Source organism: Streptomyces sp. NPDC001137 (assembly GCF_040298885.1).
Taxonomy (GTDB): domain Bacteria; phylum Actinomycetota; class Actinomycetes; order Streptomycetales; family Streptomycetaceae; genus Streptomyces.
In genome coordinates this window covers 228,942-314,005 of the sequence record NZ_JBEPBA010000004.1, presented here as the reverse complement: position 1 = coordinate 314,005, position 85,064 = coordinate 228,942, and the positions used below count along the sequence as shown (strand labels likewise).

Sequence of the window (85,064 nt, the reverse complement as noted above, 5' to 3'; positions counted from 1 at the left end):
GCGGTCGCACCGTACGTCCTGCTCGTCGCACACAGCCGGCTCGCGACCGCACCGTACGTCCTGCTCGTCGCCACCCGGGCCACCGCCCTGCACACGACCCGCGGCCTGATCAGCGGAGCACTGCTCGCAGCACCCCGCCCAGCACCCGCGGCGCCTCGACCAACGACGGCCCGTACCAGGTCAGATGGCGCCCGCTGACCAGGGCGCACCTCAGGCCGGGGAACGCCTCCGGGCCGTCGTCGGCCGTGAAGCGGTACGGCTCGTCCGGGAGGACGACGACGTCCGGGGCGGCCGCCCGCAGGTCGTCGAGCGGGATGCGGGGGTAGCGGTCGGGATGGGTGGCGTAGAGGTGGTCGACGCCGAGGCGGGCGAGTACGTCCCCCGCGAAGGTGTCCCGGCCCAGGACCATCCAGGGACGGCGCCAGATCGGGACCACGGCCGTCGTACGGCGCTCGGGGCGCGGCAGGCGGGACCAGGTGGTCTGCGCCTCGTCGAGCCAGCGGGGGCGGGAGGCCGCCCCGCAGGCCTCCAGCACCCGGGCGAGCTCTGCGAACGCCTGTGGTATGTCACATACCACCGTCACCAGGACCTCGACGCCCGCCCCGCGCAGCGCCGCCAGGTCGGGCTCCCGGTTCTCCTCCGCGTTGGCCACCACCAGGTCGGGGGCGAGCGCGAGGACGCGGTCCAGCTTCGGGTTCTTGGTGCCGCCGATACGGGGGACGTCCAGGCCGGCGGGGTGCGTGCACCAGTCGGTCGCGCCGACCAGGGCGCCGGGGACCGAGATCGCGATCGCCTCCGTCAGCGACGGGACGAGGGAGACGACGCGCACCGGCACTACCGCGACCGGTTCTGGACCGCCTCGACGTGCTCGGCCACGGCGACGACGACCACGCGCGTGTCCGACACTGTCGCCCGCCACCGGTGGCGTACGCCGCCCGTCAGATACAGCGTGTCGCCGCGGCCGAGCCGGTAGGCGCGTCCCTCGGCCTCGATCTCCACCGCGCCGTCGGCGACATACATCAACTGGTCGTTGCGGTACTGGAATTCGCGCCCCGCGTCATGGTCACCGGTGAACTCCGAGGCGTGCATCTGGTGGTGCCCCCGCACCAGGGAGCGCACCCGCGGGTCCGCCGCAGGCTCGGGCTCCGCGCGCACGACGTCCACGCTGCACGCCGGGTCGGCGGCGGCGAGGAGCTCCACGGCGGTGGTGCGCAGGGCGTCGGCGACCTTCTCGAGGGAGGTTCTGCTGGGCCGCGCCCGGTCGTTCTCGACCTGGCTCAGGAACGGAACCGACAGGCCGCTGCGCTCGGCCACCACGGCGAGGGTGAGCTGCAGCGCCCGACGGCGTCGCCGCACGGCCGCGCCCACTCGCAGGGGCTGATCCTTGTGGTCGTCTTTGTGGTCGCCCATCGCTCCGGCTCCCTCCTTCGCTCGTGATCCGTGTGGCGCGGTTCCGTGTGCCGTGCACCGGTGGGGTGCGGCTCTTTGATGAGTTCTCTGCACCTTACGCAGGTTCGGCAAACCGTTTCATGCGCCCGTCACATCCCCGTAAACACTGCGTGCGGTCAATGCGCCAACTCCGACCCGTGGATGAGCTCCGCCGACTCGCCGGGCGCGGATTCCTCCTTCGGGACGAAGCCGCTGACCAGCAGGGGCGCAGGGCGGTCCGGGCCGGTGGCGGGGGCCGTGGGCGGGTGGCGCGGGATCGGCCGTCCGCGGACGGGCGGACAGGGCTCCGGTGGGGCTGCCCGGTGCCGGGATCGCAGGCATGCGGCCGTCGGCTTCCGACATCGGCGGGGCGGCGCCCAGTTGGTGCCTCGTGTCGCGGTCCGGCCGGTCAGGGCCGGTCAGTTCGATGGTGTCGCCATGCATCGAGGCGGCGTCCGGGGCGGCTTCGGCGAGGCCGGGCGGGCTGCGCGGCGCGGTGCATGTGCGGTCGGCACTTCCGGCCCTCAGAGCGAGGAGGCTTGGGCGATGACATGGCGCTCCGTGGTTGGCCGGATCCTTTTCGTACGCCCTTCACGCGCGCGTGGGCGGCCCGTCGCGAAACGGACCGCCCACGCGCGCGTGCTTCCCTACGGAATCCTCATCCGTCCTACTGAGGTGTCATCCGGCCGACCACGTCCGGGTGCTCCTTGAGCCAGGCGGCGACGGCCTCCTCCTCATGGCCCTGGCCCCGCTTGTTGATCTCGGCCTCCAGACTGCCGAGCTCGTCCTCGCTCATCCTGAAGTTCTTGATCCACTTGGTGAGCTGCGGGTACTGCTCGGGGAACTTCTCGTTGGAGATGGTGCGGATCGTGTTGCCCTCGCCGAAGAGCTTCTTGTCGTCCTTCAGCTTGGTCAGGCCGTACCGGCTGTACGCCCAGTGCGGCGACCACAGCACCACCGCGACGGGCTTCTTCTGGGCGTAGGCCCGCTTGAGCTCGGCCAGCATCGCCGGCGTTGAGCCGTCGACGACCTTGTACTCCTTGTCCAGGCCGTAGCCCGGCAGCACCTTCGTCTTGAGCAGGTTCATCTCACCGGTGCCCGGCTCGATCCCGATGATCTTCCCGCCGAAGGTGCTCGCCCTGCCCTTGAGGTCCTCGTAGGACTTCACGCCCTTGACGTACGAGGGCACGGCGACCTCCAGCGAGGTGGGCCGGTACCAGGTGCCGAGGTCCTTGAGTCTGTCCTTGGACTTGTCCCAGTAGTTCTTCTGCGCGTACGGCAGCCAGGCGTCGAAGTTGACGTCGAGGTCTCCGGAGGCGAGACCGGTGTAGACCGGGCCGACGTCCATCTGCTTGAGGTTGAGCTGGTAGCCGCGCCGCTCCAGGACGTTCTTCCAGAGGTAGGTGACGGCGATGTCCTCGTCCCAGGGGAACCAGGCGACGTTCACGGGCCGCTTGGCCTCGGTGGAGGTGTTCTGGACGGGGGCCGCCTTGTCCACGAACCCCGGATTGTCCTTCAGCCAGGCGCGCACGGCGTCCTGCTGCTTGCCCTTGCCCGCCTTGTTGATCTCGGCCTCGAGGCTGGTGAGCTGCTTCTCGCTCATCCTGAAGTTCTTCAGCCACTTGCCGACGACGGGGTTGTCGCCCGCGAAGCCCTTGCGGGCGAGCGTGTGCACGCCGTCGCCCTCGCCCCAGGCGCCCTTGGGGTCCTTCAGCTTCTTCAGCTTGTAGTCGTTGTACGCCCAGTGCGGCGACCAGAGCGTGACGACGATGGGCTGCTTCTGGCTGTACGCCCGCTTGAGCTCGGCCAGCATCGCCGGGGTGGAGCTGTCGACGACCTTGTACTCCTGGTCGAGGCCGTAGTCCTTCAGGACCTTGCTCTTGAGCAGGGCCATCTCGCCGGCGCTGGACTCGATGCCGGTGATCTTCCCGCCGAAGGTGCCCGCCTTGCCCTTGAGGTCGTCCAGGGAGTCGATGCCCTTCATGTACGAGGGGACGCTCAGCTCCAGGGAGGTCTTGCCGTACCAGGCACCGAGGTCGTCCAGCTTGCTGCCGTACTTCTTCCAGTACTGGGCGTGCGTGGTCGGCAGCCAGGCGTCGGTCTGGAAGTCGACGGTGCCCTGGGCGAGGGCGGTGTAGAGCGGGCCGGCGTCGAACTGCTTGGCGTCCACCTGGTAGCCGCGCTGTTCGAGGATCTCCTTCCACAGGTAGGTGGAGGCGACGCCCTCGTCCCAGGGGATGTAGCCGATGCTGATCTTCTTGCCCTGGCCGACGTCCTTGGCGCCTGCCACCGGGGTCGAGCTGTTGTTGCCGCCGAAGACGCCCATGCCGCCCGCCACCAGGGCGAGGATCACGACGCCGATGACCGCGATCTGCGGGCTGGGCCGGTAGGACCAGATCTTCAGGCCCTGGGCGGCGCGGGCCTTGGCGGCGGCGCGGCGGCCCAGCGGGGAGACATGGGTGCCCAGGGCGCCGGTCATCCGGTCGAGGTAGATCGCGAGGATCACGATCGCCACACCGGCCTCGGAGCCGAGGCCCACGTTGAGCTGGCCGATGGCCTCGTTGACGTCGCCGCCGAGGCCGCCGGTGCCGACCATGCCGGCGATCGCGGCCATGGACAGGCCGAGCATGATGACCTGGTTCACGCCGGCCATGACGGTCGGCAGGGCGAGGGGCAGCTGGACGCGCAGGAGGGTGTCGCGGGGCGGGGTGCCGAAGGCCTCGGCGGCCTCGACCAGTTCCTTGTCGACCTGGCGGATGCCCAGTTCCGTCATGCGCACGCCGGGGGCGAGCGCGAAGATCAGGGTGGCGACGATGCCCGCGGAGGCACCGGTGCCGAAGAACAGGATCGCCGGAATGAGGTAGATCATCGCGGGCAGCGTCTGCATGAAGTCGAGGACGGGCCGGACGAGCCCGCTGACCCGGTTGGAGCGCGCGGCCCAGATGCCGACGGGCACCGAGATCACCAGCGCGATGATGGTGGCGACGAGGACGAGCGAGAGGGTGACCATCGCGTCGTCCCACAGTTCGAGGGAGTCGATGAAGGCGAATCCCACGAAGGTCAGGACACCGGCCAGGGTGCCGCGCAGCCAGAACGCGAGCACGGCGAAAATGCCCGCGAGCAGCAGGGGTTCGGGGGCCTGCAGAACGGCGTCGATGCCGTCGTAGGTGCCCGAGAAGACGCTCTTGAAGAAGTCGAAGAGCCAGGACACATGGGCCAGCAGCCAGTCGACGGTGCTGTTGACCCAGTCGCCGAGCGGGATCCTAGGCATGGGCGGCCTCCTCGTTGCCGAGGAAGGCGACCAGGCGCTGGGTCGGGACCACTCCGACGAGTTTGCGCCGGGAGTCGAGGACGGCCACGGGGTGCGTGGTCCGGGCGCTCATCGCGCAGAGTTCGGTGAACGGCGTGTCGGGCGTCGCGGTCTCGCACTCGCTCGTGCAGCCGCAGTCGGCCTCGGCGCCGCTCACGTCCGTGTCCATGACGGCGGAGGCGGTCAGCACGCGGGAGCGGTCGACGTCCTGGATGAAGGAGGCGACGTAGTCGTTCGCGGGCCGCAGCAGGATGTCCTCGGCCGTGCCGGTCTGGACGATGCGGCCGTCGCGCATGACGGCGATGCGGTCGCCCAGGCGCATGGCCTCGTTGAGGTCGTGGGTGATGAAGACGATGGTCTTCTTCAGGCTCCGCTGCAGTTCGAGCAGCTGGTCCTGCATGTCGCGCCGGATCAGCGGGTCCAGGGCGCTGAACGACTCGTCCATCAGCAGCAGATCGGCGTCGGTGGCGAGCGCGCGGGCGAGGCCGACGCGCTGCTGCATGCCGCCGGACAGCTCGTCGGGCCAGGACTTCTCCCAGCCGGCCAGTCCGCACAGGGCCAGCGCCTCGCCGGCGCGCTGCTCGCGCTCGGCGCGGGGCACGCCCTGCACGGCCAGGCCGTAGGCGGCGTTCTCGAGGACGCTGCGGTGCGGGAACAGCGCGAAGTGCTGGAAGACCATGCTGATCTTCCGCGCGCGGACCGCGCGCAGTTCGCGGTCGCCGAGCGCGGTCAGGTCGTCGCCGTCGAAGCGGACATGTCCGGCCGTCGGCTCCAGCAGGCCGTTGAGCATGCGCAGCAGCGTGGACTTGCCGGAGCCGGACAGGCCCATGACGACGAAGATCTGGCCCGGTTCCACGGTGAAGGAGGCGTCGATCACGGCGGCTGTGGTGCCGTCGGCGCGCAGCTCCTCCCGGTCGGCTCCTTGTCGGAGCCGCTCGACTGCGTCCTCGGGTCGTCTGCCGAACACCTTGTAGAGCTGTTCGGCCTCTAGCCTGGCTGACACGTCTGCCTCTCATCATGGGGTCGGGGGGACGAAGGCCGCGCCTGCCCCCGGCCGACCAGGACAAACGCGGAAGTGGTTGAGTTCACAACCAGTGCGTAGGATCGCCGCCGTTGCTTCACATCGATGGGGGGACGACTGTGGAACGACCGGACGACACACGCGCGTCGGTGCTGCGCTTCGCGACGGAGCTGGTGGCCTGGATCGCCACGCCCTGGGCCCTGTGGCCGCACTCCTGGCCGCTCGCCCTCCTCGCGGTGCTGGTGCTGATCGGTCTGCCGACCGTCTTCTCCACTCCCGGGGACAAGGAGAAGGTCGTCGTCGCCGTGCCGGGCCGGGTCACCGTCCTGCTCGTACTGCTCCAACTCGTAGCGGCCGTGATCTCCGCATGGTGGTTGTTCCCCGCCTGGGCGGCCGTCCTCGTCTCCCTGTTGGCCGCCGCCACCCTGGTGACCGAAGGTCCACGCCGGCGGTGGCTGCTCGCCGGCGGGTGACTGTCAGTGCCGTACGGCATGATGCGAGGCGTGACCGGACGACTGATGCTCCTCGACACCGCCTCGCTCTATTTCCGCGCCTACTTCGGCGTGCCGGAGTCCGTGAAGGCCCCGGACGGCACACCGGTGAACGCCGTGCGCGGGCTCCTCGAATTCATCGACCGCCTGGTCAAGGACCACCGACCCGACCAGCTGGTGGCGTGCATGGACGCCGACTGGCGCCCGCAGTGGCGGGTCGACCTGATTCCTTCCTACAAGGCGCACCGCGTCGCCGAGGAGCACGAGGTGGGCCCGGACGAGGAGGAGGTGCCGGACACGCTCTCCCCCCAGGTACCGGTCATCGAGGCGGTCCTCGACGCGCTCGGCATCGCGCGCGTGGGTGTCGAGCCGTACGAGGCGGACGATGTGATCGGCACGTTCACCGCGCGGGCGAAGGGCCCGGTCGACATCGTCACCGGCGACCGCGACCTGTACCAGCTGGTGGACGACGCGCGTGGGGTGCGCGTGCTCTACCCGCTCAAGGGCGTCGGCACGCTCCAGCTCACCGACGAGGCGTGGCTGCGCGAGAAGTATGGGGTGGACGGCCCGGGGTACGCGGATCTGGCGCTGCTGCGCGGCGACCCGAGCGACGGCCTGCCGGGTGTGCCGGGCATCGGCGAGAAGACGGCCGCGAAGCTGCTCGCCGAGTTCGGGGACCTGGCCGGGATCATGGCCGCGGTCGAGGACCCGAAGGCGAAGCTCACACCGTCGCAGCGCAAGCGGCTGGACGAGGCGCGGCCGTATGTCGCCGTGGCCCCGAAGGTCGTCAAGGTCGCCGACGACGTGCCGCTGCCTGACGTGGACACGGCCCTGCCGCACACCCCGCGCGACGCGGCGGCGCTGGACGAGCTGGCGGTCCGCTGGGGACTGGGCGGCTCGCTGCAGCGTCTGCTGGCGACGCTGGGGACCTGACGATTTCGGCGACGCGCACGCATCAAGTGTTCAACCGCGCACTCATCAAGTGTTCATGGGAGAGGTGTTAATCGAGGGAAGGTGCTAACTTAGGTAAACCTAAGCAACCCTGGGAACAGGAGGACGCCATGGCAGAACCCCCGGCACGGAAGCCGCGGAAGGCCCAGTCCGCGCAGGTCGTCCGCACGGAACGGCTGACTCCGCACATGCAGCGCGTAGTCCTCGGTGGGGAGGGTTTGGCCGCGTTCGCGGCGGACACCTGCACCGACCACTATGTGAAGCTGCTGTTCCCGCCGACCGAGGGCGTTGCCTATCCCGAGCCCTTCGACCTGGAGCGCATCCGCGAGGAACTCCCGCGCGAGCAGTGGCCGGTGACCCGGACATACACCGTGCGGGCCTGGGACCCGGTCCACCGCGAGCTGACGCTGGACTTCGTGATCCACGGCGACGAGGGCCTGGCCGGCCCGTGGGCGGCGCGCGTCCAGCCGGGCGAGACGGTGCGCTTCATGGGCCCGGGCGGCGCCTACGCCCCGGACATCAGTGCCGACTGGCATCTGCTCGTCGGCGACGAGAGCGCCCTGCCGGCGATCGCCCGCTCCCTGGAGTCGCTGCCCGACGGCGTCACGGCGCACGCCTTCGTGGAGGTCTCGGGTCCCGAGGAGGAGCAGAAGATCGACTCCGACGTGGAGGTCGTCTGGCTGCACCGCGGAGACCGGCCCGTCGGAGAGGCGCTGGTCGAGGCCGTACGGTCGCTGCGATTCCCGGAGGGCCGGGTGCATGCGTTCGTGCACGGCGAGGCGCACTTCGTGAAGGAGCTGCGCCAGCTGCTGCGCTGCGACCTGGCGATCCCGCGCGAGGACCTGTCGATCTCCGGCTACTGGCGGCTCGGCCACAACGAGGACGGCTGGCAGGCCTCCAAGCGGGAGTGGAACGCGCGCATCGAGGCGGAGCAGGAGAGGGCGGCGTCCGCCGCATGAGACGTCCGAAGGGGCGGCACCTCGTCGAGGTGCCGCCCCTTCGCTGTTTCCGTCGCGCCAGAAGGTGCGCTCACACCGACCGCTGGTACGAGCGGAACGTGCGGATCGACAGCCACACCGCCGCCACCGCGAGCGCCAGCAGCGCCCCGCCGCGGCTGAGCACGTCACCCCAGTCGGGATGCTCGGACAGGGCCGAACGGCCCGCGACCATCGCCCAGTTGAGCGGGTTGAAGTCGGCGATGTGCCGCATCCAGGACGGCATCTGGGACGGCGCCATGAAGGCACTCGACAGGAACGTCAGCGGCAGCAGCAGGAAGGTGTTGATGCCGATGATCGACTCCCGCTCCTGCACCAGCATGCCCAGCGCGTTGGACAGCGCCCCGAAGACGGTCCCGAGCAGCACGGAGGCGAGGACCAGGATCGCGATGCCGCCGACGCCGCCCGGGTATTCGGCTCCGCCCGCCAGCGCCAGCAGCACGATGACGACCGACTGGAACGCGGTGATCAGGCCGTTGTTGACGACGTTGCCGTTCATCAGCGCGGCCCGGCTGACCGGAGTGGTCAGGAAGCGGTTGAGGGTGCCCCGCTGGATCTCCTCCAGCGTGCCCATCCCGGCCCACATGTTGGAGCTGAGCGCGCTCATCACGACGACGCCCGGGACGAGGTAGTCGAGGTACGTCGTCGTCCCGAAGCCGCCCAGCTCGACCACCTTCTTGAAGAGGTTGCCGAACAGGAAGAGCCAGATCACCGGCTGGATCAGGGTGATGACCGCGTACGCCGGCTGCCGGGTGAACACCATGAGCTGACGCTGCGTCATGTACCAGGTCTGGGAGACGGCCGTGCTCATCGCGCACCTCCGGCGAGGACGAGGTTCCCGGTGGCTTCGGCGTCGGCCTCGGAGTAACGGCGGCCGGCGTAGCGGAGGTAGACGTCGTCGAGGGAGGGCCGGGCGACGGTCGCGGCGGCGACCCCGACCCCGGCCCGCTCCAGCGCCCCGAGCAGTGCGGGTACGGCGGCCGCCCCGTCGTCGGCGCGGACACTGACCCGGCGCCCCTCGACCAGCACCTCGTGCGTCCCGGGCAGACCGCCGAGGGCGCCTTCGAGGAGCGTACGGCCGGCCTCGCCGACCGGTTCCCCGAGCTCCAGGTGCACGGCGTCGCCGCGGAGTTCGCCCTTGAGGGCGTCCGGGGTGCCTTCGACGACGACCCGGCCGCGGTCGACGATGGCGATGCGCTCGGCGAGCCGGTCGGCCTCCTCCAGGTAGTGCGTGGTGAGCAGGATCGTCAGCCCCTCTTCCCCCGCCAGCCGGTCGATCTCGTCCCACATCGCCGTGCGGGCCTCGGGATCGAGGCCGGTGGTGGGTTCGTCGAGGAAGAGCACCTCGGGCCGGTGCACCAGACCGAGGGCCACGTCCAGTCGGCGGCGCATACCGCCGGAGTAGCCCTTGACCGGACGCTTCGCGGCATCCGCGAGACTGAAGCGGTCGAGCAGCTCGTCCACCCGACTGCTGAGGGTGGCACCCCTCAACCCGTAGAGCCTGCCCTGGAGTTGGAGGTTCTCGCGGCCGGTGGCGACCGGATCGGCGCCGGAGCTCTGGGCGACCACACCGATCGCGCGGCGCACCCGGTCCGGGTGGCGCAGCACGTCGTGCCCGGCGACACAGGCGGTGCCCGAGTCGGGCTTCGCGAGGGTGGTGAGAATCTTGACGGTGGTGGACTTGCCGGCGCCGTTGGGCCCGAGGAGCCCGAAGACGGTGCCCGGTTCGACGGTGACGTCCATGCCGCACAGGGCGGTGACCTCACCGGGGTAGGTCTTGATCAGCTGGCGCGCCTGCACGGCGGGCGCACGGGTAGCACTCACGACTGCTCTCCTGAATGAGCGGATGACGAACGAGCGGATGACAACCGATCCGTCCGCATGAAGAGCGCCGGGCTATCCTGGGTGTGCCGCACCTCGATCGCCCGGAGCCGCTTCACGGCGGGTTCGGTTCGGGGTTCGAGACCCCGGCCCAGCTGCTGCAACAGCCCGGCCGGGGTCTGTTTCGTCAGGTGAACTCCGGTGGCAGCTCCCCCGTTTCATGGAAGTGGCGCCACCCGTCGACGCCCGGCAGCGAGCCCTTCTCGATCTCCTCCAGGAAACCGCGGACCCATTCCGCCTGCGCCTCGACCATGTGCAACTGGTACTCGACCTCGACGAGGAAGAGCCGCGGGAGCGTCTCGCCGAGCTTCTGCAGCGCCGCGCGCCCGCTCGCCACGTCCACCTCGAGGTTCTGCAGCCGCTCCTGGAGCAGCCGCACCACGTCGTCGGGGGGCAGCGCCCCGATCAGTGACAGCGCGGTCTCGAAGATCGGGAACTCCTTGGCCGGCACGGCCAGCAGATCGGACAGCCAGTCGGCCATCTCCTCCCGCCCCGCCTCGGTGAGCCCGTAGACCGTGCGCTCCGGCCGGTTGCCCTGCCGCTCGACGTCCGCGACCTCGACGAAGCCGTACTTCTGGAGGTTCTGCACGACCGTGTAGAGCGAGCCGTACTTGATCTTCGTACTGACGTCCTTGCCCTGTCGGCGCAGGGTCTGGGCGATCTCGTACGGATGCATCGGCTTCTGCCAGAGGGTGACCAGCACGGCGAGCGCCAGCGGATTGCTGAGCTTGCGGCGCTTCATCGCCATGACCGATCACCTCGCTTACGAATATCCGTGAGCGAACATATCGCGATCCCCGCCCGAGCGTCAATACACACGATGTATCGCGTTTAGCCACGCATAGCAAGGGAGTGAGGACTTGGGCCCGTCGCGGACATGGCGGCGTGACGCGCACGAAACAGGCCGTCCCTAATTTCTGTCGCCTGACAGGAACCCGCGCCACTCCCCGCTCCCCCGCGCCGAAGGCAGGTGCCGCCGTGACGACAACCACCCCCTCCGACGTACGCCCCGATCCACCGCACTCACCCGACGACGGCTCGCTCGCGGAGTTCGGCTACCGCCAGGAACTGCATCGCAGCCTGGGCCGGTACGCCTCCTTCGCGGCCGGGTTCTCCTTCATCTCCGTCCTGACGACCGTCTTCCAGTTCTTCGCCTTCGGGTACGCGTTCGGCGGCCCCGTCTTCTTCTGGGCCTGGCCGGTGGTGCTGGTCGGGCAGCTGCTGGTGGCCGCGTGCTTCGCGGAGCTGGCCGCCCGGTATCCGATCTCGGGCGCCATCTACCAGTGGTCCTCCCGGCTTTCGAACGTCACCTTCGGCTGGTTCGCCGGCTGGATCATGGTGATCGGACAGATCGTGGTGGTCGCGGCGGCGGCGCTGGCCCTGCAGATGGTGCTGCCGGCGATCTGGTCGGGCTTCCAGCTGGTGGGCACCGACTCGGCGGTGACGTCTCAGGACGGCGCGGCGAACGCGGCGGTCCTCGGAGTGATCCTGCTGGTGCTGACCACGCTCGTGAACATCGTGGACAACCGGGTGATGTCCCTGGTCAACCGGGTCGGCGTGACCGCCGAGATCATCGGTGCGGCGCTCATCGTCGTGCTGCTGCTCACCCATTCGAAGCGCTCCCCCGGCATCACCTTCCACACCACGGGAGCCGCAAGTTCCGGCCTCTTCGGGGCACTTGCCGTGGGTTCCTTCACGGCGGCGTACGTGATGATCGGCTTCGACAGCGCGGGCGAGATGAGCGAGGAGACACACCACCCTCGGCGCACGGCGCCCCGCACGATCCTCACGGCACTGGGCGCCGCGGGCTTGCTCGGCGGCCTGGTCATCCTCGGTGGCCTGCTCGCCGCGCCCAGCCTGACCGACGGCCGGCTGGGCGTCGACGGTCTGAGCTACGTCCTCACCAGCAGCCTCGGCGACGGCGTCGGCAAGGTGCTGCTGGCCGACGTGGTGGTGGCGATCGCGGTGGCCACCCTCGCCATCCAGACCGCGGCCTGCCGGATGCTGTTCTCCATGGCCCGCGACGGCCAGCTCCCCTTCTCCCGCCGCCTCGCCCGCGTCAACCCGGGCACGGGCATGCCGGGTGCCCCCGCTCTCGTCGTCGGCATCCTCGCCGCGGCGCTCCTGCTGCTCAACTTCGTCTCCCCGGACGCCTTCCTGGCCATCGGCACCACCTGCATCGTGATGCTGTACCTCGCGTACGCGATGGTCACGGGCCCGCTCCTGATCCGCCGCCTGCGCGGCGAGTTCACCTCCGAGGGCACCGACGAGACGGGCGGCCGCCTCTTCTCCCTGGGCCGCTGGGGCATCCCGGTCAACGCCCTCGCCCTCCTCTACGGCCTCCTCATGACGGTCAACCTGGCCTGGCCGAGGGCGGCGGTGTACGACCCGGCGGGCGGGCACTGGTACTTCCAGTGGTTCACGGTGCTGTTTTTGCTGGTCACAGTAGGGGTCGGAGCCCTGTACCAGTGGGGGCGCACTCGGCGCGCGCACACCGCCCGGGAAACCGCTCCGGCCCTCCCGGATCCGACTCGATAGCCGGACGCTTCGTGCACAGATGCAACAAGTGTCGCGCATTTCCCACCAGTTCACTCGCACAGCCACGAACGAATGGGACCCAACACTTTCGGATCGATGCCACACATGACAACATTTCAACCAAGTGCGCCCCTCGTGTGCCGTCGTACGCTCCTCCTACGCTCCTTCACGGGGAACGACGTCGCGCGCACGCTGGGGATTAAAGCCAGAAGTGGGATGTTCTTGCGGAGGCTCGTGGTCATGGCAACAAGTTGCGTCGAAGTCGCGGCAGTAACCCCGGACATGCTCGCTTGGAAGGGCTCCGCGCAGGAGGCTCTGGCGCATATGTCAGAAGCACGCGGCATTCAGCAACTGCTGCACCGTTCGCATGAGCTCTGGTGCGGACCGAATTGCGATCGCGATACGACCTGCACATTCCTGCATTACCCGCGAAAACCCGTGGAGGCCGTCCGTCCCTCGACCACGAGGTCCCGTTACAACAAGCAGACCGCCCACCTGTACACGGTGATGGGCGGGGACGGTTACGTGGGCCCGATCGCGCAGCGCCACCGGATCAACGTGTGGCCGTTGCTGGAAGAGGTCGTGGAGCGGTGGGATTCGGTGGAGGGGCAGCGCGGCGGGCCCCCGCAGCACTATGCCGACTGGACGAAGAAGCGCGATGCCACCGCCGCCGACACAGTGTCACGCGCGTGCCGGGACACCATCCAGTGGATGGCCTGCTGGGTCGGCGAGCGATACGACGCAGATCCACTGGGTCTGCACTACATCGCCTTCGCCACCATCCTCGACGACATCTGCGTACCTCCACTCGATCTGGTCAGCGGCCGTTTCCGCATGTACGGCCGCTCCGTGGGTGATCTCGTGGAGGCGATGGACACGGACGGCTGGGGGCGCGACGCAGTCCATGCGCTGCTGTCTCTGGTCAGGCAGTCCATCGCGCAGTACGCGGAGAAGATGGACTTCCACCCGGGGGACGAACACGTCGGACTCCACGAGGAGTTGCAGAACTCGCCGAGCATGTGGGACGGTGTCATATTCCGGGGGAACACCGGAAATGCATATGGCACTGCGATCATGGTCGCCCGGAACAGCGAAACCGGCCCGGTCTCCTTCCCCTGGCTCATGGACAGTGCCGTGTGCGACTGCCTCTCGATGGACCTGTGCAAGTCGACGCTCGGCATCTACTCGATGGACAATCACCAGCCGACCCCGAACGGCCACCGGTCGGAGAAAAAGAAGGCCAGCTACCGGTCGATCTATCTCGATCTCATCGACGATCTGGTCTTCACCGGTGCGCCCGAGCCGTTAGTACACTTCGGCCGCAGCGGTTTTCTCTTCGTGCAGATACAGGACCGGTACCAGGAACGTCGGCATGGCGGGCGATTCCCGCTGGCTCCGCCGATGGCCCGCGAACTCAAGCGCCTCTTCGGTGAAATGCCGACGGATGAATGGCTCGAGAAAATGTTCCACAGCGGCGAAGAGGATTCAGCGCGCCGATTTATGTGGTCGCACCGTCGCGCCGGATGACAAGTTCTGTCACAAACGCATATGCGGACAGCTCTCGTGCACACGTGTGCAGGTCAGTCGCCCTGCACACGTGCGTGCAGGTGCATGTCGTGCCAGCCGTCGGAGTGCAGGAAGGCGCTGCGCTTGACCCCTTCCAGGGCGAAGCCGGTCTTGGCTGCGACCCGGCAGGAGGCCAAGTTGGCGGCGGCGTGCAGGAGTTCGAGGCGGTGAAAGCCGATCTCCTCGCACGATCTCGCGCAACGCCACCCGCCCCAGCAACCGGTCGCTGTCCGCGTCGGTCACGGCCCACTGGGCGATGCGCTCGCCTTCCCACTCCTTCAGCCATCCCTCGATCCAGCCCGCGGCCTCCGCCTCCGAGTCGCTGGTCCGCAGATGCCACTGGTGCATGAGCGGATCCTGGAAGGTCTCGTGCACGGCGGGCGCGTCCTCGGGCCGCCAGGGGCGCAGCACCAGCCCGTCGCCGGTGGAGAGCACAGGCTGCGGGGATCGGGCGAGGCTTCCGGAGGGCAGCACGGGTCCGGTGGTGTAGGGCATGATCCGCATCCTGCCCGTGGGGCGCGGCCGGTCCAGCCGGTTTTTCGGCGCCGTACGCTTGATCGTGATGAGACGCAAGCCACGGATCCCGCCCGCCCCGCTGCCGCAACGGCGGGGGGTGGATCCGGTGCGGGTGCGGCTGCCCGCCGGGGGGCCGTGGGCCACCGTGCGCGAGCATCTGGTCGAGCGGCTGAGCGGGGCGGGCGCAGGGGCCGTCGACGGGATGTTCGACGCGGGGCAGATCGTCGGAGCCGACGGGCGGGCCGTCGCGCCCGACGCGGCGTACGAACCCGGCATGTTCGTGTGGTTCCACCGCGAGCTGCCCGAGGAGGTACCGGTGCCGTACCCGCTTCGGGTCGTGCACCGGGACGAGCACATCGTCGTCGCGGACAAGCCGCACTTCCTGGCCACCACCCCGCGCGGCAGCCACGTCACCGAGACCGTGCTCGCGCGGCTGCGCCGGGAACTGGGCCTGCCCACGCTGGGGGCCGCGCACCGGCTGGACCGGCTCACCGCCGGGCTCGTGCTGTTCACGGTGCGGCCCGAGGAACGCGGCGCGTACCAGTCGCTGTTCCGCGACCGGCGGATAGCGAAGGAGTACGAGGCGGTGGCGCCGTACGATCCAGGTCTCGCCCTTCCCCGGACGGTGCGCAGCCGCATCGTGAAGGAGCGTGGGGTGCTCGCCGCCCACGAGGTGGAGGGCGAGCCGAACGCCGTCAGCCGGGTGGAGCTGGTCGAGCACCGTGCCGACGGCCTGGGGCGGTACCGGCTGATTCCCAGCACCGGGCAGACCCATCAGCTCCGTGTCCATATGAACGCGCTCGGGGTGCCCATCCTCGGCGATCCGCTCTACCCGGTGGTGACCGACCCCGTGCCGGCTGGTGACTTCCGGCGACCGCTCCAACTGCTGGCTCGGACGCTGGAGTTCACCGATCCGGTCACGGGGGTGGAGCACCGGTTCCGGAGTGCGCGGACCCTGGAGGCCTGGAGCTCCTACGGCGGCTGGGCCGGTCAGTAGCCGCGCCACCAGGTCAGGAAGCGGCGCCAGGCACCCTTCGGGCGAGCCGGCTGCTCAGGTGCCGGCGCGGCCTGCTGGGGCGGTGCCGCCGGCTGCAGCTCCGGGGTGGGGGCGGCCGGCTCGGGCTGCTTGCTGCCGACCTGCCAGTCGGTGCGCTGCGCCGGGACGGGGGCGTGGCCGGGCTTCGCCTTCACGTTCTGCTGGGGCTTCGGCTCGAAGCGGACCGGCAGTTCCACCAGGTGGCGGTTCGAGATGCCGGTCACCCACCGCAACTCGCCCTCGTCACAGTCAAGTTGGACGTCGGGAAGACGGTTCAGCAGCGCGTCGACGCCGACGTCGGCGATGGCGCGGCCGATGTCCTGGCCCGGGCACTCGTGCGGGCCACCGCTGAAGGCGAGGTGGGAACGGTTGCCCATCATGTTGGCCGACAGGTCCGGACGGACGCGCGGGTCCACGTTGCCTGGCGCGATGCCCAGGAGGAGGCCGTCGCCCTTGCGGATGCGCTTGCCGCCCAGCTCGGTGTCCTGCTTGGCGAAGTAGGCGAAGACGGTGCTGAACGGCGGCTCGTCCCACAGGGACTGCTCGACCGCCTGGGGCACGGTCATCTGGCCTCCGTTGAGCTGGGCGCGGAACCCCGGGTGGGTGAGCACCATTCGCAGCACGTTGGCGATGAGATTGGTGGTGGCCTCGTACGCCGCCATCAGGACGACACGCAGGTGCTGGCCGACCTCCTCGTCGTTGAGCCGCGCCTCGTTGTTGATCAGGTGGCTGGTGAAGTCGTCCTCGGGTTCGGCCCGGCGGCGGGCGGTGAGCCGCATCAGGACGTCCATGACATACGCGTTGCTGGCGATGGAGGTCTCGGTGCCCTTGAGCATGTCGCGAGCGGCGTGCACCATCCGATCGTTGTACTCGTCGGCCATCCCGAGGACCTCGCACATCACCGCCATCGGCAGGTATTCGGCGAACTGGCCGACCAGGTCAGCCCTGCCCTTCTCGCAGAACTTGTTCACGAGGTGCTGGGTCGCGTGGTTGATGTGGCGGCGAACGCCCCGTTGATCGATGGTCGACATGGCGGCGGTGACTGCCCCGCGCAGCCGCACGTGCTCGTCGCCTTCGGCGTGGGCGCAGATCGGCTGCCAGGCGAAGTGCGGCATGAGCGGGTGGTCGGGCTTGACCGTCCCGTCCTGCATCGGCTTCCACAACCTGTTGTTCTTGCAGAACTGCGCGGGCGTGCTCACCATGTGCAGGTTCTCGCTGTGACCGAGCACCACCCAGATCGGCACGTCCTCGTGCAGCAGCGCGGGAGCCACGGGACCGTGCTCTTCGCGGAGCTTCTCGTACACGGCTCCCAGGTTCTCCGCCCCGGGGCCGTACAGCCGGCGCAGCCCGCCGGGACCGATGCCTTTCCCGTGCGCGGGGCAGCCCGGAGGCGGGCCGGCCAGGGACTCGTCCGTACCGGTCGGGGAGAGGGGTTCAGGCGTCACGATCGTCGCTCCGAAGCTGAGTGGATCCGGTGTACAGGAGGTGATGGGGCCCCGGTTCGAGCGAAGCCGGGAACACGGGATGGCCCGGAATGTGGGCTGGCCGGGTATACGGGAGAAGCAGTGCGCGGGGCTCATGTGCCGGCCCTGGCCCGCGCCAGCGCGTGCAGGAAGCGCAGCAGTGTCATCAGGACGTCCCGGCTGGAGGCCCGGCGGCGTGCGTCGCAGTCGATGATCGGGATCTCCTCGGACAGGTCGAGTGCGGTGCGCAGTTCGGCGATGGGGTAACGGGGCGCGTCGGGGAAGGAGTTGACGGCCACCACGAAGGGCACGCCGCGCTCCTCCAGGCGCCCTATGACGTCGAAGCTGACCTCGAGCCGACGGGTGTCGATCAGTACGACCGCGCCCAGCGCGCCCTCGAACAGCCCGTTCCACAGGAACCAGAAGCGTTCCTGGCCGGGGGTGCCGAAGAGGTAGAGCACCAGCTGGTCGGTGATGCTGATGCGGCCGAAGTCCATGGCCACGGTGGTGGCCGTCTTGGACTCGGAGCCGTAGTTGTCGTCGACCCCGACGCCGGCCTGCGTCATGGTCTCCTCGGTGGTCAGCGGTCTGATCTCGCTGACCGAGCCGACCATCGTCGTCTTGCCGACTCCGAAGCCGCCCACGATCACGATCTTCACCGCGGCCTGGGCCGTGTGCGGCAGATGATCCTCTGTTCGTGGTCCGGGGATGGTGTCAGAGCCTTTGAAGTCCATGCATCACCGCTTCGAGAAGGGAACGGTCGGGGAGCGCCTGCCGGACGATCGGGGCGCGCGCCTGCACCAGTTCTGCCGTCAGCATCTCGGTCAGCAGCACGGTCACCACGCTGAACGGCAGACTCAGATAGGCCGAGAGCTCGGCCACCGAGAGGGGGGCCGTGCACAGCCGGAGCATCGCCGTCTGCTCCGGGGTGGCGGAAGGCGGCGGGTCGGCGCGCGCCACGATTAACGTGACCAGGTCGATGTCGGCGCGTTCCCCGTCCGGTCCGGCGACGACGTAGAGCCGCTCCGGGGCCTTCGGGTCACCCTCATGGCCTTCCTTGGAGGGTGTCGGGGGAGGTTCTGCGGTTTCCTGACTGGGGTGTCGCCGCCGGCGTTGCGGAGGAGTCATACGGTCTGCCCATTGCGCCGGGGCGGACTGGTGAGGTGGGCCCCGATGCGTACGACGAGATCGCGCATGCGGTTGCTCATCAGTCCGGGTTCGGCGACCACGTCGGAGAGCACCGCGAGGTAGGCGTTGGCTCCCGCCGCCATCAGATAGAAGTAGCCGCCGTTGATCTCGATGATGACCAGCTTCATGCGGCCGTCGCTGCCCGGGATCTCGTGGGCGACGGCACCGGCCAGGCTCTGCAGTCCCGCGCAGGCCGCGGCGACGCGGTCGGCGGCGTCCGGATCGCCCCCGTAGCGAGCGATGCGCAGGCCGTCGGCGGACAGCACCACGATCATCTCGATGCCCGGTACTCCGTCGGCGAGATCCTTGAGCATCCAGTCGAAGTTGGCTCGCTGCTGGATCACTTGTGGTCCCTCTCGTCGTCGGCCTCGAGGGCCGGCTCGTTGGTCGGCTGGGTGAATGCGGTCGGGTCCGGGGCGCCCTTGAGGCCCTCCCAGAACGCCTCGACCCACAGCCCGGGTTCGGTTTCCTTGGTCTCCGGCTCGGGCTCGGGCACGGGCGTCGCCCAGGCGGGCCTGCTCGCCCGGGCCTCCCGCTCGGCCTCCTCGGCGGCGGCCTGTTCGGCGAGCCGCTGGCTGAGCGGGATCTTGACCCGGCTGCGGCGCTGCGGCAGGCCGCCCGCGGTCCACTCGGTGACCTCGGGGATCTCGTCCTCCATGGACACGCCGGCCGGGATGCGCGGGCTGGTGGGACGCCGCCGCTTCGGTGCGCGCTTGGGACCTTCGAGCGCACCGAGTTCCAGCTTGGGAGACGCTGTGGCGCCGATGCCGTGGGCGAGGCCGGGCGCCTCGTCGGTGGTCACCATCACACGCGGGATGACGAGGACGGCGCGGACACCGCCGTACGCGGAGGCACGCAGCGAGATCTGCATGTCGAACGCCTTGCACAGACGGCCCACGACGGCCAGGCCCAGTCGCGGGGCGTCGCCGAGTTCCTGGAGGTCGACGCCGGCCTGGGCGCGCTCCAGCATGGTCTCGGCCTTGGCGCGGGCCTCCTCGCTGAGGCTGACGCCGGCGTCCTCGATCTCGATGGCGATACCGGTCTGCACCTCGCTCGCGATGACGTGCACCTTCGTCTGCGGCGGCGAGTAGCGCGTGGCGTTGTCGAGGAGTTCGGCGCAGGCGTGGATGACCGGCTCGACGGAGATGCCGCGGATGTTGACCTTGGCGATGTTGTCGAGCGAGATGCGCCGGTACTCCAGGATCCGGGACATGGCGCCGCGCAGCACGCTGTACAGCGGCACGGGCTGCGGCCACTGGCGTCCGGGGCGGCCGCCGCCGAGCACCGCGATGGAGTCGGCGAGGCGGCCGATCAGCGCGGTGCCGTGGTCGATGCGCAGCAGGTCGTCGAAGACCTCGGGGTTGCGGCCGTGGTCCTCCTCCATCTCGCGGAGTTCCTTGGCCTGTTGGTGCACGATCGCCTGGACGCGGCGGGCGATGTTGACGAAGGAGCGCTGGGAGGAGTCCCGCAGGGCTTCCTCGGTGTCGATGATGTCGAGCATCCGCCTGACCAACGCCACCTGGGCCTTGGGCAGATCGCGGTAGGCGGGGTCGATGTCGCCGAGGAGACGGACCACCTCTCTGGGCGAATGCCCGCCGCGCAGGTACTCGATGGCGGTGGGGACGATCTCGTGCGAGAGGCGGTGGACCTCCTGCTCGTGTCCGGCGATCCGCCGTTCCATGTACGCACGGTGACGGGCGCTTTCCTCGCGCAGGGCCCGCAGGGCACGGCCGCGCCGTACTGCTTCGGCCGTCGTCGCGACCACGAGGAGCGTGGCGACGGCGCCGCACCACATGACGGCCGCGCGGGCCGGCACGGTCACCAGGGCGACGGCCGCTCCGGTCGCTGCGGCCATCAGTATCGCGGGCAGCAACAGCACGCGCGCGTAAGGAAGTTCACGGCGCCCGGGAGGGGATTGAACACTCACCATGTAGGCCCTCTGAAAAAGATCGGCTGGGTGTCTGGGGAGCTTGCAAGTGGGGTACGCATGGGACTGCGTAGGATCTTCGGTATTTTTGGGAACAAGCGCACGAATACGCCTCAACTCGGTGCGCTGCGGGCGAGCTTAGTCCGACCGGATCATCGCCGTGTCATATTCAGCAAGCACCTGAAATGGGACCGGACCAAGGGGTAACCTCGGCTCCATTTACACACTCGGCAGTCTTTCGAACACGCCGCGTCACGACGCACAGGCGTACGAAAAACACTCACCGTGACGAGTGAAGGTCAGATTCCGCCGTGGACGGTCAGACGCCGGCGATCCGTAGGGCCGCGTCCGCCGTGGCCTCGGCGAACACCGACACCGGGCGCTCGGGGTCGGAGCGATGCACGAGGATCACGCCCTCGATCAGACCGAACAACAGGTCCGTACGCAGGTCGAGCTCGTTCTTGGCGAGCGCGCTCCCGGCGGCCGTACCGGCGAGCAACTGCCGGTAGGCGTCCTTGAGTTCGGCGCGCACGGCATGGAAGCCGGCGAACCGCTCGGCGCGCACCTCGGGCAGCAGGTAGAGACCGCCGAGGTTGTGCGGGCCGCCACACAGCAGCTCCACGTCCGTCCGGCACAGCTCCCACAGCCGTTCCTCGGGCGGAGTCGCGTCGTCGGCGAGGAGCTGTCGGGCGTAGGCCAGCGAGGGAGTGACCGTGGACTCCAGCAACTGGGCGAGGAGTTCCTCCTTGCCGGAGACGTAGTGGTACATGGAGGCCTGCCGCATACCCGCGCGCTCGGCGACCGCGCGGGTGGTGGTGGCCGCGTACCCACGGGTGGTGAACAACTCGGCGGCGGCCGCGAGCAGTTCGTCGCGCGGCTCCAGCCCGCTGTCCGGCCGTTGCGCGGCCCGCGGCCTGCCGACCCGACGCCCGCCTCCTCCACCGTCCGTTCCCATGCGTTCGATCCTCGCACACGACCTGGCAGGGCGATCTCCCATGGGCCACCGGAGATCCACGGTCAGCCTTTGGAGCCCTCCGGACAGGCCCCGGCAACATCCGGGCACCCCGGCCACTCCGGAGCCCTCGCCACCCGGACCCTCCTCCGGACCCCTCGGACACCCCGGCCACCTCCAGGATCCCCAGGCGCACCGGACCCAGCGCAGGCGTCTCCGAGCGACCCCGATCGCCCCCAAGGCCACCCACCACCAGGCACCCCCGGGTGCCCAGCGGTCCTTGGTGCCCGCCGGACCCTCGTGAGGGCTCGGTAACCCGGCGGCAACGTGTGGGCAATGCCCGTGACCCGTCCGGCTCCTAATTTCTGTCGGGCGACAGAAACAATCCCGGAAGAGACCACACCGGAGCCGGAGGTCCCCGCGATGGCGACAGCGACCACATATGGAGCGCGCGACCACGCACGCTCCCAGGAGGGCACACATGCCGAGGCCATGCCCGTCGTACCGGCGGCCGGCTGGCCCGACCCGCCCTGCGCGGCGGGCCATCTGGTCTGGGCCGAGACGGTGGCGGGCGGCAACTACACCCACCGGGTGCTGGCCCGCGGCACGGAGCTGCGCCTGACCGATCTGAACGGGGACGCCTGCGCCCACCTGGTGCTGTACGTGGCCGACCGGCCCTGGGAGCGGCTGAACGTCGCCGACACGGTGAAGGTCCAGTGGAACGCCTACCTCGGCGAGGGCCGGCTCCTCCTGTCCGACCAGGGGCGCGTGCTCGCGAGTGTCGTCGCCGACACCTCCGGGCGGCACGACGCGCTGTGCGGAACCTCCACCCTCGTACGCAACACGCAACGGTACGGAGACGGCACCCCGCAGTCCGCGTCCCCCGCGGGCCGCGAGCTGTTCAAGCTGGCGGCCGCGAAGAACGGCCTGCAGCCGCGCGACCTGCCGCCGTCGCTGTCGTTCTTCCAGGGCGTGGAGGTGCGTGATGACGGCGCCCTCGACTTCACCGGGTCCAGCGGCCCCGGCGGCAGCGTGACGCTCCGCGCCGAACAGGACGTCACCGTACTGGTCGCCAATGTGCCGCACCCGGCCGACCCGCGCCCCGACTACGTCAGCACCCCGCTGGAGGTCCTCGCCTGGCGCGCCGCGCCGACCCCGCCGGGCGACCCGCTGTGGGAGGCCACGCCCGAGGGCCGCCGCGCCTTCCTCAACACCGCCGAATTCCTTGCCGCGAGGGGGCTCGCATGAGCACGAAGACCATGGTTCCCGCCCGCGCCGCCTGGTCGTCCGTGATCCGCACGGGCCAGACGCTGACCATCACCGACCTGCACGGCAACCAGGCCGTCGACTTCCTCGTCTACGACGCCCACGACACCTCGGTCCGCTACAGCGCCCCCGACACCATCCACGCCCAGGGGAACATCTTCCTGACCACGGGCAGCGTGCTGATGTCCAACGAGCACACCCCGCTGATGACGCTGACCGCCGACGACGTGGGCCGCCACGACACGGTCGGCGGTGCCTGCTCCAAGGAGTCGAACACCCTCCGCTACGGCCACCACACCTGGTCCCAGCACGCGTGCGTGGACAACTTCCTCGCGGAGGGCGCCAAACACGGCCTCGGCAAGCGCGACCTCGTCTCCAACATCAACTGGTACATGAACGTGCCCGTCGAGAAGGACGGCACGCTCGGCATCGTCGACGGCCTCTCGGCGCCCGGCCTGAAGCTGACCCTGCGCGCCGAGCGCGACGTCCTCGTCCTGGTCTCCAACTGCCCCCAGATCAACAACCCGTGCAACGGCTTCGAGCCGACGGCGGTGGAGATGACGATCGGGGAAGCCGGATGAGCTTCGACACGCTGCTGGTCGCCAACCGCGGCGAGATCGCGGTCCGGATCATCCGCACCGCCCGCGAACTCGGCCTGCGCACGGTCGCCGTCTACTCCGATCCCGACCGCTCCGCCCCCCACGTCCGGCTCGCCGACGAGGCGGTACGGCTCGGCCCGGCACCCGCGAAGGAGTCGTATCTCGACGCCGACCTGGTGCTGAAGGCGGCCAAGGACACCGGCGCGGGCGCGATCCACCCCGGTTACGGCTTCCTCTCCGAGGACGCGGCCTTCGCGCGCCGCTGCGAGGACGCCGGGATCGTGTTCGTCGGCCCGACGCCCGAGCAGCTGGAGCTGTTCGGCGCCAAGCACACCGCCCGGGCGGCGGCCGAGGCGGCGGGGGTGCCGCTGGCGCCGGGAACGGGCCTGCTGGCCTCAGTGGACGAGGCGCTGGCGCGGGCGGCCGTGATCGGCTACCCGGTCATGCTCAAGGCGACCGGCGGTGGCGGCGGTATCGGTATGTCGGCATGTCGCTCCGCCGACGAACTGACCGACGCCTGGGAGCGGGTGCAGCGCGTCGCCGCCGCCTCCTTCTCCTCGGCCGGTGTCTTCCTGGAGCGGCTCGTCGAGCACGCCCGCCATGTCGAGGTGCAGGTCTTCGGCGACGGCGAGGGCCGGGTCGTCACCTTGGGCGACCGCGACTGCTCCCTCCAGCGCCGCAACCAGAAGGTACTGGAAGAGGCCCCCGCCCCCGGCCTCCCGGACCGCGTGCGGGAGCAACTCGCGGCAAGCGCACGCGACTTGTGCGCCTCGGTCGGCTACCGCTCCGCCGGCACCGTCGAGTTCGTCTACGACGCCGCCCGCGAGGAGGCGTACTTCCTCGAGGTCAACACCCGCCTCCAGGTGGAACATCCGGTCACGGAGGAGATCTACGGCGTCGACCTCGTCGCCTGGATGCTGCGCCTGGCCCGCGGCGAGTCCGATGTCGTACGCGAACCGGGCACACCCCGCGGCCACGCCGTGGAGGCCCGCCTCTACGCCGAGGACCCCTCGCGCGAACACCGGCCCAGCGCGGGCCTGTTGACACGGGTCGAGTTCCCGCCCGGGGTCCGGATCGACGGCTGGGTGGAGACCGGCACCGAGGTGACGACGTCGTACGACCCGATGCTCGCCAAGGTCATCGCCTACGGGCCCGACCGCGCCCATGCGCTCCAGCGACTGGACGAGGCGCTGGCCCGCACCCGCGTCGACGGTATCGAGACCAATCTGGGCCTGGTGCGCGCGGCGCTGGACCAACCCGACTTCAGGGCCGCCGGTCACTCCACGGCGACGCTGGCCTCCGTGACCGACCCGACACCGCGCATCGAGGTCGTCTCCGGCGGCACCCTCACCACAGTGCAGGACTGGCCGGGCCGCACCGGCTACTGGCAGGTCGGTGTGCCGCCGTGCGGTCCGATGGACGACCTGTCCTTCCGGCTCGGCAACCGGGCGCTCGGCAACCAGGAGGGCGCCCCGGGCCTCGAATGCACGCTCCAGGGGCCGTCGTTGAGGTTCACGCATCCGACGACGGTGTGCGTGACGGGCGCCCCGGCGGCCGTGAGCGTAGACGGGGAGGCGGTCCCCCAGTGGGAGCCGGTGACGGTGCCCGCGGGGGCCGTGCTGGAGATCGGTGCGCCCACCCAGCACGGCCTGCGCACCTACGTGCTCTTCGCCGGCGGCCTGGACGTACCGGCCTTCCTCGGCAGCGCGAGCACCTTCACGCTGGGCCGGTTCGGCGGGCACGGCGGCCGGGCGCTGCGCACGGGTGACGTGCTGCACGGCGGCACGGTCACCGAGGGCGCCCCGGTGCCTCTTGCGGACCGCCCCTCCTTCACCGCCGTATGGCACGTGGGCGCGGTCGAAGGCCCCCATGCGGCGCCGGAGTTCTTCACCGAGGACGACATCCGCGACTTCTACGCCGCCGACTGGAAGGTCCACTTCAACTCGGCCCGCACCGGCGTACGACTGGTCGGTCCCAAGCCGCGCTGGGCGCGCACCGACGGCGGCGAGGCGGGCCTGCACCCGTCCAACATCCACGACACCCCGTACTCCGTCGGCGCCGTCGACTACACCGGCGACATGCCGGTGCTGCTCGGCCCGGACGGCCCCTCGCTCGGCGGGTTCGTCTGCCCGGCGACGGTCCTCAGCGGCGAACGGTGGAAGCTGGGCCAGCTGCGCCCGGGCGACACGGTCCGCTTCGCCCCGGTGACCGTCGACGGCTCGCCCCGCGCGGACATCGTCGACGGCGGCGTACTGGCCCGCGACGGCGACATCACCTACCGCCGCAGCGGCGACGACAACCTGCTGGTCGAATTCGGGCCCATGCAGCTCGACCTGGCGCTGCGCATGCGCGTCCACGCGCTGATGGAAGCGGTGGCGGAGGAGGGCCCCGAAGGCATCACGGACCTCACGCCGGGCATCCGCTCCCTGCAGATCCAGACGGATCCGGTCCGCCTGCCGCTCCACCGGCTCCTGGCGGTGGTACGGGAGATCACGGCGACGCTGCCGCCCACGGACGAGCTCGTCGTCCCCTCCCGCACGGTCCATCTCCCCCTCTCCTGGGACGACCCGGCGACCCGCGAGGCGATCGCCCGCTACATGGCGGGCGTCCGCGACGACGCCCCCTGGTGCCCGTGGAACATCGAGTTCATCCGCCGGGTCAACGGCCTGGACTCGGTGAACGACGTGTACGACACGGTCTTCGACGCGGAGTACCTCGTCCTGGGACTGGGAGACGTGTATCTGGGCGCCCCCGTGGCGACCCCGCTCGACCCCCGCCACCGCCTGGTGACCACGAAGTACAACCCGGCGCGCACCTGGACCGCGGAGAACTCGGTCGGCATCGGCGGGGCCTACCTGTGCATCTACGGCATGGAGGGGCCGGGCGGCTACCAGTTCGTGGGGCGTACCACGCAGGTGTGGTCGGGGTGGCAGCAGCGCGGCGCGTTCGAGCTGGGCTCGCCCTGGCTGCTGCGCTTCTTCGACCGCATCCGGTGGTACCCGGTGGACGCGGACGAACTCCTCGGCCTGCGCGCCGACATCACCTCGGGCCGCTTCGTGCCGCGCATCGAGGAGGGCACGTTCTCGCTCGCCGAGTACCGGGCCTTCCTGGACGAGAACGCCGCGTCGATCGGTGAGTTCCGGGCCCGGCAGCAGAGGGCCTTCGCCGCGGAGCGGGACGCGTGGGAGGCCGCCGGCGAGTTCGCCCGGGCCGAGGCGGCGGCCGCACCGGCCACTCCCCCGGCCGAGGTGACCGTCCCGGCGGGCGGCCGTCTGGTGGAGGCCGAATTCGCCGCGTCCGTGTGGCAGTTGAACGTCGAGCCGGGTGACGAGGTGAGCGCCGGGCAGCCTCTGCTCGCCCTGGAGGCGATGAAGATGGAGTCCAGGGTGCACGCGCCGGTGGACGGCGTGGTGGCGGAGATCCTGACCCGACCGGGCGACCAGGTGGAGGCGGGGACGGCACTGCTCGTCCTGGCCCCGGCGGCGCGATGAACCACACCGAGGAGCAAGAGATGTCCGCTGTGAACCGTGTCCGTGCCGCCTACGCCCGCATCGAGGCGGTGGACCGTCCCGAGATCTGGATCGACCTGCGCCCGCAGACGGAGGTGGAGGCAGAGGCCCACGCGATCGACGCCCGCGTGGCGGCAGGCGACCGACTCCCACTCGTCGGACGTCTGTTCGCGGCGAAGGGCAACATCGACGTGGCCGGGCTGCCCACCACCGCGGGCTGCCCGGCGTACGCCTACCGGCCCGAGACGGACGCACCGGTCGTCGCACGACTGCGCGCGGCGGGCGCGATCGTGCTGGGCACGACGAACCTGGACCAGTTCGCGACCGGCCTGGTGGGCACGCGCTCGCCGCACGGCGCGGTCCGCAACGCGTACTATCCCGCCCGTATCAGCGGCGGCTCCAGCTCCGGTTCGGCCGTCGCCGTGGCCCTGGGCATCGTCGACCTCGCACTGGGCACGGACACCGCGGGCTCGGGCCGGGTCCCGGCCGCGTTCAACGGCATCGTCGGCCTGAAACCGACCCGCGGTCTGGTCCCGACGGCGGGAGTGGTCCCGGCCTGTGCCTCCATCGACTGTGTGACGGTGTTCGCCCGCACCCTCCCGGAGGCCGAGCAAGCGCTGTCCTTCATGACCTCCCCGCCGGACCGCGAGCTCCCGCCGCTCCCCCAGCGCGCCCCCGGCCCATGGCGCGTCGCGGTCCCGCCGCGGGAGCAGCTCGGCGAGCTGGACGAGGGCTGGGCGCAGGCGTACGAGGCGGCGGTACGGCAGCTCGAAGCCGCCGGAGCCGACCTCCGCACCCTCGATCTGACCCCGTTCACCGAGGCCGCGGCGATGCTCTACGAGGGCGCGTTCGTCGCCGAGCGCTACACAGCCGTGGGCGCCTTTGTCGACAAGGCGATGGCGGACGGGATCGAGGGCCTGGACCCGACGGTCGCCGGCATCATCACCCGCGCCCGCGACATCCCGGCCCACCAGCTCTACGCCGACACCGACCGCCTGACCGCGCTGCGCGCCCGCGCGCTCGCGGAACTGGCCGACGCCGACGCCCTGCTCCTACCGACCACCCCCGGCCACCCGACCCTCGCCGAGGTGGCCGCCGACCCGCTGGGCGCCAACGCCCGCCTGGGCCGCTTCACCAACTCCACCAACCTCTTCGACCTGGCGGCGGCCGCCGTCCCCGCGGGCGAGGTGGCCGGCCTGCCGTTCGGTGTGATGCTGATCGGCCCGGCGTTCACGGACGACCGCCTGGCGCGGATCGCCGCACTGCTCCAGCCGGAGGCCCAGGTGGCGGTGGTGGGCGCGCATCTGACGGGCCAGCCCCTCAATCCCCAACTGCTCGCCCTGGGCGCCCGTTTGGACCGTACGACCACCACGGCGCCCGCCTACCGCCTGCACGCCCTGCGCACGACACCCCCGAAGCCGGGCCTCGTCCACGTCGGCGAGGGCGGCACGGCGATCGAGGCGGAGATCTGGACCCTCCCCGCGGAGGGCCTGGGCCGCCTGCTGACGGCTCTCCCCCGCCCGATGACCCTGGGCAGCGTAGAACTGGCGGACGGCACCCAGGTCCCCGGCTTCCTGTGCGAACCGTCCGCCCTCACGGACGCCGAGGACATCACGTCGTACGGCGGCTGGCGGGCATACCTCAGCCGCTAGACGACGGCGGGCCCGCAAGCCGCGTACGGCGGGAAGGGGACGTGGCGGGGTGTCCGCCCGCAGCGGCGGGCGTCCACCACCGACCACAGCCCACCAGGCAGCACCGCCCGACCGAGGACGGACACCCCGGCGCGGCCCCGACCCACAAGCGAACCGCAGGCGCTACGCGCACCCCACTCGATCCGCAGATGCGCCGCAGGCATCAGGGGCGCGGGGAACGGCGCGACCAGCCACAGACGACATGCACCCGCACGCCAACCTCACCCCACCGACGAGTAGGCCACAACCCCCCGCAGCAGCAGGTCGACCGCCTTGCGGGCGTTCCTCGCGACCGTCGAGCTCTCCCCGCCGGAGACGGGGGCCGCCGCCGAGATCTGCCCGAGCACGTCGATGACCTGCTTGCACCACCGCACGAAGTCCCCGGCCGGCATCTCGGCCTCCCGCAGCACCTCGTCCAGCCCCTTGCCGCTGGCCCACATGTAGGCGGCCCAGGCGAACCCGAGGTCCGGCTCCCGCTGGCCCACGCCCTCGGTCTGGGTGATCCGGAAGTCCTCCTCCAGGGCGTCCAGCCGCCCCCAGATCCGCACCATCTCGCCGAGCGCGGCCTTCGCCTTGCCGGAGGGCAGCTTCGGCGCCATGGCGTCGTCGCCCACTCGTGCCTCGTACACCAATGCCGAGACACAGGCGGCCAGTTCGGCAGGGCCGAGCCCGTTCCACACCCCGGCGCGCAGGCACTCACTGGCCAGCAGGTCGAGTTCGCCGTACAGCCGTGCCAGCCGCTTGCCGTGCTCGGTGACCTCGTCGCCGCGCAGATAGTCCAGCTCGGTCAGCAGCGCCACGATCCGGTCGAAGGTCCGCGCGATGGTGTTCGTACGGCCCTCGATCCGGCGCTCCAGCTGCGAGGTGTCCCGCAGCAGCCGGTGATACCGCTCCGCCCAACGCGCATGATCCTCACGCTCGTTGCACCCATGACAGGGATGGGCCCGAATCGCGGTCCGCAGCCGCGCGATCTCACGGTCGTCGGCCGCCTGGGAGCGCTTCTTGCGGGCCCGCTCCGGCGGAATGTGCCCGGCCTTGGTGCGCAGCGCGGAGGCGAGGTCCCGACGCGACTGCGGGGAGCGCGGGTTGAAGGACTTCGGGATGCGCATCCGCTCCAGCGCCTCGACCGGCACCGGGAAGTCCATCGAGGCGAGCCGCTTGACCTGCCGCTCGGCCGTCAGGACCAGCGGACGCGGCCCGTCGTGGTGCTCGAAGCCCCGGTGGCCGTTGGAACGCCCGGCCGGCAGCCCCGGATCCAGCACCAGCGCCAGACCGGCGTACTTGCCCGTCGGCACATGGATGACATCACCCGGCTTGAGCTTCTCCAGCGCGACGGCGGCCTCGGCACGCCGCTCGGCCGCACCCTGCCGGGCCAGCTCGGTCTCCCGGTCCTTGAGCTCGCGGCGCAGCCGCGCGTACTCCTCGAAGTCGCCCAAGTGGCAGGTCATGGAGGCCTTGTAGCCCTCCAAGCCCTCCTCGTTGCGCTGCACCTGCCGGGAGATCCCGACGACCGACTTGTCGGCCTGGAACTGCGCGAAGGACGTCTCGAGGAGCTCACGCGAACGGTGCCGCCCGAACTGTTCCACCAGGTTGACCGCCATGTTGTACGACGGCTTGAAGCTGGAGCGCAGCGGGTAGGTGCGCGTGCCGGCCAGCCCGGCGAGGTGCTCGGGGCTCATCCCGCGCTGCCACAGCACGACCGCGTGCCCCTCGACGTCGATACCCCGACGCCCCGCGCGGCCGGTCAGCTGCGTGTACTCGCCGGGTGTGATGTCGGCGTGCTGCTCGCCGTTCCACTTGACGAGCTTCTCCAACACCACCGAGCGCGCGGGCATGTTGATGCCGAGCGCAAGGGTCTCGGTGGCGAACACGGCCTTGACCAGACCCCGTACGAACAGCTCCTCGACGACCTCCTTGAACGTCGGCAGCATGCCCGCGTGGTGGGCCGCGATACCTCGCTCCAGGCCCTCCAGCCATTCGTAGTAGCCGAGGACGTGCAGGTCCTCGGTGGGGATGGCGGCGGTGCGCTCCTCGACGAGGTCGCGGACCTTCGCGCGCGCCTCGTCGTCGTTGAGCCGCAGCCCGGCGTACAGGCACTGCTGTACGGCGGCCTCGCAGGCGGCGCGGCTGAAGATGAAGGTGATGGCGGGCAGCAGGCCCTCGGCGTCGAGCCGCTCGATGACCTCGGGGCGGCCCGGGGTCCACACCCGCGAGCGCTGTCTGCGCTCCCGCTCGCGGTCGGCCTCGCGCATCGCCCGGCCCCGTCTGCGGTCCTGGTACGAGGGCCGCTGGGCCTCCATCCGGGCCAGCCGCGTGAGGTCGGGGTTGACGGCCTTCTTGTGGCCCTCGCCCTCCTCGAACAGGTCGTACATCCGCCGCCCGGCGAGCACGTGCTGGAACAGCGGCACGGGCCGGTGCTCGGAGACGATCACCTCGGTGTCGCCACGGACGGTGTCGAGCCAGTCACCGAACTCCTCGGCGTTGGACACGGTCGCCGACAGGGACACCAGGGTCACCGACTCGGGCAGGTGGATGATCACCTCCTCCCATACGGCGCCGCGGAAGCGGTCGGAGAGGTAGTGCACCTCGTCCATGACCACGTAGCCGAGGCCGAGGAGGGTCTGCGAGCCCGCGTACAGCATGTTCCGCAGGACCTCCGTGGTCATCACGACCACCGGGGCGTCGGGGTTGATGCTGTTGTCGCCGGTGAGCAGTCCGACCATGCCGTCCCCGTAACGGCGGCACAGGTCGGCGTACTTCTGGTTCGACAGCGCCTTGATGGGTGTCGTGTAGAAGCACTTCTTGCCCTGCATCAGGGCGAGGTGGACGGCGAACTCGCCCACGATCGTCTTGCCGGAGCCGGTGGGCGCGGCGACCAGCACGCCCTTGCCGGCTTCGAGCGCCTGGCAGGCCTCTATCTGGAAGGGGTCGAGGCCGAAGTCGTACATCTCGCGGAAGGAGGCGAGCGCGGTGGCCTGCTCGGCAGCGCGCCTGCGGGCAGCCGCGTACCGTTCAGCCGGGGAGAGGTCCTCTGTCATCGTGCTTTCGAGCGTACCGGTCCGCACTGACAACAGGACGATCATTATCCGTTCCGGGACCCTCGCCGCACGCAGCACAAGGGCCGGACGGTTCTTCCGTCCGGCCCTTGGTCATGCCGTTGTCCCGTGGTGGTGCTCAGGTGACGTCGTCGTAGCCGTTGACCCGCTCAGTGCTCGACTGCTCGGGCAGCGCCCGGCTGGCGGAGACCGTCTCCACCTCGCCGATGTCTTCGGGGGTGAGGTCAAGGTCGGACGCCTCGTCGTCGGCGGGGCCCTCGGCCTCACGGCGGGCCCGGCGCCGGTCGTTGAGCAGCGAGATCGCCACGGCGAGGAAGTAGAGCGCCCAGATGGGCGCCGCCAGCGCCAGCATCGTCATCGGGTCGGGGCTGGGCGTGGCCACGGCCGCGAAGGCGGTGATACCGATGACCATGCCACGCCACCAGCCCAGCATGCGCTTCCCGGACAGCACCCCGGTGAGGTTGAGCATCACCAGCAGCAGCGGCATCTCGAAGGCGAGACCGAAGACGACGATCATCCGGGTGATCAGGTCCAGCAGGTCGTCCAGCGGCAACAGGTTCTCAGCACCCGAGGGCGTGAGGTCGATCATCACCTTGGCTGTGGTGGGCAGCACATGGAACGCCAGGTAGCCGCCGCCCAGGAAGAGCGGGAAGCCGAAGCCGACGAAGGCGTAGGCGTACTTCTTCTCGTTGCGGTGCAGTCCTGGCGCGACGAACGCCCACAGCTGGTACAGCCAGACCGGCGACGCGAGCACGACGCCGGTCATCAGGGAGACCTTCAGGGCCAGGGTGAACGGCGCCAGAAGGCCACTGACGGTGATGTGCGCGCAGCGAGCGTTCTTGGCGTTGGCCAACTCCCCGAAGCTCTGGCTGCAGCCGATCTCGTCGAGCATCGGCCTGGTGACGATGTCGATGATGTCCCGGTAGAAGAAGGCCGCGACGATCGTGACGACGAGGATCGCCAAAACACCCTTCGCAAGCCGATTGCGCAGCTCACGCAAGTGATCCGCGAGCGGCATCCGCCCCTCGGGATCCTTCTCCTTTTCGCGGGCAGACTTGAGCAACCCACATCCTCATCTCGTGCAGCGGGCCGGATGGCCCGGTTCTCGCGTCAGCGCTGGGTGGTCGTGTCCGTCGGCTCGTTGACCGGGCGAGAGCTGCTCACGTCGCCAGGCGCGGCCTGGATCGTCCGCTGAGCGGGAGCGGGTTCCTCGGTGGACGCGGCGGACTCGGCGGTGCCGGTCTGCTTGCCGTCCTCCTTCATCGCCTTCGCCTCGCTCTTCAGGATCCTCGCGGACTTGCCGAGAGAGCGCGCCATGTCCGGCAGCTTCTTGGAACCGAACACGAGGAGGATCACTACAGCGAGGATCAACACGTGCCACGGCTCAAGTCCGTTGCGGAACATAAATCTTCACCTTCTCACCGAGGCAGCTGGGGTGGGATGCTGTTCGACTGGTCGGACACATGTGCGACCGACCGTGCTGGCAGCGATCGTAACGCCCAGGGGTGAACGTGAGGCAATCCCCGTGCGTACTCCCGGTCCGCGGTCCGGGCCTCGTTCTCCGGGCCGCGACCAGCAGCGTACCTGCCAGCGTGGCCCCGGTGACAGGTCGAAGTGACCCAAACCGCCTGGGGCGCACGACTCACATGCCTCGCATGGCAGTTTTCAGAGGGAGTCCACGGCGCGGGCGGTGCTCACGGCCGCCCGCTCGAGGTCCTCGGCGGCCTGGTTGATACGGCGCGCGGAGTCCGTGACCTGCCGACCGAGGCGCTGCGCCTCGACGAACACCCGCACGGCGAACACCCCGAGCACGGCGAGACCCAGGAAACCCACAGCTACCGCGAACATCGGCCAGAACATGACGCCGAGCCTAGACGGTCCGCAGGGTCCTCACCCCGCCGCCGGTCAGCAGCTCGACGATCCGCTCCCCCGCCGGCTTGCGGACCGAGGCGCCGCAGTCGGGGCAGGTGAAGGAGTAGAAGGTGGAGCGGCTGGTGGCGCCGATCGCCAGGCGCAGGGCCGCGGCGGCGAGCTCGAAGCTGCTGCGGCAGTCCGGGCAGCCCGCCCTGAACGTCACCGGGGACACGCTTCTCATCCCGGCGAAGGCGGCCGCCACCGACATGCCCCCCGCACCAGCAACCGACGACTCGCTCAAAGCCCCTGCTCCTCTTCCCTAGGCCGATCGCCTCCGGGGCCCCGCGGCCGACGCCCCTTCCAGCTCACTCCCGCCTGCCGGACTACCCGTCCTGAACCGCCGGCCCGCCACGCGGGACCTGCGCCTCGACGCCGTCGTACGCCGCCAGCGCCGCACGGGCCGCCTGGCGGGCGCTGTCGGCGAGCTCGGGCGGCGAGACGATCCGGCCGTCCCGCCCGAGCCGCAGCGCCAGCCGCCGCAGCGACGCAGGATCCGGGGTCCGCAGGGTGATACGCAGTCCGCCGTCCGCAAGCTCATCCGCGCTGTCGTGCGGGTAGTACTCGGCGACCCAGCGGCCGCCCGGGCCGACCTCGACGACGACCTCCGGGTCCTCGGCGGCGGGCTGCACCAGCGCCTCCGACAGGTCCCTGAGCTCGATCTCGGGCGGCGCGGACGGCTCGTCCAGGATCCTGATCTCGGCGACCCGGTCGAGCCGGAAGGTGCGGCGCGCCTCGGAGCGCCGGCACCAGGCCTCCACATACGTGTGCCCGACGCTGACGAGCCGGATGGGGTCGATCTCGCGCTCGGTGAGCTCGTCACGCGCGGGCGAGTAGTAGCGGATCCACAGCCGGCGCCGCTCGGAGATCGCCCGGTCCACGTCGGCGAAGACGCCGCCCTCGGACTCGAAGGTCACCGACAGCCGGGCGCTGGCCCCCGCCGCCTCGCCGGCCGCGGCCTCCAGCTTGGCGGTGGCCCGCAGCAGCGCCTGCCGGTCGCTCTCGCGCAGCCCGGGCAGGGTGGACACCGCGCGGGCGGCCACCAGCAGCGCCGTCGCCTCGTCGGCGGCCAGCCGCAGCGGCTCCGCCACATCGTCGGGGTTGTGCCACCAGATGCGCTCGCCGTCGGTGTCGATGTCGAGCAGGTCGCCGCCGCGGAAGCTGGTGCCGCACATGGGCAGCACATCCAGGTCGGAGACCAGCTCCTCCTCACTGATGCCGAAGGCGCGCGCGACGTCCTCCACGCGGGCCCCGGGACGCTCCTTCAGATACGTCACCAGCGAGAGCATCCGCCGGGTCTGGTCGATGGCGTTCACGGGCCTGACCGGTTTGCCTGCCACTGTCCTGCTCCGCTCCCCCTCAGCCCTTGGCCACGGCACGCAGCCGGTCCACCACGTCCGCGCGCAGCTCGGCCGGCTCGAGGACCACCACGTCCGGCCCGAACTCCACCAGCCAGGCGTCCAGCCCGTGCCCGTACGGAATCTCCAACTCGTCCCAGCCGTCGCCGAGTTCCCGCACCGCGGTGGCCTTCGCCCGAAGGGGGTAGCCCGCGCCTGAACGCAGCCGGATCAGGGCGGAACGGTCGGCGGTCTCCCCCGCCCAGCTCGCCACGGTCTCCCGGACGGTGACGACATCGGGGATCTCCGCCGTGAACCGGCCACTGCGGCTGCGCACCTTGCCGGTGATCCGCGACAGCCTGAAGACCCGCTCGGCGCCCCGGTCGCGGTCCCAGCCGGCCAGATACCAGTGGCCGCGCCAGCACTCCAGCGCCCACGGCTCCACATGCCGGGGCTCGGGATGGGCGGCGGTGGCCTTGCGGTAGTCGAAGACGACGGGGCGGCGATCGCGGCAGGCCAGCATCAGCGGCTCGAACGCGACCTCGTGCACGGGGATACGGGGCTCCAGGGCGCCGTGCGCCTCATACGGGTCGACGTCCTCGGGCAGCCCCGCCGCGCGCAGCTTCTGCAGGGCGCCGCTTGCCGCACCCGCCAGCCGGGCCTGCTGCCACACCTTGGCGGCGAGACCGAGAGCGGCGGCCTCCTCGGCGTCGAGCGTGATGGGCGGCAGACGGTTGCTGTCCCGGCGGGCCAGATAGCCCACCTCGCCGTCGAGGTTCTCCACCGTCTCGATGACCAGGCCGAGTTCGCGCAGATCGTCCTTGTCCCGCTCGAACATCCGGCTGAAGGAGTCGTCACTGCCCGCTTCGAGGTAGGCCTCGATGGACTCACGAAGCTCGCGCTTGCTGAGCGGCCGCCGCGTCCCGAGCAGACACAGCGCCAGGTTCATCAGCCGCTCGGCCTTGGCAATGGCCATCGACGCCCTTCGCCTCCCTATGGTGCTTTACGACGATGACCGTACCGCCCCCGGGTGGCGTGGCAAAAGCCGAGGGCCCATGCCCGGACAGGCATGGGCCCCAGGTGATCGGGTCCGGTCGCGGCGGCGATCAGACCGCGACGAGGTCGACCACGAAGATCAGCGTCTCGCCCGGCTTGATCGCCGGAGTCGGGCTCTGGTTGCCGTAGGCGAGGTGGGCCGGGATCGTCAGCTGACGACGGCCGCCGACCTTCATGCCCTGCACGCCCAGGTCCCAGCCCTTGATGACGCGGCCGCCACCGAGCGGGAAGCGGAACGGCGTCCCGCGGTTCCAGCTCGCGTCGAACTCCTCGCCGGTGCTGAAGGCGACGCCCACGTAGTGGACGGTGACGGTCTGGCCCGCCTGCGCCACCGCGCCGTCGCCCTCCCAGATGTCCTTGATCTCGAGGTCCGCCGGGGGCTCGCCGCCCGGGAAGTCGATCTCGGGCTTCTCGATGCTCACGTCTCTAGCTCCTGCTTGTCTGCGGAAAGGCAACACGCACAGTCTTACATCACCGGGCCGTTACATCTTGGCCAGGATGTCGACCGAGAAGACCAGCACGGAGTCCTTCTTGATGCCGCTGCCGGCCGGCGGCTTGTCCCCGTAGCCCAGCTTCGGCGGGACGACGATGAGGACCCGGCTGCCGACCTTCTTGCCGGTCAGGCCCTGCCCCCAGCCCTTGACGACCTGCTGCAGCCCGAACGACGTCAGCGCCTTGCGGCTGTAGGAGGAGTCGAACTCCTTGCCCGAGTCCCAGAACACACCCTTGTACTGCACCAGCACCGTGTCCTGCGCACCGACCACAGGGCCGTCGCCCTCGATGATGTAGGTCGCCACCAGCTTGGTGGGCGCGGCCTTCTTGGGGACCTCGATGGAGGGCGCCGCGCCGTCGGTGTTGGTGCCGACCTTGGGCAGCGCCGCGTCCTTCTGCGCCACGTCCGAGCCCTTGGCGGAGCTCTTGGCGTTGAACGTTGCCTGCACGTCCACCACGAACACCAGCGTGTCGGTGCCCTTGATGCCCGCCTGCGAGTTGCCCGAGGTGCCGTACCCCCAGGTGGGCGGGACGGCCATCTGGACGCGGCTGCCGGTCTTCCTTCCCGTCAGGCCGTACCGCCAGCCGTCGATGATGCTGCCCTCGGCGAGCTGGATGATCAGGGGCGTCTTGCGGTCGTAGGAGTTGTCGAAGACCTTCGCCGTGTTCCAGATCTGGCCGAGGTAGTGGGCCTGCACATAGTCGTTCTCCGCGATCGTCTGCCCGCCGCCCGCGATGAGCGTCTTGACCGCGAGGTTCTTCGACGGCTCGCCGGTGCCCTTGGCGACGGTCGGCTTCTCACCGAACTTCGTGCCCGCCGTGATCGCCGGCAGCGGCCCGTCGACGATCTTCGGCGGCGGCGCGGCGGACGTGGCCGGTGCAGAGGGCGCCGGACTCGCTTCGGCCTTGCTCGAGGCGGACTTGTCGTCACCGCATCCGGCGAGTGTGACCAGTCCTGCGGGAACGGCGATGAGAAGGGAGCGTCGGCGCACGGTTAAGGCCTCGTATCGGTCGATCTTGTGGATGGCGTGCGCGCAACTCTACGGCGTGAGAAGGGCGCCGTACGGGAAACGTACGGCGCCCGTGTTGCGTTCCGGGCTTTCACCGGAACGCGTTGTTCACATAGCTCACATTCCCGCGATCAGCTTCTCCACCCGGTCGTCCACGGAACGGAACGGGTCCTTGCACAACACCGTGCGCTGCGCCTGGTCGTTGAGCTTCAGATGAACCCAGTCGACCGTGAAGTCCCGGCGTTGTTCCTGGGCCCTGCGGATGAAGTCGCCGCGCAGCCGGGCCCGAGTGGTCTGCGGCGGAACGGACTTGCCCTCGAAGATCTTCAAGTCGTTGCAGATCCGGGTCGCTTGACCCTTCCTCTCGAGCAGGTAGTACAGGCCACGACGACGGTGGATGTCGTGGTAGGCGAGGTCTATCTGCGCGACCCTCGGATGCGACATGGTCATGTTGTGCTTGGCCCGGTACCGCTCGATGAGCTTGTACTTCATCACCCAGTCGATCTCGGTGCCGATCCGGTCGAGGTCCTCCGCCTCGATCGCGTCCAGCGTGCGGCCCCACAGCTCCAGGACCTGCTCGACGGTGCCCGTGCGGATACCGCGGCGCTCGCAGAAGTCCACGGCCTTCTCGTAGTACTCGCGCTGCACCTCGAGGGCGGACGCCTCGCGGCCGCTGGCCAGACGCACCTTGCGCCGGCCCGTGATGTCGTGGCTGACCTCGCGGATCGCCCGGATCGGGTTCTCCAGGGTCAGGTCCCGCATCACCGTGCCCGCCTCGATCATGCGCAGCACCAGGTCGGTCGCTCCGACCTTGAGCAGCATGGTCGTCTCGGACATGTTCGAGTCGCCCACGATGACATGCAGGCGGCGGTAGCGCTCGGCGTCCGCGTGCGGTTCGTCGCGGGTGTTGATGATGGGCCTCGAACGGGTCGTCGCCGAGGAGACGCCCTCCCAGATGTGCTCGGCCCGCTGACTGACGCAGTACACCGCGCCCCGCGGAGTCTGCAGCACCTTGCCGGCGCCGCACAGAAGCTGCCTCGTGACGAGGAACGGAATGAGAATGTCCGCGAGCCGGGAGAACTCCCCATGGCGTGCGACGAGATAGTTCTCGTGACAGCCGTAGGAGTTGCCCGCCGAGTCGGTGTTGTTCTTGAAGAGGTAGACGTCGCCCGCGATTCCCTCCTCGTGCAGGCGTCGTTCGGCGTCCACCAGGAGTCCTTCGAGAATGCGCTCGCCCGCTTTGTCGTGGGTGACCAGTTCGGTCACGTTGTCACATTCCGGTGTCGCGTATTCCGGATGTGAGCCCACGTCGAGATAGAGGCGGGCGCCGTTTCGCAGAAAGACATTGCTGCTGCGGCCCCATGACACGACACGGCGGAAGAGGTACCGCGCCACCTCGTCGGGAGACAGGCGGCGCTGTCCCCTGAACGTACACGTGACGCCGTACTCGTTCTCCAGCCCGAAAATGCGGCGGTCCATGACTGAACATTACGCCCGATCCCCTGAGCTGAAACGGGGTTCGACGGCACGGTTTGGATCATTTTCCGATGAAGCCGCAACCACCGCACTTCCCGCGGGAGCTGCAAGGACCCGCCCGGTGGCCAGCAGGACCAGCAGCGCCACGGCCCCCGCGACACCCGGCACGGCGAACCCCCACACCGCCCCGCCCCGCTCGACGACCGGGCCCGCCAGGCCCGTTCCCACCGAGGAACCCACTGTGAACGTCGTCACAATCCACGAGAACGCCTCGGTGACCGTGCCACGCGGCGCATGCCGGTCGACGAGGACGAACGCACACGCGAGACACGGCGCGAGGAAGAGCCCCGCAACCGCCGCGAGCACCGTCATCGCCACCGGACCCGGCATCAGAGTGAGCGGCAGGTAACACACCGCCAGAAGGGCTACCAGCACCCTCAGTCGCCGCTCCGGCGCACCACTCCACTGCCGCGCCCCGTACGCCGTACCGCCCACGAGAGCCCCGAGGCCGATCGCCGCCATCAGCCAGCCGTAGACCGCATCCCCACCGTGTCCGTCCGCATACGCCACGGCCGCGACCGCAATGGACCCCAGCGCGATCCCCACCGCCAGGAACGCCCCCAGCACAACCAGCAGGCCGGGCGAGCGCAGCGCACCCAGCCAGTGCGCCTCACGGGGCGCGGAACGCCACGCACGCGAAGGCGGCGACACGACCACCGACAGCGCACCCAGCACACCGAGGACATTGACGAGCACCAGCGCCACCTGCGCCGACCACAGCGACACGCACAGCGTCACCAGCAACGGCCCGACGGTGAACATGACTTCCTGGGCGACGGCGTCCAAGGCGTACGCCGTCTGCACCTGACCCTCGCCGCGCAGAACCGACGACCACAGCGCCCGCAGACCACCCTCCAGGGGAGGTGTGAACAGCCCGGCGAGCGCCACACATGCGTACGCGATCGCCGGCGGATCGATGCCGACGACAGCGAACCCGGCCATGGCGAGCGCCGAACCGAGCGCTGCGGGCAGCTGGACACGCGGCTGCCCGTACAGATCCACCAGCCGTCCCAGCAGCGGCTGGCCCACGGCATTGGCGACCCCGTACACCGCCGCGAGCCCACCGGCCAGGCTGTAGGTTCCGCCCTCCGCCCGCACGAACAGCACGACGGCGATCGCCGCGACCGCACACGGCAGCCGGCCCACCAGCGTGCCGGCGAGCAGACGCGCGGCGTGCCGCGTCCTGAGGATCTCCACGTATCCCGCAGCCATGCCCGCTTCCCCTCACCCGGACCGACGCCGGAGGTGTTACGTATAACTTCCTCTCTCATACGTACCATGTGCGCTGTTCACGCGTCCAGACGACGGGAGTGAGCCGAAGGGCAGCCGGAGCGCCCGGAGGCGAACGACCAGCAGACAAGGAGCAGGCCCACGGTGGCACCCGGCAGCACCCGCCCCACCAGCCGCGACGTCGCCCAGGCCGCCGGCGTCTCCCAGGCCGCGGTCTCCCTCGTCCTCGGCGACAAATGGCGCGGCCGCGTCTCACAGGCCACCGCCGAACGCGTCCGCGAAGCCGCCCGCGAGCTCGGCTACCGACCCAACCTCGCCGCCCGGAACCTCCGCCTGGGCCGCACCCGCACCGTCCTGCTCGTGGTCCCGGCGCTGACGACGGAGTTCTTCGCGGGCGTCTACACGGGCGCGGCCCGCGTCGCCGCCGACCACGGCTTCGGCGTCGTCCTCTACCCCTCCCCCGAAGGCATCGGCCCCGCCCGCGACCCCTTCGCCTCCGCCCAGGCCGCCCTCGACGGCGTCATCGCCTCCTCCATGGCCTCCGACGCCCTCACCGCCATCCGCGGCGACCAGCTCCCCCTCGTCATGCTCGACAGCGACCCGAAGGGCAGCCTGGGCGCCGCCACCGTGAACCTCGACATCACGGACGGCGTCCGACAGGTCGCCGAACACCTGCTGGGCCTGGGCCACCGCCACTTCCTGCACCTGGCGGCGGACGTGGCCTCCTGGACCTTCGAGGTACGCGCGCGCGAATTGGCCGCACGCGTCGGCGCCATCCCCGGCACCTCGGTACGGACGGTCCGGGCACCGATCTCCATCGAGGGCGCCCTGACCGCCGCCGAAGCCGCCCTCTCCGCCCCCGGCCCCCGGCCCACCGCCCTGGTCTGCGACGACGACAAACTCGCCGCGGGAGCCTACAAGGCAGCCCGCCGCCTCGGCCTGCACATCCCCGACGACATCTCCGTCACCGGCCTCGACGACCTCGCCCTCGCCACCGCCCTCGACCCCGAACTCACGACCGTCCGCCTGGACGCCGAGCTCTTCGGCGAACGCGGCATGGAGGCCCTGCTCGCCGTCCTGGAGGGACGGGTGCCCGACGGGGGCGACATCCCCGTCCACCTGGTCGTACGAGGCTCGACAGCGCCGCCCAGTGCCCCCTGAACGCCCTGTGCCCCGGCCGCATCGACGACCGGGGCACACAGGAGCGGGACGGGGGTGAGGCGGCCTGCCGGCCTACTCCTCGTCCGAGCCCTCCTCCGCACTGCTCTCGGCCTCGGTGGCCGCTCCGTCCGCCTCCAGGAGCCGGGACAGCTGACGGCCCACGATCCGCTTGAACTTCCGCGCCTGCGGCCGCGTACGGTCCAGCACCGCGACCTCCAGACGCTCAGCGGGAATCTCCCGCTGTGTGCCGTTCGTATCGCGGGACAGCGCCTGCACGGCCAGCTTCAGCCCCTCCGCGAGAGACATGCCCTCACGGTGCTGCTGATCGAGATAGGTGCTGATCTGCTCGGAATTGCCACCGACCGCGACAGAACCGTGCTCGTCCACGATCGACCCGTCATGCGGCAACCGATAGATCTGGTCACCCTCGGGCGTCTCCCCGACCTCGGCAACGACCAGCTCCACCTCGTACGGCTTCTCGGCCGCACTGGAGAAGATCGTGCCCAGCGTCTGAGCGTAGACATTGGCAAGACCGCGAGCAGTCACGTCATCACGGTCATAGGTGTAACCACGAAGATCGGCGTACCGCACACCGCCGATCCTCAGATTCTCGTACTCGTTGTACTTGCCGGCGGCCGCAAAACCGATCCGGTCATAGATCTCGCTGAACTTGTGCAGCGCACGGGACGGGTTCTCGCCGACGAACACGATGCCGTCGGCATACTGCAACACGACCAGGCTGCGACCACGGGCGATGCCCTTACGGGCGTACTCCGCCCGGTCGGCCATGGCCTGCTGGGGTGAGACATAGAACGGCGTCGACACCGGTTATCCGTCCCTTTCTGTCGAAGTCACGGGGATCACCTTGGTAAAAGCCGGGCGCCGGGCTACAGCAGCGCGGCCCGTGGACCGTCGGGCTGCTCCAGCCGCCGCTCCAGGATCGAGCGGGCGATCTCGGAGGACTCGTCCTCCGTCAGCCGGCGGAAGCCGTCCTCGGTGATCACGGTGACGATCGGATAGATCCGGCGGGCGACATCGGGACCACCGGTCGCCGAGTCGTCGTCAGCCGCGTCATAGAGGGCCTGCACCACGAGCGTCGTGGCCTGGTCCTCGGACAGGTCGTCACGGAAGAGCTTCTTCATGGCACCGCGCGCGAAGATCGAACCGGAGCCCGTGGCCGCGTACCCGTGCTCCTCGGAGCGGCCACCCGTCACGTCATAGGAGAAGATGCGCCCCTTCGCGCGGTCCACGTCATAACCGGCGAAGAGGGGAACCACGGCCAGGCCCTGCATGGCCATGCCGAGGTTGGAACGGATCATGGTCGACAGCCGGTTCGCCTTGCCCTCCAGCGAGAGCTGCGCCCCCTCGACCTTCTCGAAGTGCTCCAGCTCCAGCTGGAACAGCTTGACCATCTCGACAGCGAGGCCCGCCGTACCGGCGATACCGACGGCGGAGTACTCGTCGGCCGGGAACACCTTCTCGATGTCACGCTGCGCGATGACGTTGCCCATGGTGGCGCGACGGTCACCGGCCAGCACGACACCGCCCGGGAACGTCGCGGCCACGATGGTCGTGCCGTGCGGCGCCTCGATGACACCCTGCGTCGGGGGCAGCTGCCGGTTGCCCGGCAGCATCTCCGGCTGATGCTCGGACAGGAAGTCCATGAAGGACGACGACCCAGGCGTCAGGAAGGCAGCTGGTAGACGCCCGGTGCTACGAGTGTTGGCTTCCACGCGATTCCTTCCAAGTAAGCGGCGGCCCGACGGACAGCGTCGGGGTCATCTCCCAACTTGCCGATGGCCGAATTGCAGTTGAAGCACAGTACGCCTCGGACCCTACCCGTCTCGTGGCAGTGATCCACATGCACGGCCAGGAGCTTTCAGGCAGATCACACAGAGCCCCGTTTGAGAGGCGATCATCACGTCGCGTTCGGCTTCCCGCAGCCCATCACGCATGGCCTTGTTCCTTGCGAAGGCTGTCCGAGGTTTGTCCTCCTCACACCTCGGACAGCGCTTCACACCCTGCTCTTCTTGCCCTCGACGCCACCGCTAGCGGCAAGCCTTCGATTCAAAGGAAGACGGGGCCTACTGCCCACCTTTTTGCACGAATGAGCGCACGAAATCCTCTGCGTTCTCCTCGAGCACATCGTCGATTTCGTCCAGGACGGAGTCCACGTCATCGCTCAGCTTTTCCTGGCGCTCCTTGAGGTCGTCGGATGCCTGGGCATCCTGTGCCTGCTCCTCGACCTCCTCCGTGGAGCGCGTCGCCTTCTGCTGGCCGCCGCCGGTGTCCTTGGTCGCCATAACCCCTCACCCCGCTCGGTTCGACGTTCTTGATCAGACCCTACAAGCAGGGTCTGACATCGGCCCCGCAGTTGCTACAACGTACGGGGGCCACCTCGATGATTCCCGGACGATGGACTTTCCACCCTGTCCGGCCGGTTCGGCCCTGGCGGCCGCTCAGCCGCCGGACAGCACCCTGACCAGGTCTTCCGCCGTGCGGCAGCGGTCAAGGAGCTCCTTGACGTGATTTCGCGTTCCGCGAAGCGGTTCCAGGGTTGGGACGCGCTGGAGCGAGTCCCGGCCCGGGAGATCGAAGATCACGGAGTCCCAGGAGGCCGCCGCCACGTCGTCCGCGTACTGCTCCAGGCAGCGGCCGCGGAAGTAGGCGCGGGTGTCCTCCGGGGGCTTCGTACGGGCCCTCTCGACCTCGTTCTCGTCCAGGAGGCGCTTCATGCGGCCGCGGGCCGCGAGACGGTTGTAGAGGCCCTTTTCGGGGCGTACGTCGGCGTACTGGAGGTCGAGGAGGTGGAGCTTTGCGGCGTCCCAGTCGAGGCCGTCGCGGCGCCGGTAGCCCTCCATGAGTTCCCGCTTGGCGACCCAGTCGAGCTCGCCGGCGAGGCTCATGGGGTCGTTCTCCAGGCGGTTGAGGGTGTCCTCCCAGCGGGCGAGGACGTCCTTGGTCTGGTCGTCGGCGTCCGCACCGAAGCGTTCCTCGACGTACTTGCGGGAGAGCTCGAAGTACTCCATCTGGAGCTGGACGGCGGTGAGCGTGCGGCCGCTGCGGAGGGTGACCAGGCGCTTGAGGGTGGGGTCGTGGGAGACCTGGTGGAGGGTGCGGACGGGCTGGTCCACGGCGAGGTCGACGGCGATGAAGCCGTCTTCGATCATCGACAGCACGAGGGCGGTGGTGCCCAGCTTGAGGTACGTCGAGATCTCCGAGAGGTTGGCGTCGCCGATGATCACGTGCAGACGGCGGTACTTCTCGGCGTCGGCGTGGGGCTCGTCGCGTGTGTTGATGATCGGGCGCTTGAGGGTGGTCTCCAGGCCCACTTCGACCTCGAAGTAGTCGGCGCGCTGGCTGAGCTGGAAGCCGTGTTCGTGGCCGTCCTGGCCGATGCCGACGCGGCCGGCGCCGGTGACGACCTGGCGGGAGACGAAGAAGGGCGTGAGGTGGCGCACGATGTCCGAGAACGGGGTCTCCCGTTTCATCAGGTAGTTCTCGTGCGTGCCGTAGGAGGCGCCCTTGTTGTCGGTGTTGTTCTTGTAGAGGTGGATCGGCTGGGCGCCGGGGAGTGCGGCGGCCCGTTCGGCGGCTTCGGCCATGATGCGTTCGCCGGCCTTGTCCCAGAGGACGGCGTCGCGGGGGTTGGTGACCTCGGGGGCGCTGTATTCGGGGTGTGCGTGGTCGACGTAGAGTCGTGCGCCGTTGGTGAGGATCACGTTCGCGAGGCCGATGTCCTCGTCGGTGAGCTGGCTGGCGTCGGCGGCCTCGCGGGCGAGGTCGAAGCCTCGCGCGTCGCGCAGCGGGTTCTCCTCCTCGAAGTCCCAGCGGGCCCGGCGGGCCCGGTGCATCGCCGCCGCGTAGGCGTTGACGATCTGGGACGAGGTGAGCATGGCATTGGCGTTGGGGTGGCCGGGGACGGAGATGCCGTACTCCGTCTCGATGCCCATTACTCGCCGTACGGTCATGCGGCCCTCCTTGCCCGGCGGCGCCCTCGGTCGGGGACGCTGCTCAAGTACCGCTGGCGCTCCGGTGCGTGTGCGGTGCCCGTCCCCGCACTGCGCGACTCGGCGGTACCGAAGAGCCTAGAACGGCTTTGCGCTGGTGGGGAGATCATTTGCGTCATTGCCTTGCGCGCCTCTTGTTGCGGTCTTGGCCTGAAAAACAGTCGACTGCGGGTACCCGGTGAGGGCACCCGCAGCCGCCCTGTTTTTTACAGGTACTGACCGGTGTTCGCCACCGTGTCGATGGAGCGTCCGGTGTCGGCGCCCTGCTTTCCGGTGATGAGGGTGCGGATGTAGACGATCCGTTCGCCCTTCTTTCCGGAGATTCGGGCCCAGTCGTCCGGGTTGGTGGTGTTGGGGAGGTCTTCGTTCTCCTTGAACTCGTCCACGCATGCCTGGAGGAGGTGGGAGACGCGGAGGCCCTTCTGGTTGTGGTCGAGGAAGTCCTTGATCGCCATCTTCTTGGCGCGGCCGACGATGTTTTCGATCATGGCGCCGGAGTTGAAGTCCTTGAAGTAGAGGACTTCCTTGTCACCGTTGGCGTAGGTGACCTCCAGGAAGCGGTTCTCCTCGGATTCCGCGTACATGTGTTCGACGGCCGTCTGGATCATGCTTTCGACGGTGGTCGTCTTGCTGCCGCCGTGCTCGCCGAGGTCGTCGGCGTGCAGAGGGAGGCGTTCGGTGAGGTACTTGCCGAAGATGTCCTTGGCGGCTTCGGCGTCGGGGCGCTCGATCTTGATCTTCACATCGAGGCGGCCGGGGCGCAGGATGGCGGGGTCGATCATGTCCTCGCGGTTGGAGGCGCCGATCACGACCACGTTCTGCAGGCCCTCCACACCGTCGATCTCGGCGAGCAGCTGCGGGACGATGGTGTTCTCCACGTCCGAGCTGACACCGGAGCCTCGGGTGCGGAAGAGGGACTCCATCTCGTCGAAGAAGACGATGACCGGGGTGCCCTCGCTGGCCTTCTCCCTCGCACGCTGGAAGACGAGGCGGATCTGCCGCTCGGTCTCACCGACGTACTTGTTGAGGAGCTCGGGGCCCTTGATGTTGAGGAAGAAGCTCTTGCCGGCGGCCTGGCCGGTGACCTCGGCGACCTTCTTGGCCAGCGAGTTGGCGACGGCCTTGGCGATGAGCGTCTTTCCGCATCCGGGGGGCCCGTACAGCAGGACGCCCTTGGGCGGCCGCAGTTCGTGCTCCTTGAACAGGTCCGGGTAGAGGTACGGCAGCTCGACCGCGTCGCGGATGGCCTCGATCTGGCCGCCGAGTCCACCGATCTGCTCGTAACCGATGTCGGGAACCTCTTCGAGGACGAGTTCCTCGACCTCGCTCTTCGGAACGATCTCGTAGACATAGCCGGAACGGGGTTCGAGCAGCAGGGCGTCACCGGGGCGGATGTTCACGTCCAGCAGTGGCTCGGCGAGCCGTACCACCCGCTCCTCATCGGTGTGCCCGAGCACCAGGGCGCGTTCGCCGTCCTCGAGGATCTCCTTGAGGGTGACGATGTCCCCGACACGCTCGAACTCCATGGCCTCGACCACGTTGAGCGCTTCGTTGAGCATTACTTCCTGGCCGCGCCTCAGTTCTTCGAGGTCGACGCTGGGGCTGACGTTCACGCGGAGTTTGCGGCCTCCGGTGAAGATGTCGGCCGTGCCGTCCTCGTTCGCCGTGAGGAAGACTCCGAAGCCGGCCGGCGGCTGTGCGAGCCGGTCGACCTCTTCCTTGAGGGCCACGATCTGGTCGCGGGCCTCACGGAGCGTGTTGGCGAGTCGCTCGTTCTGGGCGGACACGCCGGCCAGGTTGGTCTGCAGCTCGACGATCCGCTCTTCGAGAATCCTCGTGTGTCGCGGAGAGTCGGCGAGCTTGCGTCGCAGGACGGCGATCTCCTGCTCAAGGTAGGCAATCTGCCCGGCCGGGTCGTCGGACCCTCGTCCCGGGCGGATGCCGCGGTTCATGTCGTCGTCGTGGGCTGCCACGGTCCTCACCTCCTCCAAGGGGAGCTGGACGCTTCCAGACCCTACCTGGGTGGGTGTCGATTGAAACCCCTAGATCACAAAGACGGTAGGGGCGTGTCCGATCTTGCCCCTTGCGCCGTTCCTCACGCCAGGGGAATACCCATTCATCAACCTTCGAAAGCAGGCAGTAGTCGGCGATGGAGTGTTCAACACCCATCGGGGTCGAGCCTAGTTGTCCACGCCGCGCACCTGCGAACAGGAGCGCGGCGGCTCGGTGCGTGGCGTGCGGCGGGCCCTGGGGCTGCGCCGTGCCCCGGTGGCGTGACGCGATCCACAGGGCAGACTCGTACGACGGTTTTCGGCCATGCAGGAGGTTCCCTTCGGTCGATGTCGGGAGGATCACACACCGGGCGAAGAGGTGTTCGAGGGCTCCGGCCCGGGCGGGACGCGCGGGCCGGTTGAAACCCGGAGTACCGCCGAACAGGACGGAGAGGCGGCCGGAGGTAGGGTCGAGTCGGTCAGCACCCGTCAGAGCCGGCCCGATTTCTCGCCGGCTCGACAGCCGAACGGCAGGAGACATGAGCGTGCAGCAGGAGGTCGCGACCGGCGGCGAGGAGCTGGAGGTCTGGATCGACCAGGACCTGTGTACCGGCGACGGAATCTGCGCCCAGTACGCGCCGGAGGTGTTCGAGTTGGACATCGACGGCCTGGCCTATGTGAAGGGCGCGGACGACGAGCTGCTGCAGGCCCCGGGCGCCACGACCCCTGTCCCGCTGCCACTTCTGACGGATGTGGTGGACTCCGCCAAGGAGTGTCCGGGCGACTGCATCCATGTGCGTCGGGTTTCGGACAAGATCGAGGTCTACGGCCCGGACGCGGAGTGACCGGGTAGTCACGGGCCGTCACATCTGTCTGTTTTCTCACACGGCGGGCGGTCCGCCTCAGACGCTGTGCGAACCTGCGGGCGTGGAGCGCGTGAACGCGCCGTTCTTCCACTGCCACTTGGCACTCTGCGTCACGTCCGGGCAGCAGCGGGGCACATCGTCGGACGAGTAGCCGAGCAGCGTCGCCGTGACGGCTCCGTCGCGTACGGCGAAGGCGCCGACGGTGTCGCCGGTCTTGGGGGCGAGCAGGGTCGCCACCACCCGCGGCTTGCCGTCCCTGCCGCGGGTGAGGACGTACACGCCGTCGGGCGGGGTGCCCATGGGGGCGTCGCAGTGCACGACGGCCACGGTTTCGGGGTTTCCGTCGCCGTCGAGGTCCCCGGTGGCCTTCTTCTGCACGACCGCTTTGACCGGGCCGCAGGTGAGGGGGAAGTCGACGCCCGCGGTACTGGGAGCCGTGGCCGTGCGGGCGGTAGCCCGGGGGCCGGCCGGCTGGGCTGCCGTCGCGGAGTTGGGCTGCAGCAGCGAGGAGAGGGCCATGACGCCCGAGACGGCCGCGGCGGTGGCGACCCAGTGGATGGGGCGGGTGTGCGTGTGTGCCAGTTCCGGGACGGCGGATTGCTGCACTAGGAGTGTCTCCTGTGAGGGCTGTGCCGGTGGGGGTGGCCTGCATCGTGCCACACGTCACAGTGCGGGGGAACGGCGGGGTGTTCGGTTCCTCGAATGAGTGATGCCGGGTTTGTTCGGTTTGTGGGGTGGTGTCAACAGAAGGGCGCTGCGGCCGAGTTGCGGATGATGTCCGGGAACTCGGCGGCAGCGCCCTTTCGTTGGGTGCGGTGTGCGGCCGCGTCAGCGGCCGCCTCCGTCGGCGTTGGGGCCGGCGTAGTCCTCGCCGTAGGCGCCCTTGGCGGGGCGGCGGCGGCGCATGGGCGGCTCGACGCCGTCGGCGAGGCGGCGGGCGGTGAGCAGGAAGCCGGTGTGGCCGATCATCCGGTGGTCCGGGCGGACGGCGAGGCCCTCGATGTGCCAGTTGCGGATCATCGTCTCCCAGGCGGTCGGCTCGTTGAAGGAGCCGATCTCACGGATGGACTCGACGGTCCGGGCGAGCTGGGTGGTGGTGGCGACGTAGCAGCAGAGGATGCCGCCGGGGACGAGCGCCTTGGAGACGGCCTCCAGGCACTCCCAGGGGGCGAGCATGTCGAGGATGACGCGGTCGACGTCGGTGTCGGAGAGGTTGTCCTGGAGGTCGCCGACGGTGAGCTGCCAGGCGGGGTGCGGGCCGCCGAAGTAGCGCTCGACGTTCTGCTGAGCGATCTCCGCGAAGTCCTCGCGGCGCTCGTAGCTGTGCAGCATGCCCTGGTCGCCGATGGCGCGCAGCAGGAAGCTGCTGAGCGAGCCCGAGCCGACGCCGGCCTCCACGACGCGCGCGCCGGGGAAGATGTCGGCGAAGGCGAGGATCTGCCCCGCGTCCTTCGGGTAGACGACGGCTGCCCCGCGGGGCATGGACAGGACGTAGTCGGGGAGCAGGGGGCGCAGCGCGAGGTAGGCGACGTTCCCGGTGGTGCGGACAACGCTGCCCTCGGGAGCGCCGATCAGTTCGTCGTGCGGGAAGGAACCCTTGTGGGTGTGGAAGTTCTTCCCGTCCTCGAGCGTGAACGTGTAGTGGCGGCCCTTGGGGTCGGTCAGCTGAACCTGGTCCCCGACCTTGAAGGGCCCGCGCCTGCGGGCGGCACCGGTCGGTTCGGACATGTGAACAGACTACCGGGGTTTACAGGGGCCGCCGACCACTAGGACGAGGGCCTGGCCATGGCTTTCACGAAGGCGCGCTCGACGTCGGCGGCGGACAGCACGCCGTAGATCTCGCCGGTCTCCTCGACCACGAGGTATTCGGTGGCGGGGGTGGCGCGCAGGACGTCGAGGAGGTCTTCGCCGGCGAGTTCCGCGGAGACGCGCATGCCGTCGGTGAGGTCCTGGGCGAGGCCGCTGACGGCGACCCAGGGGCGGCGGTGTTCGGGTACGCCGACGATGGCGGCCTCGCGGACGAGGGAGAGCGGGTTGCCTTCGGGGTCGACGACGACGAGGGCGCGGGCGCCCGCGGCATTCGCGCGGCGCAGTGCCTCGGACAGGGGGGTGTCGGTCTCGACGGGGACGGCGCGGCGGGTGAGGTTGCGGGCGCGCAGTTCCGGCAGGTGTTCCCTGAGGCGGGCCATGCGGAGGCTGTTGCCGGCGCCGGTCCAGATGATGGCGGCGAGGATGGCGGCGAGCAGGGCGTCGGTGACGGTGTCCATGCCGACGCTGTCCTCGGCGGTGGTGCCGAGGGCGCCGGACTGGGTGAGCAGCGGGAGGCCGATGAGGACGGAGACGGCGAGGGCGCGGCCGACCCAGGCGGCGGCGATGGTGCCGCTCATGGGTCTGCCGGTGATCTTCCAGACGACGGCGCGGAGCATCCGGCCGCCGTCGAGGGGCAGGCCGGGCAGGAGGTTGAAGGCGGCCACGATGAGGTTGGAGATCATCAGGCCGGCCAGCAGGACGCCGGGGACGGTGCCGGGCTCGACGGGCTGCAGGGCGACGTAGAAGAGGCCGGCGAGGACGAGGGAGAGCAGCGGGCCGACGAAGGCGAGGACGAATTCGCGGCCGGGTGTCTCGGCCTCTTTCTCGATCTCCGAGACGCCGCCGAAGAACTGGAGCTGGATGCGGCGGACGGGGAGTTTGAAGCGGAGGGCCGCGACCGTGTGGGCCAGCTCGTGGACGAGGACGGAGGCGTAGAAGGCGACGGCGAAGAAGAGGGAGACGAGGTAGCGGGCGGCTCCGAGTTCGGGCAGGACGCGGTCGAGCTGGCCGCCGAAGACCCAGGTGATCAGGGCGGCGACGAGGAACCAGCTGGGCGCGACGTACACGGGCACGCCGAAGGGGCGGCCCATGAGGAGGCCGCCGCCGGGTTCCCGGGGGCGCTTGGGCGGGCGGTTCTTGGCGGTGCCGGAGTGGGCGAAGGTGCGGTCGTCCGCCGGGCCGTTCGCCGCGTGGCCCTCCGCGGGGCTCTTTTCCGGGGCGGGCGTGTCATCTGCGGCGGGCCGGTTCTCGCCCTCGCTGGGCGCGGGGTTGGTGCCGTCGTCCGGCGCGGGGTTGTCCTCCGCGGCCGTCGGGGGCTGTTGGCCGGCCGGGGTGGGCTCGGGGGCGGACGGGGCCGCCGACCCTGCGTGGTGCTCGGCCGGCTCCTCGGTGCCGGGCCGCGGCTGCCCGCTCCCGCCGCTCTCGTCCACGATGTCCCCTCGTTCGAAGCGTCTTCCGCGCCTACCGGGCGGAAGGGTCTCGGGTCGATGGTATGCGGCCGTCGGGAGGCGTTCCGCTCCGGCACCCCTTCTCTTTCCCCAGGCGTCGCAGCTGTCACGGCCGCGGGCGGGTCACTGTCAGTGGCGGGCCGTATGGTCTGGGGCATGGAGACGAGTACGGAGGGCGCGGGCAAGGCCCCCAGCAGCGAGGTGGCGCAGGCGGATGCGCCGGTGGCGGTGGAGCCGGCGGAAGCGGCGCCGCCGGTCGAGACGGCGGGCACGAGCCCGCGCGTCGCCATAGCGCCCGCCAGTCTGTCGCCCTCGCGGGCCAGTGACTTCATGCAGTGCCCCCTGCTCTACCGGTTCCGTGTCATCGACCGGCTGCCCGAGAAGCCGAGCGAGGCGGCGACCCGGGGCACGCTGGTGCATGCGGTGCTGGAGCGGCTCTTCGACGCCCCGGCCGCGGAGCGGACCGCGCCGCGCGCCAAGTCCCTGATCCCCGGGCAGTGGGACCGGCTGCGGGAGAGCCGGCCGGAAGTGGTGGAGCTGTTCGAGGACGATCCGCAGGGTGAGCGGCTGGCGCGCTGGCTGGGCGAGGCGGAGCAGCTCGTCGAGCGCTGGTTCACGCTGGAGGACCCGACCCGGCTGGAGCCCGCCGAGCGGGAGCTGTTCGTGCAGGCCGAGCTGGACTCGGGACTGATGCTGCGCGGGATCATCGACCGGGTGGACGTGGCGCCCACGGGCGAGGTGCGGATCGTCGACTACAAGACGGGCAAGGCGCCGCGGCCGGAGTACGCCGAGGGCGCGCTGTTCCAGATGAAGTTCTACGCCCTCGTGGTGTGGCGGCTGAAGAACGTGGTGCCGAGGCGGCTGCAGCTCGTGTATCTGGGCAGCGGGGACGTTTTGACCTACGACCCCGTCCTCGCCGACCTGGAGCGTGTCGAGCGCAAGCTGCTCGCGCTGTGGGAGGCGATCCGCCAGGCCACGGAGTCGGGGGACTGGCGCCCGCGCCCCACCAAGCTGTGCGGCTGGTGCGACCACCAGGCACACTGCCCGGAATTCGGCGGCACTCCCCCGCCGTACCCACTGCCGCTCGGAGCCGGCGAATAACCCCCGTCCTGCGCCCGAGGGACGGTCCGGCAACACACCGGGCACGCCTCCGCGCCGGCCCCGGCCTGCTCTGCCGTGCCGTGCCGTCCGCGGGCAGTCGTGCCGCCAGGGCGGCACCGGTGGGCGCAGGCGGCACCGCCCCGCGGGCGCGGGCAACCGAAGCCGAAAAGGGAGGCAGCCACTCCGACGAGGCAGCAATGCGCCGGGCCGGTGTGCCGTGCGATGCCGCGCAGGGGGGTTTGTCGTCGGCTCCGAGGGCGGCCGAGTCCGCGGGCGTCTCGCAGGGCAGAATGGGGCCGGACTAGCGAAGGAGACTCACGTGGCCATCCGCGTCCTACTGGTCGACGACCAGCCGCTGCTGCGTACCGGCTTCAGGATGATCCTGGAGGCGGAGCAGGACATCGCGGTCGTCGGGGAGGCCGGTGACGGACTGCAGGCACTCGACCAGGTGCGTGCGCTACAGCCCGATGTGGTTCTGATGGACATCCGTATGCCCCGTATGGACGGGGTGGAGGCGACCCGGCAGATCACCGGGCCCGGGCGGGACGGCCCGGCGAAGGTGCTGGTGCTGACCACGTTCGACCTCGACGAGTACGTGGTGGAGGCGCTGCGGGCGGGTGCCAGCGGCTTTCTGCTGAAGGACGCGCCGGCCAACGAGCTGGTGCAGGCGATCCGGGTGGTGGCGGGCGGTGAGGCCATGCTGGCGCCGAGCATCACGCGGCGGCTGCTGGACAAGTACGCCACGCATCTGCCCTCCGGGGACGAGCCCGTGCCGGACACGCTGCACACGCTGACCGAGCGCGAGGTGGAGGTGCTGAAGCTGGTGGCCCGCGGGCTGTCCAACGCGGAGATCGCCGCCGATCTGTTCGTCAGCGAGACCACCGTCAAGACGCACGTGGGGCATGTGCTGACGAAACTGGGGCTGCGTGACCGGGTGCAGGCCGCGGTGTACGCGTACGAGAGCGGGCTGGTGCGGCCCGGCGCGCAGTAGCGGCAGCCGGTACGACACGAAGGGCGCCCTCTCGCGCTGGGGGCGCCCTTCGTCTGCGTACCGCCGTCGCTCAGCCCTTGCTGAGTTCCCAGAACCGGAAGACCGTCGACGCGTCGAGGCAGTACTCGAGGCCGTAGACGTTCTCGCGGGTGACCGCGTACTGCTTGGCCTGCCAGACCGGGAGGACGGGCAGCTGGTCGGCGACGATGTCCTGCAGCCTGCCGTAGTCGTTGTCGGTCGCGGCGCGGTCGCTCTCGGCGGCGGTGCGCGGGATGAGGGTGCCGGTGATCATGCTGTTCCTGTAGTTGTTGCTCAGCACGTTGCCCCGGCCGAAGAAGGGTGCCGTGAAGTTGTCGGCGTCCGGGTAGTCGGGCACCCAGCCCTTCACGTACACGCCGTACTTGCCCTTGGCGATGTCCTTCTCGTACTGGTCGAAGGCCACGGACTTGACGTCGGCCCGGAAGAGGCCGCTGGCGTTGAGCTGTCCCGCGATCGCCTTCAGCTCCTGGTCGGTGGCCGGGCCGTAGCGCGAAGGGGTGGACCAGAGGGTCAGCTTGACCTTGCCGGTGATGCCCTCGTTCCTCAGGGCGGCGGCGGCCTTGGCCGGTGAGGGGCTGGCACCGTAGGTGTCGAAGAAGGCCGTGTTGTGGCCTGCGATACCCGCCGGGATGATCGAGTACAGCGGGGTGGCCGTGCCCTGGTAGACGTCCTTGATGAGGGCGTCGCGGTCGAGCAGGTAGGCGATGGCCTTGCGCACGCCCAGCTTCCCGGTGACCGGGTCCTTCATGTTGAAGACCAGGTGCTGGACCTCGGCGCTGCTGCCCTCGACGACCTCGGCCTTGGAGTTGTTGTCGGCGTTCTGGATGTCGGCGATGTCGCGTGCGCTCAGGCCCCGGTAGGCGATGTCGACCGTGCCGTCGAGCAGCGCCTTCTTCAGGGAGGACGGGTCGCCGTGGAAGAACTTCAGCGTCACGCCGGAGTTCTTCGCCTTCGCGTTGCCCCGGTAGTTGCCGTTGACCGAGAAGACGGCCTTGTCGTCGCCGAACGAGTCCAGCTTGTACGGGCCGGAGCCGACCGCCTGGCCGTCCTTGCGCAGCTTGTTCCCGTCGTACTGGTTGTGGTCGACGATGGAGCCCGCACCGGAGGCGATCTTGCTCGGGAAGGTGGCGTCGGGCACCTTCAGCCGGAAGACGACGGTCTTGGCGTCCGGCGTCTCGACCTTGTCCAGCATGGGGAACATGATGGCGGGACCGGCAGCGTCGTTGATCTTGAGCATGCGGTCGAAGGAGAACTTGACGTCCTTCGAGGTGAGCGAGTCACCGTTGCTGAACTTGAGGCCGTCCTTGAGGGTGCACCGGTAGACCTTGGTGGACGTGTCGGTGAAGGTGCACGACTTGGCGGCCTCCGGCTCGGGCTCCGTGCCTCCGTCGGGGAAGCTGAGCAGCGACTGGAAGACGTTGTTGAACAACAGCCAGGAACCCGGGTCGTAACCGGAGGCGGGGTCGGTGGCCAGGACGTCGTCCGACATCCCCATGACGACGGCCGAGCCGGTCCCCCCTGCGTCCGAGCCGCCCGTTCCGCAGCCGGTCAAAAGGCCGGAGGCCAGCCCCGCCACTACGGGCAGGACCGGCCACTGGTTACGCATGTTCACTGCTTGTGCCTTCTCGTCGAATTCGGAACCCCGGGGCCACGCTCCCCGGCCCCGGGGACGAGAGAGATCAGCCGCTCACGCCACGGCCGAGCTCCCACAGCTGCAGGGTCGAGGAGGAGTTGAGCGCGTACGCGGTCCCCGTAACGTCACCGCGGGCGGCGACGTACTGCTTGCCCTGCCACAGCGGCAGGATCGGGACGTCGTCGGCGACGATGTCCTGGATCTCGGTCAGGTTGGAGGAGGCCGCGAGGCGGTCGGCCTCACGACGGGACGCCGGGATCAGCGTGTTGATGATCTTACTGTTGCGGTAGGGCGACTTGAGGAAGTTGTCCTTGTCGAGGAAGGGCGCGAGGTAGTTGTCGGCGTCCGGGAAGTCCGGGAACCAGCCCATGCCCCAGACGTCGTACTTGCCCTTGCGCTCGGCCGGCACGAACGTCGTCCAGGGCGCGCCCTGGACGTCGACGTCGAACAGTCCGCTGTCGTTGAGCTGCTTCTGAAGGACCTCGAACTCCTTCTTGGTGGCCGAGCCGTAGTGGTCGGTCGTGTAGTGCAGCGTCAGCTTCACCGGGGTGGTGATGTTGGCGGCGGTCAGCAGGGCCTTGGCCTTGGCGGTGCTGGGGTCGCCGTACTTGTTGAAGAACGAGTTGGAGTGGCCGGTGATGCTCGCCGGGACCAGCGAGTACAGCGGCTCGGCCTGGGTGCCGTAGACCTTGGCGACGATCTCGCCGCGGTTGATCAGCTGGGCCATCGCCTGACGGACGGCCTTGTTCTTCACGGTCGGCGCGTTGGTGTTGAAGGCGAGGTAGCGGATCTCCAGACCTGCCATCTCGACCAGGTCCTCGTTGCTGTCCGTGCCGGCGGACAGCTTCTGAATCTGCTCCGGCGCCATGGTGCGGGTCATGACGTCGATGTCACCCTTGTCGAGGGCCTTGCCCATCGCGTCGGCGTCCGCGTAGGAGATCATGTCGACCTTGGAGTTGTTCACCTTCAGCGTCCCCTTGTAGTTGGGGTTCTTGGTGAACGTGGCCTTGACGATCTCGTCGTTCTTGACGTCGGCGGAGAGGGTGTACGGGCCGGACCCGTCGACGTCGAAGCCGTCGCGCAGCTTGTTCTTCTCGTAGTCGGCGGGGTTGACGATGCCCGCGACCGGAGTCGACAGCTTGTACGGGAAGGTGGCGTCCGCGGTCTTCAGGTGGAAGATGACCTGGTTGTCGCCCTGCGTCTCGACGGTGTCGATGGTGTTGAGCAGGGCGGAGACACCGGAGTCGGCCTTGATGGCGCGGGCTCGGTCGATGGAGTACTTCACATCGGCCGCGGTGATCTTGTCGCCGTTGGAGAACTTCAGGCCGTCGCGCAGCGTGCACGCGTAGCGCTCGTTGCCCGAGTCGGTGAAGCCGCAGCTCTGCGCGGCCTCGGGCACGGGGTCGCCCTCGCCCTTCGGCTGGATCATCAGGGTCTGCACGGTCTGGCGCAGGATGTTCCAGGTGCCGACGTCGTACGCGTACGCCGGATCGAGCGGCGCGGGTGCGTCCTTCGTGGCGGTGAACCGGTCCGTGGTGCCGACGGCGATCGCGTCCCCGCCGCTGCCGCTGCTGTCGGAACTGCCACAGGCGGCGAGCACGGGTGCGAGCAGGCCGACCACGGCCGGCAGCACCAAAGTCTTGCGGTTCATGCTCGTGTTTCTCCAGAGCTGTTCAGGTCCGTGTATCCGGCATGCAGGGGTGTCGCGGCGGATCACGGGGGTAGAGGCGATGGTTCTCGCGACGAGATTAGTCCGCACCAGCAGGGCGGTTCGCGGTCACCGGAGTTGAGGCCCCATCACGCAGCGAAACCGGTTGCGGACAGACCGAAAACCCGACCGGGGAAGGATTCGTGCAGCGTTCCATCAATCGGGACACAAGGGCACGTCCTCGCACCCCGAAACGGGGCGAAGAGCACAGCCCGCACGACCTGTCGAGGCCCGGGTGAGTGGGGAACCTCACATTCCCAATGGCAGGGATGAGCACCGGAATTGGGCCATCCCCGCGCTGCGAATTCTCTCGTACACCAGCCCTGGGAATTCATGTCCTATCAGTTCTGCACGCTGGGTGAACGCTCAGCGCATTTCCGTCATCGAGTGGCGATCAGTGGGTGATCAGAGCGTGATCAATCCGCGCAGAAATGCCAGGTCGACGTCTTCGAGGGAGCTGACGACCGTGCGCCGGTCGGCGGGGGCGATGGGGGCCACCGAGGGCACCACGACCACATGACAGCCGGCCGCCTCGGCCGACGCGACACCGGTGGCGGTGTCCTCGACGACCGCGCATCTGGCCGGATCCACGCCCAGTCCGGCGGCCGCGGTCAGATACGGGTCGGGGTGCGGCTTGGTGCGCGGCACCTCGTCGCCGGCCACCGACAGGGCGAAGTGCTGCGGGCCGAGGGAGCTGAGCACGCGGTCGATGATGCGCCGGTGGGAGGCGGAGACCAGGGCGGTGGGGATCTCGTACTCGGAGAGTTCGGCGAGCAGCCTGGCGGCGCCCGGCATCAGTGGCAGGGCGCGGTCGATGCGGTCCTCGAAGCCCTGGTTGAGCAGCACCGTCAGTTCGGCGAGGGTGATGTCGGCGCCGGTGGCCTCGATCAGGAACCCCGCGCTGCGGGTCATGGGACCGCCGACCACGACATGGCGCCAGGTGTCGTCCAGGGTGTGGCCGAGGCCGGCGAAGATCTCGACCTCGACGTCCCACCAGAAGCCCTCGGTGTCCACGAGGGTTCCGTCCATGTCGAGGAGTACGGCCTGCAGGGCTGAGCCTTCGGCCGTACGGGTTCCGAGCGCGGGGACCGTACTGGTCATCCGGGCGCACCTCCTTGAGGGGCGAGCAGGCCGGTTCCCGCGCGGGGAACCGGCCTGCAGTGGACCGACCAGTGTACGACTGTTGCGGCCGAAGCGCCTCGTTTATCCGGCGTGGTCCGGGGCACATCGTGTATACCGCCGGGGGCCGCCTTGACGTGCGCCGATGTGCCGTCGGGGGACCCTTTCCGCCGGGGTTACTCAGCGGGCGTTGAAGTACTTCGCCTCGGGGTGGTGGATCACGATCGCGTCGGTGGACTGCTCCGGGTGCAGCTGGAACTCCTCGGAGAGGTGGACGCCGATGCGCTCCGGCTCCAGCAGGTCGGCGATCTTGGCGCGGTCCTCCAGGTCCGGGCAGGCTCCATAGCCGAGGGAGAAGCGGGCGCCGCGGTACTTCAGGGCGAACATGTCCTCGATCTCGCTCGGGTCCTCGCCGGCGAAGCCCAGCTCCGAACGCACGCGCGCGTGCCAGTACTCGGCGAGCGCCTCCGCCAACTGGACGGACAGGCCGTGCAGTTCGAGGTAGTCGCGGTAGGCGTTGGCCTCGAACATACGGGCCGTCTCCTCGCCGATCCGCGAGCCGACGGTGACGACCTGCAGGCCGACCACGTCGGTCTCCCCCGCCTCCTCGGGGCGGAAGAAGTCCGCCAGGCACAGCCGGCGGCCACGGCGCTGACGCGGGAAGGTGAAGCGGGTGCGCTCGTTGCCCTGTTCGTCCAGGATGATCAGGTCGTCGTCCTTGGAGACGCACGGGAAGTAGCCGTAGACCACGGCGGCTTCCAGCAGGTTCTCGGTCTGCAGCCGGTCCAGCAGACCGCGCAGCCGCGGCCGGCCTTCGGTCTCGACGAGCTCCTCGTACGTCGGTCCTTCACCGGTGCGGGCCTGCTTGAGGCCCCACTGGCCCTTGAACAGGGCGCCTTCGTCGAGCCAGCTCGCGTACTCCTTGAGCTGGATGCCCTTGATGACGCGGGTGCCCCAGAAGGGCGGGGTGGGGATGGGGTTGTCGGTGGCGACGTCGGAGCGGACGTGGCCCTCCTCCGGGCGCTCCTCCACCTCGACGGCCGAAGTCGCGCGCACCCGGCGCTGCTTGAGCTCCGGCAGCGTCACGCCGGGCACGCCGCGCTTGACGCCGATCAGCGCATCCATCAGGCGCAGGCCCTCGAACGCGTCGCGGGCGTAGCGGACTTCGCCCTCGTAGAGCTCGTGGAGGTCCTGCTCGACATAGGCGCGGGTGAGGGCCGCGCCGCCGAGGATGACCGGGAAGTCGGCCGCCAGGCCGCGCTGGTTGAGCTCCTCCAGGTTCTCCTTCATGATCACCGTGGACTTGACCAGGAGTCCGGACATGCCGATGACGTCGGCGCGGTGCTCCTCGGCGGCCTCCAGGATCGCGGAGACCGGCTGCTTGATGCCGAGGTTGACCACGTTGTAGCCGTTGTTGGACAGGATGATGTCGACGAGGTTCTTGCCGATGTCGTGCACGTCCCCGCGCACGGTGGCCAGCACGATGGTGCCCTTGCCCTCGGCGTCCGACTTCTCCATGTGCGGTTCGAGGTGGGCGACCGCGGCCTTCATGACCTCCGCGGACTGGAGCACGAACGGCAGCTGCATCTGGCCGGAGCCGAACAGCTCGCCGACGACCTTCATGCCGTCCAGGAGCGTCTCGTTGACGATGTCGAGGGCCTTGCGGGTCTGGAGAGCCTCGTCGAGGTCGGCCTCCAGGCCGTTGCGCTCGCCGTCGATGATGCGGCGCTTGAGGCGCTCCTCCAGCGGGAGGGCGGCCAGCTCCTCGGCCTTGCCGGCCTTCAGCGACTTCGCGGTGGCGCCCTCGAACAGGGCCATCAGCTTCTGCAGCGGGTCGTAGCCCTCGCTGCGGCGGTCGTAGATGAGGTCGAGGGCCGTGGTGACCTCTTCCTCGCTGAACCGGGCGATCGGCAGGATCTTCGAGGCGTGCACGATCGCCGAGTCCAGGCCCGCCTTGACGCACTCGTCGAGGAAGACGGAGTTGAGCAGGATGCGCGCGGCCGGGTTGAGGCCGAAGGAGATGTTCGACAGGCCCAGCGTGGTCTGCACGTCCGGGTGGCGGCGCTTGAGTTCGCGGATCGCCTCGATGGTGGCGATGCCGTCCCCCCGGGACTCCTCCTGACCCGTGCAGATGGTGAAGGTCAGGGTGTCGATGAGGATGTCCGACTCATGGATGCCCCAGTTGCCCGTCAGGTCCTCGATCAGCCGCTCGGCGATCTCGACCTTCTTCTCCGGCGTACGGGCCTGGCCCTCCTCGTCGATGGTCAGCGCGATCAGCGCGGCGCCGTGCTCCTGCGCCAGCTTGGTGACCTTCGCGAAGCGGGACTCGGGGCCGTCGCCGTCCTCGTAGTTGACGGAGTTGATGACCGCGCGGCCGCCGAGCTTCTCCAGGCCCGCCCTGATGACGTCGACCTCGGTGGAGTCCAGCACGATCGGCAGGGTGGAGGCGGTGGCGAAGCGGCCGGCCAGCTCCTCCATGTCGGCGACGCCGTCCCGGCCGACGTAGTCCACACACAGGTCCAGCATGTGGGCGCCCTCGCGGATCTGGTCGCGGGCCATCTCCACACAGTCGTCCCAGCGGCCGGCCAGCATGGCCTCGCGGAACTTCTTGGAGCCATTGGCATTGGTGCGCTCGCCGATCGCCAGGTACGAGGTGTCCTGGCGGAACGGCACCGTCTGGTAGAGGGAGGCGGCACCCGGCTCGGGCTGGGGGTTGCGCTCGGTGGGGGCCAGGTCACGGACCCGCTCGACGACCTGGCGCAGGTGCTCGGGGGTGGTGCCGCAGCAGCCGCCGACCAGGGAGAGGCCGTACTCGCGGACGAAGGTCTCCTGTGCGTCGGCGAGCTCCGGCGCCGTGAGGGGGTAGTGGGCGCCGTCCTTGCCGAGGACCGGAAGGCCCGCGTTGGGCATGCAGGACAGCCGGATGCGCGAGTGGCGGGCCAGGTAGCGCAGGTGCTCGCTCATCTCGGCCGGGCCGGTCGCGCAGTTCAGGCCGATCATGTCGATGCCGAGCGGCTCCAGGGCCGTCAGTGCGGCGCCGATCTCCGAGCCGAGCAGCATGGTGCCGGTCGTCTCCACCGTCACCGACACGATCAGCGGGACCTCGTATCCGGCGGTCTCCATCGCCCGGCGGGCGGCCAGCACGGAGGCCTTGGTCTGCAGCAGGTCCTGGGTGGTCTCCACGAGCAGCGCGTCCGCGCCGCCGGCGAGCAGGCCCTCGGCGTTCTGCTGGTAGGCGTCACGGATGGCGTTGAAGGTGGTGTGACCGAGGGTGGGCAGCTTGGTGCCGGGGCCCATCGATCCGAGCACCCAGCGCTGCCGGCCGTCGCGGGCGGCGAACTCGTCCGCCGTCTCACGGGCGATACGGGCGCCGGCCTCGGACAGCTCGGCGACGCGCTCGGGGATGTCGTACTCGCCGAGAGCGGTGAGGTTCGCACCGAAGGTGTTGGTCTCCACGCAGTCCACGCCCGCGTCGAAGTACGCGGAGTGCACCGAGCGGACGATGTCGGGGCGGGTGACGTTGAGGACCTCGTTGCAGCCCTCCAGCTGCTGGAAGTCGTCCAGCGTGGGGTCCTGCGCCTGCAGCATGGTGCCCATGGCTCCGTCGGCGACCACCACTCGGGTGGTGAGCGCCTCACGGAGCGCGGACACACGGGTCCGGCTGTCGGCGGAAGGGGTCAGTGGCGACGAGGCCATGAAGGGGCTCCCTTAGGTGCGACGGCTGTCGGCTTTGCGTCTGTCCGGGATCTGCCCCGGCAGGCGCACCTCGCCAGGGTAACCGGGGTCGGCCGGGGATGGTCAGGGGCGTCCACGGGACGGACGAGGATGACGGGCAGGTCACCGACGGGATACCAGTGACACAACAGAACCCGACGGAAACGCACCGACCATTAGCGAGAGGTCGACATCGACCGGTAGTGTTCGACATTGCCGAACAGCGGCAGCGACGTCGCGCGTCGACGGTCGAAGGGGACGGAGGCAGTACGGCGATGGCACGGAACATCCAGTCGCTCGAACGGGCGGCCGCGATGCTGCGGCTGCTCGCGGGCGGCGAGCGACGGCTCGGCCTCTCGGACATCGCCTCGTCACTGGGCCTCGCCAAGGGCACCGCCCACGGGATTCTGCGCACCCTCCAGCAGGAGGGTTTCGTCGAGCAGGACGACGCCTCCGGGCGCTATCAGCTGGGCGCCGAACTGCTGCGCCTCGGCACCACCTATCTCGACGTGCACGAGCTGCGGGCGCGCGCCCTGGTGTGGACGGACGACCTGGCCCGGTCCAGTGGGGAGAGCGTGTATCTCGGCGTCCTGCACCAGCAGGGCGTACTGATCGTGCACCACGTCTTCCGGCCCGACGACAGCCGTCAGGTGCTGGAGATAGGGGCCATGCAGCCGCTGCACTCCACGGCCCTGGGCAAGGTCCTTTCGGCCTACGACCCGGTCGCGCACAGCGAGGCCATCGAGGCCGACCGCAAGCCCTTCACCGACCGCACCGTGTGCGAGCAGGAGGACTTCGAGCACATCCTCGACCTCTCGCGTGCGCGGGGCTACGCGGCCGACGTCGAGGAGACCTGGGAGGGCGTCGCGTCCGTCGCCGCGCCCATCCACGACCGGCGGCGGATGCCCGTGGGCGCGGTGGGGATCACCGGCGCCGTGGAGCGGCTGTGCCGGGACGGCGAGCTGCGCCCGGAACTGATCGCCGCGGTGCGCGACTGCGCCCGTGCGGTCTCGCGGGACCTGGGCGCCGGACGGTTCTGACAGGCACAGCGGGAAGCGGGAGACGGCCGGGACGCGGAACAGCGCCCCGGCCTCCGTCGTGCCCGGGAACGGCCCGGCGAACCGGCTGGTCGGTACGCCGTGTGCTTGTTACCCGGCCGTACGCAGCTGACCTGCAAGATCGACTGCTCACAGCGATCGATAACGATCGGATTTTCGCCGCCACAGGCCCTTGACGCACACCTGAGGCCGGAGCAAGACTCCCGTCCATCGGTCGGCATTGTCGAACACCTACCGGCAATACGCGCTAGAGTGTGACAACGCCAAGGGCCGGTATTCGCTCTCACCCCCGAGGGCAGCTCGAACTCCCGGAGGGACCCGGGGTTCGGTCCCCTGGACGAAGGACAAAGGAGTCGCGGGTGTCCAGCTCCGACATCTTCATCGGCGAGACCATCGGTACCGCCATACTCATCCTGCTCGGCGGCGGCGTCTGCGCCGCCGTGACGCTGAAGGCCTCCAAGGCCCGTAACGCCGGCTGGCTGGCCATCACCTTCGGGTGGGGCTTCGCGGTACTCACGGCGGTCTACACCTCGGCGCCGCTCTCCGGCGCCCACCTCAACCCGGCCGTGACGCTCGCGCTCGCGCTCAAGAAGGACGGCATCGACTGGAGCGACGTCCCGGTCTACTGGGGCGGGCAGCTGCTCGGCGCCGCGATCGGCGCGGCCCTGGTCTGGGTCGCCTACTACGGTCAGTTCCACGCGCACCTCACCGACAAGGAGATCGTCGGCGGTCCGGGTGCGCAGGCCACGGCGGCCAAGGCCGTCGAGGCCCAGGAGAAGGGCGCCGGCCCGGTCCTGGGCATCTTCTCCACCGGCCCCGAGGTCCGGGTCGCCTGGCAGAACGTCGCCACCGAGGTCATCGGCACCATCGTGCTGGTGCTCGCCGTCCTCACGCAGGGCCTCAACGACAGCGGCAAGGGCCTGGGCGTCCTGGGTGCCCTGATCACCTCGCTCGTCGTCGTCTCCATCGGTCTGTCCCTCGGCGGTCCGACCGGCTACGCGATCAACCCGGCCCGTGACCTCGGTCCGCGCATCGTGCACGCCCTCCTGCCCCTGCCCAACAAGGGCGGCTCCGACTGGGGCTACGCCTGGGTCCCGGTCGTCGGTCCCCTGATCGGCGCCGCGATCGCCGCAGGCATCTACAACGTCGCTTTTGCTTAAGAGCACCGGCCTTCACCGCACTTAAACAGCACCGCGCCGTACAGACAGCCCCTATCCACGGAACTTCAGGAGCACACCGTGACCGACGCCCACACCGCCGGCCCCTTCATCGCCGCGATCGACCAGGGCACCACCTCTTCCCGCTGCATCGTCTTCGACCGCGACGGACGTATCGTCTCCGTGGACCAGAAGGAGCACGAGCAGATCTTCCCGAAGCCGGGCTGGGTCGAGCACAACGCCAACGAGATCTGGACCAACGTCCAGGAAGTCGTCGCCGGAGCCATCCAGAAGGCCGGCATCACCCGTGACGACATCAAGGCCATCGGCATCACCAACCAGCGCGAGACCACGCTGCTCTGGGACAAGAACACCGGTGAGCCCGTCCACAACGCCATCGTCTGGCAGGACACCCGCACCGACGCCCTGTGCAAGGAGCTCGGGCGCAACGTCGGCCAGGACCGCTTCCGCCGCGAGACGGGCCTTCCGCTGGCCTCCTACTTCGCCGGCCCCAAGGCCCGCTGGCTGCTCGACAACGTCGAGGGCCTGCGCGAGCGCGCCGAGCGCGGCGACATCCTGTTCGGCACCATGGACACCTGGGTCATCTGGAACCTGACCGGTGGTGTCGACGGCGGCAAGCACTACACCGACGTCACCAACGCCTCCCGCACCATGCTGATGAACCTGCACACGCTGGAGTGGGACGAGAAGATCGCCGAGTCCATCGGCGTCCCGCTGGCGATGCTGCCGGAGATCCGCTCCTCCGCCGAGGTCTACGGCGAGATCAAGGGCGGCAAGCTGGGCGACCTGCTCGGCGGCATCCCGGTCGCCTCCGCGCTCGGCGACCAGCAGGCGGCCCTGTTCGGCCAGACCTGTTTCGCGGAGGGCGAGGCCAAGTCGACGTACGGCACCGGCACCTTCATGCTGCTGAACACCGGCGAGAAGATCATCAACTCGTACAGCGGCCTGCTGACCACCGTCGGCTACCGCATCGGCGACGACAAGCCGGTCTACGCCCTGGAGGGCTCGATCGCCGTCACCGGTTCGCTGGTGCAGTGGATGCGCGACCAGATGGGTCTGATCTCCACCGCCGCCGAGATCGAGACGCTCGCGCTCTCGGTCGAGGACAACGGCGGCGCCTACTTCGTGCCGGCCTTCTCCGGTCTGTTCGCCCCGTACTGGCGCTCCGACGCCCGCGGTGTGATCGCCGGTCTGACCCGGTACGTCACCAAGGCGCACCTCGCGCGCGCCGTCCTGGAGGCCACCGCCTGGCAGACCCGTGAGATCACGGACGCCATGACCAAGGACTCCGGTGTCGAGCTCGCGGCCCTCAAGGTCGACGGCGGCATGACCTCCAACAACCTGCTGATGCAGACCCTCTCGGACTTCCTGGACGCGCCCGTGGTGCGCCCGATGGTCGCCGAGACGACCTGCCTCGGTGCCGCCTACGCCGCCGGTCTCGCCGTCGGCTTCTGGACCAGCACCGACGACCTGCGTGCCAACTGGCGCCGGGCCGCCGAGTGGACCCCCCGCATGGACGCGGAGACCCGCGACCGTGAGTACAAGAGCTGGCTCAAGGCCGTCGAGCGGACGATGGGCTGGCTCGAGGACGAAGAGAGCTGACGAGGGCTCTGCCAAGTCCCTCGAAAGCTCTGATGAGGAGTAAGAACCCGAAATGACCAGTCAGTCCACCCTGCAGTCCGTGCCTGCCCTGGGTACGCGCCCGGCCTCCGGCTCCAACCCGAGCCGCGCCGAGACCCGGGAGCAGCTCGCCAAGGCGTCGTACGACCTCCTCGTGATCGGCGGCGGCATCCTGGGCATCTCCACCGCCTGGCACGCCGCGCAGTCCGGCCTCAGGGTGGCGCTGGTCGACGCCGGCGACTTCGCCGGCGCCACCTCTTCCGCCTCCTCCAAGCTGCTCCACGGCGGTCTGCGCTATCTGCAGACCGGCGCGGTGAAGCTGGTGGCGGAGAACCACTTCGAGCGCCGTGCGGTGTCTCGTCAGGTGGCCCCCCACCTGGCGAACCCGCTCACGTTCTACCTCCCCGTGTACAAGGGCGGGCCGCACGGCGCTGCGAAGCTCGGGGCGGGCGTCTTCGCCTACTCCGCGCTCTCCGCGTTCGGTGACGGCGTCGGCCACCTCCTGTCCCCCGCCAAGGCGGCCCAGGACGTGCCCGAGCTGCGCACCGAGAACCTCAAGGCCGTGGCCGTCTACGGCGACGACCAGATGAACGACGCGCGCATGGCGCTGATGACGGTCCGTGCGGCCGTCGAGGCGGGCGCGGTCGTCCTCAACCACGCCGAGGTGACCGGTCTCCGGTTCACCAAGGGCCGGGTGACGGGTGCGGACCTCAAGGACCGTACGACGGGTGACGAGTTCGGCGTCAACGCCCGGCTGGTGCTCAACGCGACCGGCCCGTGGGTCGATCACCTGCGCCGTATGGAGGACCCGAATGCCGCGCCGTCGATCCGGCTGTCGAAGGGCGCGCATCTGGTCCTGAAGCGCACCTCCCCGTGGAAGGCGGCGCTCGCCACCCCCATCGACAAGTACCGCATCACCTTCGCCCTCCCCTGGGAGGACATGCTGCTTCTCGGCACGACCGACGAGGAGTTCGAGGGCGACCCGGCGGATGTCTCCGTCACCGAGAAGGACATATCCCAGATCCTGGACGAGGCCGCGTTCTCCGTCCGGGACCAGCAGCTCAGCCGTGATCTGATCACGTACTCCTTCGCGGGCCTGCGTGTGCTGCCGGGCGGCCCCGGCGACACGGCGAAGGCCAAGCGCGAGACCGTCGTGACGGAAGGCCGGGGCGGGATGCTGTCCGTCGCGGGCGGCAAGTGGACGACCTTCCGGCACATCGGCCGTACGGTGATGCAGAAGCTGGAGGCGCTGCCGGGCGCTCCCCTGGGCGACGACTTCGAGCCCATCTCCTCGCTGCCGAAGAAGCTGCCGCTGCCGGGTGTCGCCAACCCGCGTGCGGTCGCCCACCGGCTGCTGGTGGACAACCCGGCGCCCGGTCCGCGCATGGCCGCCGACACCGCCAAGCACCTGGCCACGCACTACGGTTCGCTGTCCTTCGACATCGCCCGCCTCGCCAACGAGAACCCTGAGCTGGGCGAGCGGGTCCACCCCGACGCTCCGGAGATCTGGGCGCAGGTGGTGTACGCCCGGGACAACGAGTGGGCCGAGACGGCGGACGACGTGCTGCGCCGTCGTACGACGCTGACGATCCGGGGCCTGGCCACGGACGAGGTCCGCGCCAAGGTCCAGGACCTGCTCGACAAGAAGTGACCTCGCGCCGGCCCCTTCCCTGACCAGGGCCGGCACGATCGGGGAACGGCCCCTCTCCCCTAGGGGGCCGGATCCGCGAGAAGGGCGACTCCGCGCCGACGGAGCCGCCCTTTTCGCGTGCGCCCGCCGTTGTCAGTGGCGGGTGTTCTCATAGGGGCATGAACAGTGATCAGGCCAGTGCCGAGGATCTCGCCGCCCTCCGGGCGGCGTTCGGCGTGGACGACGGCGGGGAGTCGGCGCTCGGCTGGGACGCGGTGCGCGCCTTCGAGGCGGAGCACGGGGTGGTACTGCCGGAGCCGTATCGGACGTTCGTGGCGGAGGTGTCCGACGGATCGCACCAGGGGCCGCCGGAGTACGGGCTCGTGGGGCTGGCCGACCTGCCCGACGACTGGGCGGACGACGGGACGGGGCGCAGGCCGGGCGAGCCGTTCCCGCTCACCACGGCCTGGCTCTGGGAGGAGGACGACGGGCCGTACGAGGATCCCGAGGCGGTCATCGAGCAGGTCCTCAACCATGGGTCGATCGTGCTGGGTACGGACGGGTGCGCGATGAACTGGCATCTCGTCGTCAGCGGCCCCCAGCGCGGGCACATATGGCACATCACCGACGTGGGCGCGATGCCGTTCGGCTCGGAGTTCGGCTTCACGACCTCCGAGCCCGGCTTCGCCGGCTGGGTGAAGCACTGGGCGGCCGGCAAGGAGTGGTTCGACGCCCCGTCAGCCCAGTGATGTGACGAGCTCGCGTACGGCTGTCATGTCCGCCAACTCACCGCGGCGCACGAGCCACCAAGACCGGCGACGACATCCCCATCGAACTCCGCGGCGAGGCCGAGGTGTTGGAGTGGGGCGGCGTCCGGACGGCGCCTCCCGCGTCGCGGGGACACAACCCGGCGTTCGACGTGACGCCGGGGCGTCCGGTGACGGGGCTGGTGACGGAGCAGGGGGTTCTGGAGTTCGCCTCCGGCCGGCTGTCGGGTGAGCACCTGCGTGGACGGGCGGGTGCTGATGCGGGACCGTGGCCTGAGGACCCCCGACGAGGGCGCCGTCCTCGCCGACCTGGAGATTCTCGCCCTGACCTGAGCATTCGGCACCACGTTCAGCCCACTGAACCCTCATAATGGCCTGATACATCGGATGTCTGAACGACAGGTCTGAACGACAGGGAGGCCGCCCATGGCAGTCACCGACGAGGCGATCGAGAAGATCAAGGGAATGATCGTCTCCGGCGCGCTGCGCCCCGGCGACCGGCTGCCCAAGGAGAGCGAACTGGCCGCCGAGCTGGGGCTGTCCCGCAACTCGCTGCGGGAGGCCGTGCGGGCTCTGTCGCTGATCCGGATCCTGGACGTGCGGCAGGGCGACGGCACATATGTGACCAGCCTCGATCCACAGCTGCTGCTGGAGGCGCTGAGCTTCGTCGTCGACTTCCACCGCGACGACACGGTGCTGGAGTTCCTGGCGGTGCGCCGCATCCTGGAGCCGGCCGCCACGGCGATGGCCGCCTCCAGGATCAGCGAACAGCAACTGGACGCGCTCTACGCCCAGTTGGAGAAGCTCGGGGACACTCCGTCGGTGGAGGAGCTGGTCGCCTGTGACCTCGACTTCCACCGGGGCATCGTGCAGAGCTCCGGCAACTCGGTGCTGTGCTCGCTGCTGGACGGTCTGTCGGGGCCGACCACCCGGGCGCGCATCTGGCGCGGTCTGACCCAGGAGGACGCGGTCAGCCGCACCCTGCACGAGCACCGCGCGATCCTGGCCGCCCTGCGCGACCGGGACGCGGAGGCCGCACGCTCCTGGGCGACGGTGCACATCGCGAGCGTGGAGCAGTGGCTCCGCTCGACGCTCTGAGCGGCTTCCCGCACGGGGGCCCGCGATGGCGATCATGGGTGTTCGAGGGCCCCGGACGGGGCAGTGATCCGTTCACTCCCCCGTGCAAGGGGGCTGCGAGCGCCCCCGCCGCACGCCGTAAGGTTGGGTGGTCAAGCGAGGGCACGTCGGAAGGAGGCCTGGGTGATCGAGCTCGAGGGGGTTCCCGAGCTGATCGACCCGGTCATGGTGGCCGCGTTCGAAGGCTGGAACGATGCCGGCGACGCCGCCTCCACCGCGGTCGCGCATCTGGACAGGGAGTGGAAGGGCGAGGTGTTCGCGGCGCTGGACGCCGAGGACTACTACGACTTCCAGGTGAACCGCCCCACGGTGTGGATGGACGGCGGCGTGCGCAAGATCACGTGGCCGACGACAAGGTTGTCGGTGGTCCGGGTCGGCGGCGAGAAGCCGCGCGATCTCGTACTCGTCCGGGGTATCGAACCGTCGATGCGGTGGCGCTCGTTCTGCAACGAGCTGCTGGGCTTCGCGCACGAACTGGGTGTGGAGCTGGTGGTGGTCCTCGGCGCCCTGCTGGGCGACACCCCGCACACCCGACCGGTCCCGATCAGCGGCACCACGTCCGACTCGGACCTGGCGCAGCGCATGGACCTGGAGGAGACCAAGTACGAGGGCCCGACGGGCATCGTCGGCGTCCTCCAGGAGGCCTGTACGCACGCGGGTGTGCCGGCGGTGTCGCTGTGGGCGGCGGTGCCGCACTACGTGTCGCAGCCGCCGAACCCGAAGGCGACGCTGGCCCTGCTCAACCGCCTGGAGGACCTGATCGACGTGCGCATCCCGCTGGGCGAGCTGCCCGAGGACGCGCGCGCCTGGCAGGTCGGCGTGGACCAGCTGGCCGCCGAGGACAGCGAGGTCGCGGAGTACGTGCAGACGCTGGAGGAGGCCCGGGACACCGCGGAGCTGCCGGAGGCCTCGGGCGAGGCGATCGCCCGCGAGTTCGAGCGGTATCTGCGGCGCCGGGACGGCGGAGGTCCGTCGAGCGGCGGACACGCGACCGCGGACGGCAGCGACAGCACGTCGTATCTGCGGGACAACCCCGGCGGCCGCAGCAAGCCGCCGAAGCCACCGAAGCCGGGTCCGGACGACGAGGAGTCGTCGGAGGACTAGCGGGGTCGACCGATGAGGGCGGTGCGCAGCTTGCGCACCGCCCTCTGTGCGTTCTCTCGCCCCGTCCCATGACTGATGACTCTGCAGTCTTTGGCCGGTTTGCTACGTGACCTCTGTTTCAAGACGGATTGCACACGCTACCCAATTCAACTTGTTTTCAAACCGAGTTGGTGAAGACGGTCTGGACGCCTCGCCGAGACCGTGCTTGGTTGTGCACCGATGGCGCACCCGCACGGACCGAAGGGAGCGGTACCGATGAGCGACCAGGTACAGCCGGCGCAAGGGCCGGGAACGTCCGGGCCGGGGCCCGACGGAGCGGGATTCACCTATCGAGGAGCCGAGCGGGAACTGATCGTCGTCGCCCGTCCCGAGGCCCGGCTGCGCGCCCAGGCCGAGGGCGTCCGCTCGGCCGCGGGGGCCGATGTCTCCGCTCTCAACATGTTCCTCAGCGACGAACAGCTGGCGCTGGAGCCGCTGTTCGGCAGCGAGGAGCGGCTGCAGCAGTCCGCCGCCCCGAGCGACGGCGGCGTGCCCGATCTGGCGATGTTCTACCGGGTGCGCGGCGGCGAGAGCCGCCGGGAGGAGCTGTGCTCGCGGATCGCCGCGCTGCCGGGCATCGAGACGGCGTACATCAAGCCCGGTGCCGTACCGGCGTCCCTGGCTCAGGAGAGCGGCCGGCTGAAGGAGGGGGCGCCCGTCACCCCCGACTTCAGCAGCCGTCAGGGTTATCTGCGCCCCGCGCCGGAGGGGATAGACGCCCACTGGGCTTGGCAGCGCCCCGGTGGTTCGGGTCAGGGGGTGACGGTCATCGACGTCGAGGGCGCCTGGCAGTTGGGCCATGAGGACCTGGCCGCCAAGCTGGCCGGCGTCGTGGTCGGCACCCCGCTGACCGACCTCGCCTGGCGCAACCACGGCACCGCCGTGATCGGTGTGATCGGCGGCGACCGCAATGAGTACGGCGTCAACGGCATCGTGCCCGAGGCGGTGACCGCGGCGGCGTCCTTCCAGGGCATCGGCACGGCGGCCGCGATCCATGCGGCGGCCGACCGGCTCGGCTCCGGCGACATCGTGCTGATCGAACTGCACCGCCCCGGACCGCGGTTCGAGTACGCCGAGCGCGACGACCAGCGCGGCTATGTCGCCGTCGAGTGGTGGCCGGACGACTTCGCGGCGATCCGGTACGCCACCGCCAAGGGCGTCCTGGTCGTCGAGGCGGCCGGCAACGGCGCCGAGTCGCTGGACGACGCCGTCTACGAGCGCCGCCCGGACGATTTCCCCGAGTGGTGGCGCAACCCGTTCAATCCCTCCAATCAGTCCTCCGGTGCCGTCCTGGTCGGCGCGGGCGCACCGCCGCCCGGCACGCACGGCCGCGACCACGGCCCGGACCGCTCCAGGCTCGCGTTCTCCAACTACGGCGCCCGGCTTGACGCCCAGGGCTGGGGCCGCGAGGTGACAACGACCGGCGGCTTCTGGGACAAGCCCGGCGATCTGCAGGGCGGGCCCGAGGAGATCGCCTGGTACACGGACACCTTCTCCGGGACCTCCTCCGCCTCCCCGGTGGTGGTCGGTGCCCTGGCCGCACTGCAGGGCATGCTCAAGGCGGCCGGCCAGCCGCCGATGTCCCCGGAGCGTGCGCGCGCCGTACTGCGGGCCACGGGCTCCCCGCAGCAGGACGCGCCGGGCCGGCCCGCCTCGCAGCGGATCGGCAACCGGCCCGACATCAAGGCGGCGGTCACCCATCTGCTGCCGGAGGCGGTCGGCTCGGGCCAGGCCGAACGGTACTGGGACGAGCTGCTGCCGTACCCCCGTGAACTCCCGCCCAGGCTGAGGCTGTTCGTGGCCGGCGCCTGGCGGAACCTGAACCACCCGTCCCCGGAGATCCGCCAGGCGGTGCACTCCGCCTTCGCGGGGGGACGGCCCGACGTCCGAGTGTGGTTCTCGGACGACGAGATCGTCGGCCTGGTCGTCACGGGCTGACGAATCCCAACCATCAAGGGAAGGTGACACCCGCATGAGCACCACCCCGCAGATGAGCCAACTGGGACAACAGCAGGGCCAGCAGTTCCCGAGCACGTCGCCCTACCAGCAGTACCAGCAGCAGCCGTTCGGACAGCAGCAGGGCCACGGCCAGCAGCAGCCGTTCGGACAGCAGCAGCCCATGGGTATGGGCATGGGCACGGGTTCGCTGGAGCAGCTCCAGCAGCTCGGCCAGCAGCAGCCCTTCCAGCAGCTGCTGCAGCAGCTCGGCCAGCAGCAGGGCTACGGTCAGCAGCAGCAACAACAGCACGAGCAGCAGGTGCAGCAGCAGCTCCACCAGATCGCCCAGGTCGCCGTGCAGCACGCCCAGCAGCAGGTGCAGGCTCAGGTGTTGCAGGCCGGTATTGCGGACGGCTACATCGACGTCGTCCAGCCGCTGCCGGGGCAGCCCAGCCTGATCGCGCTGCGCATCAACGGCCAGCTGAGGATCTTCGCCAACCCGAACCCCCAGACCCACGACCAGGTCCAGGAGGCCTTCGCGTTCGGCCACCAGGTCGTCGGCATCTGGGACTCCGGCTCACCGCAGGTCCTGCGCAGCATCCAGATCCGCAGGATCTGATCCACACGTCTGATCCAGGCGGTCCGACCCACGCAAAGTGACACAAGGGGCGCTTCCTCCACCGAGGAAGCGCCCCTTTCCCGTGCCTTGCCGGCTGCGGCTACAGGGCCACGCCCAGCAGGGCGTCCACGGCCCGCGACACGACACCGGGTGCGCCGATGTCCGTACCGCCCTCGGCGTCCTGCAGCGCGGCCCAGCGGTCGACCGCGGCGAGCGCGGCCGGGGCGTCCAGGTCGCTCGCGAGCGCCTCGCGGAGCTCCTCGACCAGGGCCTCGGCGGGCGGCCCGTCGGGGCGGGAGACGGCGGCGCGCCAGCGCCCGAGTCGCGCCACGGCGTCCTCGAGGACCTGGTCGGTCCACTCCCAGTCGGAGCGGTAGTGGTGGGCGAGCAGCGCCAGCCGGATCGCGGCCGGGTCCACCCCGTCGCGCCGCAGCTTGGACACGAAGACCAGGTTGCCCTTGGACTTGGACATCTTCTCGCCGTCCAGGGCGACCATGCCGGCGTGGACGTACGCCTTGGCCATGGGGAACTCGCCGGTCAGCACCTGGGCGTGCGAGGCGCCCATCTCGTGGTGCGGGAAGGCGAGGTCGGAGCCGCCGCCCTGCACGTCGAAGCCCATGCCGAGGTGGTCCAGGGCGATGGCGACGCACTCGATGTGCCAGCCGGGGCGACCGCGGCCGAGCGATGCGCCGTCCCAGCTGGGCTCGCCCTCGCGGGCGGCCATCCACAGCATCGGGTCGAGGGGGTTCTTCTTGCCGGGACGGTCCGGGTCGCCGCCGCGCTCGGCGGACAGCAGCCGCATGGCCGCCGCGTCGAGACCCGAGACCTTGCCGAAGTTGGGGTCGGACTCCACGGAGAAGTAGATGTCTCCGTCGAGTTCATAGGCGGCGCCCGCGTCCCGCAGCCGCTCGACGAGCGGCACGATGCCGGGTATCGCCTCGACCGCGCCTATGTAGTGCTGCGGCGGCAGCATCCGCAGGGCGGTCATGTCCTCGCGGAAGAGGGCGGTCTCCTGCTCGGCGAGGGCGACCCAGTCGATGCCGTCGCGCTGCGCCCGCTCCAGCAGCGGATCGTCCACGTCGGTGACGTTCTGGACGTACTGAACCTGCCGCTTGGTGTCGAGCCACACGCGCTGAACGAGGTCGAACGCGTTGTAGGTCGCCGCGTGACCCATGTGGGTCGCGTCGTACGGCGTGATGCCGCAGACGTAGAGACGGGCGACGGGACCGGGGTCAAGGGAGACCAAGCCACCGGTCGCGGTGTCGTGGATCCTCAGGTCGCGGCCCTGACCAGGCAGGGCGGGGACCTCGGAAGCGGGCCAGGCATGCATGTCATGAGCCTAACCGGACGGAAGTTCCGTATACGAACCGGACCGGGCCGGATGGCCGGTAAGGCACTCTTGCGTGATACCCGCCGGTCTGCTTCTACACGGGTGGCCAGGGAATCGCAGGCCACTCGCCGCTCGGCTCGGGATGCCTGCCCGACTCCAGGAGTACGGCGACACGCGCGCGCGTGGCATCGAGTTCGGCCTGTGTGATCAGGCCCGTCAGCCGTGTGGCCAGCGCTCCTTGCGCGGCCAGGGCCTCCTGGAGGGTCTTGAGGACGTCGACCGCCGCCGGGTCCAGCGGCTCCCCCGCCCACCCCCACAGCAGCGTCCTGAGCTTGTTCTCGGTGTTGAAGGTCACCCCGTGGTCGATTGCGTACAACCGGCCGTCGGCCGTGGGCAGCAGATGGCCGCCCTTGCGGTCCGCGTTGTTGATCACGGCGTCGAGCACGGCGAGCCGGCGCAGCCGCTCGTCGTCGGCGTGCACCAGCAGCGCCGTCTTCCCGTCGCCGACCTCGGCGAAGCCGATCGCCTTCCAGCCCGGCTCCGGCTCCTCACCGTCGACCAGGGCGAGCAGCTCGGCCTCGGGGCTCACCTCGATCCACAGCTGGACCATCCCCTCGCCGTACGGTCCCTCGCGCAGCACGGTGGGCGGCACGAGCCCCCAGCCGGTCGCCTCGGAGACCTCGTAGGCGGCCACCTCGCGCCGGGCCAGGTTGCCGTCGGGGAAGTCCCACAGGGGCCGCTCACCGGCGACGGGCTTGTAGATGCAGGCCGCTTCCCTGCCCTCGTGGGAGATCGTGCAGTACAGCGCCGCATTGGACGCCTCGCGGATACGGCCGCGCACGGTGAGCTCGCCGTGGGTGAGCAGATCGGCGAGCGGCTCGTCGGTCGTCACGCTCCGCGGCGGTATCCGTTCTGGCGCGGACATACGTGTCCTTCCGGGTCGAGCGGGAGGCTGCACAGCGGGCACGGCGGCCGCCCGGCGTTGACGACGTCGAGGGCGCGCTTGGCGAAGGCCCGTGCCTGCGCGCCGGTCAGCCGGACCCGCAGCATCGGGGGTCCGTTCTCCTCGTCCTGGAGCAGGCGCTCCTCCGCCTCGGCGAGGTCCTCCTCGGAGTCGGCGTCGAGCTCCACGAGGGCCTGCGCCTCGACGATCATGCGCTGTTCCTCGCCGTCCCAGGCGAGGGCCATGGTGCCGACCCGGAACTCCTCCTCGACGGGGGTGTCCAGCGGATCGGTGTCGGAGATCTCGGTGGACGCGACGGCCGGGACGGCGGCGCTGCCGCCACTGCGGCGTACGACCTCGTCGAGCAGTTCGTCCATGCGCTCGGCAAGAGCGGCGACCTGGGTCTTCTCCAGGGCCACGCTGGTCACACGAGGGCCCGCGGTGGCCTGGAGGAAGAACGTACGGCGTCCGGGCATACCGACCGTACCGGCCACGAAGCGGTCCGGGGGGTCGTAGAGGAACACCTGACGGGACACGTCCTGTCTCCTGGAATTCGTGGATCGACATCGGACCGGATGACCGCACGGCCTGCTGGTGCGGACGGGTGCGGCGCTACTGCGACCGCTTCACCCTACTGCGCCCGACGATCACGGTGCGCCCGCACCGCCCCCGACCGTGGCGTCGTCGGCCGGGGGTTCCTCGCGCGGCGCCAGCGACGCGAAATCGCCGGTGTCACCGAGCCGTACGAGAAACGGCCTCAGACGTGTGTAACGGATCGCGGTGATGGAACACGGTTCAACGGAAATCCTCTGGAAAAGGTCGAGATGAAGCCCAAGTGCCTCCGCGACGAGCGACTTGATGATGTCGCCGTGCGAACACATCAGGTAGACGGCGTCGGTGCCGTGGTCGCGCTCCACGCGCGCGTTCCATTCTCGTACGGCTTCGGCGGCGCGGGTCTGCATCGCTCGCATCGATTCGCCGCCGGGGAACGCGGCGGCCGACGGGTGCGCCTGCACGACCTCCATCAGCGGCTCGTCCTTGAGTTCGGCCAGCTTGCGGCCGGACCAGTCGCCGTAGTGGGCCTCCCCGATCCGTTCGTCGGTGTGCGCGGTGAGCTCGGGGCGGGCGTCGAGGAGCGGCCGGATCGTCTCCTGGCAGCGCTGCAGCGGGCTGCTGACGACCTCGGAGATCGGCAGCCCGGCGAGCCGCCCGGGCAGGGCGGCGGCCTGCGCGGCGCCGCGCTCGTCGAGGGCGACACCGGGCGTCCAGCCGGCGAGCACCCCCTCGGTGTTGGCGGTGGAACGTCCGTGCCGGACCAGGATCAGCGTGGGCATGCGGCCAAGGGTAGGCATACGCCGGGGTGCGTCGGCGGGCCCGGGGCGGGAGAATACGCTCCGTGATCGTCGACTGCGCCATCTACCGGGACGGGCGCCGGACGGAGGGGCCCGCGGACTTCTCGCACGCCCTGGCGCAGTGCCGTCGCGGGCGCGACGCCTTCGTCTGGATCGGCCTGTACGAGCCGACGGAGAAGGAGTTCGAGCGGGTCTCCGAGGAGTTCGGGCTGCATCCGCTGGCCGTCGAGGACGCCCTGAACGCGCATCAGCGGCCCAAGCTGGAGGTGTACGACGACTCGCTGTTCATGGTCCTCAAGCCGGTCGGATATGAGGCGAGGAGCGACATCGTCACCTCCGGGGAGGTCATGGTCTTCATCGGCGACTCGTTCGTGGTGACGGTGCGGCACGGCGAGGAGGCGCCGCTCGCGGCCGTGCGGCACCGGCTGGAGGAGGAGCCCGACATGCTCCGGCACGGGCCCACGGCGGTGCTCTATTCGATCGCCGACGCCGTGGTCGACCACTACCTGGAGGTGGCGGCGGAGCTCGGCACCGACCTGGAGGAGCTGGAGGCCGAGGTGTTCTCGCCGATCGCCGGGGGCTCGCGGCACACGGCGTCGCGCATCTACGCCTTCAAGCGGCAGATCCTGGAGTTCCGCAGGGCCACGGGCCCGCTGGCGCAGCCGCTGGCCCGGCTGGCGGGCGGCGGCGTCTTCAGCACCCGGGTGCCCTTCGTGCACGAGAAGGCACAGCCCTTCTTCCGGGACGTCAGCGATCACCTCACGCGCGTGAACGAGTCGGTGGAGGGCCTGGACCGGCTGGTCTCGGACGTGCTGTCGGCGCATCTCGCGCAGATGAGCGTGCGGCAGAACGACGACATGCGGAAGATCTCCGCGTGGGCGGCCATGGCGGCGATCCCCACGATGATCGCGGGGATCTATGGCATGAACTTCGACCACATGCCGGAGCTGCACTGGCGTGTGTCGTACCCGGCGGTGATCCTGGCGATGGCCGCCCTGGAGGTGCTGCTGTACCGCCTCTTCAAGCACCGGGGCTGGCTGTAGCTCAGGCGAACTCGGGTGCCGTCGTGGCGGGTCCGCCCAGCGCGTCGCGCCGCTCGGGCATCCGCAGGCTCACCATGCGCCGCCAGCCCGCGCACCGCTCGTACGCGTAGACGGCGTGGATACCGGCCGCGAGCAGCGCCGACTTGGCCCTCGGCCAGCCGAGGATGCGCCCCATGTGGTTCATGACGGCGAGGCTGACGTCCCGGTAGATGCGGATCTCCGCGAGCGCGCACTCCCGCAGCGTGCGCTGGATGGCGCGGCCGTGTCCGGCGTACGCGAAGCGCAGCAACTCCTCGTGGCAGTAGGCCAGGTGGTTGTCCTCGTCGTCGGAGATCATCCGCACCGCCCGGCCGATGTCGGGGTGGTCGGCGAAGTGCCGGCGCAGCAGTTCCATCTGCTCGCAGGCGCGCTGCTCGGTGACCCTGCTGTGGGAGAGGTAGGTGACGATGTCCTGCACGGTGAGCGGCTCGTCGTTCCTGAGCTTCTCGTGGGGGAGCCCGATGCCGTTCTTCTCCAGGAGCATCGTGTAGTCGGTCTCGGGCGGTACCGGGACGGGTTCGAGCCCGCGCTTCTTCATCAGGGCGTTGAAGATCCGCCCGTGTTTGTCCTCGTCGGCGCCGTGCCGGGTGATCTTGGGGGCGAGTGCGCGCTGGCTGTCGGGGACCAGTGCGGCGATCCGCCCGTTCTCCCAGCCGCCCTGGGACTCACCGCTGGCCGCGATGGAGCAGAACAGGGCGAACGACTCGTCGTCGTCGAGGATCTCCTGGAAAAGACTCCTGGCCGAAAGCATCGCGGGCACCTCTCTGCCGGTCTCTGTTCTGCCGGTCCCTGCCGGATTCCGGCGGGCTCCGCAAAGAACGAGTCAAATGCGGTGTCAGAGGTGCTGCAACAGCTGTGTCGGACAACTCGGCCAAAAGGAGGACCCAAGGGGTCGGTTCGGAGGCGTAACCGCGCGCGCCCGGGCGCGTTGTTCCCCGTGACGGCCGTGGCGGGGAAGACCCCCGAGCCCCCACCACGGCCGCAGAAACCTCTCCCCCGCCGCCCGGCTCGTGCGTTACGCCAGCCCGGCGCGCTCCAGGGCCTCGGTGCCGGCGCGGAGCGAGGCGATCCGCTCCTGAAGCGTGAAGCCGGCCGGGTTGAGGCTCAGGGTGGTGACTCCGGCCGCCGCGTACTGCTTCATCCGGTCGGCGATGCGGTCCACGGAACCGAGCAGCGCCGTCTTGTCGATCAGGTCGTGCGGGATCGCGGCCGCGGCGCCCTGCTTGTCGCCGGAGAGGTACTTCGCCTGGACCTCGGCGGCGGCCGCCTCGAACCCCATGCGCTGGGCGAGCTGGTTGTAGAAGTTCTGCTTGGCGCTGCCCATGCCGCCGACGTACAGCGCGGTGTAGGGCCGGAACGCGTCGGCGAGGGTGGCCACGTCCTTGTCCTCGCCGACGGAGAGCGGAAGCGTCGGGCAGACGTCGAAGCCGTCGAGGGTCTTGCCGGCCTTCTCCCGGCCGGCGCGCAGGTATTTGATCGTGGTCTCCTCGAGGTGCTCGGCCGAGGGGAAGATCAGCAGGGCGCCGTCGGCGATCTCGCCCGTCTGCTCGAGGTTCTTCGGGCCGATCGCCGCGATGTACAGCGGGATGTGCTCGCGCTCGGGGTGCACGGTCAGCTTGAGCGGCTTGCCCGGGCCGCCGGGCAGCGGCAGCGTCCAGTGCTCACCCTCGTACGACAGCCGCTCGCGGGTCATCGCCTTGCGCACGATCTCGACGTACTCACGGGTGCGTGCCAGCGGCTTGTCGAACTTGACGCCGTACCAGCCCTCGGAGACCTGCGGTCCTGAGACGCCGATGCCGAGGCGGAAGCGGCCGCCGGAGAGCGAGTCGAGGGTGGCGGCGGTCATCGCGGTCATCGCGGGCTGGCGGGCCGGGATCTGGAAGATGGCCGAGCCGACGTCGATGCGCTCGGTCTGGGCGGCGACCCAGCTGAGCACGGTGGCCGCGTCCGATCCGTAGGCCTCGGCGGCCCAGCACACGGCGTACCCGAGCCGGTCGGCCTCCTTCGCGACCTCCAGGTTGTCCGCGTCCATTCCGGCACCCCAGTAGCCGAGGTTGATCCCGAGCTGCATGCCGATACCCCTTACCGATCAGTAACGTCCCTGTTGGCCAGACCCTAGCGTGCGGAAACTGGTTGTCCACAGGCCCCCACGCCGAACGGTCGGGCCAGTAATCTCGGCGTTCATGGAGCAGAGGTATCTCGGCCGGACCGGCCTTCGCGTGTCCCGCATCGGACTCGGCACGCTCACCTGGGGCAGGGACACCGACGAGCACGACGCCGCGGACCTCTTGAAGACGTTCTGGGAGGCGGGCGGGAGCCTCGTCGACACGGCGGACGTGTACGGCGACGGGGAGGCCGAGTACCTGCTCGGACGCCTCATAGAAGGCCTGGTTCCGCGCCGGGACCTGGTGATCTCGACCAAGGCGGGCAGTGTGCCGGACCCGGACCGCCGGGTCGACGGCTCGCGCGGGCACCTGCTCTCCGCGCTGGACGCCTCGCTGGCCCGGCTCGGCACGGACTACGTCGACGTCTGGCACATCCACGCCTTCGACCCGAACACCCCGCTCGAGGAGACCCTCCAGGCCCTCGACCTGGCGGTCAGCAGCGGCCGGGCGCGCTATGCCGGCGTCTCCAACTTCTGCGGCTGGCAGCTCGCCAAGGCGGCTACGTGGCAGCTGGCGGCCACCGGTCTGCGGACCCGGCTGGCGAGCACGCAGATGGAGTACTCGCTGCTGCAGCGGGGTGTGGAGCGCGAGGTGCTGCCGGCCGCGCTGGACCTTGGCATCGGCCTGCTGCCCTCCTCGCCGCTGGGCCGCGGGGTCCTGACGGGCAAGTACCGGGGCGAGGCCGTTCCCTCCGACTCGCGCGGCGGCTCCGAGCACCTGGCGCCCTTCGTCGCGCCGTACCTCGACGACACCGCGAGCCGCATCGTGGACGCCGTGCAGACCGCGGCGGACGGGCTCGCGGTGACTCCCCTCCAGGTCGCCCTCGCGTGGATCCGCGACCGGCCCGGGGTGGCCGCGCCCATCGTCGGTGCGCGCAACTCTTCCCAGCTCACGGCGGCATTGTCAGTGGAGGCCCTTAGTCTTCCTGACGAGATCTGCCGGGCGCTCGACGACGTGTCGGCGCCCGTGCACCGCTATCCCGATCACGACTGGAGCACGCTGTGAGCACGGAGCCCGAACCCACCGAGGACGCAGAGAACGCCGAGCCGGGGACGCCGGGCGCCGCGGAGCAGAGCGGCGAGGGCGAGACCACGGCGGACGGCGGCGGGGAGGCCGCCGCCCAACTGTCCGAAGCCGAGGCCGAGCTGGCGGCTCAGCGGCTGGAGCGGGAGCGGATCGAGCGGCGCAAGGCGGAGAAGGCGGGGCCCATCGAGGCCGGAGCGAAGCTCAGCGGGAAGGCCGCGGATCTGCTGGCCGCCGTCCGTGCCGTGGAGAGCGGCGCGAAGCCTGTGGCCACCGTGTTCAGCGAGTCCGCCCCGCGCCGGCCCGCCCCCGAGCCGGTACGGCGTCCACAGCCGACGCCCGCGGCCGTGCCCGCTGCTCCCGCGCCGGAGGCTGTCGACGCGGTACGGCGGGTGCTGACCGACGGCGGCGCGCCGGACGCGCTCGCACCGCAGGTCGCCGCGGCCCTCGGCGAGGGCGCGGAGGACGTTCTGCGGGAGGATCCCTGGCTGCTGTTGCGCGTCGGCGGTGTGCGGCCCGAGCAGGCCGACGGCTTCGCGCGGGCGCTGCTCGGTGCGGAGTGCGGTCCGGACGACGAGCGTCGGGGCCGGGCGCTGACGGGCTGGCTGCTGGAGCAGGCGGCGCTCGCCGGGCACACGGCGCTGGAGATGCCTGCGCTCACCGCGGCGCTGGCCCAGCGGGGCGTGCCCGATGCCGACGCGGCCGTGCAGAGCGCTGTCGCGGAGGGCGAGGCCCTGGTCTTCCAGGATTCCCTCGACCCGACCGCTCCGGCACCCGAGACCGCCGAGGGGGCCGAGGAGCGTCCGGTACGGATCCTGGTGGGCCTGGAGCGGTACGCGCTCGCGGAGGAGAGCCTCGCCGACGGGCTCACCCGCCTGATCAACTCGGTGCCGAAGGAGGACGGTTCGGCGGAGGCCTGGGAGGGCGCCGCCGCCTCCGCACCGGACTCCACCGCCGAACTGGTCCGCGCGGTCGCGGGCCACGGCCTGGTCCTGCACACCGGTGGCGAAGCATCCCTCGCCGAACCGGCGGCACTGCTCCGGACGGCCACCGCCCTCGGCCTGCGCGCCTGGGCCGCCACCCACAGTCCTGCCGGCCGCGACCGCTTCGCAGCGCTGTGGGCGGCGGCAGGGAGCCCGGGAGGCAACGCTGCGAGCGGCGCCCTGCGCGACAGCGATATGCCGGGAGGCCGGGGGGGCGGCGACCACGCTGCCGCCAGCAGCGCGCCGGGAGAAGCTGCGGCACCCGTGAGCGAGTCTGCCGGCACCGCGTCCGGCGCCTCCCGCGTCGCCACCGTCGCCGGGCTTCTCTCGGGTGACGAGGGGCCCGGGCGGGACGCGGACGGAGCGTTGGATCTGGATCTTCTCGTCGTGCTCGACGCGCCCCAACTGGACGTCGAGACGGGGGCCCTGCTCGTCGAGTCCTTGCCCGACGGTGCCCGGCTTGTGCTGGCCGGGGACCCGGGGGTGCTCTGGTCGGCCGGGCCGGGCCGGGTGTTCGCCGATCTGCTGGCGGCGCGGGTCTGCCCCCGGATCGCGTCCCGGCGGCCCGACCTCGGCCCGCTGGGGGAGCTGGTTTCCGGCATCGGCATCGGTGAGCTGGCCCAGGTCGAGGCTCCCGGCAAGGAGGTCGTGATCGTCCCGGTGCGGGACGCGGGCGAGGCGGTCCACCGGACCGTGCAGCTCGTCGCCGACTCGGTGCCACGGGCGATCGGGGTGCCGCCCGAGGAGACCGTGGTGATCACCCCCGGCCACGGCGGCGCGGCCGGCACCCGCGCGCTCAACGCGGCGCTGAAGGAGCGCCTCAACCCCGGCCCCGGCCGCTTCGGAGGCTTCGACCCCGGCGACCGGATCGCCTACTCCCCCGCACCGGGCCGTACGGCCCCGGGCAAGGTCGTGACGGCCGACGCCGAGGGGCTGCACCTGTCGTGCGCGGGCGCCCCCGTCGTCGTACCGAAGGAGCGGGTGGAGCAGTCCGTGCGGCACGGCTGGGCGCTGACCGCGCACCAGGCGGTGGGCAACCGGTGGCCCGCCGTGGTCGTGGTGCTGCCCGGGGACGCGGCGCAGTCCCTCAGCCGCCCGTGGGTCTACACGGCGTTCGGCAGGGCGGACCGCCACCTCTCCGTGGTCCACGGCGTGGACCAGGCACTCCCCCGTGCCGTGGCCGAGGTCCCGGCAAAGCCCCGCACGACCCGTCTGCCGGCACTGCTCAGCACACAGGCACCGGCCACCGACTGACCAGGGGGCCCGGCACCCACCTCAGGGGCGCGGGGCCATATCGAGGTGCGGCTCCGCCGCGTGGGCGCGACCAGCCACAGACGGCCGGCAGACGCGAACCGGCCGAAGACGCCACCCACACACGGCGGCGCGCTCACGGAGATCATCCGTGAACGCCGCCGCCGTAAACCGGTCCAGCCCCGCGCTAGCGGTCCGCGTCGAGTGGCTCCAGGTCCTCGTCGCCGTCCAGATCCGTGTCCAGTTCGTCCTCGATGTCTTCGTCCACGCCGGCGAGGCGCCCGTCCTCGATCTCGTCGTCGAAGACCGCGCTGACGTCGAAGCGGCAGACCACCCGCTGCGGATCGATCTGCTCGAACGGCGCCTCCAGCCAGTCGCCCGGCTCGGCCGGTTCGTCCGTGGCCGTCACCCAGAGCGTGGAGTCACCCTCCTCCAGGCCGAACTCCTTGTGCCGCGAGGCGATCTCGTCCGGTTCGAACTCGCCGAACAGAACGCCCAGCGCCCCGTGCACGGTCGCGGAGGCCGCCGCCCCCCGACCGTCGTCGTCCGCCGCCTCCACCCGCTGCGCCTGCGCCAGCAGCCGGTGCTGGTCCGCGACGGCGTAGTCGCGGCGGATCAGCACACTCAGCGCGTTCGGCTCCTCGGGGCCCGTGTACGGCGGCAGCGAGTCCTCCGCACCGGGGATCTCGAAGGGCGTGACCTCGTCGTAGCGGTCGTAGAGCAGCTCGTCGTACGTCTCGGCGGCCGCGGCCAGCTCGTTGAACGCCTCGTAGACGGCCTGGTCGTCCTCCCCGGACCTGCGTTCGACCGCGGCCAGGTGGCGGTCGAGCGCGGTCTTGACCGCCTCGGCGGCGGCTCGTACCTCGGCAGCGGTGGGCTGCGCAGCATCAGACATAGTGCAGACGCTATCCGTACCGGGCCCCAGCCCGCACAATAGATGCGATGCCGGAATACGAATTTGTCGACGTGTACGTACCGCGCGGGGTGTCCCGCAAGGACGCCACACGTCTGCTGACGGACCATGCCGAGTACGGACACTGGGAGTTGGACCGTCTGAGCCTGCTGCGCGACGGCAGCCGCAGGGTGCGGTTGCGCCGGCGGATCATCCGCCAGGTGCGGGCCACGTGGTGAGCTGAGGCGAGGACGGAGACGACGGAAACGGAGCGGGCCCCGCCAGCACGGGGCCCGCTCCGTTCTGCGCACCTCAGGGGAAGTTTGCGGTGCTTGGCGTGGAGATGCGCCGGTTCAGACCGAGGCGCGCGCCTTGCGGTACATGACCGCGCCCGCCAGCAGCGCCCCGGCGCCCACCGGGAGCACGACGCCGATCGGCAGGTCACTGCCGGTGTGCGCGAGCTGTGCGCCGCCCTGCGGCTGGGTCACCGTCTGGGTGCCCGGGTGGTTGGTGTGCGAGGAGCCGCCCGGCGTGCTCGGGTTGCCGGGGTGGTTCGGGTTGCCGGGATGTCCGGGGTGGCCGGGGTGGCCCGGCTGTCCGGGGTGGCCCGGGTGTCCGGGAGTACCCGGGTGCCCGGGGTGCCCCGGGTGCCCGGGCGGCGTCTGGTGGCCGCCTCCCGGAGGCGTCGTGTGCCCGCCCGAACCGCCGTTGGAGCACTCGTTGTCCTCGGCGGCATTGCCGATGCCGACGATGTTGACGGTGTTGCCGCAGACATTGACCGGCACGTCGACCGGCACCTGGACGGTGTTGCCCGAACCGATGCCGGGCGAGTCACTGGAGTGTCCGCCGGCATGGGCCCCGCCGGAACCGCCGTGCCCGCCCTCGTTGCTGCACTCGTTGGCCCGCGCCGGGTTGTGCAGTCCGACGACGTTGACCGTGTTGCCGCAGGCATTGACCGGCACGTCGACCGGCGCCTGGACGGTGTTGCCGGAGCCGATGCCGGGCGAGTGGCTGGCGTGTCCGCCGGCGTGGGCCCCGCCGGAACCGCCGTGCCCGCCCTCGTTGCTGCACTCGTTGCCCCGCGCCGGGTTGAGGAGCCCGACGACGTTGACCGTGTTGCCGCAGACGTTCACCGGCACATGCACCGGCGCCTGCACCGTGTTGCCGGACAGTACGCCGGGCGAGTCCGAGGTGGAGCCGTTCGCGCCCGAGTCGGCGTGGGCGTAACCGCCCGCCGCGGCGAGCACGCCGGTCGCCGCCATCACGGTCATCAGGCCCTTGCGGGTGACCTGTCGCATTGCTGAATTCTCCCTGCCTTCATTCCTGACCTGGAATCCCGCGAATTCCGTGTGGAAATTCGCGAAACGGCCGGTCGGCTCCGGAGCGCATGGCTGCGCTCCCGCGCCG

Annotated in this window: 71 protein-coding genes and 3 pseudogenes; 28 read left to right on the top strand and 46 right to left on the bottom strand. The window is 70.0% G+C overall.

Going from position 1 to position 85,064, the window contains the following annotated elements; translation table 11 throughout:
* Positions 1 to 109: 109 nt before the first annotated feature.
* The 4 genes from ABT254_RS09970 to ABT254_RS09955 all read right to left on the bottom strand — a co-directional run bounded on the left by ABT254_RS09970 (position 110) and on the right by ABT254_RS09955 (position 5,741).
* On the bottom strand, positions 110 to 829 hold the full coding sequence (locus ABT254_RS09970) for a helical backbone metal receptor (protein ID WP_351466287.1): 720 nt from the start codon (positions 827 to 829) through the stop codon (positions 110 to 112).
* A 5-nt stretch (positions 830 to 834) separates the two neighbouring features.
* Entirely contained in the window at positions 835 to 1,410 is a 576-nt protein-coding gene (locus tag ABT254_RS09965) for a helix-turn-helix domain-containing protein (protein ID WP_351466284.1), read from the bottom strand.
* A gap of 685 nt (positions 1,411 to 2,095) precedes the next feature.
* Positions 2,096 to 4,699 (bottom strand): ABC transporter permease/substrate binding protein, encoded by a 2,604-nt coding sequence (locus ABT254_RS09960; RefSeq protein WP_351466281.1) that lies wholly within the window; start codon positions 4,697 to 4,699, stop codon positions 2,096 to 2,098.
* Positions 4,692 to 5,741, bottom strand: a complete 1,050-nt coding sequence (locus ABT254_RS09955; RefSeq protein ID WP_351466278.1) for a quaternary amine ABC transporter ATP-binding protein — start codon at positions 5,739 to 5,741, stop codon at positions 4,692 to 4,694. Before ABT254_RS09955 ends, ABT254_RS09960 begins: the two co-directional genes overlap by 8 nt.
* A gap of 137 nt (positions 5,742 to 5,878) precedes the next feature.
* On the opposite strand from ABT254_RS09955, the gene ABT254_RS09950 reads away from it, so the two are divergent.
* The 3 genes from ABT254_RS09950 (at position 5,879) to ABT254_RS09940 (ending at position 8,160) form a co-directional block, all read left to right on the top strand.
* The gene (locus tag ABT254_RS09950; RefSeq protein WP_351466275.1) at positions 5,879 to 6,232 is read left to right on the top strand and encodes a hypothetical protein; all 354 of its coding nucleotides are present in this window, start codon (positions 5,879 to 5,881) and stop codon (positions 6,230 to 6,232) included.
* A gap of 21 nt (positions 6,233 to 6,253) precedes the next feature.
* On the top strand, positions 6,254 to 7,183 hold the full coding sequence (locus tag ABT254_RS09945; protein WP_351466890.1) for a 5'-3' exonuclease: 930 nt from the start codon (positions 6,254 to 6,256) through the stop codon (positions 7,181 to 7,183).
* Between the two features lie 128 nt (positions 7,184 to 7,311).
* On the top strand, positions 7,312 to 8,160 hold the full coding sequence (locus ABT254_RS09940; protein WP_351466272.1) for a siderophore-interacting protein: 849 nt from the start codon (positions 7,312 to 7,314) through the stop codon (positions 8,158 to 8,160).
* Positions 8,161 to 8,230: 70 nt separating this feature from the next.
* Here ABT254_RS09940 and ABT254_RS09935 read toward each other — a convergent pair whose 3' ends face one another.
* The 3 genes from ABT254_RS09935 to ABT254_RS09925 all read right to left on the bottom strand — a co-directional run bounded on the left by ABT254_RS09935 (position 8,231) and on the right by ABT254_RS09925 (position 10,825).
* Positions 8,231 to 9,007 (bottom strand): ABC transporter permease, encoded by a 777-nt coding sequence (locus tag ABT254_RS09935; protein ID WP_351466269.1) that lies wholly within the window; start codon positions 9,005 to 9,007, stop codon positions 8,231 to 8,233.
* Complete coding sequence (locus tag ABT254_RS09930) at positions 9,004 to 10,020, bottom strand: ATP-binding cassette domain-containing protein (protein WP_351466266.1); 1,017 nt, start codon at positions 10,018 to 10,020, stop codon at positions 9,004 to 9,006. Before ABT254_RS09930 ends, ABT254_RS09935 begins: the two co-directional genes overlap by 4 nt.
* 184 nt (positions 10,021 to 10,204) lie before the next feature.
* Entirely contained in the window at positions 10,205 to 10,825 is a 621-nt protein-coding gene (locus ABT254_RS09925; protein WP_351466263.1) for a PadR family transcriptional regulator, read from the bottom strand.
* A 230-nt stretch (positions 10,826 to 11,055) separates the two neighbouring features.
* Here ABT254_RS09925 and ABT254_RS09920 point away from each other — a divergent pair, with 230 nt between their 5' ends.
* Positions 11,056 to 12,615, top strand: coding sequence for an amino acid permease (locus tag ABT254_RS09920; RefSeq protein WP_351466260.1), 1,560 nt, complete (start codon positions 11,056 to 11,058; stop codon positions 12,613 to 12,615).
* A gap of 324 nt (positions 12,616 to 12,939) precedes the next feature.
* Positions 12,940 to 14,142 carry a hypothetical protein gene (locus tag ABT254_RS09915; protein ID WP_351466257.1) on the top strand — a complete coding sequence of 401 codons (1,203 nt, stop codon included), beginning with the start codon at positions 12,940 to 12,942 and terminating at the stop codon, positions 14,140 to 14,142.
* 53 nt (positions 14,143 to 14,195) lie between these two features.
* Here ABT254_RS09915 and ABT254_RS09910 read toward each other — a convergent pair.
* A pseudogene (locus tag ABT254_RS09910) lies at positions 14,196 to 14,676 on the bottom strand (GNAT family N-acetyltransferase).
* 67 nt (positions 14,677 to 14,743) lie between these two features.
* Between ABT254_RS09910 and ABT254_RS09905 the strand changes: the two are divergent.
* Complete coding sequence (locus tag ABT254_RS09905) at positions 14,744 to 15,694, top strand: RluA family pseudouridine synthase (protein ID WP_351466254.1); 951 nt, start codon at positions 14,744 to 14,746, stop codon at positions 15,692 to 15,694.
* Here ABT254_RS09905 and ABT254_RS09900 read toward each other — a convergent pair.
* The 6 genes from ABT254_RS09900 to ABT254_RS09875 form a co-directional block, all read right to left on the bottom strand.
* Positions 15,688 to 17,178 (bottom strand): cytochrome P450, encoded by a 1,491-nt coding sequence (locus tag ABT254_RS09900; protein WP_351466251.1) that lies wholly within the window; start codon positions 17,176 to 17,178, stop codon positions 15,688 to 15,690. The genes ABT254_RS09905 and ABT254_RS09900 overlap by 7 nt on opposite strands.
* Positions 17,179 to 17,309: 131 nt before the next feature.
* A complete protein-coding gene (locus ABT254_RS09895) occupies positions 17,310 to 17,930 on the bottom strand; it encodes a GTP-binding protein (protein ID WP_351466249.1) in 621 nt (206 codons plus the stop codon).
* Positions 17,911 to 18,324 (bottom strand): DUF742 domain-containing protein, encoded by a 414-nt coding sequence (locus ABT254_RS09890; RefSeq protein ID WP_351466246.1) that lies wholly within the window; start codon positions 18,322 to 18,324, stop codon positions 17,911 to 17,913. Before ABT254_RS09890 ends, ABT254_RS09895 begins: the two co-directional genes overlap by 20 nt.
* Positions 18,321 to 18,728: a roadblock/LC7 domain-containing protein gene (locus tag ABT254_RS09885; protein WP_016434374.1), complete on the bottom strand. Its 408-nt coding sequence runs from the start codon at positions 18,726 to 18,728 to the stop codon at positions 18,321 to 18,323. The genes ABT254_RS09890 and ABT254_RS09885 overlap by 4 nt, the downstream gene beginning before the upstream one ends.
* Positions 18,725 to 20,314, bottom strand: coding sequence for a sensor histidine kinase (locus ABT254_RS09880; RefSeq protein WP_351466242.1), 1,590 nt, complete (start codon positions 20,312 to 20,314; stop codon positions 18,725 to 18,727). The genes ABT254_RS09885 and ABT254_RS09880 overlap by 4 nt, the downstream gene beginning before the upstream one ends.
* Positions 20,315 to 20,630: 316 nt before the next feature.
* Positions 20,631 to 21,266, bottom strand: coding sequence for a TetR/AcrR family transcriptional regulator (locus ABT254_RS09875; RefSeq protein ID WP_351466239.1), 636 nt, complete (start codon positions 21,264 to 21,266; stop codon positions 20,631 to 20,633).
* A gap of 420 nt (positions 21,267 to 21,686) precedes the next feature.
* On the opposite strand from ABT254_RS09875, the gene ABT254_RS09870 reads away from it, so the two are divergent.
* Genes ABT254_RS09870 through atzF form a run of 4 tightly spaced genes read left to right on the top strand, consistent with a single transcriptional unit; the run spans position 21,687 to position 28,289 of the window.
* Positions 21,687 to 22,511 carry an urea amidolyase associated protein UAAP1 gene (locus ABT254_RS09870; RefSeq protein ID WP_351466236.1) on the top strand — a complete coding sequence of 275 codons (825 nt, stop codon included), beginning with the start codon at positions 21,687 to 21,689 and terminating at the stop codon, positions 22,509 to 22,511.
* Entirely contained in the window at positions 22,508 to 23,110 is a 603-nt protein-coding gene (locus ABT254_RS09865) for an urea amidolyase associated protein UAAP2 (protein ID WP_351466233.1), read from the top strand. Before ABT254_RS09870 ends, ABT254_RS09865 begins: the two co-directional genes overlap by 4 nt.
* Entirely contained in the window at positions 23,107 to 26,619 is a 3,513-nt protein-coding gene (locus tag ABT254_RS09860) for a 5-oxoprolinase/urea amidolyase family protein (protein WP_351466230.1), read from the top strand. Before ABT254_RS09865 ends, ABT254_RS09860 begins: the two co-directional genes overlap by 4 nt.
* Complete coding sequence (gene atzF, locus ABT254_RS09855) at positions 26,616 to 28,289, top strand: allophanate hydrolase (protein WP_351466227.1); 1,674 nt, start codon at positions 26,616 to 26,618, stop codon at positions 28,287 to 28,289. Before ABT254_RS09860 ends, atzF begins: the two co-directional genes overlap by 4 nt.
* Before the next feature lie 260 nt (positions 28,290 to 28,549).
* Here atzF and ABT254_RS09850 read toward each other — a convergent pair whose 3' ends face one another.
* From ABT254_RS09850 to ABT254_RS09800, 11 genes are all read right to left on the bottom strand, one after another.
* Positions 28,550 to 31,411, bottom strand: coding sequence for a DEAD/DEAH box helicase (locus ABT254_RS09850; RefSeq protein ID WP_351466224.1), 2,862 nt, complete (start codon positions 31,409 to 31,411; stop codon positions 28,550 to 28,552).
* Between the two features lie 91 nt (positions 31,412 to 31,502).
* Positions 31,503 to 32,447 carry a twin-arginine translocase subunit TatC gene (gene tatC, locus ABT254_RS09845; RefSeq protein WP_351466221.1) on the bottom strand — a complete coding sequence of 315 codons (945 nt, stop codon included), beginning with the start codon at positions 32,445 to 32,447 and terminating at the stop codon, positions 31,503 to 31,505.
* A gap of 47 nt (positions 32,448 to 32,494) precedes the next feature.
* Positions 32,495 to 32,788, bottom strand: coding sequence for a Sec-independent protein translocase subunit TatA (gene tatA / locus ABT254_RS09840; protein ID WP_351466218.1), 294 nt, complete (start codon positions 32,786 to 32,788; stop codon positions 32,495 to 32,497).
* Positions 32,789 to 33,049: 261 nt separating this feature from the next.
* The gene (locus ABT254_RS09835; RefSeq protein WP_115909189.1) at positions 33,050 to 33,244 is read right to left on the bottom strand and encodes a hypothetical protein; all 195 of its coding nucleotides are present in this window, start codon (positions 33,242 to 33,244) and stop codon (positions 33,050 to 33,052) included.
* A gap of 10 nt (positions 33,245 to 33,254) precedes the next feature.
* Entirely contained in the window at positions 33,255 to 33,539 is a 285-nt protein-coding gene (locus tag ABT254_RS09830) for a hypothetical protein (protein ID WP_351466215.1), read from the bottom strand.
* An 82-nt stretch (positions 33,540 to 33,621) separates the two neighbouring features.
* On the bottom strand, positions 33,622 to 34,635 hold the full coding sequence (locus tag ABT254_RS09825; protein ID WP_351466212.1) for a helix-turn-helix transcriptional regulator: 1,014 nt from the start codon (positions 34,633 to 34,635) through the stop codon (positions 33,622 to 33,624).
* 19 nt (positions 34,636 to 34,654) lie between these two features.
* Entirely contained in the window at positions 34,655 to 35,608 is a 954-nt protein-coding gene (locus ABT254_RS09820) for a helix-turn-helix transcriptional regulator (RefSeq protein WP_351466209.1), read from the bottom strand.
* A gap of 130 nt (positions 35,609 to 35,738) precedes the next feature.
* Positions 35,739 to 36,110, bottom strand: coding sequence for an FKBP-type peptidyl-prolyl cis-trans isomerase (locus ABT254_RS09815; protein ID WP_030945962.1), 372 nt, complete (start codon positions 36,108 to 36,110; stop codon positions 35,739 to 35,741).
* Between the two features lie 60 nt (positions 36,111 to 36,170).
* On the bottom strand, positions 36,171 to 37,172 hold the full coding sequence (locus ABT254_RS09810; protein WP_351466206.1) for an FKBP-type peptidyl-prolyl cis-trans isomerase: 1,002 nt from the start codon (positions 37,170 to 37,172) through the stop codon (positions 36,171 to 36,173).
* 135 nt (positions 37,173 to 37,307) lie between these two features.
* Entirely contained in the window at positions 37,308 to 38,669 is a 1,362-nt protein-coding gene (gene pafA / locus ABT254_RS09805; RefSeq protein ID WP_340382033.1) for a Pup--protein ligase, read from the bottom strand.
* Positions 38,670 to 38,678: 9 nt separating this feature from the next.
* A complete protein-coding gene (locus tag ABT254_RS09800; RefSeq protein ID WP_351466203.1) occupies positions 38,679 to 39,938 on the bottom strand; it encodes an MFS transporter in 1,260 nt (419 codons plus the stop codon).
* Positions 39,939 to 40,100: 162 nt separating this feature from the next.
* Between ABT254_RS09800 and ABT254_RS09795 the strand changes: the two genes are divergently transcribed.
* Positions 40,101 to 41,117 (top strand): LacI family DNA-binding transcriptional regulator, encoded by a 1,017-nt coding sequence (locus tag ABT254_RS09795; RefSeq protein ID WP_351466200.1) that lies wholly within the window; start codon positions 40,101 to 40,103, stop codon positions 41,115 to 41,117.
* Positions 41,118 to 41,189: 72 nt separating this feature from the next.
* Here ABT254_RS09795 and prcA read toward each other — a convergent pair whose 3' ends face one another.
* From prcA to arc, 6 genes and pseudogenes are all read right to left on the bottom strand, one after another.
* A complete protein-coding gene (gene prcA, locus ABT254_RS09790) occupies positions 41,190 to 41,942 on the bottom strand; it encodes a proteasome subunit alpha (RefSeq protein ID WP_351466197.1) in 753 nt (250 codons plus the stop codon).
* A gap of 62 nt (positions 41,943 to 42,004) precedes the next feature.
* The gene (prcB, locus tag ABT254_RS09785) at positions 42,005 to 42,850 is read right to left on the bottom strand and encodes a proteasome subunit beta (protein ID WP_351466194.1); all 846 of its coding nucleotides are present in this window, start codon (positions 42,848 to 42,850) and stop codon (positions 42,005 to 42,007) included.
* Positions 42,802 to 43,141, bottom strand: a pseudogene (locus ABT254_RS09780) (endonuclease VII domain-containing protein); the annotation flags it as partial. The pseudogene ABT254_RS09780 and the gene prcB, both read right to left, overlap by 49 nt.
* Positions 43,142 to 43,201: 60 nt before the next feature.
* Positions 43,202 to 43,420, bottom strand: a complete 219-nt coding sequence (locus ABT254_RS09775) for a ubiquitin-like protein Pup (RefSeq protein WP_108011740.1) — start codon at positions 43,418 to 43,420, stop codon at positions 43,202 to 43,204.
* A 156-nt stretch (positions 43,421 to 43,576) separates the two neighbouring features.
* A complete protein-coding gene (gene dop, locus ABT254_RS09770; RefSeq protein ID WP_351466190.1) occupies positions 43,577 to 45,088 on the bottom strand; it encodes a depupylase/deamidase Dop in 1,512 nt (503 codons plus the stop codon).
* Positions 45,089 to 45,333: 245 nt separating this feature from the next.
* Positions 45,334 to 47,100, bottom strand: coding sequence for a proteasome ATPase (gene arc, locus ABT254_RS09765; RefSeq protein WP_099927637.1), 1,767 nt, complete (start codon positions 47,098 to 47,100; stop codon positions 45,334 to 45,336).
* Positions 47,101 to 47,657: 557 nt separating this feature from the next.
* Here arc and ABT254_RS09760 point away from each other — a divergent pair.
* Positions 47,658 to 47,963 carry a ferredoxin gene (locus ABT254_RS09760; RefSeq protein ID WP_351466187.1) on the top strand — a complete coding sequence of 102 codons (306 nt, stop codon included), beginning with the start codon at positions 47,658 to 47,660 and terminating at the stop codon, positions 47,961 to 47,963.
* Between the two features lie 57 nt (positions 47,964 to 48,020).
* Here ABT254_RS09760 and ABT254_RS09755 read toward each other — a convergent pair whose 3' ends face one another.
* From ABT254_RS09755 to ABT254_RS09745, 3 genes are all read right to left on the bottom strand, one after another.
* A complete protein-coding gene (locus ABT254_RS09755) occupies positions 48,021 to 48,590 on the bottom strand; it encodes a hypothetical protein (protein ID WP_351466184.1) in 570 nt (189 codons plus the stop codon).
* 222 nt (positions 48,591 to 48,812) lie between these two features.
* Entirely contained in the window at positions 48,813 to 49,712 is a 900-nt protein-coding gene (locus tag ABT254_RS09750; protein ID WP_351466181.1) for a tRNA (adenine-N1)-methyltransferase, read from the bottom strand.
* 38 nt (positions 49,713 to 49,750) lie between these two features.
* On the bottom strand, positions 49,751 to 51,223 hold the full coding sequence (locus ABT254_RS09745; protein ID WP_351466178.1) for a site-2 protease family protein: 1,473 nt from the start codon (positions 51,221 to 51,223) through the stop codon (positions 49,751 to 49,753).
* Positions 51,224 to 51,397: 174 nt separating this feature from the next.
* Between ABT254_RS09745 and ABT254_RS09740 the strand changes: the two genes are divergently transcribed.
* Both ABT254_RS09740 and ABT254_RS09735 read left to right on the top strand, forming a co-directional pair.
* Positions 51,398 to 52,342: a RecB family exonuclease gene (locus tag ABT254_RS09740; RefSeq protein ID WP_351466175.1), complete on the top strand. Its 945-nt coding sequence runs from the start codon at positions 51,398 to 51,400 to the stop codon at positions 52,340 to 52,342.
* A gap of 319 nt (positions 52,343 to 52,661) precedes the next feature.
* Positions 52,662 to 53,333, top strand: a complete 672-nt coding sequence (locus tag ABT254_RS09735; RefSeq protein WP_099927643.1) for a response regulator — start codon at positions 52,662 to 52,664, stop codon at positions 53,331 to 53,333.
* A 70-nt stretch (positions 53,334 to 53,403) separates the two neighbouring features.
* On the opposite strand, the gene ABT254_RS09730 is transcribed toward ABT254_RS09735, so the two are convergent.
* From ABT254_RS09730 to metH, 4 genes are all read right to left on the bottom strand, one after another.
* Entirely contained in the window at positions 53,404 to 54,984 is a 1,581-nt protein-coding gene (locus ABT254_RS09730; protein ID WP_351466173.1) for an ABC transporter substrate-binding protein, read from the bottom strand.
* A 67-nt stretch (positions 54,985 to 55,051) separates the two neighbouring features.
* On the bottom strand, positions 55,052 to 56,656 hold the full coding sequence (locus ABT254_RS09725; RefSeq protein ID WP_351466170.1) for an ABC transporter substrate-binding protein: 1,605 nt from the start codon (positions 56,654 to 56,656) through the stop codon (positions 55,052 to 55,054).
* Positions 56,657 to 57,118: 462 nt separating this feature from the next.
* Positions 57,119 to 57,814 carry an HAD family hydrolase gene (locus tag ABT254_RS09720; RefSeq protein WP_351466167.1) on the bottom strand — a complete coding sequence of 232 codons (696 nt, stop codon included), beginning with the start codon at positions 57,812 to 57,814 and terminating at the stop codon, positions 57,119 to 57,121.
* Positions 57,815 to 58,012: 198 nt separating this feature from the next.
* Positions 58,013 to 61,528 (bottom strand): methionine synthase, encoded by a 3,516-nt coding sequence (gene metH, locus ABT254_RS09715; RefSeq protein WP_351466165.1) that lies wholly within the window; start codon positions 61,526 to 61,528, stop codon positions 58,013 to 58,015.
* Between the two features lie 293 nt (positions 61,529 to 61,821).
* Here metH and ABT254_RS09710 point away from each other — a divergent pair, with 293 nt between their 5' ends.
* From ABT254_RS09710 to ABT254_RS09665, 10 genes and pseudogenes are all read left to right on the top strand, one after another.
* Positions 61,822 to 62,586, top strand: coding sequence for an IclR family transcriptional regulator (locus tag ABT254_RS09710; protein WP_099927649.1), 765 nt, complete (start codon positions 61,822 to 61,824; stop codon positions 62,584 to 62,586).
* 377 nt (positions 62,587 to 62,963) lie between these two features.
* Entirely contained in the window at positions 62,964 to 63,764 is an 801-nt protein-coding gene (locus tag ABT254_RS09705; RefSeq protein ID WP_351466163.1) for an MIP/aquaporin family protein, read from the top strand.
* Between the two features lie 78 nt (positions 63,765 to 63,842).
* On the top strand, positions 63,843 to 65,384 hold the full coding sequence (glpK, locus tag ABT254_RS09700; protein WP_351466159.1) for a glycerol kinase GlpK: 1,542 nt from the start codon (positions 63,843 to 63,845) through the stop codon (positions 65,382 to 65,384).
* A 52-nt stretch (positions 65,385 to 65,436) separates the two neighbouring features.
* Positions 65,437 to 67,053, top strand: coding sequence for a glycerol-3-phosphate dehydrogenase/oxidase (locus ABT254_RS09695; protein WP_344404327.1), 1,617 nt, complete (start codon positions 65,437 to 65,439; stop codon positions 67,051 to 67,053).
* Positions 67,054 to 67,211: 158 nt separating this feature from the next.
* On the top strand, positions 67,212 to 67,781 hold the full coding sequence (locus ABT254_RS09690) for an SMI1/KNR4 family protein (RefSeq protein WP_351466155.1): 570 nt from the start codon (positions 67,212 to 67,214) through the stop codon (positions 67,779 to 67,781).
* Between the two features lie 20 nt (positions 67,782 to 67,801).
* Positions 67,802 to 68,041, top strand: a pseudogene (locus tag ABT254_RS09685) (S-methyl-5-thioribose-1-phosphate isomerase); the annotation flags it as partial.
* Between the two features lie 184 nt (positions 68,042 to 68,225).
* Complete coding sequence (locus tag ABT254_RS09680; RefSeq protein ID WP_351466152.1) at positions 68,226 to 68,897, top strand: FadR/GntR family transcriptional regulator; 672 nt, start codon at positions 68,226 to 68,228, stop codon at positions 68,895 to 68,897.
* 162 nt (positions 68,898 to 69,059) lie between these two features.
* Positions 69,060 to 70,040, top strand: coding sequence for a PAC2 family protein (locus ABT254_RS09675; RefSeq protein WP_351466149.1), 981 nt, complete (start codon positions 69,060 to 69,062; stop codon positions 70,038 to 70,040).
* Between the two features lie 255 nt (positions 70,041 to 70,295).
* Complete coding sequence (locus ABT254_RS09670; RefSeq protein WP_351466146.1) at positions 70,296 to 72,017, top strand: S8 family peptidase; 1,722 nt, start codon at positions 70,296 to 70,298, stop codon at positions 72,015 to 72,017.
* Between the two features lie 34 nt (positions 72,018 to 72,051).
* A complete protein-coding gene (locus ABT254_RS09665; protein WP_351466143.1) occupies positions 72,052 to 72,636 on the top strand; it encodes a hypothetical protein in 585 nt (194 codons plus the stop codon).
* A gap of 100 nt (positions 72,637 to 72,736) precedes the next feature.
* Here ABT254_RS09665 and mshC read toward each other — a convergent pair whose 3' ends face one another.
* From mshC to ABT254_RS09645, 4 genes are all read right to left on the bottom strand, one after another.
* The gene (mshC, locus tag ABT254_RS09660) at positions 72,737 to 73,966 is read right to left on the bottom strand and encodes a cysteine--1-D-myo-inosityl 2-amino-2-deoxy-alpha-D-glucopyranoside ligase (RefSeq protein ID WP_351466140.1); all 1,230 of its coding nucleotides are present in this window, start codon (positions 73,964 to 73,966) and stop codon (positions 72,737 to 72,739) included.
* Positions 73,967 to 74,060: 94 nt separating this feature from the next.
* Positions 74,061 to 74,891 (bottom strand): SCO1664 family protein, encoded by an 831-nt coding sequence (locus tag ABT254_RS09655; RefSeq protein WP_351466137.1) that lies wholly within the window; start codon positions 74,889 to 74,891, stop codon positions 74,061 to 74,063.
* Positions 74,855 to 75,445, bottom strand: a complete 591-nt coding sequence (locus ABT254_RS09650) for a DUF3090 domain-containing protein (protein ID WP_123964039.1) — start codon at positions 75,443 to 75,445, stop codon at positions 74,855 to 74,857. Before ABT254_RS09650 ends, ABT254_RS09655 begins: the two co-directional genes overlap by 37 nt.
* Positions 75,446 to 75,556: 111 nt before the next feature.
* The gene (locus ABT254_RS09645; RefSeq protein WP_351466134.1) at positions 75,557 to 76,243 is read right to left on the bottom strand and encodes a histidine phosphatase family protein; all 687 of its coding nucleotides are present in this window, start codon (positions 76,241 to 76,243) and stop codon (positions 75,557 to 75,559) included.
* Between the two features lie 62 nt (positions 76,244 to 76,305).
* Between ABT254_RS09645 and corA the strand changes: the two genes are divergently transcribed.
* Entirely contained in the window at positions 76,306 to 77,304 is a 999-nt protein-coding gene (corA, locus tag ABT254_RS09640; RefSeq protein ID WP_351466131.1) for a magnesium/cobalt transporter CorA, read from the top strand.
* A 1-nt stretch (position 77,305) separates the two neighbouring features.
* On the opposite strand, the gene ABT254_RS09635 is transcribed toward corA, so the two are convergent.
* Positions 77,306 to 78,094, bottom strand: a complete 789-nt coding sequence (locus ABT254_RS09635; protein WP_351466128.1) for a ferritin-like domain-containing protein — start codon at positions 78,092 to 78,094, stop codon at positions 77,306 to 77,308.
* Positions 78,095 to 78,358: 264 nt separating this feature from the next.
* Entirely contained in the window at positions 78,359 to 79,414 is a 1,056-nt protein-coding gene (locus ABT254_RS09630; RefSeq protein WP_351466125.1) for an LLM class F420-dependent oxidoreductase, read from the bottom strand.
* 112 nt (positions 79,415 to 79,526) lie between these two features.
* On the opposite strand from ABT254_RS09630, the gene ABT254_RS09625 reads away from it, so the two are divergent.
* Both ABT254_RS09625 and ABT254_RS09620 read left to right on the top strand, forming a co-directional pair.
* On the top strand, positions 79,527 to 80,513 hold the full coding sequence (locus ABT254_RS09625) for an aldo/keto reductase (protein ID WP_351466122.1): 987 nt from the start codon (positions 79,527 to 79,529) through the stop codon (positions 80,511 to 80,513).
* Positions 80,510 to 82,768 carry a helix-hairpin-helix domain-containing protein gene (locus ABT254_RS09620; protein ID WP_351466120.1) on the top strand — a complete coding sequence of 753 codons (2,259 nt, stop codon included), beginning with the start codon at positions 80,510 to 80,512 and terminating at the stop codon, positions 82,766 to 82,768. Before ABT254_RS09625 ends, ABT254_RS09620 begins: the two co-directional genes overlap by 4 nt.
* Before the next feature lie 184 nt (positions 82,769 to 82,952).
* Here ABT254_RS09620 and ABT254_RS09615 read toward each other — a convergent pair whose 3' ends face one another.
* Positions 82,953 to 83,660, bottom strand: coding sequence for a hypothetical protein (locus tag ABT254_RS09615; protein ID WP_351466117.1), 708 nt, complete (start codon positions 83,658 to 83,660; stop codon positions 82,953 to 82,955).
* Between the two features lie 47 nt (positions 83,661 to 83,707).
* Between ABT254_RS09615 and ABT254_RS09610 the strand changes: the two genes are divergently transcribed.
* The gene (locus tag ABT254_RS09610) at positions 83,708 to 83,896 is read left to right on the top strand and encodes a DUF5703 family protein (RefSeq protein WP_005485166.1); all 189 of its coding nucleotides are present in this window, start codon (positions 83,708 to 83,710) and stop codon (positions 83,894 to 83,896) included.
* 114 nt (positions 83,897 to 84,010) lie between these two features.
* Here ABT254_RS09610 and ABT254_RS09605 read toward each other — a convergent pair whose 3' ends face one another.
* Positions 84,011 to 84,955 (bottom strand): chaplin, encoded by a 945-nt coding sequence (locus ABT254_RS09605; RefSeq protein ID WP_351466114.1) that lies wholly within the window; start codon positions 84,953 to 84,955, stop codon positions 84,011 to 84,013.
* Positions 84,956 to 85,064: the final 109 nt, after the last annotated feature.

Bases quoted from the DNA above. Each gene is read 5' to 3' on its own strand.
- ABT254_RS09965 (WP_351466284.1), bottom strand. From the start codon at position 1,410: ATGGGCGACCACAAAGACGACCACAAGGATCAGCCCCTGCGAGTGGGC.
- ABT254_RS09960 (WP_351466281.1), bottom strand. From the start codon at position 4,699: ATGCCTAGGATCCCGCTCGGCGACTGGGTCAACAGCACCGTCGACTGG.
- ABT254_RS09945 (WP_351466890.1), top strand. From the start codon at position 6,254: ATGCGAGGCGTGACCGGACGACTGATGCTCCTCGACACCGCCTCGCTC.
- ABT254_RS09940 (WP_351466272.1), top strand. From the start codon at position 7,312: ATGGCAGAACCCCCGGCACGGAAGCCGCGGAAGGCCCAGTCCGCGCAG.
- ABT254_RS09935 (WP_351466269.1), bottom strand. From the start codon at position 9,007: ATGAGCACGGCCGTCTCCCAGACCTGGTACATGACGCAGCGTCAGCTC.
- ABT254_RS09925 (WP_351466263.1), bottom strand. From the start codon at position 10,825: ATGGCGATGAAGCGCCGCAAGCTCAGCAATCCGCTGGCGCTCGCCGTG.
- ABT254_RS09915 (WP_351466257.1), top strand. From the start codon at position 12,940: ATGTCAGAAGCACGCGGCATTCAGCAACTGCTGCACCGTTCGCATGAG.
- ABT254_RS09905 (WP_351466254.1), top strand. From the start codon at position 14,744: ATGAGACGCAAGCCACGGATCCCGCCCGCCCCGCTGCCGCAACGGCGG.
- ABT254_RS09895 (WP_351466249.1), bottom strand. From the start codon at position 17,930: ATGGACTTCAAAGGCTCTGACACCATCCCCGGACCACGAACAGAGGAT.
- ABT254_RS09890 (WP_351466246.1), bottom strand. From the start codon at position 18,324: ATGACTCCTCCGCAACGCCGGCGGCGACACCCCAGTCAGGAAACCGCA.
- ABT254_RS09880 (WP_351466242.1), bottom strand. From the start codon at position 20,314: ATGGTGAGTGTTCAATCCCCTCCCGGGCGCCGTGAACTTCCTTACGCG.
- ABT254_RS09875 (WP_351466239.1), bottom strand. From the start codon at position 21,266: ATGGGAACGGACGGTGGAGGAGGCGGGCGTCGGGTCGGCAGGCCGCGG.
- ABT254_RS09870 (WP_351466236.1), top strand. From the start codon at position 21,687: ATGGCGACAGCGACCACATATGGAGCGCGCGACCACGCACGCTCCCAG.
- ABT254_RS09865 (WP_351466233.1), top strand. From the start codon at position 22,508: ATGAGCACGAAGACCATGGTTCCCGCCCGCGCCGCCTGGTCGTCCGTG.
- ABT254_RS09860 (WP_351466230.1), top strand. From the start codon at position 23,107: ATGAGCTTCGACACGCTGCTGGTCGCCAACCGCGGCGAGATCGCGGTC.
- atzF (WP_351466227.1), top strand. From the start codon at position 26,616: ATGAACCACACCGAGGAGCAAGAGATGTCCGCTGTGAACCGTGTCCGT.
- ABT254_RS09850 (WP_351466224.1), bottom strand. From the start codon at position 31,411: ATGATCGTCCTGTTGTCAGTGCGGACCGGTACGCTCGAAAGCACGATG.
- tatA (WP_351466218.1), bottom strand. From the start codon at position 32,788: ATGTTCCGCAACGGACTTGAGCCGTGGCACGTGTTGATCCTCGCTGTA.
- ABT254_RS09835 (WP_115909189.1), bottom strand. From the start codon at position 33,244: ATGTTCTGGCCGATGTTCGCGGTAGCTGTGGGTTTCCTGGGTCTCGCC.
- ABT254_RS09820 (WP_351466209.1), bottom strand. From the start codon at position 35,608: ATGGCCATTGCCAAGGCCGAGCGGCTGATGAACCTGGCGCTGTGTCTG.
- pafA (WP_340382033.1), bottom strand. From the start codon at position 38,669: ATGGACCGCCGCATTTTCGGGCTGGAGAACGAGTACGGCGTCACGTGT.
- ABT254_RS09800 (WP_351466203.1), bottom strand. From the start codon at position 39,938: ATGGCTGCGGGATACGTGGAGATCCTCAGGACGCGGCACGCCGCGCGT.
- ABT254_RS09775 (WP_108011740.1), bottom strand. From the start codon at position 43,420: ATGGCGACCAAGGACACCGGCGGCGGCCAGCAGAAGGCGACGCGCTCC.
- dop (WP_351466190.1), bottom strand. From the start codon at position 45,088: ATGACCGTACGGCGAGTAATGGGCATCGAGACGGAGTACGGCATCTCC.
- ABT254_RS09760 (WP_351466187.1), top strand. From the start codon at position 47,658: ATGAGCGTGCAGCAGGAGGTCGCGACCGGCGGCGAGGAGCTGGAGGTC.
- ABT254_RS09750 (WP_351466181.1), bottom strand. From the start codon at position 49,712: ATGTCCGAACCGACCGGTGCCGCCCGCAGGCGCGGGCCCTTCAAGGTC.
- ABT254_RS09740 (WP_351466175.1), top strand. From the start codon at position 51,398: ATGGAGACGAGTACGGAGGGCGCGGGCAAGGCCCCCAGCAGCGAGGTG.
- ABT254_RS09725 (WP_351466170.1), bottom strand. From the start codon at position 56,656: ATGAACCGCAAGACTTTGGTGCTGCCGGCCGTGGTCGGCCTGCTCGCA.
- ABT254_RS09720 (WP_351466167.1), bottom strand. From the start codon at position 57,814: ATGACCAGTACGGTCCCCGCGCTCGGAACCCGTACGGCCGAAGGCTCA.
- metH (WP_351466165.1), bottom strand. From the start codon at position 61,528: ATGGCCTCGTCGCCACTGACCCCTTCCGCCGACAGCCGGACCCGTGTG.
- ABT254_RS09710 (WP_099927649.1), top strand. From the start codon at position 61,822: ATGGCACGGAACATCCAGTCGCTCGAACGGGCGGCCGCGATGCTGCGG.
- ABT254_RS09695 (WP_344404327.1), top strand. From the start codon at position 65,437: ATGACCAGTCAGTCCACCCTGCAGTCCGTGCCTGCCCTGGGTACGCGC.
- ABT254_RS09690 (WP_351466155.1), top strand. From the start codon at position 67,212: ATGAACAGTGATCAGGCCAGTGCCGAGGATCTCGCCGCCCTCCGGGCG.
- ABT254_RS09680 (WP_351466152.1), top strand. From the start codon at position 68,226: ATGGCAGTCACCGACGAGGCGATCGAGAAGATCAAGGGAATGATCGTC.
- ABT254_RS09670 (WP_351466146.1), top strand. From the start codon at position 70,296: ATGAGCGACCAGGTACAGCCGGCGCAAGGGCCGGGAACGTCCGGGCCG.
- ABT254_RS09665 (WP_351466143.1), top strand. From the start codon at position 72,052: ATGAGCACCACCCCGCAGATGAGCCAACTGGGACAACAGCAGGGCCAG.
- mshC (WP_351466140.1), bottom strand. From the start codon at position 73,966: ATGCATGCCTGGCCCGCTTCCGAGGTCCCCGCCCTGCCTGGTCAGGGC.
- ABT254_RS09655 (WP_351466137.1), bottom strand. From the start codon at position 74,891: ATGTCCGCGCCAGAACGGATACCGCCGCGGAGCGTGACGACCGACGAG.
- ABT254_RS09645 (WP_351466134.1), bottom strand. From the start codon at position 76,243: ATGCCCACGCTGATCCTGGTCCGGCACGGACGTTCCACCGCCAACACC.
- ABT254_RS09635 (WP_351466128.1), bottom strand. From the start codon at position 78,094: ATGCTTTCGGCCAGGAGTCTTTTCCAGGAGATCCTCGACGACGACGAG.
- ABT254_RS09630 (WP_351466125.1), bottom strand. From the start codon at position 79,414: ATGCAGCTCGGGATCAACCTCGGCTACTGGGGTGCCGGAATGGACGCG.
- ABT254_RS09625 (WP_351466122.1), top strand. From the start codon at position 79,527: ATGGAGCAGAGGTATCTCGGCCGGACCGGCCTTCGCGTGTCCCGCATC.
- ABT254_RS09615 (WP_351466117.1), bottom strand. From the start codon at position 83,660: ATGTCTGATGCTGCGCAGCCCACCGCTGCCGAGGTACGAGCCGCCGCC.
- ABT254_RS09610 (WP_005485166.1), top strand. From the start codon at position 83,708: ATGCCGGAATACGAATTTGTCGACGTGTACGTACCGCGCGGGGTGTCC.
- ABT254_RS09605 (WP_351466114.1), bottom strand. From the start codon at position 84,955: ATGCGACAGGTCACCCGCAAGGGCCTGATGACCGTGATGGCGGCGACC.